This is a genomic window from Rickettsiales bacterium Ac37b, from assembly GCA_000746585.2.
GTDB lineage: Bacteria > Pseudomonadota > Alphaproteobacteria > Rickettsiales > Arcanibacteraceae > Ac37b.
This window is the reverse complement of record CP009217.2, coordinates 692057-807399: the sequence shown is the minus strand read 5'-3', so window position 1 is coordinate 807399 and position 115343 is coordinate 692057. Positions and strand designations below refer to the sequence as shown.

Below are 115343 nucleotides of genomic sequence, written 5' to 3'. Positions count from 1 at the left end.
TACTAGTTGATTTTCAGTTAAAACTTGATAGGCCGCAATACTATTTTTAGGAGTTTTATTCAGTAAAAAGGTACTATCTAATATAGTATTAGATTTAAGTTTAGAAATACTAATGCGCATATTATCTATATTATTAATACGAATTATTTCTCCAGAACGCATAGGTGATTTTAAGACAGGTGCTAAAACATATTCCTCATATTGCCCAGCAATAGGTATTTCTGTTTTTCCTAAAGAAGGAGATATAACTTCTATATATCCTGTAAAGCGCCGATTTTTTTTATTAATATTAGTTATACGAGTAGTAGAAAAATCAATTTCTTGCCAATTTATATAGACTTTTTTGGAAATCTCATAAGATATTTGGACATCTTCATTTAGATTATCAAATAATACTTTTTCATTTCTTAAGCAAGTCTTAATATCCTCTTTTAATTGCTTATCTATATCAGACAACGCTAAAACATTAGCTAGTAGGATAATTTGTATAATACATACTAGGATAAATTTCTTAAAACACTTTACCCACAAATTGCCATACCAAAGTATTTTTCTCATCTACTGCTACTTCATTTATTATAACTTTATTAAATCCTGCTTTGTTTGCTACATTTTCTAAATATCGCTTACTATAAGAAAAATTTTCCATTCGTTCATTTAATACTATATCATCTCCAATAGACTTTTCTACAGAAAACGCTAAAACCCCTCCAGGGTAGAGCATTTTTTTACAATGTGTTATAATTTCTTCCAAATCATTAGCATAATGTAATGAACACGCCGACATAATTATATGAAATTTCTTATCATGTTTTAGAATATAGTTATTAAAATCTGTTTTTAATAAATTATCATAAGCAGGTTTACCTGCTGCTTTAGCATATTTGGTTTGTACTAGCATCTGCGTGGAAATATCTATACCGGTTAAGAAATCTATAGAAGACCTTTCTTTAAAATATACACCACATAATCCTGTACCACAGCCCATATCCAGCACTTCTAATTTTTCAAAATGTTTAATTTCCCCAAGAGTTTGTATGGATTCAAAAAGTAAAATATGCCCTTTATAACCTTTTTTTTCTACAAAATCTTTATGATAGTTTTCTGCTAGATCATCAAAAAATTCTTCAACGATTGAAATAGGTATAAAAGAAATAGGGGATCGCTTTTTATCTATCGTAGCTAACATATATTGCGCTTCTACAAAATCAGCTTTGATTTTCAAACAATTTACAAAGTATTGAGCCGCTTTTTTGGTGTGCCCCATCACTAAATAGCAATAGCCTAATTTATAACAAGCCATTAAGTGATTTTTATTCAATAATAACACTATTTTAAAACGTAACTTAGCATCATAAATATTGCCCTTACGTAAATGAAATAGACCCAACTTATAATTAGTTTCAGGTAGGTTTTTAAGCTTTTCTATAATAACCTGTATGGATCCCATATAATCTAAATAAAATTTATATATATAATTCCACATACTTTTTATTTTATTTGTTTTATGGTCTAACACAATTTTGCTCTAAAATTAGTTGATTTACATGTCATTGATTATATAGTAAATATTATTATATAATGAGGGTATACACTATTATTTTAACAAAATTAGCATAATTATTATAGGACAAAAATGGCATTAATAGCAAAAAGGCTACAAAAAATAAAACCATCTCCTACCCTTGTGGTTACAAGTAAAGCTGCTGCTCTTAGAGCGCAAAATATAGATATTATTGGCTTAGGAGCAGGAGAGCCGGACTTTGATACACCTGAAAACATCAAAGAAGTTGCTATTACTGCCATTAAACAAGGGGCTACAAAATATACAGATGTGTCTGGGACTGCTGTACTTAAAAAAGCAATCTCTAATAAGTTTTTGACTGAAAATAATATAGAATATAAACCAGAACAAATTATTGTGGGATGTGGTGCTAAACATGTAATTTATAATGCCTTTATGGCATCGCTAGATACTGGTGATGAAGTTATTATACCATCTCCTTTTTGGACCTCTTATCCAGATATGGTATTAATGGCAGAAGGAGTACCTGTAGTAGTACCTTGTACTCAGCAAAATAATTTTAAACTTACTGCTAGTGCGCTTGAAAAGGCCATAACTGGTAATACTAAATGGTTAATATTGAATTCTCCTAATAATCCTACCGGAAGTGTATACAATAAGGAAGAACTAAGAGCATTAGCAGATGTATTACTTAAGTATGCCCATGTTAATATTATTAGTGATGATATATACGAGCATATTATTTTTGATAATCATAAATTTTATACGTTAGCACAGATTGAACCTAAGCTTTATTCGCGTATTCTCACTGTTAATGGTGTATCAAAATCCTATTCAATGACGGGCTGGCGTATAGGATATGCTGGAGGGCCTATAGATTTAATTAAGGCGATGACCATAATGCAATCTCAAAGTACGACTAATCCTTGTTCCATTAGTCAAGCAGCAGCACATGAAGCTTTGACTGGGACTCAAAGTTTTATGCCAGAAAATCAAACATTGTTTTCTAAGCGCCGTGATTTGGTACTCTCTATGCTAAGTGAGATAGAATTATTAAACTGTAATATACCAGAAGGTGCTTTTTACATATTTCCCAATTGCACTGCAATGTTTGGCAAGGTTACTCCTGAAGGTAAGATAATTAAAAACAGTGATGATGTAGCAGATTATTTGTTAGAAAAAGCACTAGTTGCAGTAGTTTCAGGTACAGCTTTTGGTATGGATGGATTTTTCCGTATCTCGTACGCTACTTCTGATAATTTACTGAAAAAAGCATGTGAGCGTATTGCAAATGCGTGTAAACTATTAAAGTAATAGTAAAAGACTCAATTATACAAGATAAAGTTTGAATATTTGAATCTGATAATATTTGAACTTGCGTATGTCATTGCGTTTCGTTATAAGTAAGCAAATTTTAACTTAATTTATTTTGTGAATAGTTCCATATATCACATGCTATTAAGTTAAAGATTTTAGTGCGAGTTAAGTTTAGTATTAGTTAGAAAAGCTGTGAGTTTGTTTTTCATGTTGTCACTAATTTGCTTAAAAGTGTTTTCTATGGAAGTTTGGTTTGAGGTGAAAGTTGCAAATTCAGAAGATGAGGCATAATAACTGTCAGAAGAAGTAATAGTGCCTTCTGAAATTTCTTTATTATTTTGATTATCAATTAATTTATATTCTACCTTTATTATAGAAGTATAGTTTAGAATTTGACTATTAGGGATAATAACCGCTGGGGTAAGTATTGGAATTAATTTTATATGCAATTTATATTGTATAGGCATAGATTTTTTTAGTGGATTGAAAGCTTCCTTAAGCTTGAGGTGTAATTTATTACCTAGTTCACCTTCAATTGGCTCTATCGATATAGATGCAAGCTCATCTGCTGTAGAGAAATTAAAATTCTGACTATATATAGGCTGAAAACCACAGGCAGAGATAAATAAGAACAATATAAAATATCTATACATTTATACCTTGATAAAATTATTTTTATAGAACGATATTTACAATACGATTAGGTATAATTATAACCTTTTTTATTACCTTATCATTTAATTGGTTTTGTATATTTGGTAGCATCAATACCTGCTTTTCTAAGTTAGCGGGATCTAAGTTTGCTTCAACCTCTATTGTGTTTTTCAGTTTACCATTAATTTGAACAGCTATAACAACTGTTTTGTCCTTAATAAGTTCTGGATCATATATAGGCCATTCTTCTAATACTAACATATTATTATGACCAAGCTTACTCCATAATTCTTCACTTGTATGCGGTATAAAGGGTTGTAATAATTTTACAGCTGTTATTATACCTTCTTCAAGTATAGACCTTATATAAGGATTTGAAGGAGATAATTCTTCCAAACTATTTGTTAACTCTCTAATTCGAGCAATTGCCTTATTAAAATGATTTTTATCAATATCTTCTGTAACGTTATAAATAGTTTTATGTATTAAAGTAGTAATTTTAGAATATAGTACATTATCTTTACCTGTGTCTTCAGTAGTTTCAGGATTTATATATTGATCTACTAATTTAAAGAGTCTTAATATATAGCGCCATGCTCCTTCTACGCCACTATATGACCATTCTATATCACGTTCTGGTGGATTATCCGATAACATAAATAGCCGTGCAGTATCAGCTCCATATTCATTGATTATACTCGTTGGGTTAACAAGATTTTTTTTCGATTTACTCATTTTCTCTACGCGGCCTTTAATAATGGGCTCATTAGTAGATTTTTGTATTAATTGCCCCTGATTATCATACATTACTTCATCAGGATATAGCCATGTTCCTTGTTTGGTAGTGTAGGTTTCATGACAAACCATTCCTTGAGTTAACAATTTATTAAAAGGCTCTTTTATATTTAGATAACCACATTTTTTGAGCGCTAGAGTAAAAAACCTTGAATATAATAAATGTAATACAGCATGCTCTATTCCACCTATATACTGATCAACTGGTAAAAAATGATTGCACGCTTCTTTATTTAACATTTCACTAGCATAAGGGTCACAAAATCTTGCGAAATACCAAGAAGAGTCAAAAAAAGTATCTAGAGTATCAGTATCGCGCTCTGCTTTCGCTTCGCATTTCGGACAAGTTACATATTTCCATGTAGGATGATGTTCAAGAGGATTGCCTCTTTGATCAAAACTTATTTCTTCTGGTAATAGTACCGGCAATTGATTGTCGGGGACAGGAACAACACCACAATGGTTGCAGTGAATAATGGGTATAGGGCACCCCCAATAACGCTGTCTTGAAATACCCCAATCTCTTAACCTATAATTTATTGCTTCTTCACCTTGCTTTAATTGTACTAATTTTTGAACTATTACTAGTTTGGCTTCATGAACCATTAAGTCATTTAAGAAGTCTGAATTTGTTATTTTATTATCTTCAACTACAGTTATAATAGGCAATTTATATAATTTAGCAAATTCCATATCACGTTCATCATGAGCAGGACAACCAAATATAGCGCCGCTACCATAGTTGGATAATACAAAATTAGCGATATATATAGGGAGAGGGGAATCTGATAAAAAAGGATGCTCTACAAATAGACCGGTATTTATTCCCTTTTTTTCACGAGTTTCTATGGTGGCTTCAGATACGTCAGATTTATTACATTCTTCAATAAATTGTGCCAATTCAACATTATTTTTACTTAATTCTATCGCTAAATGATGATCAGGAGCAATGGCAACAAATGAAGCTCCAAAAATTGTTTCAGGACGGGTAGTAAATACTTCTAATTGTTTTTTTTCCCCTAGAATGTTAAAAAAGATTTTTGCACCTGAAGATTTTCCTATCCAGTTTTCTTGCATTAATTTAACATTAGCAGGCCAATCAGGCAAAGTATCTAACCCTTGAATTAACTCATCTGCAAAATCTGTAATTCTTAAAAACCATTGAGTTAAATTTCTTTTTTCTACGACAGCTCCAGAACGCCATCCCTTACCATCTATTACCTGCTCATTGGCCAAAACGGTTTGATCTATAGGATCCCAATTTACTACTGATTCTTTTCTATATACCAAATTATGCTGCATAAACAGTAAAAATATTTTTTGTTCATGTCTATAATATTTTGGATCACATGTAGCCATTTCTCGTGACCAATCATAAGAACAACCTACAGATTTTAGCTCTGTTTTCATAGTAGCTATATTACTATAAGTCCATGTACTAGGCGGAATATTATTATCTATAGCAGCATTTTCAGCTGGTAAACCAAAAGCATCCCAGCCCATAGGATGTAATACATTAAACCCTTGCGCTCGTTTAAATCTTGCTATTACATCTCCAATAGCATAATTGCGCAGATGTCCCATATGTATACGCCCAGAAGGATAAGGCCACATTTCAAGTACATAATATTTTGGTAAAGAGAAATCCTGCTTAGTGGCAAATACATTAGAATCATCCCAATTATTCTGCCACTTAGCTTCCAATTTTAGCTGTTCTTCTAAATTATGCATATTAATTTACATTAATTTTAAGTTTTATAAGCACTTTATTTTGTTTCTTGAGCAATACGTAATTGTCTAGCTTTAGTAAGAATTTTATCTTCTAATTCTCTTGCAACACTATCGCTTACCTCTATATCACGCCATACAAAAATTTTATTATTAAGACGCTGTTTAAATACCTTGACTTTTAATGCCTCTGCCCTTAGTTCTGGGCCTAAAATTAATACATTTACTTTAATTCTTTCACCAGGAACTCTAGGATGTTCATACCAATCTGTGACGAGTACACCCCCTGCAGAGTCACTACTTTGAATAGGCATAAAATCTAATACACTTAATGATGCATACCATAAATAATTATTTACTCTTGAATTGTTAGATGCATTTTTACTAGAGCTGCTGCCTGCTCCAAATAAAACTATGCCTCCTTCTGGGTCTTCATTTACTAATGAACCTACCCGTTCTTCACGCATAGTTTCTGCATCTTTAGGATATACACTTTCAACTTTAGCGTTTTTACATCCTAATAATAAACTTATTAATATAATACTTACTAAATAAAAATTAGATATTTTTTTCATTTAAACAATAACCTTATTTAAGATATTTCAAAATATTTGCTATATACAAGCGATACAATAAAACTTAAGAAAGTTTGATCTGAATCTTGCATACATTAATTACAATATGTCTTTATTTCTAGCAAATCTTTTTTATAAACTATTTTGCTTACGTAATAAATACCTTTCTTTATAATTTAAGTTAAGATTATTTTAACGGCTTTCTTATAAATTAATAATAGTTTTAAGATTGAATATCTGCTCACATATATTTAAAGGAGCCGAAATGGTACAAATTATTACTATAGCCCAGCAAAAAGGCGGATCAGGTAAAACTACTATTGCTGCACATCTTGCTATATCTTTAATATATAACAATAGCAGTGTAGCATTAATTGACATTGATCCCCAGAATAGCTTATCTACTTGGTATGCTCAAAGGCATAAATATTCTGGTGCGAATTCTAATTTACATTTAACAACTACCAGTGGGTGGCGTATAAGTAGTGAATTAGCTAGATTAAAACAAATCTACGATTTTATTATTATAGATAGTCCACCTCATATTGCTACAGAAACAAAAACAGCGATGAGAGCTGCGGATTTAGTAATTATACCTGTACAACCTACACCCACTGATATATGGGCTACACAAGCTACAGTGGAGATATCTAATAAAGAACGCAAATCTTTTGTTACTCTATTAAACAGAGTAGCTCCTAATTCAAAACTTCTGCAAAAGCTTGGGCCTTCTTTACCAAATTTATTACAAAATTATATAGGAAATAGGGTAGCATTCGCTTCATCTATGCTTGAAGGAAAATGCGTACTTGAAACAGAACCTAACAGCATCGCTGCAAGAGAAATAGAGAATATAGTAACGGAGCTATCTTTAGGCTTCTTTAATAAAGCAGTCCTACCTTCATATGAATTAGCTTAATCTATAGATAAGCTAGATATCTATGTGAGAGGTTTATAAAAATTACCTTTGATTTTGCTGTTCAGTATTTTGCTTGTTATCAGGAATGTATTTTTTCACAAACTCGGTTTTTTGAGCATAAAATTTCTCTCTATGTTCTGGATTCGATTTTGCTAATGACGAGAAAAACTGTCTTCCTTTTTCAAAAATATTTACTCCAACTACTTCAGCAGGTTTTTTCTCACTTAATTTCTGAAGGAAGTCTTGTTTCATGTTATCCATTATTTCAATAGCATGAGTTTTTTCTGTAGGTGTTAAATTAAAATTTTTTTTATCAGAAATTTTATCTAATATCTCTCCTAATACCTCTCTAGACATGTGTAATGCTTCTGATAATTTTTTGCTGCTTAAAGCTAAAATCAAACCTATCATTACTAATTTTAATAACCTTAGCGATGCTATTGATTATGGCTTCTCTATGCCATTCTCAACTTAATTGACTATATAGTAGCTCCATGAAAATTAGGCGCTCCTGTGAAATTTACATGTTTAAAAGAAGTATTTAATATGGTACTATTTTGGAAAGAAATATTATTTAAAGTGCTATCTGAAAAATTAAATCCTTTTATATCTGCATTACTAAAATCTATATTAGGTAACGTTTGAGAAGATAGATTACGTGATCTTAATGTGTAAATTAGCTTTTTAGTATCGTAATTAAGCACATTAGCAGATTTTTCTATCTCTGCTGCTCGCTTTATAAGCCTTTCAGTGATAGGTATTTTTTTATCCATAAATTTATGTGTATTATCAGGGTGCAAAACATTTGGATCGAATGAAGGTGTGCTCTGACGACTTTCATGTAAAATAGCTTGTAGATTAGTTTGAACTTCATGGTTTATTTTACTACTACTTCTAAATAATGAAAAAATATTAATATTGATAAAGTTCTTAAAGGCTTGTCTTAATATATCTCTAACATTTGAATCTTTAAGTAATGGAATAGCGTTTAGTATAGCACGTATATAATTACCTTGTATGTAATGATTACCAATGTTAAGCAATCTTTCATTATTATCTCTAACAATAGCTATAATTTGTTTACTATTAATATCTAAATATTCAGTAAGGATTCCTTCTTGGCTCATAGCATTTTTTAATATTAAATCTATACTGCTATGATGTTTTTCAAAAAATTCTGATAGATCTTGAAAAAGTAAATCTTGAGAATTATATTTCTTTATAAGACTTGAAAACTGATTAATACCATTAAGCAAAATTTGATTTTTTTCTTTATCATAAGTGTTAAGTTGCTTATATATAGAATTTATTTTGCTCTCATTCTTGGGGGCTGCTTTTTGAAGAGATAGTAGAGTTTCATTAAGACTCAGGATTTTATTATCTAGCATTTGAAATTTATATACTGTACTTAGAATGGACATAATTTCAGAATCATCACGTACCAAGTTTGCAGATACAGCTTCTGATAATCTAGATAACATTAATATACTATCTTTAAAGATTTCACCTGCATTATCTACGCCTATTAATGTAATCTGTAGAGGTTTATAATTTAACTCTTTTATTTGAGTATTGAGTAAAGTTTCAAAAGTTGGTGTTATAGCATCAGCAATATCTTGTATTATAAAGCTATTTTGATGTAATAACTTGGCAGAAGTATTCAGTAATATTTCTGCTTCTTGCTGCTTATATTTGAGTAAAATGTTATCAAATTGAAGCTCATTAACTTGAGATCCAGAAATATTGATTGTTTCCTGCCATTCTCGAGGCAAGCGCTTTATAGATTCTGTAATTTGATTATAAAAATCTTGAGGATTAATTGTAATAGGCATGGTACTAAGGGTTAGAGCTAATTCTTGTTTAATATAGTCAATTAAGTTGAGAATGGCATAGAGAAGCCATAATCAATAGCATCGCTAAGGTTATTAAAATTAGTAATGATAGGTTTGATTTTAGCTTTTAAATGAGCCCAATATTTTTCAATTGGGTTGAGATCAGGAGAGTAAGGTGGTAAGAATAAAAGTTTACAGCCTATATCTTCTATTAAATTCCTAGTTCTAGCTGACTTATGGAACGTTGCATTATCAAGTATTACAACTTGACCAAATCTTAGTTCGGGCACCAAACACTGACTAACCCACTCGTTAAAAACTTCTGTATTACATGTGCCCTTGAAACACATTGGCGCAATAATTTTCTTCCCAACCTTACCTGCAATAAAGCTTTCTCGATCATGTTTTTTACCTGAGATATCACCATAAACTTTACTTCCTCTGAGACTGTATCCCCAAGAATAGTACAAATAGCTATCAATTCCACTCTCATCAATATAAACTATATCTTCCGCTTTATAGTTTGCGATAGCTGCCAAAAATAATTGCCGTTTTGCTTCATCCCGTTCACGATAGAGTGTGGTCTTTTTTTTCGTGTGATCCCCAAAGTCTTGAATGCCAAACAGATAGCAGCTGTAGACACATTAAAAACCTTTGCAAAATCAGATAATAGCCAATTGCTGTTTTTAGACACCTCGTTTAATAATTTGATTGGATCAAGCTTCTTCCATGGCTTAGCTGCTCGTGTGGCTGCTAAATTCCCGGATTTCGATCTCGATAACCATCTATAAATTGTTCTTTCACCTATGCCAAAAATTCTTGCAGCTTCTTCTCTGGTATAACCTTTATTAACATAGTGAATTACTTTTTTACGTAAATCTAAGGAATATGCCATTGCTTCTACTGTTTTGGGTTTATGAGCTTTTTAATATATCATATATCATGTCTTTATCAACTTAATTTACTATATATTTACCTTGTTATCATTTTTTTTAAAGATAGCTATTAATTTAGGGTTGGAGAAAATTTCTTTAATATATTCTATAAGTTTATTAATAAATTCCGAAAGTTTATTATTGATTTGTTTATCAGCTATTGTTCCTTCCTTACTGCTTATTATGGACTGGATAGCACTATTTAAAAATTTTGTATCGGCTTTATGTTCTAGTTTTCTAAATTTTAAATTATTCTGGCCAGTAAAAAAACTAGGATTATCTAAAACTAATTGTTTGATCCTCTCTTGATCAAATTTATATTGTCCTTTTTCATCTTTGCTAATGGCTAAATCCAGTTTTATTTGGGTAGATAGATTCTTTATAGAGACTTGTCTATTAATCATTTTTGTTGATAAATAATCACCTATTTTATCTAGGCTAATATTTTCTTCTTTCTTTAATGACATTCCTATACGTCGTGCAAAACTTTCTATTCCTTGATTATCATAAAATTTTCCTACTTCGTTTAAACTCTGTTTAATATTTTGTTTAATTTCTTTTGTAGGCACTGCTGCAACTTTATCTAAAGCGTCTGTAAAATAGTTCGATATATATAATTTTCTATTATCAACGCTATAATCCCAAAAGTGATTGGTTGGTTTGCCTGGTATTAAATATTTTGTATGACCAAATAAGCTTATTTCATCTGCTATATTATGAAAAGCCCATCCAAAATCTAGAGTGACTGTAGAATCTATTTTACCGTGTTTATTGCGTGTAACTCCTAAATTACCCCAGTGTATATCTCTATTTTCGTGCCACAGCGTTGCAGCAAGTATATCTTCAAGTCCATAATTATGTTCTTTCGTTGCTTGTACCTTATTAATTATTTCAGATACTTTATCTGAATGTAATAATTTAGTAAATTTAGGTCTTTCTGAAAAACCTGCTTCTTTAAACAAATCAGTAAAGTTATTAAAGAATACTGAACCTATATATACATTACTGCTGAAACCATTAGTATTTTTTTCTGTTGTATCAGTATTTTGATCCCATTTTGCTAAAAAACAATCTGCTGCTTTATTAGTAGTTAATTTATAGAGCTGTGATGCAACATATTCAGAAATTATTTCACCATCTTCTCGTCCTTGTTTAAATAAGATAGTAGTTTTTGTACCATTATGTTCTAATTGATATATTCCACCATGGGTACCACTGTCTGTGGCTCCTCCAGATTTTTCTCCCATTTTGGTATAATCTCTTATGTAAGGAGAATGACGACTTACTTGCGTATTGTTTTTTATCTTCATTTTTGTGCCAATTTTATATTAATAATGCTTTTATATTGATATTTTTTCACGTAATATCTGAACTGTAAAATCTATCATAATCAAACATGATTAATATTTTAATAACAAATTCTGTTTTTTTTGAATTATTTATATATAGCTCCTTATGTTGTCTGTAACCGTAATTGAAGAAGCCTATAACCGTATTAAAGGATATTTACATAGAACACCAATTCTGTATTCAACCTTTTTAAACCATTTATTAGGTAGTAATATATTTTTTAAAGCTGAAGCTTTACAAAAAGTAGGTTCTTTTAAAGTACGAGGTGCTTTAAATACCCTTTTAGCATTAAATGAACAGGGTGATTTACCTAAACAAGTAGTAGCTTTTAGTTCGGGTAATCACGCTCAGGCAGTGGCATGGGCTGCAAAAATTCTGGATATAGAGTCTACTATATATATGTCTCCTAATTCATCTTTATTAAAACGTCAAGCTACGAAATCCTATGGTGCTAATGTTATGGTGGCATCTTCTAGAATCGAAGCAGAAGAGAGAGCAAAAGAATATACTGATAAAAATGCATATTTTATTCATCCTTCTAATAATGATTATATTATTGCAGGAGCAGGGACTGCTTGTTTTGAAGCATTACAAGATATTCCTACTAATATAGATGCAATTTTTGCTCCTTGTGGAGGAGGAGGTTTGTTATCAGGCACATACTTAGCTGTTCAAAAATTAGCTCCCGGGGTTAATGTATATGGGGCTGAACCAATAGAAGCTAATGATGCAAGTAAGTCTCTGAAACTAGGGAATATAATTAAATTTCAAGATGAGCCCTCTACGATAGCGGATGGTGCTAGAACTTTAGCTGTTTCAGATAAGACTTTTGAGTATTTAAAGAATTTATCTGGTATATATGAAATTACTGAACCAGAGATAATTTATTGGACATGTTGGTTAATGCATTTACTTAAAGTTATGTGTGAACCTACAAGTGCTTTATCTATGGCTGCTGCAGTACACTGGTTAAAAACTCAGAAGCCCGGTAAAAACTTGTTAGTTATATTATCAGGTGGTAATATAGATCATTATACGTTTAATAACTTATGGAAACAAAATTATTTAGATATTTTACCTAATTTAGATATAGATCAAATCATAAATAAAGATGCATTATAAAGAAAAAATTGATAAATCACAAAACTTACGTCACTTAGTATTAGAGGATTTACAAGGTGTTGATAAGCTTATAGCCAGTTCTTTGCAAGGTAAAGAAGCCCTTATATTATTGCTTGCTAATCATTTGATGTCTGCTGGAGGAAAAAGACTCCGTACTATATTAGCGCTTGCTTCAGCAAAGTTATGTAATTATACAGGTGAGTATCATATTTTTATAGCAGCTGCTATAGAATTTATTCATGCTGCTACTTTATTGCATGATGATGTAGTGGATGAAAGCAACTTACGTAGAGGCGTTCCTACGGCCAATAGTACGTGGGGTAACAAAGCAAGTATTTTAGTTGGAGATTATTTTCTTGGTCAAGCCTTTCGTTGGCTTGTTGATAGTCAATCTATGAGAGCATTAGAGATATTGTCTGATACTTCTACTATTATTGCTGAAGGTGAAGTTATGCAGCTAGATAATATGAATAATGTGGCATTATCAGTAGAAAAATATTTGGAAATTGTAAAAGCTAAAACAGCAGCTCTTTTTGCTGCTTCTTGTCAGGTAGGAGCTGTAATTGCAAATAGACCAGTAGAAGAAGAAAGTGCTTTATACAATTTTGGTTTAAATTTAGGCATAGCTTTTCAAATAATGGATGATATTCTAGATTATAATTCTAATCAAAATCAGCTAGGTAAAGCTATTGGTGATGATTTTCGAGAGGGAAAAATGACGTTGCCTGCTATTATAGCATATAATTTTGGTACTAAAGAGGAGCAATTATTTTGGCATAGAACAATTGTACAGTTAGATCAAAATTCTTCTGATTTAGAAATGGCAATAAATTTAGTACATAAATATAATAGCATAGATTTAAGTATAGAGTGCGCGGGAGTATATATAGATAATGCTTGTAGTTCTATAAATATATTCCAAGATTCAGCAATGAAATCTGCATTGGTTAATCTATCAAAAAACTCTTTGCAAAGGTTGTATTAATTTTTATTAGCAATTTAAATTAATTTTTGATATATTCAAGACTTTCTTACACGGTTATATATTAATTTGGTTGCTTATATTTAAGTAAAAAGAGTTTTTACCACTTTAAAGAGGGATATCCAAATTAGATAATAGCTTATTTAGGTATATAAAATAATTTGTATTATGTTAGAAATTAATAAAGAACCAAACGATACAAAAGTTGTAGTTGCTATGTCCGGAGGGGTTGATAGTTCAACTGTTGCCGCATTATTATGTGATAAAGGATATCAAGTTATAGGTATTACTTTACAACTTTATAATACTCCCATTTCAAATACTAAGACCAAAACTTGTTGTGCTGGTCAAGATATACATGATGCTAAAATGGTAGCAAATAAGCTGGGTATACCTCATTATGTGTTAAATTACGAATCAATTTTTCAGCAAGAAGTTATTGAAGATTTTGCGAATAGCTATTTAGAAGGGGAAACTCCTATCCCCTGTGTGCGCTGTAATCAAACAGTAAAGTTTCGTGATTTATTAAAAGTTGCAAAAGATCTAAATGCAGATGCTTTAGTTACAGGCCATTATGTAAGACGTAAAAAAGGTATAAATGGTGCAGAACTATATAAAGCTGTAGATCCAAGTCGTGATCAAAGTTATTTTCTTTTTGCAACAACTCAAGAACAATTAGAGTTTTTACATTTTCCTTTAGGAGAGTTACATAAATCTGAAACAAGAAGATTAGCAGAATTTTATGGACTAAATGTAGCTAATAAGCCAGATAGCCAAGATATATGTTTTGTAGCTAATAGCACGTACAATAATATTATAGAAAGGCTGAAGCCAGGTGCAGCTGAAGAAGGGGATATTGTTCATGTTGATGGTAGAGTTTTAGGAAAGCATAAAGGTATAATCCATTATACTGTTGGACAAAGGAGAGGTTTAGGTATTGCGAGTTCTGATCCGTTATATGTTGTAAAAATTGATGCTTTAAATAAAAGAGTAGTTGTTGGTGATGAATCACATTTGTCTACAGTTTCATTTATTATTAAAGAAGTAAATTGGTTAGAAGATCTGTATAATATAGGGGAAGTAACTGTAAAGGTTAGATCTTCTCATGTAGGTGTCCAAGCTAAGATAGAGATAATGGATAATCATTTGGCGAAAGTAACATTATTAACACCTGAGCGTGCTATAGCTCCAGGTCAAGCTTGTGTTATATATGATAATGATAAAGTGCTGGGAGGTGGATGGATTACTAAGGACATTTTTATATAGCAAAATTTAGGAAATACAAATATAGAAAAATTTTTGTACAGAAAGAATTATTATGTGTTGCTGCTAAACTTGCCTAAATTTAATATTATTCAACATAAAAAATGTTATATTTTTCTATATTTGTATTCTATTTCCTAAAAAACATTGATTTTTGCAAAAGTCTGATATATTACGAGCACAATATTATAGCTAATAAAAGGATATTATAAAAAGACTATTAGCTTTTTATATATAGTAAATTAAGTTGAATTCGGGATCGAGTGAGCTCAAAGCTCTCCTACTGTTTGTAAGCTTCGCTTATCGTTGAGTCCCGAATACAACTTAATTTACTATATTTAAGTAATCCTTAATAAAAGCGTGTAAGTATAGCTATAATCAACAAGCTAAAAGGAGAAATAATGAAATTATTTAATACGCAAAATATTAAATCTATACGTGAATTATCTAGTAATAATTCTAAGATGGATAAGACTTTAGGTCCTATAGATTTGTTATTATTAGGTGTAGGTGCAGTAATAGGTACGGGTATTTTTGTATTAACGGGTATAGCATCACAATATTCTGGCCCTGCTTTGTTTTTTTCTTTTTTAATTAGTGCTGTGGTCTGCATGTTTGTTGCTTTGGTATATACTGAAGTTGCAGCTATGATCCCTACTTCAGGGAGTGTATATACCTATTCTTATGTAGCGCTAGGTGAAATTTTTGCCTGGATTAGTGCATGTCTATTAATTTTAGAATTTTCTGTGGGTGCAATGACTGTTGCTGTTGGATGGTCTAGCTATATGGTAGAGATATTAAGGCAGGGTGGGATTGAATTACCTGTTATGTTCACAACTCCTTATTTTGGTGGAGGAATGATTAACTTGCCTGCAGTGATTATATCCCTATTTTTGACTTTTATTTTAGTACGAGGCACTCAAACAGGTGCTTTAATTAATAATACTTTAGTAGCTGTTAAATTATTAGCAATATTTATATTCCTTATTATTGCAGCACCGCATTTTTCTTTAAATAATTGGGATGATTTTACACCTTTTGGTGTAAACGGTGTAATCAAAGCGGCGGCAGTAGTATTACTAGCCTATACTGGTTTTGATTCTTTGGCTACTACAGTTGAAGAATGTAAAAATCCAAAACGTGATATTACTATTGGTTTAATAGGATCTTTGGTAGTATGTGCTATATTATATATGGCGGTAGCAGCGATGCTAACAGGTATAGTTCCTTATAGTGAATTAAATAATGCTAAACCTTTGGCATATGCTTTAAAGAGAAATGGTAGCAATATTGGTTCTGCCTTGGTTGCAGTTGGAGGTATGGCCGGAATGACTACTGTGATTCTAGTAAATATTTATGCTCAATCACGAGTTTTGTTTGTTATGTCTCGTGATGGACTGTTACCGGGAGTTTTTTCAAAATTACATACTAAATATCATACACCATATCTAAGTGTTATAGTTGTAGGTATAGTAGTATCTATCATTGCTGGTCTTGTGCCTATAAATGTTTTAAGTAGTTTGGCAAGTATGGGAACTTTATCTATATTTATTATAGCATCAATAGTTGTTGTAGTACTTAGAAAACAATATCCAGATATAGAGCGTCCTTTTAAATGTCCTGTAGTATATTTAATTAGTATACTTTCTATTGTATGTTGCGGTTATTTATTTCTCCAACTCATTCCTGAAGCAGGCATATACTATATAATATGGTTATTTATAGGTTTAATTTTATATTTTATATGTAAATTGAAATGCAGCAGAGTAGATATAAAGAATATGTTGGAATCAAAATAATATGAATTTATTTAGAATTAAAAATATTCATGCAGTGCAAGAGGTAAATTCTGCTCATACTTTAAAAAAAAGTTTAGGGGAGCTTGATATATTATTAATGGGAATTGGAGCTGTTGTAGGTACGGGTGTTTTTGTAATGACAGGAGTTACAGCTGCGCAATATACAGGTCCTGCGATTATGTTATCTTTTTTATTTGCAGGAATATCTTCAATTTTTGTAGCGCTTGCCTATATTGAGATTGCTGCTATGGTGCCTACATCTGGTAGTGTTTATAATTATGCTTATATTTCTTTAGGAGAAATAATAGCTTGGATTGTAGGATGGAATATACTACTTGAATATACTGTATCAGCAACTACTATTGCTGCTGGTTGGTCAGGGTATATTGTAGGTATTTTGGAAGCTGTAAATATACATTTACCTCATGCTTTAATAACAGTACCTGCCCATGGAGGTATTATTAATATACCGGCTATTATTATATGTTTCTTTGTATCAATGCTGCTTATACTTGGCACAAGGGAAAGTGCAAAATTAAATGGTGTACTAGTAATGGTAAAATTAGGTGCAATTTTTATATTTCTGGTATTATCAGCTCCACATTTTGAGTTACGGAATTGGGATAATTTTTTACCTTTTGGGATGCAGGGTGTATTAACAGGAGCTGCTACAATTTTTTTTGCTTTTACCGGATTTGACCTTTTATCAACAGCTACGGAAGAATGCAAAAATCCAAAACGTGACATAGTTATAGGTTTGATAGGTTCTTTATTGGTATGTACTTTGGTCTATGTATTGGTTGGAGGTATGTTAACTGGTATTGTACCTTATGATGAACTAAATAATGCAGAGCCCCTTGCTTCTGCGATGCGTAAAAATGGAAGTAACATAGGTTCTGCACTTGTAGCAACAGGGGCATTAGCGGGTATGACTACTGTGTTAATTGTACAACTATATGCTCAATCGAGATTACTTTTCTTTATGTCTAGAGATGGCATGTTACCTTCTATATTTAGTAAATTTCATCATAAATATAAAACTCCGTATTTGAGTAATATTATTATAGGTCTTATAGTATCTTTAATTGCTGGGCTGACACCGATTGAAATTATGGGTAATTTAGCTAGTACTGGTACCTTAATACAATATATAACTGTCTCTATTATTGTGCTTTATATGCGTAATAAACGTCCTAATATAGAACGTCCCTTTAAATGCCCTTATGTTTATATTATAGCACCACTTGCTATAATATTATGTGTATTTTTAATATATCATTTACTATCTTATGCGACATTAGTATTTATATTTTGGGGAATTTTAGGATTAGTGATATATTTTATTTATAGTTATCAAAATAGTCAGCTCTATAGAGCAAAAAATAATACTTGATAATTAAGCGCTTTAACTATAATTTTCCAAATTGGTATAAATTCTTGAGAGCAAGCTAAATATGACCAAAACTAATCAACAAAAGACTAAAGCAATAAAGAAAGAAACTTTATCTGCATCAAAGCTTACAAAATTATATACAGATATGCTACTCATTAGGCGTTTTGAAGAAAAAGTTGGCCAGATGTATGGTATGGGATTAATAGGCGGCTTTTGTCATCTTTATATAGGTCAAGAAGCTGTAGTTGTTGGTATGCAAGATGTACTTAAAAAAGGCGATGCAGTAGTTACAAGTTATCGAGATCATGGCCATATTTTAGTTGCAGGTATAGATCCTAAATTAGTGATGGCAGAATTGATGGGTAAAGCTACGGGTTGTTCACGCGGGAAAGGTGGATCAATGCATATGTTTGATATAGAAAATAATTTTTATGGCGGGCATGGCATAGTAGGTGCACAAGTACCTATAGGTACAGGGGTAGCTTTTGCAATGAAATATAAGGGTTCTGATAATATTAGTTTGGCTTATTATGGCGATGGTGCTGCACATCAGGGGCAAGTGTATGAATCTTTTAATATGGCTAAATTATGGAATTTACCTATTATATATATATTAGAAAATAATGAATATGCGATGGGTACTTCAGTTGCACGTAGTACTTCAGTTACCGATTTATATAAACGTGGAGAATCATTTGGTATACCTGGTATAAGGGTAGACGGTATGGATATATTTTCAGTACGTAAGGCTGGAGAGGAAGCCGTAGAATATGTGAGAAGTGGCAAAGGGCCAATATTACTTGAAATGAAAACCTATCGTTATCGGGGACATTCTATGTCAGATCCTGCTACCTATCGTTCAAAGGAAGAGGTATCTTGTGTACGTGAGCAACATGATCCTATTAATACTTTAAAACAACATATGTTAGATAATAAAATCTGTGTAGAAGAAAAATTTAAAGATATTGAAAAAGAAATAAAAGATATTGTAAATGAAGCAGTGGAGTTTGCTAAAAATAGTCCTGAACCAGATAATAGTGAGCTTTATACAGATGTTTATAGCAATAATGAGTTGAGGTAATTATGAAGCATATTACTGTACGTGAAGCTTTACGTGATGCTATGGCAGAAGAGATGCGTAAAAATCCTGATGTACTAATCATGGGAGAAGAAGTAGCTGAATACCAAGGGGCTTATAAGGTTACGCAAGGTTTGCTTAGTGAATTTGGTGATAAACGTGTAATTGATACTCCAATAACTGAACATGGTTTTACAGGGCTGGGAGTTGGAGTTGCCTTTGCAGGATTAAGACCTATTGTAGAGTTTATGACTTTTAATTTTGCTATGCAAGCTATAGACCAAATTATAAATTCTGCTGCTAAAACACGTTATATGTCTGGTGGGCAACTTAAATGTCCTATAGTTTTTAGAGGTCCTAATGGTGCTGCTGCGCGAGTGGGAGCACAACATTCGCAATGTTATGCAAGTTGGTATAGTCATATACCTGGTTTAAAGGTTATATCTCCTTATTTTGCTTCAGATTTTAAAGGCTTATTAAAAGCAGCAATCAGAGATGATGATCCGGTAATTTTTTTAGAAAATGAAATTTTATATGGGCATAGTTTTGATGTGTCTGATGAAGAAATTATATTACCTATTGGTAAGGCAAGAGTAGTGAGAGACGGGCGTGATATTACTATTACAGCTTTTTCACTGCAAATGAAGTATGTTCTTGAGGCAGCTGAAATTTTGGCTAGCGAAAATATTAGTGTTGAAGTAATAGATTTACGTACTTTACGTCCTTTAGATACTGACACAATTCTTACCTCTGTGAAGAAGACTAATAGGTTACTTACAGTAGAAGAAGGGTGGGGTTTTGCAGGCATTGGTGCTACTATATCAGCAATTGTTATGGAACAAGCATTTGATTATCTAGATGCTCCTGTACATAGGGTATGTGCTAAGGATGTGCCGTTACCATATGCAGCTAATTTAGAAAAGATAGCACTTCCACAAACACAAGATATCGTAGATGCTGTGCGTATGATTTGTTATAAAAATAGATAAGGGAAATTATTATGCCTATAGAAGTATTGATGCCTGCACTTTCACCTACTATGACAGAAGGTAATTTATCTAAGTGGTTAAAACAAGAAGGAGATAAAGTATCTCCAGGTGATGTTATAGCAGAAATTGAAACTGATAAAGCTACTATGGAAGTAGAAGCAGTTGATGAAGGTATTTTAGGCAAAATATTAATACAAGCTGGTACTCAAGCTGTACCTGTTAATCAATTAATTGCTCTAATACTTGAAGAAGGAGAAGAGGCTTCAATTTTAAATAGCTATAGTGCAAGTAGTTCTGTACTTGCTGTAGATACCAAAAGTAATGAATCTGTTACTATTACACAGTCAAATATAAGTGTAAATACTGTTTCAGCGAATATTACTGATACAAAAAGAACTTTTGCTTCGCCTTTAGCGAAAAGATTAGCTAAAGAATTAAATGTAGATATTAATACAATTCAAGGTCACGGGCCTCATGGTAGAGTGATCAAAGATGATGTTTTAGAAGCTTCTAAAAATCCTGCGCTTGTCTCTTGTAGTTCAAAAGTACCTGTAGTTAATACATCAGGGTTATATAGAAATCCTGAGGAATATGTTAAAATTCCTAATGATAATATGCGTAAAGTTATTGCTAAAAGATTACTTGAATCTAAACAAACTATACCGCATTTTTATTTAAATATAGAATGTGAAATGAGTAAATTAATGACCTTGCGTCAGACATTAAATTCATCTACAGACAAAGAAAATCCTCTGTATAAACTCTCAGTAAATGATTTTATTATAAAGGCTGTAGCGCTTGCACTACGAGACATACCGAATGCTAATGCTTCTTGGAATGATGATGCTATTTTGAAATATAATAATATAGATGTGTCAGTAGCTGTAGCAACTCCGGGAGGGTTAATTACTCCAATAGTGCGAAATGCTGAGCAAAAATCTTTAATAACTATTTCTAATGAAATGAAGGATCTAATTGTAAGAGCACGAGCTAATAAATTAAAGCCAGAAGAATTTCAGGGCGGAAGTTTTACTATATCAAATTTAGGTATGTATAATATTAAGAATTTTAGTGCTATTATCAATCCTCCTCAAAGTTGTATTCTCGCTGTAGGTGCTACAAGTGAAAGAGCGGTGGTTAAAGATGGTTCTATAGTTGCTGAACATATTATGGATGTTACCTTATCTTGTGATCATAGGGTTGTAGATGGTGCGGTAGGTGCAGAATTCTTATCTGCATTTAAAAAATATGTTGAGCACCCAGAATTAGCACTTCTATATTAATTAATAGCTATAAAATAAAAGGATTGATTTATAAAGAAATTTTATATAAATATGTTATTTTAATAAGTAACTACAAAATACAGTATAAATGTGACTAAATATAGTTTTGAAAATATTATAGATAAAAATATACCTACATACACTCCACCAAGCCGTTCTATATGCCAATCTTTATTAAATGCTTTTACTACAACTCCAACTGTTCAAGCTCCTAGAGGTAAACATAAAAGCTATATATCGAGAGCATTAGACTATATATTAAAGCATGGAAAAGATTTATTAATATCGATTTCTAGCATGGCGTTTTTGATGTATTATACAAAATTTTCTTTAATGTTTGCGACATTCGCTACAGGTGCATTTCTATATGGTAGAGCTAATAAAATACCTTCATTAAAAGGTAGTATCTTAATAGGAACAAGTGTCTATAGTGCGTTAATTTATTCATTTATAAGAGGAGAACCTTTTTTAGCTGCAGGCCTAAGTTTAGCTTGTATTACTACACCTACAGTAACTCAAATAGCTGTTACTAATATGCTTAGCTATACCAAAGATATAACTATACCTAATCTGTTATATACTCCTATTGTATTATTAGCCAGTTTAGGTATCAAAACAAAAGTGAATAGTAATAATGAAGCACAAACTTTTAAAACGAGTTTAAAAACTAAAATAAAAGAAGTAATGAAAGATTCTAGCCTGAAAAATTTTGAGTCCATAGGTTCTAATTTTATGGAATCAGTAAGAAATTTTGGTGAGATATTTTTTAAGTTTTGGATAGATACTCCTTATACTATGATATATAATTATATTCTAGCTTACAGAAATTATGGTTTTGAACACATTACAAAAGATGATAACCAGATACCAGAGCATAAAGATATAATAATAGAAAAAAATGGTAAATGTTACGTAATTTCAGATGATAATACATTAGAAAAAGACTATGTAATTATTAGCAAAGGTACCTGGTCAGAAAAAATAGCAAATGAAAATAAAGGTACTTTTTGTTCACTGATAACTTAAGGTATATTCCTTATTTAAAGTACTATAATAAATTAACCTGTATTAGGTTCTGTGAAGTTTTCTAAAAACCATATTTTTTAGAAAACTTCACAGAACCTAGGAAAAAAGAAAAATTATACAATAGCTTGATATAAACTTTCACAAGCATTGATATTCTTCCTAATCCAGCTCTTCATTTTTGCCCAAAATTTTTCTATATAGTAAATTGATTTGAATTCGGGACGCAGTGAGCTCAAATCTCTTCTACTATTTGTAGGTTTCGCTTGTCGCTACTAGCCCCAAATACAACTTAATTTACTATATATCATAACTAAGAGTAAGTTAAAAAGCAGTTATAAAAAACTGTTTATGACATTATAACTACTTGATTTCTTCCTGATTCTTTGGCTTTATATAAACCTCTGTCTGCTCTATTAAAAATAGTTTCTGGATTATCGGAAGAGTCCATTAATGTAATACCTATACTAATAGTTTTACTAATGGGTTTATTATTTGTTGATATATGAAAATTATGCGATGCAACAGAATTTCTAATTCTTTCTGCTACTTCTTGTCCATCATGAAGGGTGGTATTTGGCATCATGATTACAAATTCTTCTCCACCATACCGGGCTACTAAGTCTGTTACACGTACATTTTGTAAAATACATTCTGCTAGCTGTTTTAATACTTCATCACCGGCAATATGGCCGTAGGTATCATTGACTTCTTTAAATAAATCTAAATCTACTATTAATATTACAAGTGGTTTATTAGTAGTACGCATTTCTTCAAGTAGGGTAACACAATGGGCGTCAAAATATCGTCTGTTATATAAGCCTGTTAATCCATCAGTTAAGGCCATATTTAGGCTTTTTTGATAATTAAATTTTAAAGCGTCTTGATATTTTTTACGTCTTAATTGAGTAATTACTCTTGCTAAGAGTTCATTACCTTCTACAGGCGTTACTAAATAATCATTTATACCCATATCTAAACCTTTAATCAAAATCTTTTTATCAGTTTCTCCGACTAAGATCAAAATAGGTAAGTGTCTAGTTTGCTCTTGACTTCTGATATGAGAACATAATCTTAATCCATCAAAATTATTTAATTGAGTACTCACAATAATTAAATCAAATTGTGTAGCAACTATTTGATCAAATGCAGTTGAAGGATCAGAAATAATTTCTATATAAAGATTAGCTATAGGTAATAATTTGCTAGAAATATGTTCAGCTTGAGCTATATCATCATCTACTATTACTATACGTGCTCCCGAGATGTCCATTAGGTTATTGGAGTTAGGATTGTTGAGTAATCCAAGATTAATACCTGTTTGACCTCTTAATCTTAGCTCATCTAGCATAATTTTGATACGTACTAAAGATTTTATACGTGCGAACAAGGCAGTGTCATTTATAGGTTTTGTTAAAAAATCATCTGCTCCAGCTTCTAATCCTCGTACTCTCATATCTAATTCATTTATTGCTGTAATCATTACTACAGGAATATGTGCAATTTTAGGATCTGATTTTAATTGCCTACATGTTTCAAAGCCGTCCATGTCAGGCATTGTAGAATCTAATAATATTATATCGATGGGATTTTCTTTTGCTACCTTAATGGCTTCGAAACCGCTACGTGCTGTCATAACATCATAATATTCTTGGATAAGTTTTGTTTCGAGGAGCTTTATATTAGGAAGTAAATCATCCACCACCAAAATAGTTGCACTCATTCATTATACCTTTTTAAATTCAAAATTTCTTTTAATCTTTGGTATTCTAATACCAAACAACTGTTTTTATTATATTCTGTTCTATATATAATCAATTTAATAAAATTATGCATCTAATATATTAATGAAAATTATAATTTAATATAGTACCAGAAAGCATTTTTTATAAAAAATACGATTAAAATCCATTATTTTATAAAAATGCTTTCTTAATTTGGATATAGGCATTATGGTATATTATAATCTTAATAGAGTAAAAAATAAGTTAATATTATTTTGTTTAATTGAAGTTTAAAAAATAGGTTATATTGGCTATATAATAATTTTTTCTCTATATTTTTATTACTTCAATTGATTGTAAATATTAATATAATAACCAGCTTTGTTACCATTTTAAATAATTTAATATAAAGAATATTATGAAATAAATTAAATCTATTACAAAGATTTATTTGGTGTATATAATAACAATATGGGTAGTTTAGGATTGACAGTAAATTTGGTAATAATATACTGGCATACTATAAAATTAATGTCTGATGAGTAGTTATGAAAAAAATGCGATTAAGTTTATTGGTGCTATGTATAGTGTGTTTTGCAGGGTTAGGTTCAACGTTAGCGCAAAAATCTTCTACAAATAACGTGGAAGCTATAAAATTATTAAGCTTGTATGGCGATGTACTTGAAAAAGTAAAAAAAGACTATGTAGTTGAAATCTCAGATAAAGATTTAATAGAAGCGTCTATTAATGGTATGTTATCTTCTTTAGATCCCCATTCTGGATATTTGGATGAGAAAAGCTTTGAAGAAATGAAAGTCCAAACTAAGGGGGAGTTTGGGGGTTTAGGCATGGAGGTAACAGTTGAAAATGGTTTTGTAAAAGTCATATCTCCTATAGATGATACTCCTGCCTTTCAAATAGGTATTAAAAATGGAGACTATATAATTAGTATTGATGACGAATCTGTAACTGGCATGACCTTGACTGAAGCGGTAAAAAAAATGCGAGGAAAAGCAGGTTCTAAAGTAAAATTGACTATTTTAAGAGAAGGGAATAGCGAACCTTTAGAATTTAATATAACAAGAAAAATTATAAAAGTTACGCCTGTTAAAACGAGGATAGAAGCTAATAATATAGGATATGTAAGAATAAATTCTTTTTCTGAGCAAACTGCTGAAGCTGTGAAAAATATATTAAATAAAATGAAGTCTGATATGAGTGGTAAATTACAAGGTATAGTTTTAGACTTACGTAATAATCCAGGCGGATTACTGAACCAAGCCATAGAAGTAACAGAGCTTTTTTTGGCCAGAGGAGAAATAGTTTCAACTAGAGGACGTAGTAAAGATAGTGTTATAAGGTATAATGCAAGTAATCGTGAAATTATTACAGGTATTCCTATAGTGGTGCTTATTAATGGTGGTTCAGCATCAGCCGCAGAAATTGTAGCAGGTGCATTACAAGATCATAAACGTGCAATAATTATGGGTACTAAATCTTTTGGTAAAGGATCTGTACAAAGTATTATTAATATACCGGAGTATGGAGCTATAAAGCTTACGACAGCACGATATTATACCCCTTCTGGTCGTTCTATTCAGGCAGAAGGTATAGTGCCTGATATATCAGTAGAGCCAGCAAAAATTGAGTTTATTGAAAAAAATGATACAGTCAGGTTATATTCAGAAGCTAAATTGCGGGGTCATTTACGTAATGAAAATGATAGTAATAAGCAGCTACAATCTATCGCTGTAGAAACCTCTGAAACTAAGAAGTCTTTATATGAACAAGATTATCAGCTAGCGCGTGCTATAGATTTATTGAAAGGTATGAATATTTTTAATCAGGCAATACATTAATATTAAAGTGTTATTTTTAGCATGAGAAATTATTAGGGAAGTAAGTGATAAATGAATCATAATAATAAAATTTATTTTATTATAGCGTTACTAATAGCGTTTTTTTTTGTAACATTTTTTATATATAACTTAATATTAAACACGGAATATGCTAAAAATGAAGGATTGCGTGTAACGTTTCAGTTAGACTCTGTAGTAAAAAAATTATCTATAAAATTAGACAATAAATCCAAAACTTTGCTTACCCCAAATAAGCAAGCAGTAAATATATCTCTACCTTATTTACACATTATCATTGCTGATGCTGGTCTTAATGCTGAGAATACTAAAAAACTTTTATCTTTACCTAAAACTACGAGTATAGGTTTATCTCCTTATGGTTATAATTTACCTACATTATCGAAAAGTTTTTCAAATGCAGGTTATAACTTATTAATGTATTTACCGCTGGAACCTATAAATTATCCAAATGATGATGCGGGTAATTATGCTTTGCTTAGATCTATGAATGCTCAAGAGATTTTACAAAAATTAGAGTTTTTAGTATCAAGAGTAGAAAATATCCTGGGTTTTTATACTATGCCAAAAGAGCAGTTTACTTCTTCTGAAGAGAAGGTCCTGTCTTTATTAGCATTTATAAAATCTAAAGAATTATTATTCGTATCTAATAAGGGTAATATAAACATCCAAAAGGTAAAGGAATCTTTAGATCTAACTTCTGTATCGGTAGACTTAATTCTCGATGAAGATCTTTCTCCTGAAGGTATTAATAAACAATTATATATATTAGAGGAAATACTTAAAAGTCAAGGGAAAGCAGTAATAATTGGAAGAGCATATCCGTTAACTTTGGAAATGCTTTATAAATGGATTGCTACATTACACAATAAAAATATAATACTTGTAGATATTAATGAATTTATAACTAAAACTAATAATGGTAATTATGCAGGCTTCGAATAATATTGAATTACCATATAGAACTGGGGTAGGTATTATGATCATTAATAACCAAAAGCAAGTATTTGTTGGTAAACGGGTAGATAAACAGAATGCTTGGCAAATGCCTCAAGGAGGAGTAGATAATGATGAAACTCCTAAAGAGGCTGCAATGAGAGAACTGCTAGAAGAAATTGGCACTAACAAGGTACGATTTATCTCAGAAAGTAAAGAATGGTTTTATTATAATGTACCAAAGCGTTTAATACCAAAATTATGGAATGGGCAATATAGGGGACAAAAACAAAAGTGGTTTTTGTGTAAATTTTTAGGACAAGATAGTGAAATTAATTTGAATACAGAACATCCAGAATTTATAGAATGGCGCTGGGTTGAATTATCTGAGTTACCGGTGATTATTGTGCCATTTAAACAAAAATTGTATTGTAAAGTCATTAAAGCATTTCAGAACAGGATAGATAATCTAGAGTGAGACCTATAAGTAATTATTTAAATAAATTGACAGAGCCTGCTCTTAAACGTTATGGAGTGCATTATGCAAAAATTTTGTCAGATTGGCAGGAAATTATAGGTGCACAGTTATCTAAATATACTATACCTAAGAAAATTATATATAGTCAGCGTGCAAACGTTTTGCACATCGAGATACTTACTAGTAGTAGTGCTACTGAATTGTATTATATGGAACCTATGATTATAGAAAAGTTAGCTATATATTTAGGTAGCAAAATCATACATAAATTAAAAATCACCCAAAATCCTATTTTACACGAAGATAATATATTAGATTTTCTAAATGAAGTACGTCTTTCTAATCAACAAGCAAAACATCTTGATTACTTATTAAATAAAATCGGAGAATCTGAACTAAAAGATGCATTGCATAGATTAGGAACTTATGTATTGAGATGATTTTTAACGCTAAAAATTATTTATATTATAAAATCTCTAAGTAACACTAGGATAATTTCTATGGCTATTAACCATACTATAATTAGTTCTAACCTTGAAGAATGTAAATGTTGTAATTCACTAGATAAAATTTCGTATAACTCATGTATTACAGATAAACGACGATTCAAAATATCAAGCCTTGTTTCAATATCCATGTATTGGGAAGCAATATTATAATAGGTTTCATAGCGAGATCTACGCCAAAAAAATTCCGGTGTATCTAATATATCGCTATGTAAGTTTATAGAATTACGTTCAGCAAACAAGGCACCTATCATTTGTGCTAGTTTTTTCCTAGGTAAAGAAGTTCTACCCATAATACGTAATTCTTCAGGTATATACTTAGTTCTGGCAATAGTAGCATCCACTGAAGTTTCAAAAGCTATTAATTTTACTGACTGTGATAGTCCATATGATAAAGATAATTTAATTAAAGGATCCTGAGATGCAAATATAATTTCATCATCTTCTTCGTTAATATAGGTATTATCCTCTGAAGGGCTGAAAATGTAAGTACAGTCATCTGTGATAGGACTCGATAATGGCTCCAGTTCAAATGCTTTCAATGCATTAAGCATGGAAGTTTCTTCTGTTTTATCAAATCCCCAAAATACTACGCAACCATATGCAAAATAAAAAACGTGTCGTGGTTCTGAATTACCATCATAATCTTCTATGCTTTGTAGATGAATCACTTGGTCATAAAGCTTAGGTTCAAATCCTTCACTATGTAAAAACTTTACCAAATTGTCCACTTGATAAGCATTAGCTGTACAATAAAAGCTACATTTCATTTAACTACCTTATATAAATTACTACAGTAATAATTCAGAATGCATGATGGTATTTACTAATAATAATATATTTCATGTATGGCTAAAATTATAAATAAAATTCAATTAAAAATCTTACCTAATAATATATTTTTCATATACTAATGAATTTTACTTTTATTAATATATAACATAAAATCCTTAATAATACAGTTATACCAATATTATATGTATTTATCTATAGTTTTATATTGAATAATTATTATAAATTTTTGTAATAATAATTGCCTGCTACTAAGGTATTACCTATTAGCTCATGTTTTTCTAAAGTTCCCCATTTTTGGTAACCAGAATTTTCATATAATTTTATAGCAGCCTCATGGGTAACATTAACACTTAATTTAATGATTGATAAATTAAAATCATGTGCTAGTTCTTCTGCTTTATCTAAAAGATGTTTTGCTAAACCATGACCTCTAGCCCATGGCGCTACAAAGTGGCTTTCTATAGATCCAGCAAAAGATGTAGTATAATTATTAGGGAAGGGCTTAAGAAGTTGAATTGAGCCAGCTATAACATTATCCATTCTAGCCACTATTAATATACGTTCTGGTACTAATAATACTCCACGAAAATAATTTTCTAGAATAGTTGTATAATCAGAGGTTAAATTAACATTAAATCCCATGCTAAAACCATAGCTATCATGCATAGTAGCAATTGCTGAATCACATAAATCTTCTAGATCAGAACCTTTAAATTCTTTAATAATTTGAACCTTAATGTCAGAAGTAGAAGACAATTCATAATTTGTATTTTTACAAACAAGCTTCACTCCCATATAAACTCCTTTTTTGATAACTTTATACTAAGATAACTGGTAAGTAGGTATGTTCGCAAAAAACTTTTAAACTAATATATAGTGATTAAACCATAATTTCATGCGGTTTAAAAAAGAAATCTATTTCTTGTTTGGCATTTTCTAAACTATCGGAGCCATGCACTGAATTAGCTTCAATATTTTCAGCAAAATCTTTTCTAATTGTACCCACAGCCGCTTCACTTGGATTAGTAGCTCCCATAATTTCTCTGTTACGTTGGACAGCATTTTCTCCTGATAATATCTGTACTACAATAGGGCCTGAAGTCATAAATTCTATTAAAGAACTATAAAAAGGACGATCTTTATGTATTATATAAAAAGATGAAGCTTGATCTTTAGTCATATGTAGCATTCTTTGTGCAACTATTTTTAATCCGGCATCTTCAAAACGTGTTACAATTTTACCTATAATATTACGTCTTGTGGCATCAGGCTTTATAATTGATAATGTAAGTTCTGTCATAATATATACTTTTAATTAATGTTTGTTAGAAAGATAAGTGTTATTATAATGATGTACTGACTTTGTAGCATCATGTAAGTCTAGAAGAGATGGTTCAATAAATTGTTTGTGATCACTTACCATCTGTACTATATTAGCACTTACCGCACACCCTAAATTATGTGATCTAATAATATTGCCATCCTTATCACTAGATATTCTGTTACAATCACGAGCTACTACTTTATTATAAAATAATGTTATCTTATTATCTATAGTATTAAAATTATAATTTATACCGTATAAATTCAAGAGTTTTACAATATTAGAGCAGGTTTTATTACTTATAGTGCATCCTAATTCTACAGAGGTAGGTTGATCATTTGTTAGCCAGTTCGTTACATCTTCTTGCACAGAAGGAGAAGATAAAGAAAAAGATACCTGTTCAGAAGAAAAATCAATTAAATTTTCTGGTTCTATCCGTGTATAGCTGCGATTAACACAGGCTATGCATAACATTGTCGTAAAAATAACTAATTTGGATATAATTTTCATAGTTTACTCCGCAATAAAACCTATAGGACCTTCTAATTCAATAGCATCTGCTGTATTGACTTGAATATTATTTGTATTACTCACTTTTTCGATAAATTTCTTCTCTAGCTGCGTAGGTATATATCTATCATTTGTAGGAAATCTAATATTTTTCCTTGTTACAGGATCTACCAAGTAAGGAGTAACAGAAATTACTAGCTCATTACTGAATCTACGATTATGTTTTAGCTCATCTTTTACTAAACCAGCTATCATAAATCCTTCACCAGGAGCAAGTTCAATAGTGGTTTTGGCTCTTCTTGAAGTAACTGCAGGTATAGTAATACCAGATATCTGAACAGTACCATTTTTGCTTAATTCAGAAGTTTCCTGTTCAACATTTAGACGAATTCTGTTAGGAGATAAAACGATTGGCAAAAAACTTAATTTTATGCCGTAAGATTTATAATCTACAGAAACTATACCATCTTTTTGGGATGTAGGTACAGGAAATTCTCCCCCAGACAAAAATTCTGCTTTTTCACCAGAAATTGCAACTAGATTTGGTTCTGCAACTAATTTGATTAAACCACGTTGTTCTAGATCATCAAATCCTAAATTGTCTGTTTGAGAGGAGCTAAGATTATTACCTATGATTTCTCCAACTTTTACACGCAACATAACTTGTTGTGTATTTTTGATTTTCATAAAATTTAAAACTTTACCGTTATTTGCTATATATTCTTTAGCCAATTTTTCTGCTTTATCTGCAATTTCGGAACTACTTGCAGTACCGGATAATACTATAGAATTTCGTACTTGCTTTACTTCAATATTTTCTTTAGGAAGCATAGAATTAATAATATAAGATAAAGAACTATTGTTAGTATTATGTGGTTTTGTAGCTTTAGCAATTGCTATGTCTGTAACTAAAAACATAGTGACGACAGCACATACTAAGCTTATAAGATTCTTATGCATAAAATACCTTTATACTTAAATACGCTAAAAAATAATGACTCAAAAAGCAAGATATATTAGTATAATATGAAACAGTCAACTAATTTTATGCTTTTTAAGTTATGTTTAATGCAAAAATTTATGTGCAGAAGTATTTGGTTTGATATAAACGATTTCGTTTGCATCTGAATAGCCTAGTATTTTACGGGCTTGTTCATCTAGTAAATCCAAATCTAAAGATTCTGATCTCATTAAATTAACTTTATGCTCTAAAACTATACGTTCAGCTCTAACATTTTCTAATTCTATATTAGTTTTATTAGTTAGATGTGTCAATCTGATAAATGCTAAAATACCACGTTCTCCATTAATGGCATGATATATGAAATAGCTAGAAAGTACGGTAATAGTTGTAATGAAGGTGAAAATATACAATTTGTATTTAAATTTAGTACTTATATGCATATTATCAAATCAAAAGTTAATGATTACAATTATTATAACTATTATAATATTTTATAATTAATACACAATATGAAAAAGAAACTATTACTATTATTTAGTATATATTATATATGTAACTGTGGTTGCTTATTAATAATTTATAATACTTTTATTATTAAACAGTTTTATATATGATGTGTTTTAGGTTAGCTATATTAATATTATTAAAAATAAGATTTTAAATCTATGGAGCTAAGTTATAAAATAAAAAGTTTAATTAAAGTTAAAAATAAGATCAATATATCAGAGTTAATGTTAGCTATTAGTTCTGATCCTGAATATGGTTATTATTCATCACAATATAACTTAAGTACTAATAAAGATTTTATTACATCTCCAGAAATAAGCCAGCTTTTTGGAGAGATGATTGGCATATGGAGCGTGTATCAATGGCAACAATTATCTTCACTTAAAGATATATTATTAGTAGAGCTGGGACCAGGACGTGGTACTATGATGCGAGATGTATTGCTTGCTACACGTAATATCTCAGGTTTTCATGAAGCTATTAATATAAATATGATAGAAACTAGTCCTACATTACAACAAATACAAAAACATAATTTATTGAACGCTAATTTATTACAAAATCTTGATATCTCGTGGCATAATAATCTTGCAGAAATTCCTAAAAAACCTTTAATTTTAGTATGTAATGAGTTTTTTGATGCTTTACCTATTAATCAATATATAAAATTGGCAAATGAATGGCATGAAATTATGGTTACTATGGAAAGTAGTACAGAAGAACTGTGTTTTATATATGAAACTGTTGATGCGCGTACCCGTACTTTATTAACATTAGATTATCCACATGTAGAAAATGGAGATATAGTTGAAATCTCTTATCAGTCTATAGATATAATTAAGCAAGTTGCTGAGCATATAAAATCCTTTGGCGGTATAGCGTTAATTATAGATTATGGTTATTATCGTGATAATAACTATCCTAATCAGCAATATATTTCGACTCTACAAGCTATTTATAATCATAAATTTCATCCAATATTACAGAATCTTGGTGAAGCGGATATAACAGCCCATGTTGATTTTTATACTTTAGCTCAGGCAGCAATAGTTAAAGGTGTAAAAGTAATGGATATAATATCTCAGGGGAAGTTTCTGCAAGAAATGGGTATACAGCTCAGGGCTCGAACATTATTACCTAAATTAACTAACTTACAGGCAGAAGAGCTATTACTTTCTATGGAAAGATTAGTTTCACCGACCCAAATGGGTAATTTATTTAAGGTATTAATTATTAAAAGTTAATTAATAAATGATTAATTAAAATATTAATATATATAAGATTTTCGTATTGCAAATTTTGACTTTTCATTTATAACATAAGTAGTAATTATGTTGAAACTATGTTTTTTGACTATAGCCCAGATGGCGGAACTGGTAGACGCACTAGCTTCAGGTGCTAGCAGCTTAATTGCTATGGAAGTTCGAGTCTTCTTCTGGGCACCAAATATCTTGTGTTGTAGGATTAGTTTATATAAAATTATTAATATATAAAATGGAAATATAGGAGGATAATATAGCTATATTTGTTCATCAGGACGATTTACCAAGCGATATTACTTTAAAAGGAGATATTGCTATAGATACTGAAGCTATGGGATTATATATTCCAAGAGACAGACTGTGTCTATTACAATTATCGGATGGAAATGGGGACGCTCATTTAATAAAATTTGATAATAAAGGTTATAATGTACCTAATTTAAAACAATTATTATTAGATGAAAGCAGATGTAAAATATTTCATTTTGCACGTTTTGACTTAGCAATTATTAAATATTATTTAAATATTGCTATTCAAAATATTTATTGTACTAAAATTGCTTCTCGTTTAGCCAGAACTTATACAGATACTCATGGATTACGTGATTTATGTAGGGATATGCTTTCAGTACAAATATCGAAACAGCAACAATCTTCAGATTGGGGAGAGGCAAGCCTTATTAAGGAACAGTTAGAGTATGCAGCTAATGATGTATTATATTTGCACAGTTTACGTGCTAAATTAAATAATATTTTAATACGTGAAAATCGTATGGAACTTGCAGAATCTTGTTTTAAATTTTTACCCACTAGAATAGAATTGGATTTAGAAGGGTGGGCAGAATTAGATATATTTGCTCATTAAATTTATGGTAGAAAAGTTGAAATTACATTATAATAACCTCTCTAGTGAGTCAAGTAAGGATCTAGAAATCGCTCGTAAAGTTATAGCTGATGAGATAAATGGATTGCAAGCCTTATCCCAATTAACCTTAAACGCAGAATTTATAGCAGCAGTAAATATGATCTATACAGTACAAGGTAGGATTATATTTAGTGGTATGGGTAAAAGTGGTCATATAGCACGTAAAATTGCTGCTACTTTTGCATCAACGGGCACACCTGCAATGTTTGTACATCCTGCAGAAGCTAGTCATGGTGATTTAGGTATGATTACTCCTAAAGATGTTTTAATTTTATTTTCAAACTCAGGTGAAACTACTGAATTAAAACCATTAGTATATTATGCTAAGAGATTTAATATAGCCTTAATAGCTATTGTCAGTAAACAAGAATCAAGTTTAGCAGAGGCATCTGATATTGCTCTGATATTACCAGATAAACCTGAAGCTTCTTTTATTGAAGCTCCTACTACTTCTACTACTATGATGCTTGCACTAGGAGATGCATTAGCAATAGTGTTGCTTGAAAAAAGAGGTTTTAAGCGGGAAGACTTTCAAGTTTTTCATCCTGGAGGTAAACTGGGTGCATCATTTATTAAAGTTAAAGATATTATGTATAAAGGTAAGGATATACCGCTAATTACTTCTGATAGCATAATGTCTAAGGCGTTAATTGTGATAACTGAAAAGCGCTTAGGATGTGTAGGGGTAGTTAATAACAAGGATGAATTAATAGGTATTATTACTGATGGCGATTTAAGAAGACATATGTCTCAAGACTTATTGAATTTAAGTGTGAAAGATGTCATGACTACTCATTTAATTACCATAGATACCAATAGTTTAGTAGTAGAAGCATTAAAATGTATGAACGAAAAATCTATCACAGTATTATTTGTGGTGGATAAATTAAAGCAACCAATAGGTGTAATTCACATCCATGATTGTTTAAATGTAGGGGTTAAATGAGAGTTATGCGGGGATTAAACTATTCTTATTTTGTAATGATTAGCAAGATTTTATGTGTATTTTGTGCGGTGTCATTTGCTTTCTTAACAGTTATTTTGTCTGTTTATGGGTCTCCTGTAAAACACGTTAAAATAGACTTAACTGCAAAACAACATAATAGTGATAATATGTCAAAATTAATGCATAAACCTAGGTTTTATGGTGTGAATGCTGATAAAGAAATATATTCGGTCCACGCTGGACAAGCAGAAGAACAAGATGTAAATACTATATTACTTACAAAAATAAATGGAGAGTTTACGACAAAAAATAATACTATACTTAATGTATGCTCAAAGAGTGGTAAATGGTTACAAGATTCTAAAATATTATTGTTATCAGGATCAGTAAATTTGTCTTATGAGGGTACTAATATATCATCAGAATTAGCAACTATAGATGTTAATCAATATACTATTACCAGTAATCATGATACTAAAGTGACTAGTCAAAAAATTTCCATATTATCTAAAGGTTTTACTTTATTGCAAAAAGAAAAAAAGGTTATATTTGATGGACCAGTTAAAACTATTATATATAATAACTCCTAGAATGAAATTCGGTTTATTATTAATACTTATTTTATTGAATGTAGCAACTGCAGCGGAAATGAAGAGTAATGAAGCTATTGAAATATTATCTGATACATTGGTGCTTGATCAGGAAAAAAAGCTTGCAACATTTGTAGGTAATGTAAAAGCAATACAAGGGGATTTAAATTTGGCAGCTGATAAAATGATTGCTTACTATATAAATACAAAAGATAATAAGTGGGTGATTTCTAAAATATCAGCTATTGGTAATGTAACTATAATTGATAATAATCAAAAAGCACGAGGTGATACTGGAGAATATAATGCTATTAAAGAAACGCTAGAATTATATGGATCAGTTATACTGACTAAAGATGATAATGTATTAAAAGGTAATAAATTGGTATATAATATTCAAACTGGGTATAGCAAGATATATAGTACAAATACAGACAGTAAGGATGATAAAGGACGAGTGAAAGCTATATTAATCCCTAAAAAACAGTAAAATTTATGCGTAACTTTAGTAGTATGCAAGATGGCTTTATTGCGTATAATATAGGTAAAAAATACGGCAATAGAACAGTAATAAAAGATATTAGTATTAGCCTTAATCAAGGAGAAGCAGTTGGATTGTTGGGTCCCAATGGTGCTGGTAAAACCACGTGTTTTTATATGATGAGCGGTTTAATTAAGCCTGATAGTGGTAATATTATGCTAAATAAGAAAGATATTACCACATTACCAATGTATAGACGTGCACGTTTAGGTATAAGTTATTTGCCGCAAGAATCTTCAATTTTTCGTGGATTAAGTGTAGAAGATAATATTTTATCTATACTAGAAATATCTGAATCTGATACCGAAAAAAGACATATAAGATTAAATAATCTTTTATCGGAATTTTCTATTGAGCATTTAAGGCGTAGCCCTGCTATTGCATTATCAGGTGGAGAGCGTCGTAGAGTTGAAATTGCACGTGCTCTTGCCACTAATCCTAAATTTATTTTATTGGACGAGCCTTTAGCAGGTATTGATCCTATAGCTGTTAACGATATTAAAGAATTAATTATGCATTTAAAAGATAGAAATATAGGTGTATTGATAACAGACCATAATGTAAGGGAAACTTTGGAGATAGTAGATAGAGTCTATATTATACATGAAGGTATAATATTAATGAGTGGTAATGTAGAAGATATACTTGCAAATGAAAATGTACGTAATGTATATTTGGGCGAAGATTTTACATTATAGTTTTTTAATTTAAATTAATATGCTATAAATCAACTATAATTAATAAAAGTTTCTGTATTAAAATACTAAAAGTTAGACGATGATAGATAGGTTCAGAACATATGAATGAAACAATAATAAAAACCACTGAAATTGCAGGTAATATTTCGGCTACCGATGTTTCCATATTTGGGTTGATTAATAATGCAGATATGGTAGTAAAGTTGGTAATTTTGCTTTTGTGTTTATCCTCATTATGGTCATGGTCTATTATTTTTAATAAATTATCAATGTTTTTTACCCTGAAAAATAAAACGGTGAAATTTGAAAAATTGTTTTGGTCAGGGCAATTATTAGAGAATCTATATATAAGATTAAAGAACCGTAGTGATCATCCACTGGCAAATATATTTATTGCTGTAATGCTTGAGTGGAATAGGCCTATTAAAGGTATTGTTGTAGCGCACTCTATTAAAGAGAGGATTACAAAAATCATGGATTTGATTTGTGATAGAGAGATGGAGAAGATAGAGCAAGGATTAAATATTTTAGCTATTATAGGTTCTAGTGCTCCTTTCCTTGGCCTATTTGGGACTGTATGGGGTATTATGCATAGTTTTCAATCTATTGCTGCTTCCAAGAATACTACTCTTGCAGTGGTGGCACCTGGTATTGCAGAAGCTTTATTGGCTACTGCTATAGGGTTATTTGCAGCTATACCTGCTTTATTATTTTATAATGTATTATCTAATAAAACTAATTTATTTTATAATAAAATGTTGGATTTTTCATCTGAACTATCCTTAATATTGTCACGCGAATTTGATCAGGAAGCAAAGTAATGGGTGCTAGCCTAAATAATATTACTAATAAAAGAAGAAGGCATCAGCTTACGGCAGAGATTAATATTACCCCTTTAGTTGATGTAATGTTAGTGTTATTAATTATTTTTATGGTTACTTCTCCTATGCTTGTGGCTGGGATTAAAGTTGATTTACCGGAAACAAACTCTGCCCCTATATCAGGACAAGATGAGCCTATTTCGATAGATATAGATACATCAGGTAATGCTTATATACAAGGTAATAAGATTGCTATAAATGAGTTAGAAGCTAAGTTAAAAGCAATTACTAAAGCAAAATATGATACTAGAATTTTTATCAGAGGTGATAAAAATGTGGATTATGGCAAAGTAATGCATGTAGTAGGAACAATTAATTTAGCAGGTTTTAATAAAGTAGCTTTAATTACAGCAATTAAACCCACTACTTCTAATAAGCATAAAATATAAAATGAACTTTGGTATTATTACTTCAGTTATTTTCCATATATTAATTTTGTTATTAATTTATTTTGGAATACCATCTTTTGCTAAGAAGCTTCCAAATGAAACTGCAATCTCTGTAGAAATTTTGCCTGTAAAAGCTATATCTAATGTTCCTAATAAAACAAACCAACAGCAGCCTACGAAAGAAGAAAGTAAAACTATTGTAAAGGCTAGTAATAATGATACGCAAAACAAGCTAGAAATTAAAGAAAAGGCTGAAGCTAAAGATGATACTAAAATAACAAAAAAGGAAATTATCCCAGAGCCTAAGGAAATAATTAAGACCCAGGTGCCTAATAAAAACTCTTTGAAAGAGGCAAAGAAAGATAAACCAAAAGACTTACCTAAGGATAAACCTAAGGAACAAAATAAGGATAATAAAAAAATTGATAAGGTAGTGAATAAAAAAGCTGAAACTAAGCCGAAAGCTCAAAATAGTGAATTAGATTCTTTGCTTAAAACTTTAGACGTTCCTTCAGATAAAAAAACCAAGGATGCTAAAGCAAATAAGCAAAATTCTGGTGATAAGAGACAAAATAGTAAATCAGATAAAGAATTTGATGAATTACAACCCTTATCTTTGAGTGAAGAAGCGTCTATACGTAGTCAACTTTACAAATGCTGGGAGATACCTATAGGTATTAAAGATATAGCTAAAATGTCTGTAGTACTAAATATTAAACTTGCACAGGATGGGACAGTAACGCACGTTAAAATTATAGAAGAAAATAAGCCATCTAAAGGCGATATATCAGCTTTCCAGGTATTTGGGGAGAGTGCGGTTAGGGCAGTACATAAGTGTAGTCCTTTACAAAATTTACCAATAGAAAGATATAATGTATGGCAAGAAATAGAATTAAACTTTGATCCACGTGATGTAGTCAATTAAATAGTCCTTATCTTTCTATCAATAAATAAAAAGCTTGCTATATCTATGGTATCTTTTAAATCAGAAAGATATTGTTTTCAAAGAAGATTGACGTTTCTATGAATCTTTATCCTTATTCATCTAGGATAAATAACCTACCAATCCACCCATTAATAATTATCTAGTGTTTAAAATGTCTGCTGCCTGTAAAGATCATAGCAATTGAATATTCGTTTGCAGCTTTTATTATTTCTTGATCACGGATAGATCCTCCAGGTTGTATTATAGCTTTAATGCCTGCCTTTGCCGCCATGGTAATACTATCAGGAAAAGGGAAAAAAGCATCAGAGGCAAGTACGGCTTTAGCTATGCTTTTAGCACCCAAGTTATCTGTAGCTTTTGATAATGCTATTTTTACTGAATCTACTCTACTCATTTGTCCTGCTCCAATACCTATTGTAGATTGGTTTGAGGCAATAACAATGGCATTAGATTTAACATGTTTGCACACACGATATGCAAAGAGTAAATCTTCAATTTGCTTCTCAGTAGGATGCTGTGTTGTTACGATTTGGAAATTCTTATTGTTGGTAGAAAGAGTGTCTTGTTCTTGGATTAATATACCACCGTCTATAGATCTAAGATGGTAAGAAGATTGGGTATGGCCAGAAATAGGCATTAATAGTATTCTTAAATTTTGTTTATTACATAAAATATTATGAGCATTTTTATCAATACTAGGTGCAATAATAACTTCTACAAATAGTTTGCTAAGTTCGGTGGCTAAAGAGGAATCAATAGGACGATTTAGAGCGATTATACTACCAAAAGCACTACTCATATCAGACGCTAGTGCAAGTTTGTAAGCAGAAATGATATCAAAAGCAGTTGCTGCACCACAAGGATTTGTATGTTTTATAATAACTGCTGTTGGAGAGGTAAACTCACGTATTAAGCTTACAGCTGCATCAGCATCAAGTAAATTATTATAACTCAGAGCTTTACCTTGTATTTGTGTGCTATTTAATAAAGTATGTTCCTGTCCAGTATTTAAAAAATATAACCCAGCTTTTTGATGGGAATTTTCGCCATAACGCAAATCTTGTTTACGTGTGGCAGTGAAATTTATGATATCATTTAAAGAGGAATCTTTATTGATTTTAGCTAGCCAATTGCATATAATAGTGTCATAATGTGCGGTTAATGTAAAAGCTTTTTGTGCTTGCTTACATCTAAATTCATAACTGGTGGAACCATTATTATTGTTTAATTCTTCAACAAGAGCTGAATAATCTTTAGAATCTGTTATAACTGTACGGTAGAGCATGTTTTTGGCTGCCGCTCTAATTAAAGTTGGTCCTCCTATATCTATATGTTTAATACATTCTTCTATAGTACTATTAGATGTTATAGCTTTTTCAAATTGATATAAATTTACTATAATTAAATCTATATCTAATATTTCATGTTCTTTCAGAATATTGACGTGATCTGGATGATCAGTAGCAAGTATACCTCCATGTATTTTGGGATGTAGAGTTTTAACTCTTCCATCCAATATTTCTGGAAAATTTGTATAGTCTTGTATAGGTAATACTTTTATACCTATGTCTTGCAGATACTGAGCAGTACTGCCTGTAGAAATTATGTCAATATTATAATCTAATAAAATTTTAACTACATATTCTAAATCTTGTTTATCGGTTACTGAAATTAAAGCTCTTTGTATTTTTTTTAACATTTTTACTCCTGGGTATAAAAAACCTTACTATTTATAGTAACTTTATTTTTTTAATATTTATATACTAACTATTATAAGTAATGCAAATTAAATTAAATTGCTTTAATAATTTATTATAGAGAGATTATATATCATGCCAAGAATATTTAGTTGTTCACGGGAGTCATAAGGTAGTTTTTAAGTGTATCAGCTTTTATGTCTTTATTAACGTTATCTATACTACCACTAAGATTTACAGTAAAGGAAAGAGGTTGAGCTCCAGCTTTAGGTATAAAAGCAAATTCTGTAATAGTATTTAATAACCAGCTATTGAGGTCTATATTGCCACTAAATACCCCTTTAGTACGGTCTGTTGTAAGTTCTAAAGAGGTAGTTTGTATTAAGCCATTTTGAATATTAAACGTACCATCTATAGTATTAAAAGTAGTAGAACCAGCCATAGCAGATTGCAGCATAGAATTAAAATCTTCTATATTATAATTAGAAATATTAGTACTATTTACTAATATATCTATATCTAAACCTGTAAAAGAAGCTTGTCTAGCTGCAATCACAAAGTTAGAATTTAAGTTATTAATCATCATGGCAACGGAATTGCCTTGAGTAGAAATATTACCATTAGTGCTGATATAGCCAGTTATAGACGTTATATTAAATAATTTTTCTAATAATTGTTTAAGTAATGCATTATTTAATGCATATGACATATTAAAAATCATAGGTTGAGTACTTAATAAGCCTGTAGCAGCAAATTGTCCGCCAAAAGTATAGGCGCTTATTTTTTTTATGTATAATATATAATTGCTTAATATTGCTTCAAAATCTAGCTTTTCTAAACTAACATTATTAATAGAAGCATTTTCAATATTTAGTATAATATTACCGTCAAATGTGGAAATAAAAGGCAAGTATATAGGGTCATTAGACCATTTATGAGAAGTTATTTCATTTTGCGGTGTAGTTGTATTTTGTTTCTCAGTGTTAAACGATAAAAGCTGTTTTGTAAAATTATCATTATAATTTACGCCTTTTAAGTTAATATCTATTTTGGGTCGTAGATATCTTATATCTAAAGAAAACGTACCTCCTATATCTATATCTTCTGATGTAATTGAGGTGTTTTCAAATTTTAATATGCTGGGTGCTAGTAATAAATTTGCAGTTATATGTTGTAATGGATATTTATTAATAGATAAATTGTCAATATTTAAGTTAAAGGTAGCTTCAAATTTTATAGTGCGTAGCCATTGTAAACTGCTTAAATAATTATAATTACGTTGTTTTGCATCTTTAATGAAATTAATAAAATAACTACTTAAACCCCATTGATCCAAATCTAAGGTATTAATGTTTAAATTTGTATTAATATGTAGCTTATCATGTAGTCTTAAAATAATATTACCATTTAAAGATAGATCATTTATTGTGGTATTGAGTTCAAATAAATTGATTTCTTTAGGTGTTGCTACAACTTGAGTCGAAAATAAAAAATAATTATTGTTTTTCTCTATAAGTTCATTTTTATAACCTAAGAAATTAAGAATAGGATTGATACTAGTACCGTGGGCATTAATTGATCCAGAAAATATAGGCCTTATCTCATCTCCAGATATCGTCCCACTTAATTCGATTTTAGTATCTTTGTTAAATTCTAAAACGGTAGAATATAATTCTATAATACCGTTAGATAATTCTGCATTTATTTTGACATTATTTAAATGGGAATTATTATAAATTGTATCTTTTACTTCTATGTAAAGTAATACATCTAGGTTCTTAGGTATTGAAAAAGATTGTTGTGGATTATATAGTGATTCAGTTTGGGTTAAATTGTATAAAGCTTTTTGTTCAGCGATAGAAGTTTGATTAAGTGAAGGGTGTGCAAGTAAGCTATCTAAGTTGATTTTACTAAAAGTTAAATTAATATCAATCACTGAAGAGTGAGAGATTATATCGCTTATATTACCAGAAGCCTCAATACTATTAGATTTTATATTTAAATCTTTGAAAGAAATCTCTTGCTCTGAAATTAATACGTTACTACTTAGCGTAAGAGCTTCAGAAGAGGGTATATAATTTAAAAATGGTAAATAAGTTATTAAATATGTATTTGAGAAAGCACTTAAATTTTTAATAATAGCGTTAGATTTACCTGTAACTTTCCAATTTTTATCATTATTAAGTATACCAGCCAAAGATAAATCTATATTAGGAGAAATAAGTGAAGTTTTAATACTAGCTATATTATCTTTATCATATTTAAGTTGAAAATCTAAATTAATAGTTTCCAGATTTGGAGGGGAAAGTTGGCCTTTGATGTATATATTCTTGTCGTTAACAGAAACAGTAGCAGTAGTATTATTTAATACTATTAAAGGAGTGTTAAGTTTGAGAATAGATATATTGCTGTTTTTAAATGAGATAGTGTGAAGTAAGGCTAAATATTTATTAGAAACATTATCAGAAGAAAGTAAGTTTTTTAAACGACCATCAAGTTTAAGACGTATTGTACCATTAATAAAAGTAATTTTCTTAAGATATAATTTACCCGTAAAAAGGGGCCAAATCGAAAAATCACCTTGTATGTTAACATTTTGTAGAAGGAAATTTTCTTCAAGTGTGTTTGAAGTTTTCGCTTTCATTGTACAGTTTTTAAGAGTAACACTTGGCCAGGGTAGAATTGATATATGTATTTTCCCTGTGGCATCAAAAATAAAATCTTGATTATAATTATTAATTTGTTGAACAATTTTATCTTTATAGCTATCTAAGTTAAGAAACTTAGGAATTGATGATAATATTCCAACTATTAAGAATATAATACCTATAATATAGATTATTTTTTTAGGCACGCTATTACTCCAAGGTGGTTTATTATCAAAATTATTATGATATATAGAACATTTTTTGACAACAATTAATTATTGTATTACCTTCGTATAGGCTAAAGAGAAATTATTCAAAAAATATTAATATATAAAAAAATTTATGTCTAAACGATCAGAATATACCCATATAGGTAATATTATAGCTGCACATGGTATCAAAGGTGAAGTAAAGATACAAAATTTTGCAGCTAAATATGAAAATATTTTATCATTTAAACAATTTTATGATAATTATGGTAACAAAATATCACTCAAATTTCGTTTGGGTGCGAATAATAAAATTATAGCAAGTGTAGGTAATGTTAATACACGTAATCAGGCCGAGAAGCTTATAGGTACAAAATTATTTATTGAACGTAAGGAAATAGAAAGTTTACAAGAAGAAGAATATCTGCACGAAGAGCTAATAGGGTTAAGGGTTCTCGATCAAAATAAACTTGAATGGGGTATCATAAAATCTATACATAATTTTGGTGCAGGTGATCTAATAGAGGTAATATATAATGAAAATAATGATACCAATTTTTTTCCCTTTACTAAAGAAGTAATAATAGAAATTAATATACTAAAAGGGTATTTAATATTAATTCCTCCTGAAATGGTATAATCAACAAATAACAAGATTAATTATGCGTATAATAAAACATTTTATTGAATTTCTAGTAGTTAAAATATTTTTTACTTTATTTCGTTGTGTATCAATAGATACGGCTTCAAATATAGGTGGATTTATAGGGCGTAATGTTGGTGTATATTTACCAGTGAGCAAAATTGCATATAATAACATCAAAATGACATTTACTTGTTTAGATGATAGGGAAATTAAAGATATAATTTTTAAAATGTGGGATAACTTGGGTAGAGTTTTTGGTGAATTTCCCCATATCTATAATTTAAGTAAGGAAGAATTTGGTAAACGTGTGGAAGTTCAGGGTATAGAAAATTTGAATTATATCAAAGATAACCAAAATTCAGGTATTTTTTTTTCAGCGCATATGGCAAATTGGGAAATAACCCCTCGTATCCCAATTGAACATAATATGAATTTAGCGTTAATATATAGGGCAGCTAACAATAAACGGGTAGATCAAGTAATTTGTAAAGAACGTAACAAATATGGTATACAACTTATTACCAAAGGCGCTAAAATGGCGAAGCAGATTATAGCTAGTTTAAAAACTGGTAATGCTATAGCGATGTTAGTCGATCAAAAAATGAATGATGGTATTAAAGTACCTTTATTAGGGTATAATGCTATGACTCCCACTGCCATTGCAAAACTTGCTTTAAAATTTAATTGTCCTATAATTCCTGCGCAGGTTATAAGAAAGAAAGGCGCATATTTTACAGTTAAGATTTTTTCTCCATTAGAAATAAAGGTGAGTAATAATAATTCTCAGGATATTTTTAATATTATGTATAATATAAATAATATATTAAGTACTTGGATTACTGAATATCCTGAACAATGGTTTTGGGTTCATAAACGGTGGGGTAATATATAGTAAAAATAGTTTAAGTGTTATAAAGGAATGAGTAGGAAAACCTTACTAATTGCTAGGTGAACATTGATCGACGTCGTATGCAAATTCAAATGCTTTTACTATATCCGGTTAGTGGGGTTTTTTTCTAAAACTATCAAGTGTAATGACATTTGTAGCTCCTGATTCTTTAATCATATCTTTTATATCTTTAGTGCTATAGTTAGTATCGCCATTTATAGGTAAATCTGTAGAATGACTAATCTCATCGCTGGATGAAGGTTCTGCATGCCTAAATTGTAAGCCAAATTTTACGCTTGGATCAGCAAACGCAGTAATAGCAGTAAATGGTATGACAATACGTTCTTTGGCATTCTCAAAACTTAGTATTACGCTGAAATGGTCTTCTTCTATGTGTAAATCTTCAAATTGATATTGTAGTACGATAGTCATTTCTTTTGGATATTTTTGTAGTAATTTAGATGATAACACAACTTTAGGATGAGTTGTAATGAAAGAGATAAAGAAATGATGATCACCTATCATATTCGCAGGAGTAGAAGCCAGAATTTCTAAAGATTTCTTTACAATGACACGCATTGCATCATCGATAAGGCTGCTATAGTTGATAATGTCCGCCATTTTATATCACCATTCAATAGAGAATATAGCTTTTTAACTCACTTTAGTGACATTATTGCCGTTTATATTATATATGTACCATTTGTACATCTAATTTTAGACCTCTAGCGTATAAAGCAAGCCAATTTGCTATAGTTAAAAATATTATATATTAATTAAACACAGAACACTTATATCCCAAGAGATATTGTTTAAACAATATAATAATTTACATATCTTATATGGCGAATTACTATAATGCAAGAGTATATAACAAAACTTACAGTTAATTAACAATATAAGGGGCATTTCTGTTGCCCGGTAGCCCCCAAACCGCGTTAAGTTATGCTGCTGCAGCAAAAGCAAAATTATCGTTTGCTACGTTTGCATAATTTACAGATGCCTTGTTATCATTGGCATTTCTATTTAGATCATTTTACGGCGTGATCAGACCGGACAAAAATTGTTTCTTTATTATACCCGTCGAAGCTATTTCATCCCCATAAGTAAGAATCTTGAAAATAGTTATATTTGGTGGAGATGCCGGGTACCGCCCCCGGGTCCGAAATATTTATTTCAAACAACGTTTATTGTCATAGTCTTACTAGACAAGTTTATTATACTGGAATTATTAATAAATGTGAAGGGATATTAAATATACTTATAGGCATTTTTAGGATATTTTTTGTAAAGATCTTAAGAAGGGTATTGATAGCGATTATAAGTTATGTTACACTGCGCTAACGTCTTTTTGAATTATAAAGAATCGATGTCAATACCATTACATAGTGGTTTATATCATAATTTATATTATTCGCCTTCTGTAATCGGCTGAGGCCGATTAATATATAATTTATTCTTAAGTTTGTTTTCTGTGTTAAAATCAAAAGGGTATATATGTATGTCCACAATTAAATATAAATATAAACCATTTTTAATGTGGCTTTTTCCTTTATTATTTTTTGCATATCAATTTATTCTAAGATTATGGCCTGGTTTGACATTACAATATACTATGGAAAGTTTTGCTATAGATACTAAAAAATTTGGACTATTGGCTGCCTTTTATTATTATGGTTATGCAGGTATGCAAATTCCTGTAGCTATATTATTGGATAAATTTGGTGCTAGATATATTATTGCAGCGTTGAGTGCTTTGTGTGGGCCTAGCTATGTTTTGTTTTATATATACTGATAATTTCTATATAGCGATTTTAAGTAGATTTTTAATAGGGGTAGGATCATCAGTGGGTTTTCTTGGGGTATCAAAGGTTATATCTGAATGGTTCCCTAAAGATCAATATGCTAAAATGGTTGGTTTTTCGTTTACATTTGGGTTAATGGGGGCTGTTTATGGAGGTAGACCTATTAGCTCTTTAATAGAAATATATGGTGAATATTCAATAGCTTTATCTTTATCAATCATATCTCTATTTATTGCTGGTATGATATACATGGCATTAAGAAATAAAAATAATCATTCTAAATTTCAAGCTGAATTTGTAATATCTGATCTTAAAACTATAATATATTCACCTGTTATTTGGTGTTTAGCTATTGCCAATTTGCTTATGGTAGGCGTATTAGAAGGATTTGCAGATATATGGGGGGTACAATATTTAATGATAGCATATAATTTAGATAAAAGTAGTGCAGCTGGTATAGTGTCATTTATTTTTATGGGTATGCTATTTGGAGGACCATTGCTGGCCTTGTTGAATAAAAAATTAGGCAGTTATACTATTATTGCTTTATGTGGGCTCGGCATGGGGGGTATATTTTGTTTATTATTATCTTATTATATAGCTTATACCTGGCTCGTAATACTATTGTTTTTTATTATAGGAATTATGTGTTGCTACCAGGTAATTATTTTTTCAGCAAGTGCTAAGTTAGTGGAGCAAAAAAATTTAGGTATCACTATAGCATTCTTAAATAGTATAAACATGTTAGGGGGCTCATTCTTTCATACAGTAATAGGTATGATTATGGAACAAAATGATGTATCAATTATGATAAGTAATATTAAGTCATACGAATATGCATTAAGTATAATTCCTATTTGTTCTATAATAGGAGCCATTATAATATGTGTTATAGGTATTAGATTAAAGTATAATAATATATTATCTAATGAAGCTTAAAAATTGTTATAAGATTTTTATAATATTCTATTATGAGTGTCAGTAGTAGTTTAAAAAATATAGCAAGGTAGTTAAAATAATACTATGTTTTCAATTAGAAAATTAGCATATATGTCGCTTATTGCTGTCTTAATAAAATGTTAAGCTCCTGATAAAAAAATTGCAATGTATGATGTGCCAGGAATGTGATAAATTTTTGTCTGGTAGTATAAGTAAAACGTAGGTTTTACTCTTTATAGTAAAAAACATTTGAATCACCTATGTTATAGAAAAAAGTTTAAGCAAAATCATCCAGATAAAATGCTTTGATTTTAGCATTAGCAATCACTAAAATTTTTCTCATCAAAGCATTCAAAGCTACCATTTTTTTCTTCCCTTTGGCAATCAACTTCTCATAAAAATTTTTAAGTTCAGATTTGGAATTTCTAGCAGACATAGCTGCCATAAATAATATTGGTTTTATTCCTGCTCTACCATTGGTACATCTCCTATAATCAATATATTTACCCTTGGAGCAAGTCCAGCTAGAGAGGATATTTTTCTTCGATCTAACTTACCAAGTTCAGGCAATAAGATCAATAATTCGAAGGAAACAATATCACCCATCCCTCGGTATAGACTTTAATATTTCACATTTAGAGGTTAAAACCCGATCTAGTTTAATAAAATATTAATTTGTATGAGAAGCTTCAATCTCTTTTTCAAGCGTTTTAATTATGCTCAGGCAGCTATCTAACACAGCTTTATTAACTGAAGCTTGGGACTTCTATCTTTTTCTGATCCCTTACATAGCTTTGATAACATATTTTAAGCTTATAATTAGCATATACGTCACTCTTCGTTAACTAAAATAGGTTTTGCTCTATTCTTAGCCTAGTCCCAAATACAACTAAATACATTACTTAAATAAAGTAAATATTTAAAAAGTAGAGTGAATAAGGACAAGTTGGACAATCTAAAACATGCTGCAAATGTTATAAACAAATACTACTACAGCCTGTTTCTGTGCTTATTTTAAACATTTTTATCTAAAATCAAAACAATAATTTATGTATAAAACTAAAGATAATTTATATCAAATACCATATATGCATAAGACCAAGCTTTATTTATAAATAAAGCTTGGTATAACAAAACTATAGAAAGAGTTTAGCTAGCTTCATAAGCATTATCAGGTTCTGCTGGTGCTGCAGCTTCATCAGGATATTCTTTTAAAGAATATCCTCTTCCCCAAACAGTGTCTATATAATTAGTACCAGTAGCTGCTTCCAATTTCTTACGTAATTTACATATAAATACGTCCACAATTTTCAACTCAGGTTCATCAATACCACCATATAGATGATTTAAAAACATTTCTTTTGTTAAAACGTTGCCTCTACGCATAGCAAGCAATTCCAATATAGCATATTCTTTACTTGTTAAATGTAGAGGTTTATCGTTCGCTTCAACAGTTCTTGTATCTAAATTCACAGAGACCTTATCAAATTTAATGATTGATTCAGAATGTCCTTTAGAGCGGCGTACTATAGCTTGAATACGAGCAATTAATTCACCTCTATTGAAAGGTTTAGTTAAATAATCGTCTGCTCCAGAACTTAATCCTTTAATTTTTTCAGAAGATTCTGATTTACCAGATAAAATTAAAATAGGTACCTTTACTTTAGCAGCTCTAAGGCGTAACAACACCTCATATCCATTAATATCAGGTAAGTTCAAATCTAAGATTATCAAATCATAATCATAAATCTTACCTATTTCTATACCTTCTTCACCAAATCTGGCTACTGTACATACAATACCTTCAAAATTTAACGCCTCTTCTATAGATTGAGCGGTTGAGGTATCATCTTCAACCAAAAGTACACGCATAAAGCCCCCATAGTTTGTTAAGCAAAAGTGAAACAGTTAGTAAATATTTGCTATATGCTTACAATAAAACATAACTAGCACCTGCCACTCTATAAAACCAATCAATATCAAATGTGTTCTACAGACTCATATTAACCTTTTTTGCAAAAAAAACAATATCTTTTTATACTAATTTGTTAGAATGGGTCTTTTATTGAATCCTAACGTAATATGTAATGTAATATATCTAAAAATTCTTGGTGGTTTTGAACGTGGAGAGAAGGCTTATAGTCGACGCTAGATTTTGAGGTATTTCCATATAATATAGGAGTGCAGTTTGCGTTATGCGCACATTCTATATCTATAACACTGTCACCTATAAGCCACACTTCTTGACCTATTTCAATATTACTTCCTTCTAGAGCAGCTAAAACTGGCATCACTGATGGTTTATCGTGAGTAGTATCCTGTGAGCCAATTAATTTAGTAAAAAAAGTATCTAATTGCAACAAAGATACTTCTTCGCGTAAAGAAGTGCCGATTTTATTACTCACCACTCCTATATGAATATAAGGGTTTTGTCGTAAAAATAAAAGTACTTCTTTGGCGAGAGGTAATAAAAATAAATTATTTTCTCGTAATTTACGATATGTAGTTTGATAAATCTGTGCTGCCTCTTGCCAACGGTTACCAAAAATTTCAGGCAATACTTCTCTCATAGATTTATGAGTATATAATTTGTTTGTAATTTCAGGAGTTGGTAGAATGTTCATTTGGGCCATCATTTGCTCACTGGCTTGTTTTAATAATACCCAAGTATCAGCTAAAGTATTATCCCAATCAAATAAAATAGCTTTAGGTTTTGGTAGAAAATTTAAATTCATTCTGATAATTGTCTTGATCTATTAGTTGCAGCATATAAGGTTTTATATATAAGCTCTTTAAGTCCTGGATTTAATGTTTCCAGGGCTGCTTCTGTTGTGCCTCCAGGGCTGCATACTTGATTAATAAGAGTGCTAGGAGAATTAGTTCCTTGCACAAGTAATTGTGCACTACTATTAATAGTGTTAATAGCAAGTTCATTAGATAGTTTAGCATCTAGACCTATGCTACAGGCAGCTTCTGCTAAATAATTGACCATAGAAAAAAAATATGCAATTCCACTGCCGGATAGAGCTGTAATGGTATCTAATTGATACTCGTTATCAATCCACCATGTTTTCCCTATCATATTAAACAAATAACTACTATTGTGTTTGTGTAAGTCACTTAGATTGTTATTACCGTGCAAAACAGTAGTGCTAGCTGAGACAATGGCTGCTAAATTAGGCATTGCACGTACAACTTTACACTCTTTTGTTAGATGTGTAGTAAAAAAAGAGAGGGTTTTGCCTGTGATAATAGAAATAAATAAGTTGTTTTTGTTTTGGGTCAAAAATTTATATAAAGGTATAATTTGTTCAGCAATTTGAGGTTTGATAGCAAAAACAATTGTATAATCCAGATTTTGATTAATAGCGCTATCTTTAATTTCAGGTAATGCGTTTATATCAAACATTTTTTGTAAACTATGCCAATTATTTGGTGAAATGACCGTAATTAAGCTTGGGGAAATTCCACCAGCTAGCCAACCTTTTAATAAGGCAAGACCCATATTGCCACAACCAACAAGAATAATATGTTTATTTACCATGTAAATTATTCTTGTATAGAAGAATTAGATTGAGATTCTGTTTCTGTTTGGCAGGTAGCAGATAATTTTTCTTGCTCTTTACGTATCTGTAATACCATTTCTTTTAATACTTCAAACTCTTCTCTTTTAACATAATTCATTTTTTCAAAATAGCTGCTAATTTTATTTTGCACAAAGACTTCAGTTTCATTTTTCATGTTACCTAAAGATGATAGTAGATCTCCTGTAAGTTTCGCTACATCATCAAAAAAAGTTTTATTTTGTTTTTGATTCATAGTATCCTCCTGCTTGCTTTTTAAATATAATCCTATTAATTATAAAAGTCATTATATAATCACTAAATAATGTAAATAAATGGCTATTATTTTCCCTTCTATAGATCCTGTATTAATTAATTTAGGCCCAATATCCATACGTTGGTACTCACTTGCTTATATTGTAGGGATTTTACTTGGAGTAGCGTGTATAAAAAAATTAGATAAAGAACCCAGAATATTTAATAAAACAATGTTAGATGATATGATAATATGGGTAGTATTTGGGATTATAGTAGGAGGAAGACTGGGATATGTATTATTTTATGATTTACAAAATTATTTAACTTATCCTTTGGAAATTTTAAAAGTTTGGCATGGGGGCATGTCATTTCATGGGGGGCTGGTAGGCTTAGTGGTAAGCTTATTAGGCTTCTGTAAAAAGAATAAACTAAATTTTTTGGCTGTAATGGATTTAATATCTTGTGCAGCTCCTATCGGTATTATGCTAGGTCGTATAGCAAATTTTATCAATGGAGAATTGTATGGAAGAGAAACCAATGTGCCATGGGCTGTGCTTTTTCCTTATGGAGGTCATATACCTCGCCATCCAAGTCAACTTTATGAATCTGCTTTAGAAGGATTAGTACCTTTAGTTATACTATATCTTCTTGCTACACGAACTAAAATTAGATATAAAATGGGAGCGCTATCAGGTATATTTTTGTTTAATTATTCTTTATCTCGTATGGTAATAGAATTTTTTAGAGAGCCAGATATACAATTAGGATATATATTACCTAATATTACTATGGGACAAATATTATCATTTCCTCTCCTTGTATGTGCAGTTATTTTATTAGTTAGGGCTTTTAATAGCAAATCTTATGCAAAATAAACCCCCCACATTTATTCATTAAAGAAACTTTTATTAGAAGTTTATTCATATCATCATTACATTAATTTTTGATAAAGATTAATATATAAATATTTTTTACGTATAGAGGTAATTTTAACGATTGATTAAATTAGTATAGATAACATTTTAATTAATAAGGATTAAAATCTTTATTTTTTGTAAATAAACAAAGTTAAAAAATATTAAAAGGAATAAATTTATGAGTAATATGATAGAAAAGACAAATAATAAAACCAATAGTATAGTTTCACGTATAGAGCATAGTGCTGATCGTATAATAGATGGTTTTAAAAATAAAATAGACACAATTGAAGATGCAATAATGAAGATATTTGAGGAATTTCATAATTTCAAAACTGAGATGGTTTTTCCAAAATTAGGACATGATATAGGACAATGTATAGCTGATTTAACTGATTCTGCATCAACTGCGTTTAATAGGTTGACCAAGGATTTTAATACATTAGATAAGGATTTGCATAATCCAGATATAAGAGTAGGCGCAGTTATTACAGATATTTTCAACGTAATTACAGATCTAAGATCAGGTGTAAAAGATTTAAGTTCTACTTTTAGGCACGATGTAAAAACAGTATTGAGTGACATTGATGGTATTGGTTTAGAAATACCTATACTTGGTGATAATTCATTTAAAATAGAATTATAAAAATAATAAAGGAGACTCCTATTGATTAGGAGTTTCCTTTAGATCAAGTATAGCTTTAAATGCAAATATGCTATACCCTATAGATATTAATAAAAATATAGAATGAATTGATTTAAAAGGAATAAAGTAAGCTATTATAGGTAATAATACGTTATAATATATAATATAAGGTACAGATGCAAGAACTTGAGTACGTAATAGCCCTGGGTAGGATAAGTTTAAATTTTTTATTTTAGTTAAAGCCATTCCACAGGTTGTATAGAATAATATTCGTAGTAAGTTAGATATAAAAGCTATAAATATATTAATAGGGTATAATATGAATGGTATAAACCATAATATATTAGTTCTTAAACTCGAGATCCATAGTTTTATATTATCTGGAGTTACTATGACAGTATTATTATTAGGTAACAGCTCGGTTATGTAATAACGTATAGTTTTGCCTTCTTGCCACCATGCTTTAAACATTATTTCTTTTCTAGTAATTAGCAATAATGCGTCTGTACCAGCTAAAGAAGAAATATGTTCTGTTGTATCTATAATTGCTATAACTTTTGAATTAGCAGGATTTATAATATAGATAGGTTCTCGACTGTTTGTATAGATTATACCGTTTTCTATAGTAATTTTAGGAAATTGTTCTATAATATTTTTTAAAATAGCGTTACTCTCATTTATAGAACTTGTATCCTCGTCGTCAATATTATAATTGTAGGGAATATTAGATAGGTCTATTGTGTATACTTTGTATACCCACAATATTGTAGCTGGTATTGAGGTTAGTGCAATAACTATAAATATAAATAAAAAATTATAGCTTTGCCATTTTCTGTATACATTTTGGTATAAAGGCTTGGAATAAAATGAAGCAATAATTACGCTAAAAAAATAAGATAAATTCATAAGTATTATTTGTATAGAAAAATTATTTAGGTTATACCATAGTTCAAATATGTGAAATACGTTAAAATAAATCAATTTATATTAATATCCTATAAACAAGGAATTATCAAGCATATGAATAAACTAAATCAAATTAATGACGCTATGTATAATAAAATGGCCAATAGCATTAGGATGCTGACAGTTGATGCTGTTGAGCGTGCTAATTCTGGTCATCCTGGTATGCCTATGGGAATGGCAGATGTTGCTACAGTATTAGTAGCAGAATTTCTTAAGTTTGACCCATTGCATCCAAAGTGGCATGATAGAGATAGACTGGTAGTATCAGCTGGCCATGGGTCAATGTTATTATATGCGTTGTATTATTTATTAGGATATCAAGATATTAATATTGAAGACATTAAAAATTTTAGGCAACTACATGCGAAAACTGCAGGTCATCCAGAATATGGACATTTTGCTGCTATAGAAACCACTACAGGTCCTTTAGGCCAGGGGCTTGCAAATGCTGTAGGTATGGCAATTGCCGAAAGGATACTTGCTGCTAGATTTGGTAATATTATAGATCATCATATTTATGTTATAGCAGGGGATGGCTGTCTCATGGAAGGTATTAGCTATGAAGCAACAGCTCTTGCTGGTCATTTAGAATTAAGTAAATTAATAGTATTATTTGATGATAATAATATATCTATTGATGGTCCTGTATCTTTAGCTACCTCTGAAAATCAGCTAGCAAGATTTGAAGCAGCGGGTTGGCATGTACAGTCTATAGATGGGCATAATATAGTACAAATTAGAGGTGCAATAAAAGAAGCTAAAAATAGTACTAAGCCTTCGTTAATTGCATGTAAAACTATTATTGGTTATGGAGCTCCAACTAAAGCAGCTACAGCAAGTGTACATGGAAGTCCTTTGGGAAGTAATGAAGCAGAAGGCGTAAGGAAGAATCTTAACTGGACATATCCACCTTTTATGGTTCCTGAAGAAATATTGAGTGCATGGCATAAGATTGCAGAAAAGGGCAAGGATGCTTATGAAGCATGGCATACTAATTTCGAGAGTCCTAGCCAAAAAGAAAAATTTGAAAAATTTATACAACAGGAAGCACTAAATGCTGTAGATCAAATTATAGATGATTTAAAGAAAAAAGTATTACCTACAGATTCTGAAGAGGCAACACGTAAATCTTCGGGTAAAGTGTTATCACTATTAACTTCGTGTATTCCACAATTAATAGGAGGTTCGGCTGATCTTACAGGTTCTAACGACACAAAAACTAAGACTATGCAAATAATTAATAAAGATAATTTCTTAGGTAATTATATACACTATGGCATTAGAGAACATGCGATGGCTGCTATAATGAATGGCATTGCATTATATAAATGTTTTATACCCTATGGTGGTACTTTTTTGGTGTTTGCTGATTATTGTCGGCCGGCTATTAGATTATCTGCATTAATGCAACAACAAGTTATATATGTTATGACTCATGATTCAATTGGTTTAGGAGAAGATGGTCCAACACATCAACCAATCGAGCATTTAGCATCGCTTAGAGCTATACCGGGTTTAGCTGTATATAGGCCTGCTGATATTGTAGAAGTGGCTGAATGCTGGCAATTGATTCTAAAAAATAAAACTGCTCCTGCAGTAATTGTATTAACACGTCAAAATGTACCTGTTGTACGCCGGGAATATAACAAAGAAAATTTATCTGCCTTAGGTGGATATATTTTATCAGAATATCAAGGAAGTTTTCAGGTTACTATCTTTGCTACAGGTTCAGAAGTAGCTATAGCTCTTGATGCACAGAAAAAACTTCATTCTTATAATATAGGAAGTAGAGTAGTATCAATTCCTTGTTTTGAACTATTTACAAATCAACCTGCAGAATATATAGACAATATATTGAATAATGACAGTCTTAAAATTGCAATAGAAGCAGCATCTAAGTATGGATGGTCTGATTATATTGGTAAAGATGGTGTATTTATTGGAATGAAAGGATTTGGTGCTTCAGGCAAGGCAGAAGATTTATATAAGTATTTTGGTATTACAGCAAATAATATAGTAAGCAATGTACTAGAAAAGTTAGATAAGATGTAAGTGTAATAAGAAAGGTGAGTATATGACAGTTAAAATAGCAATTAATGGACTTGGACGTATAGGTCGCTCAGTTTTAAGAGCATTACTGGAATCAAATAAACCAGGATTAGAAATAATAGCAGCCAATGGTCCTGCAACTATAGAAGATCATGCCCACTTAATTAAATATGATTCTGTACATGGTATATTAAAGCAAAATATCCATATAGAAGAAAATAGTTTAATTATTGATCAACATAAGATTGAAATTATTAGAGAAAAGATACCAGAAAATCTACCATGGAAGAAGGTAGGTGTTGATATAGTTTTAGAATGCTCAGGAAAATTTAATAAAAAAATTGAAGCTGAAAAGCATATTATAGCAGGAGCTAAGAAAGTGATAGTTTCAGCTCCATGTGAAGACGCAGACAATACTATAGTATTTGGTGCCAATCATGAAAAATTGACAAAAGATCAACATGTGATTTCTGTAGGGTCTTGCACAACTAATGCTTTAGCACCTTTAGCAAAACTGTTAAATGATAATATTGGTATTGAAAGTGGGTTTATGACTACAATACATGCTTATACAAATGATCAAAATTTGCTTGATAATAGTCATAAAGACGTCAGAAGGGCTAGGGCCGCAGCTCTATCAATGATACCAACTTCTACAGGGGCAGCTCGTTCTATAGGATTAGTTTTACCAGAACTAGCTGGTAAGTTAGATGGATCTAGTATTAGAGTACCAACGCCTAATGTATCAATGATAGATCTAAGTTTTATTGCTAAGCGAAATACTAGTGTTGGTGAAATTAATACCTTAATTTTAACAAGTGCCAAACAAGAGTTAAAAAATATAGTAGATATAGCGCCTACCAAATTAGTGTCAATTGATTTTAACCATAATCCACATAGTTCTATATTCGATCCCTATGAGACTAAGGTAGTTGGAGATAAATTAGTACGCATTGTGAGTTGGTATGACAATGAATGGGGATTTTCAATGCGTATGTTGGATGCTGCAATGTTAATTTCTAAATTTATTTAAGGTTTATACAATGGATAATTTACGTCTTCTACAAGATTTGGATGTATCTAATAAAACTGTGATTGTACGTGTAGATTTAAATGTGCCTGTACTTAACGGTAAGATTGTTGACGATATTAGATTAAAAAAGATTTTACCAACACTAGAATATTTATTATTACGTAATGCAAAAATTGTTCTCATTTCCCATTTTGGTAGGCCTAAGGGAAAGTTTGTATCTGAAATGTCATTAAAATTTCTGGTTCATCCGTTAAGTGAAATGTTGCAAGGTAAAAAGGTCCATTTTGTAGAAAATTATATAGAAAAAGAGGCTGAGCAGTTTATTAATAGTTGTCAGAATGGTGATATAATTTTAATGGAAAATTTAAGATTTTATCCGGGTGAAACAAGTAATGAGGCTAATTTTGTAGAAAAATTAGCAAGATTAGGACAAATATATATAAATGATAGTTTTTCTTGTTCGCATAGAGAACATGCTTCGATAGTTGGTTTAGCTCAAAAACTGCCTAGTGCAGCAGGATTATTATTACACGAAGAAATAAAAAATTTACAGTCTTTTTGGAAGAATGCACATACACCTATAATGGCAGTAGTTGGAGGAGCTAAAATTTCTACTAAATTAGAATTACTCTACCAGCTTTTAGAAAAAGTAAATATATTAGTTATTGGGGGAGCGATGGCTAATAGCTTTCTGAAAGCTGAAGGTTTAAATATAGGAAAATCATTATACGAAGAAAATTTATTAGAGGAAGCACGAAATATAGTGTTCAAGGCTAATAAGCTTGGATGTAATTTAATATTGCCTATAGATGTTGTGATTGCAGATAGCATAGATTTAGGTCATACAAGTAGAATGGTGGATGTAGAATATGTGGATAATAATAGTGTTATAGCAGATCTTGGTCCTAAAACTGTTGAAATGATTAAAACACAAATAAAATATGCTAAATCTCTAGTTTGGAATGGCCCTTTAGGAGCATTTGAATATCCTCCTTTTGAGCAAGCAACTGTAATGGTAGCAAAAGAGGTGGTACAAGCTACTACTGATAGTAATTTATTAAGTCTTGCAGGAGGTGGAGATATACTCGCTGCTCTCAAGAATGAAAAGTTAGCGGAAGGATTTTCATATATTTCAACGGGAGGAGGAGCATTTTTGGAATGGCTGCAAGGAGATAAGCTACCTGGCATAGAAGTGTTATATAATAATGTTTGTTGAAATCTTAAATGTAAATGATATAGCAAGAATATATAGCTTATACGGTAATACATCTCAAATTATCTTAATGAATAAGGATAATAGTGTTAATTATCTTGGGCTAGGATATATCAAAATGCTTGCAGAAAAATCAGCACAATATAATTATGTTTTTATTTGTAACGTATCGGATAATGCATATGCGGTTCAAGCTGCTTTTAGAATGGGTTTTAAGAAAGTATATTATATAGGTAATCGAATAAAATTCAATAAATTGGATAGTATAGCTGTGCAGTATGATGCGCAGCTTTTCAATGAAATGAAACTACAAGCATTACTTTAATAAACTATAGTTTTTTCCTTAAGAAAAAGTAAAGAAATATTGTATAGCATTAAAAGTGGTCCCATAAAAAACTGAAGGGTAATACTAATGATTATATATACAAAATCACATCATACTATTACGAAGGAAGTGATGTCGCTCGATCAAAATATACCTGAAAATACTGTTTGGATTGATTTACCCAATATATCATCTGAAGAAGAGATAAAGTTAGAGAGATATTTTAACTTAGACTTACCTGTATATAAAGAAGTTCAGAGTAGTTCTATCTCCAATAGGTTATATGAAAAATATGATGCTATATTTATTACCATTACTTTGCATGTCAGTAATGAAGATAATATAGATGACTTAAGAGCTTATAATATTACGTTTGTCGTTATAAAAAATATTTTAATTACAATACGAGAATTAGAATCAGGGTTATTTAATGATATTTTATCTAATATAGAAATGAAGCATATAGCAGGTGAAAATGAGTGTTTCTCATTATTAGCAATGATGTTGGAAAATATTCTCAATTATATTTCTAGCTTTCTTGAAACAATAGATCATCATTTAGAAGAGAAAAATAACAATGTTGTTGCGCCTGCTCTTGCAGATAAAAAAATCAGTTATAAAGTGTTATTGAAAGATATTAGTAATATTGGTAATTCGGTTTCTAAGGCACGCGAGACTCTTTTAACCATCCATAGAGCGATAACTTTTTTATTACAAACTGAATTAGTAGAAAAACATAGGATATTTGCATCTCATATAAAAATGTTTTTGAAGGATATAGATGCCCTTAGAGATCATGCCACTTTCTTGGCAGGTAAGGTTAATTTTTTATTAGATGCTACTTTAGGGTTAATTAATATAGAACAAAATAATATTATAAAAATATTTTCGGTGGTCACAGTAATATTTACGCCTCCAACCTTAATAGCAAGTATATATGGGATGAATTTTGAAGTAATGCCTGAGTTAAAATGGGCAGCTGGTTATCCAATGGCGTTAATATTAATGCTAATCTCTGCTTGGATACCATATAGATATTTTAAAAAGAAGAATTGGTATTAAAATGTATAGGTAAGTCCTACAGTAATATTGATAGGATTTATTTTTAATTTATCACGTTTAGATCCTAAATATGAAATGATTTTTTTATTATGGTTATATATATCATTAGAAAATGCCATATCATATTTAGGCTTCAGTAAAAAGTACTTTATATCAATATTAAAAGCTATATTAGAATATAAATAAATATTACTGCCAATTTGGAATACAGGGCTATGGGCGTTTTTAGTTTTAATAGTAAGCATTGCTGTTTCTGAGTACCATATATTATGGTCTATGTAATTATAATATTTATTACCTTTTAAAAACATATACCCATAACCTAGCCCAATATATGGATTAACTATGCCTAAATTAGGTGTATGATACTGTAATGTAAGAATTATAGGAAAAGATTTAATTTTAATTGGTGTTTGAAATTCTGGAAATAGACTACCAAACATTTCATTAACTATAGCATCTTTGAAATTATTCTCATATGCTTTGTATGTGATATAACTTGTGCTTATTTCAGTAGAAATGTTATTACTCAACCAATAAATAGCAGAAATTTCTGTTCCTACATTATGTTTAAATCGTGTATTAAAAATATTTCCTTGTTCAGAGATAAAAATTTTGCCTGTGTTATCTTTAGTAATAGTTGTTTTAGTAGGAAAAGTATTTTGTATGCCAAATTTTATAGCTGTTTTTCCTTTAAGTTCTAGTGCCTGAGCCTCAGTAAAATAAAAAAATTTAATAATAGGGCAATAAAATTAAGGCATATTTTTAGAAGGTATTTCATATAATTTTTTGTAGTGAATTTGTATTGTATTGCAAAAGATATACAGTGTGTTAATAAGAAAGTCAATAAAGTAATAAATTATGGGTATATATCTCAATCAATTTATATTAGTGTTAAGAATATATATTATTACTAATAAATTTGAAGTAGTTATATTAATAAATTAATATAGGGAGATATAAAATGATTATAACTAAAGAGGCAGCATCTATACGGAAGGTTTTATGCGAAGCAGCATATTTACATGATGTACAAAAGATTCTATCACAACCACTTATGATGTATCCTACCAAAGAAATATTAATCGAGCGAGCTAAACTAATAAAATCGGAGTGTGAACAACCGGATAATATGGACTATCTTAGAGTGATAGGGGCATTAGATAGTGATCAAACAGATTAGTATAACTATGGTAAGGTTGTGGAAAGTAGGAAGTTTTATGACTTCCTACTATATAAGCAATATTAAAATCTATAATTTAAGCCAAGTGTAACCGTTACAGGGTTCAATTTAGTTTTGTAGCTACGCGATAATGAGTGATAATTAGATTCTTTCCCAAAAACATAAATGCTACGGTCTGCGGATATTGTATATCTAGGTTTTAGCCAAAAATATTTTACATCAACATTTAGACCAAAATTATTACCTAAGTCAAAATTACTACCAATTTGAGCTACAGGGCCATGGGCATCCTTAGATTTGATCCTTATTTTATCTAAAAATTGTATCTCTGATATTATAGGTGTTTTATAATAATGATTTCCTTTTAAAAAAGCATAGCTGTAACCAGCCCCTACATATGGTTGGAAGATACCTAAAGTAGGTGTATGATATTGTAGTATAAAGTTTACAGGAATAGATTTAATTTTAAGTGTGGTAGAGATTTTAGGTGTACCGTCCCTTGAGTATAAATATGTAAATGCATCAGGAAAACTATGAGAGGCTGCCTTATATTCAGTATAGCTTATTCCTAGCTCAGCAGCAAAATTGTTAGTTAAAAAATAACTAGCAGAAAATTCAGCTCCTATAGCATTTTTAAATTTATTTTTAAAAATTCTATCATCACGATCTATTATCAAATCACCATGAGAATCTTTTATATTTTCGTGAGCTGTTGGAAAATATCCTTGCACACCAAGTTTTGTTAAAATACTTCCTGTGCGATCTAATTCTTGCGCAAATAAAGTATTAGAGAATGCTAATAACAGAGTTATAGCAGTTATAGTTAATAGTTTTTTCATATATATCTCAAATAATTACAATAGATTAAAAAACTTAATATTTTATAGATAAATTATAATACTCCGTCAAGATAAAATGGGTGAGCTTTTAGGAAAAGTAAGGCAAGGTTAAGAGAGAGTGTCTCTCTCTTAACACTAATAAATGCTAGAACTTATAGGTTAAACCAAGTGTAACTACCACAGGGTTCATTTTAGCTTTATAAGTTTTATACTCAGAGATTGATCTTAAAAGAGTAGTAGTTTCAGAAGAAAGTTTATATTTAGGTCTCAACCAAGAATATTTTACATCAAAATTTACACCTAGATTTTGTCCTAAATCAAAATTGCTACCCACTTGTATAACTGGAGTACCTACATTTTTAGGTTTCACTCTAAAAGTGGCCTTCATAAAGATATCTTCATAAGTGTAAGTATGTTTATTTTTAAAGAAATTATAGCTATAACCCGCTCCTACATATGGTTGAAAAGCGCCATAAGTTGGTGTGTGATATTGTAACATTAATGTTACAGGGAATGCTTTAGTTTTAATAGAGCTGTTAAAGTTAGCTGGTACTTCTCCTAATGCTTCCATAATTAGAGCATCTTTAAAGCTATTATTTTTTAATTTATATTCTGTATATCCTACGCTTAAATCTGCAGCAAAGTTATCCGTAAAGAAATAGCCGGCAGATAGTTCTACACCTGCAGAATTTTTGAATTTATTTTTAAATACAGGATGATTTTCTACTGTATATTTAGAATGAGTTGTTGGAAATATGCCTTGCACTCCTAGTTTTGTTAATATGTTACCTTCACGTGTTATTTCTTGAGCAGATACTCCGCTACCTAATGTAAGCAACACTGTGCTTATCGCACAACCTGTTAATAATTTATTCATCATATGCTCCCTATAGTGGTGATATCAATATATAGAAATTATAACATATAAATTATTACGCTTAGAATAAACGTTTAATTAAATTGGAAAAATAGCTTAGTTTCCAAAATGAGATGCAAAAATATCACAGTAGTGAATTTTAAAAGTTAGAGTTTAGATGTATGTATCTATTATGGGTGATAAAAAAAACCGGCATATAATTATACATACCGGTTTTTAAAGTAAAATAAAAAATTTAGTGTTGAAGACTAGAACTTATAAGTTACACCTAAAGTCACAACTGTAGGGTTCATTTTATATTTTTCCTTTTTATCTGCAACTTTATATTTTGGTTTTAACCAGAATTGTTTTACATCTAAATTTAAACCAAAGCTTTCGCCTAAGTCAAAATTACTACCAACTTGTAATACTGGAGCAGATACATTTTTAGCTTTTCTTTTTACAGTTGATTCTTTATTTTTTTTGCTTTGTAAGAAAGCATAGCTGTAACCAGCACCTACATATGGGCTAGCAAAACCAAAAGTAGGAGTATGGTATTGTAACATTAAAGTAACAGGTACCGCATTGGTTTTTAATGTGTCTGTACTACCAACTACATTTTTTAATTTGTATTGTGTATAGCTAACACCTAGCTCAGCAGCAAAATTATCGGTGAAGAAATATGTACCAGCTAATTCAACGCCAACAGCATTTTTAAATTTTGATTTTTTAGCTACATTACCAGCAGCATCTTTGCTTTTATTTTCAGCTGTAGGGAATATGCCTTGTACACCAATTTTTGTAAACACAGAACCTTCACGTGTTATTTCTTGAGCAGAAGCAACACCACTGAAAGCTAATAATGATGTACTAATTGCACATCCTACTAAAAACTTTTTCATATAATAAACTCCATAAATAAAAGAGGTTGATTCAATAATTATTGATCTAGTATCCTAGATACATTTTTGAACTTTGCCCAGACTTTTATCATAAATAACATTTATAATCAATAACTATTATATAATATTTTAACTTAATGTGGTAAAATTATGATAGTGTTGTTGTAATATAGCATCATATTTGCTATATACAAATATAATAAAATCACGTAAATAACAATAAAAATATGCACCATCTAAATATTCATTAAGGTAATATATTGATTAAAGTTTTAGGTATTGAAAGCAGTTGTGATGAAACTGCGGTAGCTATTATCAGCGATAAAAAAGAAATTATTTCTAATTTAGTAAACTCTCAGCTTACAGAGCATAGTCCTTACGGAGGGGTAGTGCCTGAAATTGCTGCACGTATGCACATGGAAAAATTAGATACCCTAATTTTGCAAAGTTTAAAACAAGCAAATCTTGGTTTAGAAGCATTGGATGCTATATCAGTTACTACAGGACCTGGCCTTATTGGAGGGTTAATAGTTGGTCTGATGACGGCTAAGGGTATTGCTTCTGTTATTAATAAACCTTTAATTGCAGTAAATCATTTGGAAGGACATGCTTTAAGTGTAAGGCTTACAAGTGATGTAGAGTTTCCTTTTTTGTTGTTACTAATTTCAGGTGGGCATTGCCAAATTTTAATTGTCAAAAATGTTGGTTCATATCAGCAATTAGGTACTACGCTTGATGATGCGCTGGGAGAGGCATTTGATAAAGTAGCTAAAATGTTAAAATTAAGTTATCCAGGAGGACCTAATATTGAGAAGTATGCAGAGTATGGTGATAATTTAAGATTTTCATTCCCTCGTTCTTTACGAGGTACGCCAAACTGTAATTTTTCATTTTCTGGTCTAAAAACAGCTGTAAAGCGTACAGTAGATACTTTTGAGATACTAGAAAAACAAGATATTTGTGATATTTGTGCTTCTTTTCAATATACAGTAACAGAAATTTTAGAAGATCGGTTAAGTAATGCTTTGGAGTATTGTAATAAGTATTATCCCTCAATTAATTCATTGGTAATAGCAGGAGGAGTGGCATCAAATAGATTTATTAGAGATAGGTTGTCAACTCTTGCCACTAAGAATAATTTTCAATTATTAGTACCTCCCATCGAATTATGTACTGATAATGCTGCAATGATAGGATGGGTAGGTATAGAAAGGCTGAAACTAGGTTTAATAGATAATTTAAATGTAGTGCCTAAAGCTGTGTGGCCATTATGAGCTTAAAAATACTTGTAATAGCAGGACCTACTGCTTCTGGTAAATCAAGGTTGGCATTGTATTTAGCGGAAAAATATAATGGAGTTATTATTAATGCTGATGCGCTGCAATTATATAAATATATACCAATTCTTTCGGCGCAGCCAAGTAAGGATGATTTATTACAGCAAGAACACAGGCTTTATAGTATATTAGAACCAGATAAGCTATGTTCAGTAGGAAGTTTCTTGAAATTGGCTATTAACGAAATTGAAAATGTGTTTAATAAAAATAAACTACCCATAATTGTAGGGGGTAGTGGGCTATATATACGTAGTTTAATATACGGTCTATCAGAGATACCAGAAATTAGCGAAACTCTTAGGGAGGAAATACGAAATCAATATGATTTGGTAGGTGCTGAGAGTTTTTATCAATCTTTAATTAAAGCAGATCCTAAGGTGGAAGGTATTATTAGAAATACAGATAGTCAGCGTATGATAAGAGCATTTGAGGTAATAAAGCAAACTAGCAAATCTATAATAGAATGGCAAAAAGATAAAATTATTCCGTATTATAACCAAAATCAATTTATACAAATAACATTAATGCCAGATAGAAACTACTTATATAATAATTGTAACGTACGTTTCAAGAATATGATAGAAAATGGTGTGATAGAAGAAATTAAAGTTTTAATTAAAAAAAATATAAAAATAGATGCCGTTAAGAAGGCTGTAGGTATGATTGAAATGATCCAATATCTAGAAGGTACAATAGATTTATCAGAATTAATTAAGTTAGGTGAACAGAAGACTAGAAACTATGCTAAAAGGCAAATTACTTGGTTTAAGCATCAATTACCAGAAGCTAAGCGTATTTTATATGCTGATTATAACGAATTAGTTAATACAGTGAATTATATAAATTTATTGTAAAGATACTTCATAATAAAAAAACAATAATAAAAATTAGTTTATTAGTAAATAATTACTTGATAAATGCTGATTGAATTACTATATAACTCTTATATTAAAAAGACTTTACAAAGTTATAATATCTTGACAAGAATATTTAAATGATATTTAATGCGTTAAGATAATAAGTTTAATAAATGTAAATATGTCAATTTGTAATACAAATGTCTACAAAGAGGTTTATATATTTATTAACATTTATAATATATGGTAGAAACATAATTCGTTTATATCTGTATTTAGTATCATGTAATGGCACTAATAAGTTAATAAGCGTTGTAATTTATGGTACTTATGATTAAGACAGAATCGGTTCATAAAGTTACCAATATGGGAGTAAAGAGGAAGTAAAATGCAATTGTTAAAAGACATAGGAGATTATTTGGCATCTGATAAAGCTAAGGGTGCAGATGAAGATAGTGCGATATATGATGTTCGATACGCTTGTAGGGCTAGCGTATTGATTAATGAATCGCTACAGAAAGGCTGTGATGTTATGCAATTACCTAATGGTGATATTGTAGTAACAGAAAAGAAGACCTTTACATTTCAATATACATGGGATGATAAAAAAGGTAAGTTAGTAAGAGTACAATCTGCTAATAGAGTGAGGAAACTCAGAACAAAGAAAAAAACTCGTGGTAGCTCTTATTAAACAAATAGAAATCTTCAACTAAGTAGATATAAACACAAAAAATCATAACTAGTTGTAGAGAAAAAATCGTTATTATTAGTTCTATACTTATGATTAAGAATAAAAAGGCCTCTTATGCAGGGGTCTTTTTATGTTTGGATGAGATAATCAAAGGTAATAATTTTTCTACAGTGGACTTAAGTTTGTTTGGCTGAATATGTGTATAGATCTGAGTAGAACTAATATCTGCATGGCCAAGTAATTCTTGAATAAAGCGTAAATCTGCCCCTTGTTCTAAAATATGACTTGCAAATGAATGGCGCAATACATGTGGAGAAACTCGTTTTGGATCCATATTGGCTTGTAGAGCAAGTTGCTTTATTAACTGACCAAAGCGTTGTCTGGTTATATATCCTGTTTTGGAATTAGATGGAAAAAGATAGTTATTAAATTTATTAATGTTAGGTATAAATTTATGGCGTATATTAAGATAGTTATTAATAGCCATAGCTGCATTATTATTAATTATGGTGAGCCTTTCTTTATTACCCTTGCCATTCACAATTATAGTTTGTTCAGCAATCTGAGAACTGGAAGATGAGAAAAATTGTAAATTATTAAGTTTTAACGAGATGAGCTCTGACACGCGTAATCCTGTGGCATATAGTGTTTCAAGCATTGCAGTGAGTCTTGTACCTTCACTTGATAAATCAAGTTTTGATATATTAATTAATAATTCAATTTCTTTTACAGAAAGCACTTTGGGTAAAGATCTTCCTTTTCTTGGAGAATCAAGTAGCAATGCAGGATTACTAAATATAAGCTGTTCTGAATATAAGAATTTATAAAATTGTTTTAGCGTAGAAATTTTACGTAAAATAGTAGATTTATTATAGCTTGAAAGAGAAGAAATATAATGACGCAATGTAGCTATGTCACATTGTAAACAATTTTTATTATGTAGGGCAAGAAAACTAAAAAAAGATGAAAGGTCATTGCTATATGAGCTTATAGTGTTTTGAGTCGCTGCACGCTCTGTAATTAGCATTTCTAAGAATAATTCAAGGTGATGATGGTTCATTATATCGATAAATTGAAGTAAATATAAGCTTATTTTAAATTTTCTCAAAAGCATTTACCTAATATACATTATATATTTATATTTGACTATGGTATATTATGTATTTATGTTTTAACAAGTTATAGGTAATATTTTATACTTTATAATGGTTAATATATTAACATATTTGATATATAAATATCATAATGTGTATCTTTAATATGTAATATACAAAGTTTATTGCAATGAGTATAATATGGATACAGAGTTAATTAAAAAACCTATAGTTTTAATTGGGGTAATGGGAGCAGGTAAAACTACTATAGGTATGAAATTGGCACAAAAATTACAATTACCTTTTATTGATACAGATGCTGAAGTAGCAAAGAAAGCAGGATGTTCAATTGCTGATATATTTAAATATCAAGGAGAAGAGTATTTTATCAAATTAGAAACTCAGCTGATAAAAGAATGGTTAAATAAGGTTGTTATACTTTCAACAGGAGGAAAGAGCTTTGCTATAGAAGAGAATAGAAAGTTAATTAAGGAGTATTCTATTTCAGTGTGGTTAAAAGTAGAGTTTGATATATTATACGAGAGAGTATCACGTAAAAAAACTAGACCGCTACTGGAGCGTGGTAATAAAGCCGTTATATTAAAAGAGTTAATAGAAGAATTATATCCTATATATGCTGAAGCTGATATTACAATTACTAGTAGCGATATGTCACATAATGTGATAGTAGATACTATAATTGAGGAACTAGCAAGTATATGTACAAGTATACCACGCTAAACTTTTGTTAGTAAGAGTTATGATAGATTTGGTAATAGTTGTTTTAAGTATAGTGGGATTAATAATTATATCTGCGTTTTTTTCTGCAGCTGAAACTTCTATTACTAGTATATCTCAAGCTACTTTGCATAAATTAAAAATGTCAGGCCATAAAAAAGCAATTATGGTTAGCGATATTCATGCCAATAAAGAAAGGTTTATTAGTACATTATTGTTAAGTAATAGTGCAAGTAACACTTGCGCTGCTGCTTTATGTACCACTTTCATGATCACTATATTAGGTAATAAAGAAAGTACTATTATATATGCAAGCTTTTTGATGACAATTGTAATATTTATGTTTGGTGAAGTGCTACCCAAAAGCTATGCATTTTTATACCCAGAGAAAACGGCATTTTTTGCAGCACCTGTAGTGAGATTGTTAATGAAAATATTATCTCCTGTAGCTTCGTCTATACAAATTATTATTAACTTATTACTACCTTCCAGTATACGTTATAAATCTACTTATCCAATGATTTCTGGGACAGAGGAATTAAGAGGAGCAATTGATTTACATCATCATAAAGGGTCTGTGGTAAAAACAGAGCGTGATATGCTGGATAGTATATTAGATTTATCAGAAACTACAGTAAGTAGTGTGATGATACATAGAAAAAAATTATTTACGATAGATATAAATTTATCTATAGAAGAGATAATAGACCAGGCGTTAGGTAGCACTTATACACGTATACCTCTCTGGAAAGATGATCCAGATAATATAGTATCAGTTTTGCATTTGCGGGATTTGGTAAGGATATTACGTCATAATAAGGGTATTTTAGACCAGGAGGACTTAAATTCTATTATAACACCTCCTTGGTTTGTTCTAGAAAACACTTCATTGGCTACCCAGTTGCATGAATTCCGTAAGCGTCGTAATCATTTTGCTTTAGTTATAGATGAATATAGTGATTTATTAGGAGTAGTGACGTTAGAAGATATATTGGAAGAGATTGTGGGTCAAATAGAGGATGAGCATGATACTGTATCTCAAGGTATAAAAATATTATCCCCTACTACCTATATAATTGAAGGAGAAGTGACTATAAGGGATATTAATAGAGAGCTGGGTTGGAAATTACCTGACGAGCAAGTAAGTACATTAGCAGGGCTTATTATGTATGATACCGAAATAGTACCTGAAGTAGGGGAGATGTGTGAATTGTATGGAATTAGGTTTACAATTATAGAAAAATATTATAACCAAATTTCTAAAATAAAAGCAGAAATATTACCCAAGGATTGGATTTAACATTCGGTGCTAAGAACCATCGGTAAGTAGGAAGAAACACATATGCTAATTCAAATCAAAAAACTATAAAGAATAAAATAATATATTCGAGTATAAAAATTATGCAATTCTTAGATGAAGTAAAAATATACGTAAAAGCTGGTGATGGAGGTGCTGGATGTGTTAGTTTCCGACGTGAAAAAAATATTCCTTTTGGAGGGCCAGATGGAGGGAATGGAGGTAAGGGCGGTGATATAATATTACGTGCTGTGTCTGGACTTAATACCTTAATTGATTTTCGTTATAAGCAACATTTTAAAGCTCGTAATGGGGGACATGGTAAAGGTAGCAACAGAAGTGGTTTATCTACTCCTACTATGATATTGAATGTACCTGTAGGTACGCAAGTTTTTGATGCTGAAAATGAAATATTAATTGCTGATTGTAACAAAGTAGGACAAGAAGTGGTGTTGGTTAAAGGAGGCAATGGGGGTGTAGGTAATGCATATTATAAGAGTTCTATTAATAGAGCACCTAAAAAATCTCTGCCTGGTTTTGAAGGGGAAGAATTATGGGTATGGTTAAAATTAAAATTGCTTGCAGATGTAGGGTTGGTGGGCTTGCCTAATGCTGGTAAATCAACGCTTCTTTCACGTATTTCAGCAGCAAAACCAAAGATTGCCGATTATCCGTTTACTACGCTTAAACCTCAGCTTGGTGTTGTATATATAGATGAGCATGAATTTGTAGTAGCGGATATTCCGGGACTAATAGAAAATGCATCACTTGGTGCTGGACTAGGACACAGATTTTTAAAACATATAGAAAGATGTAGAGTTTTACTTCATTTAATAGATAGTACAAATGTAGACGTTACTCAAGATTACACTACTATACGAAATGAGCTTAAGAACTATGATAACACATTAATAGGTAAAAAAGAATTTATAGTATTAAATAAAAGTGATGCACTCAGTAAAGAAGAATTGTATAATAAAAGAAATATTTTAAGAGAAATGACCGGACAAGAAATATATATATTATCAGGCGCTACAGGTCACGGAATAGAAAACATATTACGGTTGGTATATAAGCAATTAGTATCTTTAGAAGAACAAGATATAATTTTGTAGATTTTACCAATAATTCCAAAATTTGTTTTTACATAGAAAAGTTGAAAAAGAAAATATTTTTTATGTAGATAATATTTAAAATACATTATAATATTAAATAATAGGTTTACAAGGTTATATAAGTAAATATTTGATTAAATTTTACTAGCAATATATTGATTTATACGTTATATGCTAAATGTGAATGGCAAATATGAATATATTGAAACCCATAATTGAATATAAGAAAAATAAGATGATATGTAATTTTGATACACATTATAAGTTTTCTTATGCTGAATTATTATATGTTGATATAAGTCCAGAAGTATTAAACCTATTAGGATATACAGTTGAAGAGATTATATTAACAGGCCTAAGGCCACTTATAATAAAGGCACGTCTTATTGCTAAAGATCAAATGATAGATATAGATCTTAAAGAACTAGACGTAGCTGTGCAAAATAGATGTAAAAACTTTGAAAAATGGGAAGCTGATTATTTAATACGTCGGAAGGATGAAAGTATTATATGGATATCGGATGTTACATATCCATGGTATGATCAAGACAATAATTTGATAGGGGTTATAGGTTGTTTAAGAGATATCACATCGAGAGTGAAAGCTGAAACTACCTATAAGGAAAAGTTATTGAAACAAGCATATACGGACCCTCTTACAAATTTGGCTAATAGAAGGTGTTTTTTTGAGCATTTAGATATAGAAATAAAAGGTAATGTCAGGAGTGTATCTATATTATTGATTGATTTAGATTATTTTAAACGAATTAATGATCAATATGGGCATTATGTAGGTGACCAGATTCTACAAGGGGTAGCTGATAAAATAAGAAGCTGTATAAGAGCGACAGATATAGCAGCTAGACTCGGGGGAGAAGAATTTGGAATATATTTACCTGATACAGAATTAGTTAAAGCAGAAGAAGTAGCGCAACGTTTGCGCAATTTGATTAACGAGTCTACTTTTGTATTACAAGAATATAATTTTGCAATTAATTGTACAGTATCAATAGGTGTTGCTTCTACATCATCTATTTCATCTACTACCCTAATGGATTTATATAAATTAGCTGATAAGAGGTTATATAAGGCAAAAGCTACGGGGCGTAATCAGGTGTCAATAACAGATGATTATACATGTTTTATAAATTGAAATTTATAAAACATGTATTTATTGATCAAAGCAATTTCCCTGATTTAGGAGATAAATGTACTAAACCAGGGACAAAAATTAAAGTTCGTTATGTACTGGATGGTCATAATTATTGCATAATTTACCTTGTAAATCTACAATTTGTTCATTTGTAAGTTTAATAGTTATATCACTTGGTGGGGTAGGAGGTGTATCTTTTTTAAAATTAACGTCAAGGCAATTATAAAAACCTTCTCCTGCAGGATCAACACGCTGCCATCTTAAATATAAAATAGCATTTTCATGAGAATCTAATATAGGATAATCTAAATTATCTACGGCAAACTCATAATACTGGCTTGTTTCACAGTGTGGAATTTTACCATCTTTAGCCTTTATATCAGTTATAGTTTTAATTAATACTAAATTATCCCAATTAAGGGGGTGGATACCAGAGTTATAATCTTCTTTAGAAAGATAAACTTCCCAATAACTAGGATTATGTGTTGCTGTAGCGCAGAATTGTAGATTGATTTCAAAATGTCCGTCCTTATCAACATTAATATCGTTTTTATACCATGTATCTGAAACAACATTCATACCAGATTTCTTCATATCTCCTGCACTACACAAATTACCATCGGAGATTTTTTCTTTAACACTGTTAATGTCATGATAATTTTCTACATTCATACTAAATTCTTGTTTCTGAGTAAATTGGTATACACCACTCTTTTTGAAAGCTTCGCGACATGCGTCATTTGGAATAGCACTTCCATCAGGCGGGTAGTTAAATCCACCATCTTCAAAACATTTAGTTTGACGTGCTATGGGGTTTGAACTATATCCATGTGCATTAGTTGAGGAAATAAAAAAAGGAGTAAGTGCGATTGTACTTAGAAGTGGTAATGTAAACATATATACCCCCGTAAAATTGGATTGTTTAATTTATAATACCTATATTATTATAATAGAATTTTTAAAATATTTAAATGTTAATATATCTGAATATTAATAAGTAAAATCTTATAATACTAAAAGGTAAAAAAATTATAAATATAAAAAATATTACGGAAATACATATTATGTCCAAAATTATAACATTATGTTAATAGTTTTAATTATGGCAAAGAATCTTCTTGATAAATTTCTTTCAAGGTTTGTAAGTCTATTATTGTATTGCTGCCCAGAGCATTATTCATAAATTCTTTCCATATATAAGCAGGTAATGTACCACCCGTTACTTTTTTCATTGGTTGATTATTATCATTTCCTACCCATACACCTGCTGTAAGGTCTCCTGCAAAACCTATAAACCAAGCATCTCTATAATCTTGAGTGGTACCAGTTTTGCCGTATGCAGCTCTTTCTTCTAGTTGAGCAGACTTGCCTGTACCTGTAGATACAGCGCTTCGGAGCAAATTTTTTAGGTCTAGCACTGTTTGGGTGTTCATGATACGAGTAGGGGTAGAGATTTGTCTCTTATACAATATACGACCATTCTGCGTATATATAGATTTAATGCCATATGGCCATAATGCATAGCCATTATTAGGGATAGTTGCAAAAGCACTAGTTAATTCTAGTAAATTTACTTCTACGCTTCCTAAAGCAAGACTTGGATGGGAATGTATGTATGATGTAATGCCTAATTTATGGGCAAAACTTATTACTTTTGTTCTACCAATACTTTCAGAAAGTTTTACAGAAGCTGTATTAATGGAGCGTGCAAATGATTCTTCTAAGGTTATTTCTCCTAAATATTGGCGTGTATAATTTTTAGGTTGCCACTTATTTATAGTAATAGGACTATCAGAAATAATACTTTTAGTGTTGTATCCGTTCTCTAGTGCTGCTGCATAAACAAATAATTTAAAAGCAGAGCCAGCTTGCCGTTGTGCTTGTACTGCTCTATTAAATGGGCTTGAATGATAATTCGTACCCCCTACCATAGCTAAAACCTCTCCATGTTTTGATAGCACTACCATAGAAGCTTCTGTGGTATTATATTTATGCCCATGTAGCTTGATAATTTTTTGTACGGCTTCTTCTGCATATTGTTCTAACTTTAGATCAAGTGTAGTTTTTATAATTAGGTCAGACTCTATATCATTAGTAAAATTATTGATTTGGTCTACTATCCAAGTTGCAAAATATAAATTTTTTAATCTTCCAAGCGCAGAAGTATTAAGTAATACTACAGTATGTTTAGTGGCTTTAATATCATTATCTGTAATAAATCCAGCTTCTTTCATATTAAGCAAAATTTGAAAAGCACGCTTACCAGACAATTCAATATTTTTAATAGGAGTATAACGTGAGGGTGCTTTTAATAATCCAGCTATAATTGCTGCTTCATATAGATTAATTTGTGATATTTCTTTGCCAAAATAATATTTAGCTGCAGCATCTACACCATAGATTCCTGATCCTAAATATACCCTATTTAAATATATAGCAAGAATTTGTTGTTTAGTAAATTTCCTTTCTAAGATTAAAGCTAGAACTAATTCTTGGATCTTGCGTTTTATAGTACGCTCGGGCGTAAGAAAAATAATTTTAGCTAATTGTTGGGTGATGGTGCTCCCGCCTTGTACTACATATCCAGCTTTATAGTTTGCATAAGTAGCACGTATTAACCCTATAACATCGATTCCTGGATGGTAAAAAAAGCGTCTATCTTCAGTTGCAAGTACTGCTTGGATGAGAACTTTAGGTATATGCTGGAAATCAAGATAATTACCATATAAGTCACCAAAACGAGCTAGGATTTCATTATTGGTATTAAGTAAAGTAATAGATCTTTGTTTTTGTAGCTGTTCAAGTTTAGTTAAATCAGGTAGGTCATGGCTATAATAAAGTAATATACTAGCAGTAATAGTGAGACACCATATCATGATTATTAATGTCCACTTGCATAAATGTTTGAAAATGTTAAAAAGCATGAATCTTGGTTTAGTGGTTTTATGTTTGAGAAGATTAGGTGTTTTAGCTAATAATTTTTTATTAGATTTAGATGGTGAAGACATTTAAGTATTTTAATAGTTTTTAAAATTTTTTCTATAAATTTCCATTGCATTGTTTTATACATAGCATATGTTATATGAATATTAAAGTATATTAATAAGTATAGGAAATGAATGATTACACAGGAATATACATGGAATTTAACATTTTAGCCATTAATAGTTTAGAAAATTTGTATGAAAAGCTTGAAACTAATGAAGCATTTAATGATTTAGAAATAGATTTTGTAAATAACGAGGTATTATATATAGCTTCTGAGAAGAATCAAGAATATGTTATTAATAAACACTCTCCTTCTCGGCAGATTTGGTTTTCTTCTCCGCTTACTGGTACGTATTATTTTTCTTATGATATATCGAAAAAATTATGGCTTGATAAAGAAGGTAAAGAGTTAGAAGATCTTATAATAGGAGAATTAAAGCGTATTATATAAATATGGTAAATATTAATACTAAGGAACAACGTTCCTATACTTTAAAGCATATGCTAAAATATTTTATACCTTACCGTTTAAAGTTAATGTGGGTATTTATAGCTTTAACTTTTACTTCAGTTAGTGTATTAATGCTTGGTAAAGCAATAGGTATTTTAATTGATCAAGGATTTAGTCAAGCTGATACATATTTACTTCAAAAATCCTTGCTAATATTGTTTGCTATAATAATAATGTTAGCAATTGCGACTTTTATACGTGCATATTTCATAAATAATATTGGAGAGGGTATTATTGCGGATATACGTAAGTCTGTATATAATCACATCTTATATGTTTCTCCTAATTTTTTTGAATCTAATAAAACAAGTGATATTATTTCTAGGTTAACTAATGATACCTTACTTTTAAGTAATACTATTGGTTCAGTATTTTCTACTTCGTTGCGTAATTTATTAATGGCAATAGGAGGGTTTATATTACTTATAGTAACGAGTATAAAACTAACATTATGTGTGATAATTACTGTCCCTTTAGTGCTAGTAATCATTATTTTAATAGGGCGTCAAGTAAGAAAGTTATCAAAAATTCATCAAGAGAAAATAGCTAATATTGGTGCTCATGTAGAAGAAACTATTAATGGGATTAAAATAGTACAGGCTTTTTGTAGAGAAAGATTTGAAAATAATGCTTTTGTTCTGAATGTTGAGAGCGCATTATTTTCTGCTAGTCAATGGATTAAAATGAGATCTCTACTTGCTGGTATAGTAATAGTTACTGTATTTGCATCTATTCTATTAGTGTTATGGATTGGAGGTGGAGATGTCATACATGGTAAAATGACAGCCGGAGAACTATCATCTTTTATCTTTTATTCGATTTTAGTAGCAAGTAGTATAGGCGGGTTAAGTGAAGTTATAGGTGATATACAAAGAGCTTCAGCTGCATCAGAAAGGTTATTTGAATTATTAAATTTAAAATCTGATATATGTGATCCAGCTGTGCCTATTTCACTCGGGAATAACGAAATTAGTACTATTAAATTTGAAAATATTACATTTTCTTATCCAGCGCGTATTGATACTGTAATATTCAAAAATTTTAGCTTTATAATTAATAAGGGTGAAAAAGTAGCTGTAGTTGGTCCATCAGGGGCTGGTAAAACTACCTTATTTAATTTATTACTGAGATTTTATGATCCTAATAAAGGTTATATAAAACTCAATAATATTAATATACAGGAATTATCTTTAAAAGAATTAAGGGGACAATTTGCTTTAGTTTCGCAGGATGCTACAATTTTTTCAGCTACGGCGTATGATAATATAAAATATGGAAAAATTGAAGCTACTGAACAGGAAATAAGACGTGCTGCTTCTACCGCAAATATACTAGATTTTTTAGAAAAGCTACCACAAGGAATGCATACATTCTTAGGAGAAAAAGGTGTAAGAATTTCGGGTGGAGAAAGACAGCGTATAGCAATTGCAAGAGCTATTATTGCTAATCCTCAAGTGTTATTATTAGATGAAGCAACTAGTAACCTTGATAATCATAACGAGCAACAAGTGCAGCAAGCATTAAATGAATTAATGGCAAAGCGTACTACTATTATAATAGCACATCGACTATCAACAGTAATGAATGCAGACCGTATTATAGTAATGAGTGAAGGGCAAATAGAAGATATTGGCACTCATCAAGAATTAATAAAAAAACAAGGCCTTTATTCTTATTTGGTAAAGCTACAAGTTAAGAATGACTGATTGCCTTTTGTTTACTGCTGATATATGATGAATTATATTTTAAGAGTAACTTTTATTTTTTAGAGGTTCATATGACGCAAGGTAGTTATCCAATAACAGTTGCTTATGGTGATGGAATAGGTCCTGAAATTACTGAAGCAGTATTAGAAGTGTTAAAATATGCTAAAGCAAGAATAACTATCCAAACAGTGGAAGTGGGCAAAGTATTATATGAACGAGGATATAATACGGGGATAGGGCCTGATATGTGGGAATCTCTAAAAAATACAAAGATATTACTTAAAGGACCAATTACTACTCCTCAAGGCGGGGGATATAAAAGTTTAAATGTTACATTAAGAAAAAGCTTAAGTCTTTATGCGAATGTTAGACCATGTATAGCATATCCACCTTTTGTAAAAACTTTTCACCCTGCTATGAATTTAGTAATTGTTAGAGAAAATGAAGAGGATCTTTATACTGGTATTGAATATAGACAAACACGTGATATGTGTCATGCAATAAAAATGATTTCTCGTTCTGGTTGTGAACGTATTATAAGATATGCTTTTGAATATGCCGTAAATAATAATCGTAGAAAAGTTACTTGTTTAAGCAAAGATAATATTATGAAAATGACAGATGGTCTATTTCATAAAGTGTTTGATGAAATAGCAGAATCTTATCCTCAAATAGAAAAAGATCATTATATTATTGATATAGGGGCAGCTAGATTAGCTAATACACCAGAGAATTTTGATGTAGTGGTCACATCGAATCTATATGGCGATATAATATCCGATATTGTAGCGGAAACTTCTGGTTCAGTTGGGTTAGCTGGTTCTGCGAATATAGGTGCTGAATATGCTATGTTTGAGGCAATACACGGTTCTGCGCCGCTTATAGCAGATCAAAATCGTGCTAATCCTTCAGGGTTGTTGCATGCGAGTATTATGATGTTAGTCCATCTTGGACAAGGCGATATTGCAAGCAAAATACATAATGCTTGGTTGAAAACGCTTGAAGATGGTATCCATACAGCTGATATTTATAGAGAAGAATATAGCAACAAGAAGGTAGGTACTAAGGAATTTGCACAAGAAATTATTGCAAGATTAGGAGAAAAACCCACTAAAATGCAAGCTGTTGAGTATAAAGATAGTTTAAAAAATACTATGCACCAAAATTTGGTAGATCAGACAGTAGAAAGTAAACAATTAGTAGGGGTAGATATTTATTTTGATTGGTCTAAAGATGGTATAGAATTAGCAGAAAAATTAAATAGTATTGCTGATGGAGAATTAAGATTACAAGTACTTTCATGTAGAGGGCTTAAAATATGGCCTGTAGAAGAAAATAGTTTTAATCGAGGAGGGGGGGACCATTGGAATGCCCGTTTTGTACTAAATAATCAGGAAAAAAAGACTACGCATGAGCACATAATTTATTTATTGAATAAACTAAATGCTCAAGGGTTTGATTTCATAAAAACAGAAAATCTCTACAGTTTTGATGATAAAGTAGGATTTTCTTTAAGTGCAGGAGCATAACTATAGTAAATTAAGTTGTATTTGGGACTAGGAGCAATAAGCGAAGCCTACAAATAGTAAGAGAGCTTTGAGCTAACTGTGTCTCGAATTTAAATCAATTTACTATCTACTAATTATAAGGAGTTTAAATGTTTGATTTATCGGGCAGGACAGTTGTTGTTACGGGAGCATCAGGTGGAATAGGTAAGGCTATCGCGAAAGAATTACATGCCCAAGGTGCTACTATATTGATTTCAGGTACAAAAACAGAGATACTAGAAAAAATAGCAAATGACTTAGGAGAAAGAGTATATATCAAATCTTGTAACCTTTCTAAGATTGAGGAAGTAGAAGCGTTGATACCTGAGGCTGAAACATTATTAGGTAAAATAGATATAATAGTTTGTAATGCAGGAATAACTAGAGATACTTTGGCAATGCGTATGAAAAATGAAGATTTTTCTGAAGTAATACAAATTAATTTAAATGCTAATTTTATATTAAATCGTGCAGCTATTAAACATATGATAAAAAACAGATATGGTCGTATAATTAATATATCGTCTATTGTTGGAGTGACTGGTAACTTAGGGCAGGCTAATTATGCGGCTTCTAAAGGCGGTCTAGTAGCAATGTCTAAATCTTTGGCTTTGGAAGTGGCAAGTAGAAACATTACGGTTAATTGTATAGCGCCAGGATTTATTGTTACTCCTATGACAGAAGTATTAACAGAAGAGCAACAAGCAATACATTTGAAAAAAATTCCTCTAGGAAGATTTGGTACGCCTGAGGATATTGCTTATAGTGTAGTATTTTTAGCTAGTGAAGAATCGTCTTATATTACAGGACAAACAATACATATAAATGGGGGGATGTTGATGACGTAAATATTTTTGTGGAAATTTATTAAACTAAGTGTTATAACCCAGAAAATATTTTTGATCTTTTGTAAGACAAACTTTAAAGAGGAAAAGTGTATGAATGACAAGCAAAAAAAAATTAATAGAGACGAGATAGAAGAACGTGTAAAAAAAATAGTAATTGACCATTGTAATGTTGAAGCAGAGAAAGTTACTATGGAAGCTAGTTTTGCAGATGATTTAGGTACTGATAGTTTAGATCAGGTAGAGCTAGTAATGGCTTTTGAAGAAGAATTTAACTGTAGTATTTCTGATGATATAGCAGAAAAAATTAAAAAAGTTTCTGATGCAGTATCTTTTATATATGATGCTCAGTTTAAGAATGAAGAAATAACAGACAAATAACAAAGACAATGATAAGTCAACAATTCAATAGGTTGCCATGGTCTACACATTCTCAATTAATAGTTTTGGGTTAGAAAATAATGTATATTTATTTAAGAATCATAGTTAATAGAGAGTAAAGATATGAGACGAGTCGTAGTAACAGGTATAGGTTTAGTAACGCCTTTAGGTTATGGTGTTCCGGTTGTATGGCAAAGGCTATTACAGGGAGAATCAGGCATTCGAGAAATTGACAGATTTGATGCATCGTCATTATCATGTAGAGTGGCTGGTCAGGTACCAACTAAAGATGAGAGAGGAGGAATAGATACAGAGCTAGTAGTATCTGCAAAAGATCAACGAAGAATAGATCGTTTTGTTTTATATGGTATATGTGCTGCTACTCAAGCTATAGAAGATTCAGGGTTGGTCCAAGCAGATAGTGGCGAACATGAAAATATAGGGGTAATGATTGGCTCGGGTATAGGTGGGTTACCTTTCATTGAAGAAAATTCAATTATGGTACATGAAAAAGGTGCTAGAAAGCTTAGTCCTTTTTTTATTCCAGCTAGTTTAATAAATTTAGTATCTGGTCATGTTTCTATAAAATATGGTCTTATGGGTCCTAATCACTCAGTAGTGACTGCTTGCTCAACGGGTGCTCATGCTATAGGAGATGCAGCTCAATTAATTGCCTTAGGTGAAGCTGATGCTATGGTTGCTGGTGGTACAGAGGGTGCTATATGTATGATAGGTGTCGCTGGCTTTGCAGCAGCGCGTGCGCTATCTACAAACTTTAATGATAATCCAACCAAAGCTTCTAGACCATGGGATAAGGATAGAGACGGGTTTGTTATGGGCGAGGGATCCGGTGTTCTTGTTCTGGAAGAATATGAGCATGCAAAAAAACGTGGTGCAAAGATTTACGGAGAGGTAGTTGGGTATGGCCTTAGTGGAGATGCTTATCATATTACAGCTCCTCATCCTGAAGGACGTGGTGCTTATAAAGCTATGAAAAGAGCAATTGAGAAGTCAGGTTTATCATTATCTGATATAGGTTATGTGAATGCTCATGGTACATCTACCCCTATAGGAGATGAAATAGAGTTGGCTACAGTAGAGAGAATTTTCGGCGAGGAAGCTAATAAATTATCTATGTCTTCAACTAAATCATGTATAGGTCATTTACTTGGAGCTGCAGGAAGTGTAGAAGCTATATTTTCCTTGCTTGCAATGAGTGATAATACTATGCCTCCTACCATTAATTTAGAAAATCCTCCTGAAAATTGTAAGATAGATTTGGTTCCTAATATTGCGAAAGAAAAAAAATTGAAAGCAGTGATGTCGAATTCTTTCGGTTTTGGGGGAACAAACGCTAGTTTAGTGTTTAAAAAGCTGTAATATGTTAGCTAATTGCTATAGATTATGTAAAAGGATTTTTGCATTATTCACTATAGCAATCTTTATTATAGGGATAGTTATTGGTATTGGATATATTTATGTTAATAAAGAGGGGCCATTATCAACGGAGAAGATTTTGATTATTGCTCCTGGTAGTTCAATTAGTCATATTACAAAGCAATTATATAGTGAAGGAGTAATTAAATACCCGCTAATATTTCAGTTAACAGCAAGGGTGGTAGGTCATTTCCATAAATTAAAGGCAGGTGAGTATGCTTTTAATGCTGCTATAACACCAAAGCAAATCTTAGAAAAGATTATAAATGGTAAATATGTAGTACATAGTATTACTTTTCCTGAAGGAATAACTGCTAAACGCGTTATAGAGATTTTGAATGAAGAGCCTTTATTATTTGGTAAAATAGTTGATAATATTAAGGAAGGTTCTCTTTTTCCAAGTACCTATTTTTTCCACTATGGAGAAAAAAAGCAAGCTATTATAAATAATATGCAGCATAAAATGTCTAAACTTGTTGATGAATTATGGGAGAATCGTGATTTAAATAATAAATTACTAATCAAAAATAAAGAGGATATGGTAATACTTGCCTCTATTATAGAAAAAGAAACATCACTCAAAAGTGAGCAAAGAAGAATAGCAGCGGTATTTATAAATCGTTTAAATCAAGGAATAAAACTTCAGGCTGATCCTACGATTATTTATATTATAACAGATAAGAAAGGATATTTAGGACGTGCATTAACCAGGGATGATTTAAAGATAATATCAGAATTTAATACATATATTAATTATGGTTTGCCACCTACAGCTATATCTAATCCTGGTAAAGATGCGCTTGAAGCAGTGCTTGCACCTTTAGATAGCAAAGAATTATTTTTTGTACTAGATCCACTTACTAATGGTCATAAATTTACAGAAAGTTTATTAGAGCATAATCGTAATGTAAGCCATTATAGAAATCAATTAAAGCAAAAGAAAAAGAATGAGACACTTAACTGAACAAGTATTGAATTTAAATGTATTATACGTTTTTACTTTGATAATGTCTTATTTAATAGGCTCTATACCTTTTGGATTAGTAATAGCTAAATTAGTGGGAATTAAGGATATTAGGTCTCATGGCTCCGGTAATATAGGGGCCACAAATGTTTTAAGGGTTGCAGGTAAAACTTTGGGTTTAATTACATTATCTTTAGATATGTTAAAGGGTATAATTGTGGTTATATTAGTAAAAAGACTCATTGCTGATGATGTTATTTTAAAATTATCGATGATTGCTGTAATTGTAGGGCATATATTTCCAGTGTGGTTGAAGGGGAAAGGTGGAAAAGGAGTTGCAACAGCATTAGCTTCTTTTTTAGCCTATAATTATATTTTAGGTATAATTGGAATAATTGCTTGGTTAATAACATTTTGTGCTACACGTATTTCTTCTTTATCAGCTATTATAGCATTTGCCTTATTACCGGTGGTAACATTAATGTTTTTACCTAACGATGGCTCCTTTATCACTATATTATTTGTGTCATCTATAGTTATTATTAAGCATCGTAGTAATATTACTAGATTATTAAATGGTACAGAAGGTAAGATTGATGTTAGAACAAAATCATCGCATTAAGTTAGTAGGTATATTAAACATTACACATGATTCCTTTTCCGATGGGGGAAAATACGTAAATATAGATTCAGCCATTAGGCGCATAGAAGAGTTAATTTTAGAAGGAGTTGATATTATTGATATAGGTGCGGAATCTACGCGTCCTGGAGCTACAGCTTTAACTTATCAAGAAGAATGGTTAAAATTAGAACCAGTTTTAAAATTGTTTAAATCACAATTTCACAATAGTAAAGTGTTACTAAGTGTAGATACTTACCATCCTGAAACTGCTGCGTTAGCTTTAAACTATAACATTGATTGGATTAATGACGTATCAGGATGTAATACTCAAGCCATGCAACAATTGATTGCAGATAATAGAGTAAAAGTAGTGCTTAACCATAATTTGGGTGTTCCAGTTAGGCAAGGAATTACATTACCCGAAAATGAAGATGCGGTATCTCTAGTTATGCAATGGGCGCAAAAAAAGATAGAACAATTAATAGCCCAAGGAATTAAAAAAGAACAAATTATTTTCGACCCTGGTATAGGTTTTGGTAAAACAAGCAAACAATCTTTATTATTGATTAAAAATATTAAAGAATTTTTTCAATTAGGACTAGAAATATTAATAGGACATTCACGTAAATCATTTTTTAGCTCTATTACAAATGCTAAGGCATTCGATCGTGATATTGAGACTTGTATGGTATCAGCCTATTTAAGTTTGCAAAATATACATTATTTAAGAGTACATAATGTATGGGCTAATAAAAGAGCGATAGCAGTTGCTACTCATTTATTTGATTAAACTACAATATATAGTAAATTGATTTGAATACGGGACGTTGTTACTCTTGGCTCGCCTACTTTTTGTTAGGTTAGCGAAGAGTGACGCATAGCTAATTCAAATCAAGAGAATATAGTAAATTAAGAACGATTTAAGAATTTACTACTTCTTCAACATGAATATAAATTTTATCATTTGCTTTACGCTTGAAGTATACTTTACCATTAATTTTAGCAAATAAAGTATGGTCTTTACCCATACCAACATTCATACCAGGGTAGAATTTTGTACCACGCTGACGAATAATGATGTTCCCTGCCATAACTAATTGACTACTTGATTTTTTCACTCCTAATCTACGACCTGCGGAATCACGACCATTTCTCGAGCTACCACCAGCTTTTTTATGAGCCATATTGCCCTCCTATATTTTCTTAATATCTTTAATTAATAGGTGTGTCATATGTTGACGATGACCGTTTTTGCGACGATAGTTTTGACGACGTTTTTTCTTAAAGATAATAATTTTTGAACTACGCGCTTGTTTTAGTATTTCAGCTGTAACTGATGCACCTTCAACCAAAGGACGTCCTACTATAATAGGGCGGTTTTGTTCTCCTATTAATAATACTTCCTTAAATTCAACTAAAGCTCCTGGATTACCAGATAACTTTTCGACTTCTAACATACTGTTTTTTTCAACTTTGTATTGTTTTCCACCTGATTTTATTATTGCAAACATTAGACAGCCCATAATAATTATTATTTTGTATTCAATAAGCACCAATATAATATTGCTTGTAAATTGTCAATAATACTTTCATAATTTTACAAATATATTTATCAATTTGACCATTCATTATAACAAAAAGTCTAAGACTTTAAAAGGTTAAAGGTGAGGTAATCTTAATTGACTTATGTGATGAAATAAATTACTTATATTTCTAATCTCTAATTATTTACTAAATAATATGGCCTAAAATGTTATCTAGATGTTTTACTGAAAAATTTCTGAATATAGCTAAGTACCGAGGGCCTTTTTGTTTAGGTATAGATCCAACTTCGAATTTATTATTAAAGTGGGGGCTTAAGGATAATGTAGATGGTTTAAGAGCCATGTGCGATACAATTGTTAAAGCTGCTGGTAATAATCTTGCAATTGTAAAGCCCCAAGCTGCTTATTTTGAAAGATTTGGCCCAGAAGGCATGCAGATTTTAAGAGAATTAGTTGAAAAGTTTCATGCAGAAGATACATTAGTTTTATTGGATGCAAAAAGAGGAGATATTAACTCTACAAGCCTCGCTTATGCTGAAGCATATTTAGGAGAAAATAGCATATATAAATTTGACGCTATGACCTTTACTGCTTATTTAGGATTTGATGCATTGCTTTCTACATTTGAATATGCGCATAAAGTTTCTTCAGGAATATTTCTGGTAATTAAATCTTCAAATCCAGAGGGTGCAATAATACAAGACGCATTAACTGAATATTATACAACCCGTACTAATATAGCGGAGTATTTGGCGATGAAGAGTGATAATTTTAATCAAAATTATCTAAATCATGGGTTAGGTCCTATAGGTGCAGTTGTAGGTGCAACTTTAACTAATATAGAAAAATTATTATCCATACTTAAATCATCATTAATATTGATGCCTGGAATAGGGTATCAAGGAGCGATAATAGAAGATCTATTTATAAAGTGTGCAGGTCATACTAAGCGCATCATTCCTATTGCTGCACGTGAGATATTAGATGTAGGAAATAATACTATGTTATTAACAGATAAAATAAAAAAACATTGTGAGCAATCGTTCAAACTTATGCATGCTTAATTTGATGAGAGTAGATAGTGGTAAATAAATGGTAAGAATGCCGCATTGGCCAGTGCCTTTATGGTATAAGCCTATAGATTTGGGTCTTGAAAGAGTTACAAAGTTGTTAGCTGCTCTTGGTAATCCAGAAAAACATATACCTCCTGTAATACACGTCACAGGAACTAATGGAAAGGGATCTACGGTTGCTTTTATGAAAGCGATCTTAGAATCAGCTGGCTATAAAGTACATTGTTATACTTCACCACATCTAGTAAAGTTTAATGAACGTATAAAATTAGCTGGAAATGAAATAGATGATAATTTTTTGTGGGAAGTGCTTGAAGAGACCAGAATTGCTGCTGAATCCATAAATGCCAAAGTAACGTTCTTTGAAGGGACCACAGTAGCCGCGCTTCTAGCCTTTTCACGTGTACCCGCAGATGTTACCTTAGTAGAGGTGGGTCTTGGTGGAAGATTAGATGCAACTAACGTGTTTGATCAACCTTTAGCTACGGTAATTACCACTATTTCTTTAGATCACACTGATTTACTCGGAGATAGTTTGCAAAAGATAGCCTACGAAAAGGCAGGTATTATGAAAGAAAATATACCATGTATATTAAGTCAACAGTTACCTGAAGTTGAAGAATTTTATGTCAAGCTTTCGGTGATGCGCTCTGTTCCATTGATAGCTTATGAATATGATTTTATCATTGAGAATAAAGAAAATAATTTTTATTACGTTTCTAAAGAGCATAATATAAAATTGCCTATATTAAGTTTACCGGGAGAGCATCAATTTATTAATGCATCTAACGCTATAGCAACATTATTATCATTAAAATCATTGTTAATTAATGAGGAACATATTGTTTCTGGCTTAACTACTGCTTATTGGCCAGGTAGATTACAATTACTAACGGCAGGTAAGTTGACTAAAATGCTACCTGTGGGATGGGAAATATGGTTAGATGGTGCTCATAATGATTCAGGCGCTAATGCTCTATCCTTATGGCTTGAGACAAAACAGGATAAGGAAGTATTTTTACTAATAGGAATGACTAAAGGAAGAAATGTTGAAAATTTTTTGAAATATTTTATAGGAAAGGTGAAATTAGTTTGTGGCGTATTAATTGAAAATGAACAATCATCATATAATGCAGATTATATAGCTAATATAGCTAAAAAAATGGATTTCGATTCTTATCAAAGTTTATCTATTGAATCAGTATTAGACTTTATTAAAGAAAAGAGTAGAATCCCAGGATATATTGTGGTATGTGGATCTCTTTATTTAGTGGGAGAAATTTTAGATAAAAATTTCATTAAATAATAAAAAATATCAACTTAAATAAATATGTTGCAATGCACAAAAATCTATGTTAATATTTATAAATAGCTTGGAGAAATGCATAATATAAGTATTTCTTTATATTATTTAAATAACTAAATTTTACCAGAGAGGCAAGGAAAATGGCTCATAACAATACTAATAACCAGCATAATCCTTTTTCAGAAGCGTTTAAAAATTTTAGTGAATGGTCTAACTTTAATCCTAATAAAGTAAGTCCTATAGACATGAATAGTTTTGCTTCTATACAAAAGCGTAACACTGAAACTCTTTCCCAGGTAAATAAATTATTCACAGAAAATGCACATTCACTTATGCGTCGTAATGCAGAGATTACGCAGGAAAATGCAGCAGAATTATTTCATTTAATAAAGGATGTAGTAGTTTCTCCTAATCATGAGCATACATTATCAAAGCAAGCTGATTTTGTGAGAGCAGCATTTGAGTCTACGATCAATAACGCTAAAGAGCTTACTGAAATGGCTACAAAATCAACAATGGAATTATTTGACTTACTAGGTCAAACTGTTTCAGAAAACTTTAAAGAATGTATCGTTGCTCCTGCTCAGAAAAAGAAAGCTGCAGTTTAATGTTATTATTTATGCCAAGCGTTTTCACGCTTGGCATATGATTCTATATAATTAATTCTTATACCATTTACCAAAATCCTCCTGTAATAAAACATTTAGCATAAAATCATAGTAATTTATTTTGTACGTTGAACAATTATGCAACGTGTTTTTTAGTGATATTAATTTTTTTAAAATATTAACGTTACAAAAAATAAATCTATTTACACATACAACATACATAAGAGACAATTATTAAGTATTCAATATATATTTAATATATTCTCTACTAGGTTAATTATTTAATCTTAATTAAAGGTATTATTATGGTAGATAGGAAGATTAGCGTAGCTAACGCAAACGAAGGCACAGGCCCTTCTGTGTTTGCACAATGTATGGATAAGGTAAATAATATAAGAGATAATATAGTTGAGATTGTACAAAAAATAGATACTAAGAGTACTGAAAGCCCTACTTTCAAAGATATACAGAGCAATTATGTTTCTGTACAAAATCAAATAAAAGAATGTAAAAGTGTTTATGATCAGTATAAAGAATTATCAATATCATATTCTGAAATCAAAGATCAATTTGCAAATAGAATATTTAGCATTTCAAATTCGTTTTCTGACGTCTGCTTTAAATATGGCGAATTTATTGATGACGTTAAAACAAGAGAAAATAGATTTCTCAGATCGGCTTATATCGTTAATAGATAGTACAAATTTTATACCAGATTTTAGGGCTTTAGAGAGCAAAATAGATCAAGAATTCATAAGAGATGAAGAGGAAGCAAGGCCGATACCAAGTGAAGAAGAAAAAGAACCAGTAACTGGAGAAGGTGAGGAAAAACCAGTTACAGAGAAGGTGGAAGAGAAACCAGCACCAGCTGTGGAATTAGAAGAAAAGCCAGTAATAGAGAAGCCTGAAGAAAAACCAGTTACAGAGAAGGTGGAAGAGAAACCAGCACCAGCTGTGGAATTAGAAGAAAAGCCAGTAATAGAGAAACCTGAAGCAAAACCAGTTACAGAGAAAGCGGAAGAGAAACCAGCACCAGCTGTGGAATTAGAAGAAAAGCCAGTAATAGAGAAGCCTGAAGCAAAACCAGTTACAGAGAAAGCGGAAGAGAAACCAGCACCAGCTGTGGAATTAGAAGAAAAGCCAGTAATCGAGAAGCCTGAAGCAAAACCAACACCTGGAGAAGCTATAGAATATCAAGGATCTGATATATCTAAATGTATGAATCAAATAAATGAATTACGTGAAGATACCATTATTTTGGTAAAAGATTCTGGTAAAGACTATACACAACTAGATATATCTAAGCTTGAAATTATGTCAAATAGTTATACAGATAATTTGCACTTAATCATAAAGCAGTGTAACAATTTGCTCTATGGTATAAATGAATCTAAGATAATTAAACCTATGCAGGGATATTTTGATGATTCATTAGAATATTTAGCGTTTAAAGTTCATTACCTTGAAACAGGCGCAAAGATGGGTAATCTTGCAATTACCTTAAATGCGCATAATAATCCTATAGCAAAATATGTAATAGATTTTGTTGGTTCGTCCAATTTTATCTATGATCTTGAATAGGAATCAAAAACTATACCTAGTCTTGTATAAAAGGCTAGGTATATAGTTTTTAATAATACTTACAGGGTTGTGTTATAAAGAGGGTCGTATCGTCATATTTCTTATATTTACCTACAGCAAATATGGTGCACTCGAGACGATTTGAACGTCCGACCTTTGCCTTCGGAGGGCAATGCTCTATCCAGCTGAGCTACGAGTGCTTCAAATAGGTTGGTCATTCAATAAAGTTATATTTCTAAATTTATTGAAAATTGCTAAGATCACTTGTTTATGCTCCAAATTAGCTATAGTACACTCCTTCAGTAAATACTGTATAGATTCATATAATTCTATTAATATTGAGATATCACATTTGGAACATAAAGAATAAATAAGCTTACGTTCTTCGTCATTAATATAATATAAGTTTTCAAGATTGGAAGCAGTTTTAAGTAGTTTAGCAGTAAAATGATGGCAAAACATAGAAATATATTTCCAATCTTCAACATTATCAAGCCATTTCCATATTTGTTTAATAGAAATATCGCGTATGTTATTTAGTAATCCAATAAATTCTTGATAATCATCTAGGGCATTGTTATTGTGCAATTCTATAGCTAAGCCAATAGACGTACAACTCAGAGTTATCAATTTTTTAGCATAATTTTCGTTGATATCTTCTAATAAAGACAATAATATCTGTATAGAACTAGTATAAGTTGGGTTGTGTATATGTAACTTTATACAACGAGATGTTATTGTAAAAGGAAGTTGCCCTATTGCATGGCTAATAAGGAAAATTAAGGAATTTTTAGGAGGTTCTTCAAGAATTTTTAGTAATGCATTCGCTGCGTTAGTATTTAAGTAATTACAATTATCAATCAACACTATACGAAATTGAGATTGTAAAGGAGTTAAAGATAAAAAATTGTTTATTTTACGTATGGAATCAACAGAAATTTCTTTTTTCTCTGGTAGTTTATCAATGACTAATAAGTCAGGGTGGTAATAATCCTTCTCACCATAAACGGTATTAGCAGTGTTACTTAATAATTCGTTAATAAGTTTATATATTGAAGAAGCTTTACCTATCCCTTGATTTCCATAAATAAGCCATGAATGGTGTGAATGTGATTTTTTAAAAAATTTGGAAATCAAAGGAAATGTAGTATTGGAGTTGGTGAATGAATTTGTTTTCAGTAAATGTAGGGACATAAATTATTTAACTTTTGTATAGGATTTCAATTAACGTATGTTAACATTTAATATAACAAAATTATATTTATAAGAATAGTATAATATTTAGTTGTCATGAAAAATAGTTATGTTATATATCAAGTATACTATTAATATATAATTATAGTGTTAATAATATGTTATTTATATAAATTGTTAATATAAATAAACCCATTATATAGGCATCTTACTAAGTACCTAGAAAATAAGGGATGTGAGTTAGGTTTATAATATTTAGATTTTCTAAAATTTGTTAGGAGCAGAAAAAGTGACTAGACGTATTACAAAAAAAATGATGTCTTTTGATGGCAGTAAAAAAGATTTTGCAGAAATTAGCAATGAATTAGAAAAAGGGTGGTATATAGTTAATATCAAGCCTTATGGGGAGGCTTTTTTATGTGTGTTAGAAAAAAATATGGACAATCACGATAATAATACTATACAAAACTTAAAATTACAGGATATATTAGCTACTTATACATCTAAAAAGAAATTTAATTCATAATTATAGAATGGGCAAAAATAAAAATAATATATATGATTTTAATAAAACTAAATTAGAATGGCCTGGATGGATTAGAGTTAAAGCTCCTGTATCACAAGGATATCAAAATACCAAGGCATTAGTAGATGGTTTAAAGTTAAATACAGTATGTGAAGAAGCTGCATGTCCGAATATAGGGGAGTGTTGGTCAAAGAAACATGCTACTATGATGATTTTAGGGTCTGTATGTACAAGAGCTTGTCGTTTTTGTAATGTTGAGACAGGCATTCCCGATTTATTAGATCCTCATGAACCACAAAGAGTAGCAGAAGCAGTACAAAGATTAGGCTTAGCTCACGTAGTTATTACTTCTGTAGATAGGGATGATTTGCCTGATGGAGGGGCTTCACATTTTGTAGAATGTATAGATAATATTAGATTAATGTCTCCAAGTACCACAATAGAGATATTAACTCCCGATTTTTTACGAAAAGAGGGAGCGATTGATACAATAGTACGCGCTAAGCCAGATGTATTTAATCATAATATTGAAACTGTTCCATCTTTGTATACTTCTATACGTCCAGGGTCACGTTATTTTAATTCTTTATATTTATTAAATAAGGTAAAGGAACTTGATCCAACTATTTTTACTAAATCAGGATTAATGGTAGGACTCGGTGAAGAACAATCAGAGATCTTACAGGTAATGGATGATTTAAGGGCTGCTCAAGTTGATTTTCTGACTATAGGGCAATATCTACAACCAACTCCTAAGCATGCAGAAATAGCCCGTTATGTTACTCCAGGAGAATTCGAATTATACGGTCGTATGGCTAAGGTTAAGGGTTTTCTAATGGTTTCTTCTTCTCCTTTAACACGTTCTTCATATCATGCAGGTGAAGATTTTGAAAAGTTGAAAAAAGCACGTATGGAATTCTTAAAAGTTAATAAAGCAAATTAAGTATATGCCTATCCATAAGACAAAGATTAACTCTAAATATACTACTAAGCAGTTGTTTGATTTAGTTGTAGATATAGAGAAATATCCAGAGTTTTTACCATGGTGTGCTGGTGCTAAAATATTATCTCAAGATAATAATGTAATTTATGCAGATTTAATGATAAAATTTAAAATTTTTTCTGGTAAATATACGTCTAAGGTATCTTATAAAGCTCCAAAGTTAGATGATTTATCAGCTATGATTAGTGTAGAGTTGGTAGAAGGTCCCTTTACTCATTTATATAATAAATGGCAATTTATACCAATAGATACAGGAAGTATGGTATATTTTGATTTAGATTTTGGTTTTACATCGTCAATTCTGAATCATTTCATTAGTGGAATGTTTCAAAAAGCAGCAGAAAAAATGGTGTTAGCATTCAATATGCGTGCTTTGCAGCTATATAGTTAAAGCATTTAATTTTTATATAGTAATTGACCGATTTGATTGTTACTGTTATTGCTTCTCTAATTGTGGGCTGTTTTACTGTAGTTTTCTTGATTTGAATTAGCATATGCGTTCTTCTCCGCTAACCTAACAAAAACTAGGTTTCGCTCATCATTCCTATCTGCTAAGGAAGCTGAAAAAATTATAGTAAGTTGCACGATAAATATTATATTAAATAAGCTATAAATAAAATAAGATACAATAAACACTTTTTTAACAGAAAAATTCTATAAATAATATTTTATGTATTAATATACTAATAGGGATATTATGAAAATAGAAGAATTACCAAAATGGCTTCAAGATAGAGAGTTAAATGGCTATAAACATTATTTAAATCATACCAGTACACAATTAACTGAATCTGAAGAAATATCTGTTGTTATAAAAGATGAGAAATGTATAAGTAATTACCTAAATTTTGTAGGAGCTGACGCTGTAGCTGGTTATGATAAAGTTATGAACTTATATCATATTCCCTTAAATCTTAATCATATTGAAAATAGCTGTAAAGGAGAAGATGTTTATAATTTTTTTTCCATTTATTACTTTAATGATAAAAATGATAAAATAAATTTTTTACTTTATTATCAAATCAATAAAGAAAATCCTTGTTCTTTACTTCATATACAAGATATGACAAATACCTATAAAAATCACAGAGAAGGTTATGAAGGGACATTCTGGCGTATTACAATAGAAAATACAAAAAATTCTATTGATGTTTACGGTACCCAGGAGCTTGACTTGACCACAGATCATTTTATATGCTAATAAATTTTAGGGCTTAATTTACTATAGATAGACTAAATACTAAAATAGGCCCTAACTTTGATATTTCTAGCCTCATGGATATTTAAATATATAAACTATTAGCACATTTTAGATTAATTTTTTAGATAATTTATAGTATTCGGTAATAAATTAAGCTATAATAGATTTACACTATTAATATCATTCGAGAGGTAACACATGAATATTGATTCGTTAGAAAACTTACAAACCATTTTAGAGCAAAAAGGTTATAGCAAATATCTAAATCATTTTGGAGATGGAACGTTGCTTTTTGAGGGATTAACTGTAACAAATGATAGAGGTGAATGTATAAGTAATTGTTTAGATTATATGGGCGCTCCAGAGTTATTTGGGGAAAAAATAATTAATATATATCACGTACCTTTAAATCTCAATCATATGGAAAAAGCATGTAAAGCAGAAGGAATACCAACAGTATTTGCTATTCATAATTTTCAACATGATGATCTAATTAACCTATTATCTTATAATAAAATTTCAGATGAAACAGCTTCTTTATTAAATATTAAAAATGTTACAGAATCTTATAAAGAGCAAGATCAAAATTATAGTGGGACAGTTTGGAATATAGATATAGAACAAACTACTAATAATATCAAAGTTTATGGAGATTATGATCTGGATTTAACAATTGATAACCATATTCTATGTTAAAACTATAGGTTGTTAATTTGAGGATGAGGGGGAGATGTTATGGACTAATGAGTATAGAAGTAACGAATGACTCTCTCCTTAATTAAATTAAAAACTATATAAGAAAAAAAGCTTGTATAAAAGTTTAGTCTTGTTTATATTACAGCTTATCGATAATTTTTTCTTTATTTCCATAAGGAAATAGGGGCTTGTAGCTCAGGTGGTTAGAGCGCACGCCTGATAAGCGTGAGGTCGGTGGTTCAACTCCACCCAGGCCCACCATTGTTCTGATATCAATGGTGTCTTTCAAAAACTAAACAACGTATAATTTGATTTAAATCTTTATGCTCGGAAATACAATTCATATTATGAGCTTTAAATATTTGTTTTACACTTTCCTCTTGACCCTGACCTATTTCTAAGAAAATTTTACCATTCTTGCTTAGAAAGTCAATTATAGTAGAAGCAATCTCCCTATAACAGTCTAGTCCATCTTGCCCACCATCTAAGGCTAAATTTGGTTCATAATCTTTCACTTCATTATCTAGCTTTTGCAATTCTTCGTGGCTAATATATGGAGGATTTGAAATAATAACATCGTATTTTGCTTGATTAGATAATGAGTTACACCAGCTATTTTGTACAAATAAAACATAACTATCTAGAGTTAAGTGTATACTATTAAAACGTGCTATTTTAAGAGCTTCAATTGAAAGATCTATACCAAGGCCAGTTGAATTAAAGTATAAATTAAGTAAGGTTAGTATTAAACATCCTGTACCAGTACCTAAATCAAGTATTTTTAGGGGAACACTTTTATCAGGAAAATATTTTAAAACAGTCTCAATAAGAGTTTCACTATCTGGTCTAGGAATTAGAGTATTTTTATTTACCCTAAACTCTAGACTAAAAAATTCCTTTATACCTGTTAGATGTACTATTGGTTCAAACTTTGTACGCCTTGTTATTAACTGTTGATAGAATAACCACTCATTGTGAGTAAGAGTTTTTTCCAAAGAAATAATGAGCTTTTCTATAGAATAATTAAGAATATGAGCTAATAATAATCTAGCATCCAAGTTATAACTTGCTATACCTGCATTTAAAAGTTCTTGTTTTCCATAAACCAAAGCTGATTTTATAGTAGGAGTATTATTCATTACATACAGGACGTTTAAGTAACGAATTAATAGTGTTTTCAATACTAGCAGATTCGTATAATATTTGATATACAGATTTACATATAGGCATTTCTATACCAAGTTTTAATGATAACTCATAAATAGATTTTGCTGATATCACCCCTTCTACAATTTTAGGGCCAGAGTTTTGGATTGATTGTAAAGATTTACCTTTACTAAGTTCTATACCGAAAGACATGTTGCGCGATTTATTACTACTGCAAGTAAGTAATAAATCCCCAATTCCTGCAAGCCCCATTAATGTCTCTGCATTTCCACCTTTTGCAATGCACAATCTTTTAATCTCAGCTATACTCCTAGTAATTAAAGCTGCTCTAGCATTTTCTCCTAAATTTTTGCCAGTAATTATTCCGCTTGCAATTGCAATGACATTTTTAACGGCTCCACCTAATTGGACACTAATAATATCATCTGTATAGTATATTTTCAAATTATGATTACTTAAATTTTCTGCCAGGTGTCTAGCAAGCTTGAGCTCAAGTGCTGCAAGGCTCGTGGCTGCGGGTAACCCTTCTGCTATTTCATCTGCAAAATTCGGGCCTGATAACACAGCTATTTGCTGAAGAGGCAAAATCTCTTGTACTACTTCACTCATGAGTAATAAGCTCTGTTGCTCAACTCCCTTACAACATATAATTAAAGGTATATGAGTATTTATGTCTAGCTTTTGTAATTCTAAGATAATATCTCGCAAACTTTGGGCTGGTATAGCAATTATTATTAATTCACAAGACAGTATATCCTTTAAATTGTTAGTAGCATGGATATTGATAGGTAATGTTACGTTGGACAAATATTGGCTATTTGTATGCAAGGCATTAATGCTCATAACAACATTTTCGTTACGTGTCCATAATATAACATTTTGCGTAGCTTGTGCGGATATCATGCTAAGTGCTGTAGCCCATGCTCCTCCTCCTATAACTCCAATTTGTCTTTTCATATTTAGCTTTTAGTTAATTATGTTAATCTCTTAAACATACTATAAATTACTTTTATATCAATATTTTATATAAACTGTTTCAGTTATAAATCTATGACATTACAGAAAATTCTATAATTACCTTATCATTATCTAAGATATGTTCATATTTATACGTAAAATCTTGTTGCAATTCTTTTTTATTTAACATTAGAGTAGAAAGAGTTTGTTCTCCTATGTAACTAGAAAACTGGCTGATAGCTTTACTAAGCTCGCTATCTGTTGTTAAATTTAATGCAATACGATCTGAAATATTTAAATTGGCTTCTTTACGTGATTGTTGTATTAATCTAACTAAATCACGTGCCATACCTTCTAATTTAAGATCTTCAGTAATATTAAGATTTACAGTTACTAAAGCATCATTACTACTAAGAGCCATAGAATTTTGTGTATTTTTAGGAGCTAAAATGATATTAAATTCATCATTATTAAGCTTTTCACCAGCTATTTCTAAAGAACTATCAGAGTCTTTATACCAATTATTAGCTTTACTTGCAGTTATTAATTCTTTTATTTTATTAGGTAACCTTTTTCCAAGTACTGTAAAATTAAGCTGAAGCTTAAAACTAGCTTGATCATCTATATTTTCAGAAAGATTTAATTGTTTTATGTTCGTTTCATCTTTAATAAGATCCACAAATTTTGTAAGATGGATAACATTTGCACCTAAAACTGTAGCTTCTTCTAAAGGTGTACGAGTTTTTATATTATTATTATTACGCACGGCCAAAATGCTACTACATATATCTCGTGTACGGTCCATATTAGATACTAATTTAGCATCATACCTAATATCTTGGGCAGTTGGGAAATTAGTTAAATGTACAGAACTAGATGATATAAGCTTGCCTCCTGTTTCTAAACCTAAATAAATTTCTTCAGTAATAAAAGGAAGTAAAGGAGCACATACTTTACACATTATATTTAATACAGTATATAGAGTATTATAAGCATGCTGTTTATCATCATCATAGTTTGTTTTCCAAAAACGATTACGGTTTCTTCTAATATACCAGTTGGTGAGTATTTCAAAAAAATCTTGAATAAGAGCACAACTACTTGGAGTATCATAATTATCTAATGCCTTTATTACCTGAGTCACTACTTCTTGAGTTTTAGATAAGATGTACTGATCCATAATATTCGGTGAAGCCACTGAATAAACAGCTTTTATATTATCAGCATTAGCATATAAAGTAAAAAAATTATAAGAATTCCAAATAGGTTTTATTACAAGGCGTATGGTATCTTTTAACATACGACCTTCTTTATCAATTAGTAATTCTTGGCCTCGCATCACAGGTGATGACATCATAAAGAAACGTAATGCATCTGCCCCAAATGTTGCAAAAATCTCCATAGGATCTTGATAATTATTCAGGCGCTTAGATAATTTTTGTCCTTTTTCATCAAGTATTACCCCATGACATACGCAATTTAAGAAAGGAGGCTTATCAAATAAAGCTGTAGAAAGTACTAAAAGTGTATAAAACCAACCTCTAGTTTGGGCAGAATATTCTACTATAAAATCAGCTGGAAAATTCTTTTCAAATCTTTCTTTATTCTCAAAAGGATAATGGATTTGTGCATAGGGCATAGATCCACTCTCAAACCAACAGTCAAATACATCTGTAACACGTACCATCATTGATTTACCACTAGGATCATCTGGATTAGGACGTGTTAAAGTATCAATAAAGGGTTTATGCAAATCATCAATTTTAACTTTAAAGTCTTTCTCTAATTCTTCTATTGAGCCATATACGTCTATACGCGGATATAAAGGATTATCTGATTTCCAAACAGGGATAGGTGTACCCCAGAAACGATTACGACTAATGGACCAATCTCGTACATTTTCAAGCCATTTGCCAAATAATCCATTTTTGACATGCTCTGGAACCCAATTAATTTGCTGATTATTCTTAATCAATTGTTCTTTAATTTTAGTCACTTCGACATACCATGATGGCAAAGCTTTATATATTAATGGAGTATCGGTACGCCAACAATGAGGATAATTATGTACAAATTGTTCAATTTTTATTAAATGACCTGATAATTTTAATGATTTGATTATTTCATCAATTGCATCAAATACTAACATTCCTGCATAATCTGATACTTCACGAGTGAATTTGCCACGGCTATCTACAGGACATACTATAGAAATATTATGTTTAGTACATAATACATAATCGTCCTCACCAAAGCCAGGAGCCATATGTACTATACCTGTACCATCATGCTCTGTAACAAATTCTCCTTCAAGGATTTTAAAAGCATTATCATGATGACTAAAATAAGGAAATAAAGGTTCGTAAGTTAAACCTATTAATTCTTCCCCTAAACTTATATTAGGCGGATTCTCTTTATCTAACCCAAGCTCTTTAGTATATTTATGATATAAAGTTTCTGCTATAATAAAACATTCTTCATTTTTAACAATATAAACATATTTTATATCCTTATTAACGGCAAGTGCTAAATTTGAAGGCAGAGTCCAAGGTGTGGTAGTCCATGCGAGCACTTTATAAGCTTTACAGCCCTCTGGTGCTGATTGAGGCCTATTATTTAACGTAAAAGTTACAGTAATAGCTTTATCAGTACGTTCTCTATATGAATTATCTAATCTTGTTTCAAAATTAGATAAAGGTGCTTCACATGCCCATGAATAGGGCATAACACGCATAGATTCATAAATTAATCCTTTGCCATAAAGCTGCTTAAAGGCCCATAATACTGATTCCATAAAATCCGTATCCATGGTTTTATAATCATTTTCTAAATCAACCCAGCGACCTTGTCTATTAACATATTGTTCCCACTCTGAGGTATATCTCAGCACAGAAGTTGCACACTGTTTATTAAATTTTTCAATACCAAATTCTACAATTTGTGCATATCCAGATAGTTGGAGCTCTTTTTCTACCGCCATTTCAGCAGGAAGACCATGACAATCCCAGCCAAATCTTCTTTCTACTCTTTTGCTTTGCATAGTTTGATACCTAGCAATGAGATCTTTCATAAAACCTGTGAGCAAATGTCCATAATGAGGAAGCCCATTCGCAAATGGAGGTCCATCATAAAAAACAAATTCGGACTGATGATTGCGCTGATCTATTGAAGCTTGGAATATATTATTTTGTTGCCAAAACTTCAGTATTTTTTCTTCTATTGCAGCAAAACTAGGATTAGAATCGACTTGAGGATATAATTTTTCAGTGTTCATATAACTAACAATATTAAATATTTATTTAAGGTACAATAATATTAACCAAAATCTTTCTGAGATGCCAGATAATAAGGCTTTGAGTTAATAGCGCCTAAAATGTGGAGTGATTATGCCAATTATACGGCGTAATGTCAAAAAATTTAATGGTAATTCTAAAATAACATGTAAAAAACTTAGATATAATAATATAGCAAAACCTAAACGATAATTATAATAATACACCATTATAGAAGTAATATATATCACTGTAATAATTATTTTACGTTTTAAAGAAATTTTATGCCATTTAATAACTTTTGTTTTGCCAAACCAGTTTAAATAATGATAAAAATAAGCAAAAGCTATAAATCTTATAACGTAATTTGTATCATGCATTATATGGTTATCTATTATTATGTCAGTAAATGGTTTAATAATATTACTTAAATTATGTATGTTATCTTGAGCATATACTGAATTATAATAAGGTAAATTAATAGACATATGGTCTAGCATAAAGAAACCCAGAGGACAGAGTAATAATAATATTACTGAACAAAATCCAGCTGTACTAGGATTTTTGAGAGTACCTGCTAGCATGAATAGTAATGTAAAACAGAATACATGTATTAGAGTAGGTAAAAATAATAAAAATGTATTAATGATAGGCAAATGATGAAAGCATAAAATTACTATTGTATAGATAGTGAGAATAAAAACCTTGCCCCACCAGTGATTACGTATGCTATATATAATGGAAATACAGGAATAGCATACTGCACTAATTAATAAAATCATAGAAAACGATGGTAATAGAAACAGTAAGAGCGTTAAGATATATAAAACGGTGTAATCATAGGCATGATTAGTAAAGTATTGTTTATCATGAAGCCATGATATTTCTGTTAAATAATGTGCTGGCCCCAGAAAAGCATACGATAATAATAAGAGTTCTAGGGGAGCAACCGATGCTATACAAAATGATACAAGTATCATTAATATATTTAAATGATCAGTATTAAAATTTTTAATCAAAATATTCATATACATTTAATAATGATTACATTATACGTATTATTTTAGTATAATGTATATGTAAGTTGTTATAAAGAAGATAATAAATGTATATAACAGTTAATACTTTCAAGAAAAATATACGTGGCATAGCGTGGATGTTACTCAAATGTTTAGTATTTACTATCATTTCCATGATGATTAGTAAAATTTCTCATCAAATACATATTTTTGAAATTCTCTTTCTTACTATGTTAGTAAGACTGCTATGTTTGTTCCCATGGGTTTTTTATACGAAACGAGAAAATTTGCAGATTAATGTTCCTAAACTTTATATACTTCGTTCTATTCTCACAACAATTAGCCTGATTCTATGGTTTTATGTGTTAAAAATTACTCCAATAGTAGAGGCTACCGCTATAAGCTATACTACACCTTTATTTTCTGTTATTGCTGCTGCTATATTTCTCCAAGAAAAATTAACTAGTCAGCATATTATGGCTTTATCTATAGGGTTTTTGGGAGCTATTATAGCGCTACATCCAAATTTAGAATACTTTAATAGAATACAATTAGGCGGATTATTGACCTTAGTAACAGCTTGTATATGGGCACTTACTGATATAGTAAGTAAAATACAATCTGATAAAGAACATATAGGAGCACAAACTTTTTATAATACTTTATGTATGGCGCTATTTTCCTTGCCTTTAGCATTAATGGTATGGACAACACCTACTATATCTCAAATAACGTGGGTAATGGTTATAGGTTTACTATTTTTAATTAATCACCTTTCTTTGACTTGGTCATATTACCACGCAGATATTATGGTTGTTGCACCTTTTACATTTAGCAGAATATGTTTTACAATTATTTTAGCATATTTATTCTTTAATGACACACCTGACTTATATAGTATCATAGGGGCAACTATTATTTTAGGTAGTAGTCTTTACATATTGTATATAGAAAAATATAAATATAATACGCTTTATAGATAATAAGTTTCTTAAAAAAAGGAGCATTAGTAAGTTATGACAGAAAAATTTGATGTAGTGATTATTGGGAGTGGCCCAGGTGGATATGTAGCGGCTATTCGTGCAGCTCAATTAAAAATGAAAGTAGCAGTAATTGAACGGGAACATCTTGGTGGTGTATGTTTAAATTGGGGTTGTATACCTACGAAAGCTTTGCTTAGATCTTCAGAAATTCACCATTTATTACATAATGTAAGCGATTTTGGTTTTTCTCTCTCTAATATTACTTTTGATATTAAAAAGATTGTTGAACGTTCGCGTAAAGTTGCAGCACAATTATCTAGCGGTATTCAACATTTGCTTAAAAAAAACAAAGTTACTGTATTTGAAGGACATGGGAAATTATTAGGTAATAATAAAGTTTCTATTGAAAAAGATGGTAAAAGCACAGAAGTTTCTGCACCACATATAATACTCGCTACTGGAGCTCGACCAAGGATAGTATCTCCTTTAGAACCAGATGGTAAATTAATTTGGACCTCAAAAGAAGCAATGATACCTGAAACTATGCCTAAATCTCTTTTAATAGTAGGTTCAGGAGCCATAGGCATAGAATTTGCAAGTTTCTATCGCAATATGGGTGCTGAGGTTACAGTCGTTGAAATGCTAGATAGAATTTTACCTGCTGAAGATAGTGAAATTGCCCAAATTGCCCATAAAGCTTTTGTAAAACAAGGAATGCATATTTTAACTAGTACTACAGTTAAAGAAGTAAAAAAAGGTAAGAATAATGTTACAGTTACTCTAAATGTAGAAGGTAAAGAACAAAATATCACTGCAGAAAGAATTATAATAGCGGCTGGTATTGTAGCAAATACAGAAAATCTTGGTTTAGAGCAAACAAAAATAAAATTTGATAAAGGACGTATAGTTACAAATGACTACTTAGCAACAGATGAACCAGGGGTTTATGCAATTGGGGATATAGTTGGAGCTCCATTGCTTGCTCATAAAGCTAGTTATGAAGGTATAATATGCATTGAAAAAATTGCTGGTCTTGAGGTACATAAGCTGAAACGTGCAAATATACCTGCTTGCACTTATTGTACTCCTCAAATTGCAAGTATAGGATTATCTGAACAGCAAGCTAAAGATGCAGGTTACCAAGTAAAAATTGGACGCTTTCCATTTGTAGGGAATGGTAAAGCGGTTGCTTTAGGTGAATCAGAAGGGTTAATTAAAACTATATTTGATGCCAAAACAGGTGAATTATTGGGAGCCCATATGATTGGGGCTGAAGTTACAGAGCTTATTCAAGGGTATGCTATAGCCAAAAATATGGAAGCAACAGAGCTTGATATTATGCATACTATATTTCCGCATCCTACCTTATCTGAGATGATGCATGAATCTGTACTGTCTGCGTATGAGAAAGCCATACATTTTTAGGTATAAAAACCTTGTTTTAGAGTAGTATATATATCGCAGTGTTCTAAAGCAAGGTAGCTTTTATAGACAAGGCAAGTTAAATATTATGCAGTTAGCTCGTTTGTTCATGTACTTATTTGTACCTTGCGCACTTAGTACTATTTTTAAATTGCCGTGCCTATATATCAATTTTTAGATTTAAAGTTATTTTTTGTAATTATTAATAAGCTTTTACCTAGATTTACTATAACTATTTATACCGATGACATCATATTATAGAAAATACTTTTCTTGAACTTAAAAGATGGAGGGGAATATCTATCCGATATTGTAAACGGGAATCTTTTCAAGCTGTTTTTACTTTAAATGCTATTATAAGGCATCTACTCTAATTTATAACAATATAGTAAAAGCATTTGAATTTGCATACGGCGTCATTCGTTGCTCACCTAGCAATTAGTAGGCTTTGCGCCTCATTCCTTGTATCAAACTTCAACTGTTTTTACTATAGTGAGTTACTATTGTAAGGATTAAACTATCATTTACAGCCAAAAGCAATAAAAGCTTATTTATCATAATGGGGTGTACAGAGAATAGTAAAATATATTATTCAGACTTTCTTATTTGGCCATTAAAGATTCAGTATTACGTTGAAGATTTTTAGGCTGAATATAACTTGAAGTGGCTGTTAAACCAGTATATAAATGGTTTATATTTTGGCCTACGTTAATAGCTTGGAATTTATGTAATTGCCCTAACCTACTTACTCCTTGATTTCCTTCAAAAAAATCTATTACTTTACCATTTTTATAAATAATCACATCTTTAGACTCAAGCAATTGACCAGTTTTAGAGTTTAATCTGTCGACAAACACTAAGCCTGTAAATTTATTTTTTGCTCCTTCATCAAAATATATTTCATTATCTTTTGTTTGAACCATTATTAGACTATTACTGTTTTGTTCTCCTATACGGGAATATGTAAGGTTAGTTTTGCCATTTAAATTTGGTATTTGGGTGTCTTTTGAAGCTTCACATGAATAAATATTCAATGTAGTTAATTTACTTTTAGATTCTGTATAAAGGTCTGCAATTATTTTATCATTTTTTAGGTTAGTAGTAATATCTTTAAGTCTTGGTCTATATTTACGTATTAATTCTTCTAATACATGTTCACTTATATTATAAGAGTTGATAGGTGAATGTAAATTCTCTACTTGATTAGAGTGATCATTGTTAAGTGCTCGAAAAAATGAATATCCAAAATTTTGGTAATATAATTCCTTTTCTTCATGGTTAGCAGGGTTGAATAGATGCTGTTTTAACGTATTAATATTTTTCCCAATAGCAAAATTACAAACAATATTTTCTATATTGCTAGCTACAGATAATCCACAACAATTATCTAATTGTTGGTCTTGAGATATGTTGATATATTTATTATCTCTTACATTAATGCCTGATTGTTTTAAATAGTTGACTAAGGTAGAGGCAAAATGCTTGCCCGTTTCTCCAGTTGGTATTGAATTATTATATAAGATAGAAACTTCATTGGGTTTCGTAGTAGGAAGTATACTTATCAAGATAACATGGCCACCATCATCTATAGATAAAAATGAAGGTAGACTTTTTTTAGAGGCATTAATAGCATTCTGAATAGATTCACCAAAGAATTGTCTCATGTCCTCCATAGAGAGATTAGTAGTATTTTGTATAGAGATTCCATCTATAAAGCATGTTTTAGCTGCTTCATCAAATGTTATACTTTTATTTTTAGCAATTTGCATTAATGCTGCTGCTTTTATGTGCTCATGTGATAGCATAAATTCAGTATTATAATGACCATTTTCTATAGCTGATTGGTTACGATATACTTTTGGGGAATTTTGAGCTTGACGCCATACGCTGTGAGATACTTTCATAAATTGCTCATATATGTATTTGAAAAGAATTAAGTAAATTTACCATAATGTTATATTATAGTCACTATAGTGAGACTTTTTTATACTCTTCTTAAGTGTTGTGATTGGAAATTTACCGGATTTTTTAACAAAAGTCAAGATATTAATAAAAATTCAATATAAATTGGTATTAACATATTAAAATTATGTTTATTACCATTTTTCTGAGTATGATTCACTGTTTTTACTATAGCGGAAAGATTAGTAAGAATATGTGAGTGTTTTTGCATAACTAGTAAAAATTACACGTTCTTTTTTAGCTTTATATCTTTTATCAAGAAATTAGAGATGAGCTATGGGACTGTTAACAAAGTCTTTATTAGCAATCTTTTGATCTAATTTTTTCTATATTTCGGTAATTTTTTTGCTAATATTACCAATATTAGCTGCAAAAATTCACTTAATATACCCTAAAATTACCCCCAAAATCTTATCTAAAAATATTTTGTTAACAGTCCCATATATATTTTATGCGAAAACAGTGACTTCTTGAGGTCTTACAAAAATTTCTTCTCCTTTAGTAATAGCTAAATTATCAAATATCGTTTTAGTAATTTCTGCATGTATTATATTGCCATTTCTTCTAATAAGCTCTAACTTCACTGTAGAAGAAGTAGGGTAAATGTGCACTACTTTAGTTATAATATATTCTTGACCTATGATAGGTTTTTTTGTTAATTCCATATCATAAGGACGAGCAAATATGCGTACAAAATTACCTTCTGATGTAATAGATTGAGCCGTATCTTTATTAAGTTTTTGATTAAAAAATTGTAGGACATTTTCAAAATTATTTTTTATCCAGTGAGATTTAGAAGCTTTATCTTGTTTATGTTCTGCTAAATCTACTATATGTATAGTACCAGTATCATCTTTTATACCTTCAAATATATTAAAGGTACCTAAAAAATCATAAACAAATTCATTAGCAGGGTGCTGATAAGTTTGGGCAGGAGTATCAATTTGTTCGATTGAGCCGTGGTTCATAATGACAATGCGATCTGAAACTTCCATAGCTTCTTCTTGGTCGTGGGTTACAAATACAGTGGTAACCTGCATATCACTATGGAGTTGGCGCATCCAGCTCCTAAGTGATTTACGAACTCTAGCATCTAGAGCACCAAATGGTTCATCTAGCAGTAATATATTGGGAGAAATTGCAAGAGCTCGCGCTATAGCAACACGCTGTTTTTGTCCACCAGATAACTGCATAGGATAACGATCTTTGAGATGAGAGATATGCATAGATTCAAGTAGTTGATTTACTTGATTTTGGATCTCTTCTTTAGAAGGTTTTTCTGATTTTGACATTATATTTATACCAAAAGCTACATTTTCAAATACTGTTAAATGCTTAAATAAAGCATAATTTTGAAATACAAAACCAATTTTACGATCTTTAGGAGTTTGTGTAGCTATATTAGTATTGTAAGTTAAAATAGTACCTTGATCAGCCATTTCAAGACCAGCTATAATACGTAATAATGTAGTTTTACCTGAGCCTGAAGGTCCTACCAATGCAATAAGTTCTCCTGATTCAATTTTTAAATTAATATTATTTAGAATTTTAGTATTACCCTTTTTTTTAGAAACATTGTCTATTACTATGCTCATATTGTTATCTCGTAAATTGTCCTAATGGTTATATTTTGTTTCAATAAATAATTTTACTATTAAGGTAATTACTGCCAGTATGGCAAGTATAGAGGCTACTGCGAAAGCTCCAATAAAATTATATTCATTATATAGAATTTCTACGTGTAATGGGATAGTGTTTGTAACACCTCGTATATGGCCAGATACTACTGAAACAGCTCCAAATTCTCCCATGGCTCGTGCATTACATAATAAGACACCGTATAACAATGCCCATTTAATTTTAGGTAATGTAACATAAAAAAATGTTTGCAAGCCAGTAGCACCAAGTGATAATGCTGCCTCCTCTTCGTTATAACCTTGTTCTTGCATGAGAGGTATAAGCTCTTTCACTACGAGAGGAAAAGTTACAAAAGTTGTGGCCAGTATTATACCAGGTACTGCAAAAATGATAGAAATATCATATTTCGCAAGCCATTCTCCTAATATACTATCATTGCCAAATAATAAAACATATATCAAGCCAGCTATGACTGGTGAAACCGAAAAAGGTAGTTCGATTAATGTAGTTAATATAGCTTTACCATAAAAATCAAATTTAGTAATACACCATGCAGCCATAATACCAAAAATTAAATTCAGTGGCACAGTTACTAAAGCAACTAAACATGTCAATTTAATAGCAGAATAAGATTCTTGCTCAAATATAGAGTTTATATAATGGCCAACTCCACCTCGAAATGCTTCAATAATCACCATTAATAACGGAGCGATAAGAAATAAAAACACAAATAGCAACGCAATTGTAATCAATATAATACGTACTATTTTAGGCTCAGTGGTATTGATCATGTCGATTGCTCCATAATTGTAATATATTAATTATTAACAATAACATGAAAGAAATAATTAACATAACCACTGCAATAGCAGTTGCAGCACTATACTCAAATTGCTCAAGTTTAATGGTAATAAGCAAAGAGATAATCTCTGATACTTTAGGTATATTACTAGAAATAAAAATTACTGAACCATATTCTCCAATACCACGTGCAAAGGCTAAAGCAAAGCCAGTAATCCATGCAGGAAGGATATTAGGTATGATAATTTTTGTAAAAATTTTTAAGCGGCCTGCTCCAAGTATCAATGCTGCTTCTTCTATATCTTGTTCAATATTTTGTAATACCGGTTCTATAGTTCTAACTACAAAAGGCAGACCTACGAAAATTAAGGCAAAGCATATTCCGATAGAAGTAAAAGCAACTTGAATCCCCATATGTGCTAAATATTTACCTAATATACCTTCTGGAGTATAAAGTAGTACAAGGGACAGGCCTGCAATCGAAGTAGGTAATGCAAAAGGTAGATCAATGATTGCATCAATAATTTTTTTCCCAACAAAATTGTAACGTACTATCACCCAACATAAAATAAAACCCAGAATACTATTTATAAGTGCAGCTATAAATGCGGTAAGGAAAGTTAACTTATATGCTGCAATGACTCTAGAGTCAGTAATAATTGTAAGAAACTCAGCAAAAGTTAAAGAAGCAGTTTTGATAAATAAGCAAGACAGAGGTATCAATACTATGAATGAGGTGTAAAGTAAGCTATAGCCTAGTGTAAAATAAAAACCTGGAATAATATTAGTTTTTTTTAACATATATTATTTGTATACCTGATCAAAAATAGCATTATTAGCAAAATGCTTGTTATATACTGCCTTCCACCCCCCTAATGTATCAATTGTTACAGAATTAATTTTAGAAAAATAGTGCATATATTGTTCTAAAATGGCTTTATTGATTGGGCGATAATAATTTTTAGCTATAATTTCCTGTGCTATATCCGTGTAAAGAAACTCTAAATAGGCTTTTGATACTTTAGTAGTTTTATGTTTTTCAGTTACTTTGCTTACTACAGCAACAGGTAAATCTATTTGCATAGTGATTGAAGGTATAACAATCTCAAATTTGTTCTGTGCTAAATGGTTAGTGATAAGTAACGCTTCATTTTCCCATGCTATAAGGACATCACCTATATTTCTATGTACAAAACTCATGGTGGAAGCTCTAGCTGAAACATCTAATATTGGAACATTTTTATAAAGTTTTTTAATAAATTTTATGGCTTCTTCTTCATTATCATGAAATTTGTTGATTGCATATGCCCACCCAGCCAAATAATTCCAACGTGCACCTCCTGACGTTTTCGGATTAGAGGTAACAACTGTTATGCCTTCTTTTATTAAGTCATCCCAATCTGCTATATGTTTTGTACTGTTTTTTCTAACTAAAAATACTATAGTAGAGCGATAGGGAGAGCTATTATTGGGTAACTCATTATACCAATTATCATGAATTAATCCTTTAAGAGCAATCATTTCTATATCATATGCAGTAGCTAGACTAACTACATCGGCTGATAATCCTTCTATGACAGAACGAGCTTGTTTGCTAGATCCTCCGTGAGATTGTTTAATTTCAACTTTTTGCAGATGTTCTAATTCCCATTTTTTGCTGAAGGCGTTATTAATCTCTTGATATAGCTCACGCGTAGGATCATATGATACATTTAATAAAGATATTTTATCTTCGGTAAATGCTATATTAGGTAATAGCAAAATTAATAAAGTAATTAAAATCTTATAATTTAAAATCATAGGTCTTTATTCATTATGTATATTTATTAATCATTTCTTATAAAATTATGATTATATTAGTAAGTAACACATTCAAAATAGGGTAATTTGATGCATAATTCCACTACTGAAGTCTCAGAATTAATTGAAACCCTTTTTACACAACATGAAATTAAACATAGCTTGTTTAAAATTCTTGCTGCTCTTAAGTCTTACGGTAATTTAGATTCTCCGCATTTAATTTATTTAATGCGTAACATATTATACGCGTTTTCTAATCGTGTCGATAGCCAAATTGCTAACTTATCTCTTACTCAAGAGCAGTTTGAACTATTTTATTATGAATTATTAAAGATTATCATAGAATTAAACAAAAGCAATACTCAAAAAATAGATGAGCGTAAATTAGCACAAATTATTAAGAGATTTTTTCTTGCATTGAATAAAACGGTTAAAGAATGCAACGCATCTGAAGAAGTTCTTGATTTTGATACAAATTCAATGAAATAAATAAGAGAGAACTTAAAAAAAGCTGTAATTTATGAAATTTATAAATTTACTAATCCCAGACGTATTGCTGGTGAAAGTAAATTTGAGAATTTTATTAATAATATTCTTAAAGGTGGAGTAGCCTACGCTAAACGATTTGAACCTGAGACTATTAAAGAGGAGGAGATAAAATATACATATATGGTTAAAAATAAACGTAATTTAAGCAAGCCTACCATTGGTAAATAATATGGACGTTAAAAAGTCTTTATTAGCAGTATTTTGATCTAATCTTACCAGTGTTAGCTTCAAAAATTTACTTATCTACCCTGAAATTATTTCTAAAATCTTATCTAAAATACTTTACTGATAATCTTGTAGTGAACGAAACGTCATAAAATATATCGCTAATAATAAAGATAGAGTATAATATTATTACAATGAAAGCAGTTGAACTTACATATGTCGTTGTTCTTTGTTTTCCTACTAGTTGTAGGTTTCTCTGATCACTTCTTATATCAAGTGTTTTCACTATATATTGAAATATATTATTATTTAGTAATTGACCAAAGCTATTTTTATATTGTTAAAAGGATTACATATAATGAGAATGGTAACCGCAGATTCCAGCAATAGAGCTACCCAGAACTTTTTTGATGCAGCTTTTAAAGTAGACTTAAATCAATTTTCTATATTATTAAAGAATGACATTAGTTTAATAGCAGGTATTTGTCATCCAGAAGAAAATTGTAATATATTACATTTAATTGCCTCAGAAAAAGTAGAATCTAAGATTTTAAAGATCATTGAATTGATATATAGCAGTCCTAATAATTATAATTATTGTATGTATTTTTTAAAGGCGTTTAAGGCTATGGATTTTCAAGGTAATACTCCTTTAATGTTATCTATAAGTAATAATAACACTGAAATATTTCAAATATTTTGTGGCCTATATTATAAATGCCTTGCTCAACATGATTACTCAAAGTCTGAAATATGGTTAGGATTAGTATCAGTTATAAACTTTATAAATAAACAAGGAGAAACAGCCCTACATATTGCTGCAAAGTATACAAATATAGATGCGATTAGAATTTTACTGCATATGGGAGCTGATATAAATATCCAAAATTATGAAGGACGTACAGCGTTACATATTGTTGCAAGATGTAATTGTTTTAATATCATAGAGTTGTTGCTTAGAAAAGGCGCGGATATAAAGATTGTTGATAACAATGGTAATACGCCAGCACATTTAGTCTCTCAAATGCAAGGGGGGAATATAGACGCTCAAAAAAATACTTTGAGGTTACTTGCTTTGCATGGAAATAATCCACAATTACAGAATTATCAAGGCTATACCGCGCTTGATGAAATGTATATGCGAAATATGTCAATATGGAGTAAAATTGTAGATAATAGAGATATTGAGTCAGCATATATGGCACATATATTACGAAAACATAATATTACCTCAAGCTTTACACTCAAAGAAGATATTAGACGTAATAATTATTTTGGATGTACAGTAATCTGATGTATAGTTTTTTCAGCTTCCTTAGCAGATAGTCATGATGAGCGAAACCTACTTTTGTTAGGTTAGCGAAGAAAAACGCATATGTTAATTCAAATCAAGAAGCTATATATAGTCAATTAAGTTGAGAATAGCATAGAGAAGCCATAATCAATAGCATCGCTAAGGTTATTAAAATTAGTAATGATAGGTTTGATTTTAGCTTTTAAATGAGCCCAATATTTTTCAATTGGGTTGAGATCAGGAGAGTAAGGTGGTAAGAATAAAAGTTTACAGCCTATATCTTCTATTAAATTCCTAGTTCTAGCTGACTTATGGAACGTTGCATTATCAAGTATTACAACTTGACCAAATCTTAGTTCGGGCACCAAACACTGACTAACCCACTCGTTAAAAACTTCTGTATTACATGTGCCCTTGAAACACATTGGCGCAATAATTTTCTTCCCAACCTTACCTGCAATAAAGCTTTCTCGATCATGTTTTTTACCTGAGATATCACCATAAACTTTACTTCCTCTGAGACTGTATCCCCAAGAATAGTACAAATAGCTATCAATTCCACTCTCATCAATATAAACTATATCTTCCGCTTTATAGTTTGCGATAGCTGCCAAAAATAATTGCCGTTTTGCTTCATCCCGTTCACGATAGAGTGTGGTCTTTTTTTTCGTGTGATCCCCAAAGTCTTGAATGCCAAACAGATAGCAGCTGTAGACACATTAAAAACCTTTGCAAAATCAGATAATAGCCAATTGCTGTTTTTAGACACCTCGTTTAATAATTTGATTGGATCAAGCTTCTTCCATGGCTTAGCTGCTCGTGTGGCTGCTAAATTCCCGGATTTCGATCTCGATAACCATCTATAAATTGTTCTTTCACCTATGCCAAAAATTCTTGCAGCTTCTTCTCTGGTATAACCTTTATTAACATAGTGAATTACTTTTTTACGTAAATCTAAGGAATATGCCATTGCTTCTACTGTTTTGGGTTTATGAGCTTTTTAATATATCATATATCATGTCTTTATCAACTTAATTTACTATAGTAAAAACATTTGAACTTGCATACATAGCTCTGCACTTTCCTACTAATTGTAGAATTCTCTTATCGCACTAAGTAATCAATGCTCAACTGTTTTTACTAGCAAGAAGCTGAGAAAGCTCTAATCATCTTATAACTTAATGAGAATTATGGTTGTGATAAAATGCTATAGGTATATTATGTTGTTGTAACAAAGAATTTATTGAATGCAGGATATTACTAGTAATTTGTTTGCGATCTGGACCGCCATTTACGTCTATCCAAAAATTTAATACAAAGTGTAATACACCACCTTCAATTGAGTTCAGCAATATTTGAGGTCTAGGATATTTCAATACATCTTTATTTTGCTCTAAAGCGCTGTGTAAAATACTCTCTACATCTTGTGAGGAGGTATTATACATACAGTATATGTTTGTTGAGATACGTATAATAGAATCATTTAATGTATAATTAATAATAGTATTTTGTAAAATTAAACTATTTGGTACCAAAACATCTATATTATCTGCTGTGCGTAGTATAACACATCGTGGTCCAATATTAACTACACGTCCTATATTTCCTCCTCCTACGTCTAGAAGATCTCCTAGTCGAATAGGTTGCTCAATCATAATTGTAAGGCCACTAATAACATTATTTAATATATGTTGACTTCCAAGCCCTAAGCTGATTGCTAATGCACCACCAATAAAAGTAAAAATGGTTAAAGGAACGTGCGAAATTTCTAATACTGTTAAAGTAATTAATATAATAAATAGTGCATGAATAACTTTTTCTAAAATGTTCTTTACATTAGGTTCTAATTTGATAATATTCAGAACCTTTATTTTTGTTAGTTCAGTTAAATAGCGTGCTAATCTAAGCCCTAATACAAATAATATTAAGCCGAGTAAGATATTACCAAGGGTAATAGCCTGCTTATCTGTTGTAGTATATATAGAATAATTCCAGGCTCGTAATAAAGGCATAGTTATAGTGTAAGCTAATTGGCTAAGATTGCCCTGAAAAAAAGATAAAATGGTTTGGATAGACTCATTATTATCCTGACTACTACTATATAACGCAGAGCATATTACAAGCGCTATTAAAAATAAAATAGGTAATATATATTTTTTATACATAAATTTTAGGTAATTGACTTAATCATAATTAATTAGTATATAGAGAAGCTCTATATATGCAAGAGGTCCTTTTAATATATAAATATAAAATTGGAGTTTTATAGTGAAACGTACATATCAGCCTAGCAAATTAGTAAGAAAGCGTAGACACGGTTTTAGATTGAGGATGGCAAGTGTTGGCGGACGTAGGGTACTTAACAATAGACGTGTTAAAGGACGTAAACGCCTTTGTGCCTAAAAAATAAATAAAGTTTTATTTTATGTCCACTAATAGAAGAAAAGCAGATTTTTCTTTTATTCTAAATAATGGTATTAAAGTTGTGGGCAGTACACATGTTTTATTTTGTGCCAAAACTTATAATTGTAATAAAATATCAGTAGGTATTATAGTTAGTAAAAAACTTGGGAATGCTGCTAAGAGAAATAGAATTAAGAGGCGCTTAAGGGCAGTTGTACAAAATATATTTCCTGAAAATTCTCCCTGCTATAATTATGTTATTATTGGCAGAAAGAAAACTTTATACTGTCCTTTTAATCAATTAATTAATGATTTTAGATATAGTATAAGAAAATTAAATGCCCTTTTTAATTAAATAAGATGCTTGATTGCATAAAAGAAGAGTTATTATGTTTTTAATACGTATATTGTTATTATTAATAATTAAAATATATCAACTTATATTTTCTTCTATCATGAAACCATCTTGTAGATTTGCTCCTAGCTGTTCTGAATATGCGTATGAGGCTTTAATTCAACATAACTTATATGTTGCTACTAAATTAATATTTTTAAGAATTATAAAATGTCATCCGTGGGGAGAATCTGGATTTGATCCCGTTCCAAAGCAATTAAAAACAACTGATAACTAATAATAAAGTGATCTTATGTCTGATTTAAAAAAACTTTCTTTAGCAATTATATTGTCAACGTTGGTATTAGTGTTATGGCAGTATTACTATGAATTACCTAAAATAGAACAACATAAAGAAGTTAATAAAAAAACGTCCGTTATTGATACTAATAATAATGTATCATCAGCCATCACAGAAAATATATTACAATCACGGGAACAGGCTCTTTCTTCAACACGCCATAACCGGGTCACAATTGATAATAGTAGATTGCATGGCTCTATTGATTTGCATGGCGCAAGATTAGATGATATTACACTAGCAGAATATAAAGAATCTTTAGATCCCAATAGTAATGAAGTTGTATTACTTTCTCCTCCTGCTACAAAAGAAAGTTATTTTGCAGAATTCGGCTGGGTATCTTCAGATCCTAATCTTAAGCTCCCTAATTCTAAAACAATATGGGAATCTGATAATAAATTATTAACAGTTAGTAATCCTTTAACCTTGTCCTGGAATAATGGTGAAGGACTACTATTTACTATTACAGTTTCGATAGATAATTATTATATGTTTAATATCAAGCAACAGGTGGAAAATTACAGTGAGAAGCCTATTGTAATTTCAGCTTATAGCTTGATTAATAAACCAATGCCAACAGATCATAAATCTAATTCTATATTACATGAAGGTCCTATAGGGGTATTTAATGGTATATTAAGTGAATCTACTTATGATGATTTGTTTTCTGATAAGCAAAAAGAATTTATGCATAATAAAACAGGAGATTGGTTAGGTATTACAAGTAAATATTGGCTAACAGCTCTGATACCTAATATTCAAGATAATTTTACAGCACATTTTCATGCTTTCACTAAAGGGGGGCAAAATAAAATACAAGTTGACTATATAAGTCAGCCATACATAGTACAACCTAACCAGTCTATCGAAATAGGTAGCCATTTTTTTACAGGAGCTAAAAAACTTAAATTATTAGACCAGTATGAGAAATCATTACATATTAATTTATTTGATAGGGCTATAGATTTTGGTTGGTTTTATTTTATTACAAAGCCAATGTTTTATGCACTACAATATTTTTATTCATTTGTAGGAAATTTTGGTATTGCAATTTTATTACTTACTGTAGTTGTAAAATTAATTATGTTTCCTCTTGCTAATAAATCATATCATTCTATGAATAAAATGAAACAATTGCAGCCTTATATTAATAAATTAAAAGAAAAATGCGGCAATGATCGTATGAAGTTTAATA

At 30.6% G+C, this 115343-nt stretch carries 117 protein-coding genes, 3 tRNA genes, 1 other RNA gene and 1 pseudogene (2 of these 122 running past the window's edge); 70 read left to right on the top strand and 52 right to left on the bottom strand.

Annotation, left to right across the window (positions count from 1 at the left end; translation table 11 throughout):
- Together NOVO_04040 and NOVO_04035 are read right to left on the bottom strand one after the other, a co-directional pair.
- Positions 1 to 558, bottom strand: partial view of a flagellar basal body P-ring biosynthesis protein FlgA gene (locus NOVO_04040; protein AIL65191.1) — the 5' portion only. The gene continues 189 nt to the left of window position 1, outside the view; the window shows 558 of its 747 coding nt (coding positions 1-558); the start codon lies at positions 556 to 558; its stop codon lies beyond the left edge, outside the window.
- On the bottom strand, positions 512 to 1519 hold the full coding sequence (locus NOVO_04035; GenBank protein ID AIL65190.1) for a biotin biosynthesis protein BioC: 1008 nt from the start codon (positions 1517 to 1519) through the stop codon (positions 512 to 514). The genes NOVO_04040 and NOVO_04035 overlap by 47 nt, the downstream gene beginning before the upstream one ends.
- Positions 1520 to 1636: 117 nt before the next feature.
- Between NOVO_04035 and NOVO_04030 the strand changes: the two genes are divergently transcribed.
- A complete protein-coding gene (locus NOVO_04030; protein AIL65189.1) occupies positions 1637 to 2839 on the top strand; it encodes an Aspartate aminotransferase in 1203 nt (400 codons plus the stop codon).
- Between the two features lie 158 nt (positions 2840 to 2997).
- Here NOVO_04030 and NOVO_04025 read toward each other — a convergent pair whose 3' ends face one another.
- From NOVO_04025 to NOVO_04015, 3 genes are read right to left on the bottom strand one after another with little or no spacing between them, the layout of a single operon-like run.
- Positions 2998 to 3495 (bottom strand): hypothetical protein, encoded by a 498-nt coding sequence (locus NOVO_04025; GenBank protein AIL65188.1) that lies wholly within the window; start codon positions 3493 to 3495, stop codon positions 2998 to 3000.
- Positions 3496 to 3517: 22 nt separating this feature from the next.
- Entirely contained in the window at positions 3518 to 6022 is a 2505-nt protein-coding gene (gene leuS, locus NOVO_04020) for a Leucine--tRNA ligase (GenBank protein AIL65187.1), read from the bottom strand.
- Between the two features lie 35 nt (positions 6023 to 6057).
- On the bottom strand, positions 6058 to 6594 hold the full coding sequence (locus NOVO_04015; protein ID AIL65186.1) for a hypothetical protein: 537 nt from the start codon (positions 6592 to 6594) through the stop codon (positions 6058 to 6060).
- A 265-nt stretch (positions 6595 to 6859) separates the two neighbouring features.
- Between NOVO_04015 and NOVO_04010 the strand changes: the two genes are divergently transcribed.
- The gene (locus tag NOVO_04010; GenBank protein AIL65185.1) at positions 6860 to 7513 is read left to right on the top strand and encodes a cobyrinic acid a,c-diamide synthase; all 654 of its coding nucleotides are present in this window, start codon (positions 6860 to 6862) and stop codon (positions 7511 to 7513) included.
- Between the two features lie 42 nt (positions 7514 to 7555).
- Here NOVO_04010 and NOVO_04005 read toward each other — a convergent pair whose 3' ends face one another.
- From NOVO_04005 to NOVO_03985, 5 genes are all read right to left on the bottom strand, one after another.
- Positions 7556 to 7924, bottom strand: coding sequence for a hypothetical protein (locus tag NOVO_04005; protein ID AIL65184.1), 369 nt, complete (start codon positions 7922 to 7924; stop codon positions 7556 to 7558).
- A 68-nt stretch (positions 7925 to 7992) separates the two neighbouring features.
- On the bottom strand, positions 7993 to 9345 hold the full coding sequence (locus NOVO_04000; GenBank protein AIL65183.1) for a hypothetical protein: 1353 nt from the start codon (positions 9343 to 9345) through the stop codon (positions 7993 to 7995).
- Between the two features lie 41 nt (positions 9346 to 9386).
- Complete coding sequence (locus tag NOVO_03995) at positions 9387 to 9695, bottom strand: hypothetical protein (GenBank protein AIL65182.1); 309 nt, start codon at positions 9693 to 9695, stop codon at positions 9387 to 9389.
- 152 nt (positions 9696 to 9847) lie between these two features.
- Entirely contained in the window at positions 9848 to 10240 is a 393-nt protein-coding gene (locus NOVO_03990) for a Transposase (GenBank protein AIL65181.1), read from the bottom strand.
- A 69-nt stretch (positions 10241 to 10309) separates the two neighbouring features.
- On the bottom strand, positions 10310 to 11590 hold the full coding sequence (locus NOVO_03985) for a hypothetical protein (GenBank protein AIL65180.1): 1281 nt from the start codon (positions 11588 to 11590) through the stop codon (positions 10310 to 10312).
- A gap of 145 nt (positions 11591 to 11735) precedes the next feature.
- On the opposite strand from NOVO_03985, the gene tdcB reads away from it, so the two are divergent.
- From tdcB to NOVO_03940, 9 genes are all read left to right on the top strand, one after another.
- On the top strand, positions 11736 to 12752 hold the full coding sequence (tdcB, locus tag NOVO_03980; protein ID AIL65179.1) for an L-threonine dehydratase catabolic TdcB: 1017 nt from the start codon (positions 11736 to 11738) through the stop codon (positions 12750 to 12752).
- On the top strand, positions 12742 to 13737 hold the full coding sequence (gene ispB / locus NOVO_03975) for an Octaprenyl-diphosphate synthase (protein AIL65178.1): 996 nt from the start codon (positions 12742 to 12744) through the stop codon (positions 13735 to 13737). The genes tdcB and ispB overlap by 11 nt, the downstream gene beginning before the upstream one ends.
- 165 nt (positions 13738 to 13902) lie before the next feature.
- On the top strand, positions 13903 to 15000 hold the full coding sequence (gene mnmA / locus NOVO_03970) for a tRNA-specific 2-thiouridylase mnmA (protein ID AIL65177.1): 1098 nt from the start codon (positions 13903 to 13905) through the stop codon (positions 14998 to 15000).
- 398 nt (positions 15001 to 15398) lie between these two features.
- Positions 15399 to 16796 carry an amino acid permease gene (locus NOVO_03965; GenBank protein ID AIL65176.1) on the top strand — a complete coding sequence of 466 codons (1398 nt, stop codon included), beginning with the start codon at positions 15399 to 15401 and terminating at the stop codon, positions 16794 to 16796.
- A gap of 1 nt (position 16797) precedes the next feature.
- On the top strand, positions 16798 to 18189 hold the full coding sequence (locus NOVO_03960; GenBank protein AIL65175.1) for an amino acid permease: 1392 nt from the start codon (positions 16798 to 16800) through the stop codon (positions 18187 to 18189).
- A gap of 61 nt (positions 18190 to 18250) precedes the next feature.
- A complete protein-coding gene (gene acoA / locus NOVO_03955; protein AIL65174.1) occupies positions 18251 to 19270 on the top strand; it encodes an Acetoin:2,6-dichlorophenolindophenol oxidoreductase subunit alpha in 1020 nt (339 codons plus the stop codon).
- A 2-nt stretch (positions 19271 to 19272) separates the two neighbouring features.
- Positions 19273 to 20256 carry a Pyruvate dehydrogenase E1 component subunit beta gene (gene pdhB, locus NOVO_03950; GenBank protein ID AIL65173.1) on the top strand — a complete coding sequence of 328 codons (984 nt, stop codon included), beginning with the start codon at positions 19273 to 19275 and terminating at the stop codon, positions 20254 to 20256.
- An 11-nt stretch (positions 20257 to 20267) separates the two neighbouring features.
- Positions 20268 to 21539: a Dihydrolipoyllysine-residue acetyltransferase component of pyruvate dehydrogenase complex gene (gene pdhC, locus NOVO_03945; protein AIL65172.1), complete on the top strand. Its 1272-nt coding sequence runs from the start codon at positions 20268 to 20270 to the stop codon at positions 21537 to 21539.
- A gap of 90 nt (positions 21540 to 21629) precedes the next feature.
- Positions 21630 to 22565, top strand: a complete 936-nt coding sequence (locus NOVO_03940; GenBank protein ID AIL65171.1) for a hypothetical protein — start codon at positions 21630 to 21632, stop codon at positions 22563 to 22565.
- Positions 22566 to 22911: 346 nt separating this feature from the next.
- On the opposite strand, the gene pleD_2 is transcribed toward NOVO_03940, so the two are convergent.
- A complete protein-coding gene (gene pleD_2 / locus NOVO_03935) occupies positions 22912 to 24285 on the bottom strand; it encodes a Response regulator PleD (GenBank protein ID AIL65170.1) in 1374 nt (457 codons plus the stop codon).
- A gap of 549 nt (positions 24286 to 24834) precedes the next feature.
- Here pleD_2 and ctpB point away from each other — a divergent pair.
- From ctpB to NOVO_03915, 4 genes are read left to right on the top strand one after another with little or no spacing between them, the layout of a single operon-like run.
- On the top strand, positions 24835 to 26145 hold the full coding sequence (gene ctpB / locus NOVO_03930) for a Carboxy-terminal processing protease CtpA precursor (GenBank protein AIL65169.1): 1311 nt from the start codon (positions 24835 to 24837) through the stop codon (positions 26143 to 26145).
- 51 nt (positions 26146 to 26196) lie between these two features.
- Positions 26197 to 27108, top strand: a complete 912-nt coding sequence (locus tag NOVO_03925; protein AIL65168.1) for a Divergent polysaccharide deacetylase — start codon at positions 26197 to 26199, stop codon at positions 27106 to 27108.
- Positions 27083 to 27577, top strand: coding sequence for an RNA pyrophosphohydrolase (rppH, locus tag NOVO_03920; GenBank protein ID AIL65167.1), 495 nt, complete (start codon positions 27083 to 27085; stop codon positions 27575 to 27577). Before NOVO_03925 ends, rppH begins: the two co-directional genes overlap by 26 nt.
- A complete protein-coding gene (locus NOVO_03915) occupies positions 27574 to 28017 on the top strand; it encodes a hypothetical protein (protein AIL65166.1) in 444 nt (147 codons plus the stop codon). Before rppH ends, NOVO_03915 begins: the two co-directional genes overlap by 4 nt.
- Positions 28018 to 28037: 20 nt before the next feature.
- Here the strand turns inward: NOVO_03915 and NOVO_03910 are convergent, their stop codons facing one another.
- From NOVO_03910 to NOVO_03885, 6 genes are all read right to left on the bottom strand, one after another.
- Positions 28038 to 28853: a hypothetical protein gene (locus NOVO_03910; GenBank protein AIL65165.1), complete on the bottom strand. Its 816-nt coding sequence runs from the start codon at positions 28851 to 28853 to the stop codon at positions 28038 to 28040.
- Between the two features lie 241 nt (positions 28854 to 29094).
- Complete coding sequence (locus tag NOVO_03905) at positions 29095 to 29673, bottom strand: Acetyltransferase (GNAT) family protein (GenBank protein ID AIL65164.1); 579 nt, start codon at positions 29671 to 29673, stop codon at positions 29095 to 29097.
- An 85-nt stretch (positions 29674 to 29758) separates the two neighbouring features.
- Positions 29759 to 30178 (bottom strand): Nucleoside diphosphate kinase, encoded by a 420-nt coding sequence (gene ndk / locus NOVO_03900; protein ID AIL65163.1) that lies wholly within the window; start codon positions 30176 to 30178, stop codon positions 29759 to 29761.
- Positions 30179 to 30193: 15 nt separating this feature from the next.
- Complete coding sequence (locus NOVO_03895; GenBank protein AIL65162.1) at positions 30194 to 30712, bottom strand: hypothetical protein; 519 nt, start codon at positions 30710 to 30712, stop codon at positions 30194 to 30196.
- A 3-nt stretch (positions 30713 to 30715) separates the two neighbouring features.
- Complete coding sequence (locus NOVO_03890; GenBank protein AIL65161.1) at positions 30716 to 31672, bottom strand: Flp pilus assembly protein, secretin CpaC; 957 nt, start codon at positions 31670 to 31672, stop codon at positions 30716 to 30718.
- 105 nt (positions 31673 to 31777) lie between these two features.
- Positions 31778 to 32116: a Septum formation initiator gene (locus NOVO_03885; protein AIL65160.1), complete on the bottom strand. Its 339-nt coding sequence runs from the start codon at positions 32114 to 32116 to the stop codon at positions 31778 to 31780.
- A 225-nt stretch (positions 32117 to 32341) separates the two neighbouring features.
- Between NOVO_03885 and NOVO_03880 the strand changes: the two genes are divergently transcribed.
- The 10 genes from NOVO_03880 to NOVO_03835 all read left to right on the top strand — a co-directional run bounded on the left by NOVO_03880 (position 32342) and on the right by NOVO_03835 (position 39340).
- Positions 32342 to 33427, top strand: coding sequence for a hypothetical protein (locus NOVO_03880; GenBank protein ID AIL65159.1), 1086 nt, complete (start codon positions 32342 to 32344; stop codon positions 33425 to 33427).
- A 114-nt stretch (positions 33428 to 33541) separates the two neighbouring features.
- A tRNA-Ser gene (locus NOVO_03875) sits at positions 33542 to 33628 on the top strand.
- A gap of 148 nt (positions 33629 to 33776) precedes the next feature.
- On the top strand, positions 33777 to 34310 hold the full coding sequence (locus NOVO_03870) for a Ribonuclease D (GenBank protein ID AIL65158.1): 534 nt from the start codon (positions 33777 to 33779) through the stop codon (positions 34308 to 34310).
- 4 nt (positions 34311 to 34314) lie between these two features.
- On the top strand, positions 34315 to 35316 hold the full coding sequence (gene kdsD / locus NOVO_03865) for an Arabinose 5-phosphate isomerase KdsD (GenBank protein ID AIL65157.1): 1002 nt from the start codon (positions 34315 to 34317) through the stop codon (positions 35314 to 35316).
- Positions 35313 to 35906 (top strand): hypothetical protein, encoded by a 594-nt coding sequence (locus tag NOVO_03860; GenBank protein ID AIL65156.1) that lies wholly within the window; start codon positions 35313 to 35315, stop codon positions 35904 to 35906. The genes kdsD and NOVO_03860 overlap by 4 nt, the downstream gene beginning before the upstream one ends.
- A complete protein-coding gene (locus NOVO_03855) occupies positions 35869 to 36396 on the top strand; it encodes a lipopolysaccharide transport periplasmic protein LptA (protein AIL65155.1) in 528 nt (175 codons plus the stop codon). Before NOVO_03860 ends, NOVO_03855 begins: the two co-directional genes overlap by 38 nt.
- A 5-nt stretch (positions 36397 to 36401) precedes the next feature.
- Positions 36402 to 37145 (top strand): Lipopolysaccharide export system ATP-binding protein LptB, encoded by a 744-nt coding sequence (lptB, locus tag NOVO_03850; protein AIL65154.1) that lies wholly within the window; start codon positions 36402 to 36404, stop codon positions 37143 to 37145.
- A gap of 101 nt (positions 37146 to 37246) precedes the next feature.
- Complete coding sequence (gene exbB, locus NOVO_03845) at positions 37247 to 37966, top strand: Biopolymer transport protein exbB (protein AIL65153.1); 720 nt, start codon at positions 37247 to 37249, stop codon at positions 37964 to 37966.
- Entirely contained in the window at positions 37966 to 38415 is a 450-nt protein-coding gene (gene exbD, locus NOVO_03840; protein ID AIL65152.1) for a Biopolymer transport protein exbD, read from the top strand. The genes exbB and exbD overlap by 1 nt, the downstream gene beginning before the upstream one ends.
- A gap of 1 nt (position 38416) precedes the next feature.
- Positions 38417 to 39340 (top strand): Periplasmic protein TonB, encoded by a 924-nt coding sequence (locus NOVO_03835; protein ID AIL65151.1) that lies wholly within the window; start codon positions 38417 to 38419, stop codon positions 39338 to 39340.
- Between the two features lie 160 nt (positions 39341 to 39500).
- On the opposite strand, the gene purH is transcribed toward NOVO_03835, so the two are convergent.
- Both purH and NOVO_03825 read right to left on the bottom strand, forming a co-directional pair.
- A complete protein-coding gene (gene purH, locus NOVO_03830; GenBank protein AIL65150.1) occupies positions 39501 to 41060 on the bottom strand; it encodes a Bifunctional purine biosynthesis protein PurH in 1560 nt (519 codons plus the stop codon).
- Between the two features lie 146 nt (positions 41061 to 41206).
- A complete protein-coding gene (locus tag NOVO_03825) occupies positions 41207 to 43912 on the bottom strand; it encodes a putative assembly protein (protein ID AIL65149.1) in 2706 nt (901 codons plus the stop codon).
- Positions 43913 to 44048: 136 nt separating this feature from the next.
- Here NOVO_03825 and rimM point away from each other — a divergent pair, with 136 nt between their 5' ends.
- Positions 44049 to 44555 (top strand): Ribosome maturation factor rimM, encoded by a 507-nt coding sequence (gene rimM, locus NOVO_03820; GenBank protein AIL65148.1) that lies wholly within the window; start codon positions 44049 to 44051, stop codon positions 44553 to 44555.
- 22 nt (positions 44556 to 44577) lie between these two features.
- A complete protein-coding gene (locus tag NOVO_03815) occupies positions 44578 to 45453 on the top strand; it encodes a lipid A biosynthesis lauroyl acyltransferase (GenBank protein ID AIL65147.1) in 876 nt (291 codons plus the stop codon).
- A 108-nt stretch (positions 45454 to 45561) separates the two neighbouring features.
- On the opposite strand, the gene NOVO_03810 is transcribed toward NOVO_03815, so the two are convergent.
- Entirely contained in the window at positions 45562 to 46071 is a 510-nt protein-coding gene (locus NOVO_03810; GenBank protein AIL65146.1) for a Stringent starvation protein B, read from the bottom strand.
- 231 nt (positions 46072 to 46302) lie between these two features.
- Positions 46303 to 46676, bottom strand: a transfer-messenger RNA (tmRNA) gene (gene ssrA, locus NOVO_03807).
- Between the two features lie 275 nt (positions 46677 to 46951).
- Here ssrA and NOVO_03805 point away from each other — a divergent pair.
- A pseudogene (locus NOVO_03805) lies at positions 46952 to 48194 on the top strand (MFS transporter; disrupted).
- 277 nt (positions 48195 to 48471) lie between these two features.
- Here NOVO_03805 and NOVO_03795 read toward each other — a convergent pair.
- The 6 genes from NOVO_03795 to NOVO_03770 all read right to left on the bottom strand — a co-directional run bounded on the left by NOVO_03795 (position 48472) and on the right by NOVO_03770 (position 52013).
- Positions 48472 to 48639, bottom strand: coding sequence for a hypothetical protein (locus tag NOVO_03795; GenBank protein ID AIL65145.1), 168 nt, complete (start codon positions 48637 to 48639; stop codon positions 48472 to 48474).
- A 14-nt stretch (positions 48640 to 48653) separates the two neighbouring features.
- Entirely contained in the window at positions 48654 to 48800 is a 147-nt protein-coding gene (locus NOVO_03790; GenBank protein AIL65144.1) for a hypothetical protein, read from the bottom strand.
- A gap of 543 nt (positions 48801 to 49343) precedes the next feature.
- On the bottom strand, positions 49344 to 50066 hold the full coding sequence (gene ctrA / locus NOVO_03785) for a Cell cycle response regulator CtrA (GenBank protein ID AIL65143.1): 723 nt from the start codon (positions 50064 to 50066) through the stop codon (positions 49344 to 49346).
- Between the two features lie 200 nt (positions 50067 to 50266).
- Positions 50267 to 50929, bottom strand: coding sequence for a phosphoglycolate phosphatase (locus tag NOVO_03780; GenBank protein AIL65142.1), 663 nt, complete (start codon positions 50927 to 50929; stop codon positions 50267 to 50269).
- The gene (gene proC / locus NOVO_03775) at positions 50926 to 51738 is read right to left on the bottom strand and encodes a Pyrroline-5-carboxylate reductase (GenBank protein ID AIL65141.1); all 813 of its coding nucleotides are present in this window, start codon (positions 51736 to 51738) and stop codon (positions 50926 to 50928) included. Before proC ends, NOVO_03780 begins: the two co-directional genes overlap by 4 nt.
- Before the next feature lie 5 nt (positions 51739 to 51743).
- Positions 51744 to 52013 (bottom strand): hypothetical protein, encoded by a 270-nt coding sequence (locus NOVO_03770; protein ID AIL65140.1) that lies wholly within the window; start codon positions 52011 to 52013, stop codon positions 51744 to 51746.
- Between the two features lie 79 nt (positions 52014 to 52092).
- Between NOVO_03770 and lgt the strand changes: the two genes are divergently transcribed.
- Together lgt and NOVO_03760 are read left to right on the top strand one after the other, a co-directional pair.
- Positions 52093 to 52890: a Prolipoprotein diacylglyceryl transferase gene (gene lgt / locus NOVO_03765; protein ID AIL65139.1), complete on the top strand. Its 798-nt coding sequence runs from the start codon at positions 52093 to 52095 to the stop codon at positions 52888 to 52890.
- A gap of 220 nt (positions 52891 to 53110) precedes the next feature.
- The gene (locus NOVO_03760; protein AIL65138.1) at positions 53111 to 53578 is read left to right on the top strand and encodes a hypothetical protein; all 468 of its coding nucleotides are present in this window, start codon (positions 53111 to 53113) and stop codon (positions 53576 to 53578) included.
- Positions 53579 to 53596: 18 nt separating this feature from the next.
- Here NOVO_03760 and NOVO_03755 read toward each other — a convergent pair whose 3' ends face one another.
- Positions 53597 to 54484 (bottom strand): hypothetical protein, encoded by an 888-nt coding sequence (locus NOVO_03755; protein ID AIL65137.1) that lies wholly within the window; start codon positions 54482 to 54484, stop codon positions 53597 to 53599.
- A 114-nt stretch (positions 54485 to 54598) separates the two neighbouring features.
- Between NOVO_03755 and tktA the strand changes: the two genes are divergently transcribed.
- From tktA to corA, 5 genes are all read left to right on the top strand, one after another.
- Positions 54599 to 56596, top strand: a complete 1998-nt coding sequence (tktA, locus tag NOVO_03750; protein AIL65136.1) for a Transketolase 1 — start codon at positions 54599 to 54601, stop codon at positions 56594 to 56596.
- Between the two features lie 22 nt (positions 56597 to 56618).
- The gene (gene gap / locus NOVO_03745) at positions 56619 to 57626 is read left to right on the top strand and encodes a Glyceraldehyde-3-phosphate dehydrogenase (GenBank protein ID AIL65135.1); all 1008 of its coding nucleotides are present in this window, start codon (positions 56619 to 56621) and stop codon (positions 57624 to 57626) included.
- A gap of 10 nt (positions 57627 to 57636) precedes the next feature.
- Positions 57637 to 58842 carry a Phosphoglycerate kinase gene (gene pgk / locus NOVO_03740; protein ID AIL65134.1) on the top strand — a complete coding sequence of 402 codons (1206 nt, stop codon included), beginning with the start codon at positions 57637 to 57639 and terminating at the stop codon, positions 58840 to 58842.
- Entirely contained in the window at positions 58832 to 59164 is a 333-nt protein-coding gene (locus NOVO_03735) for a hypothetical protein (protein AIL65133.1), read from the top strand. Before pgk ends, NOVO_03735 begins: the two co-directional genes overlap by 11 nt.
- An 87-nt stretch (positions 59165 to 59251) precedes the next feature.
- Entirely contained in the window at positions 59252 to 60226 is a 975-nt protein-coding gene (gene corA, locus NOVO_03730) for a Magnesium transport protein CorA (protein ID AIL65132.1), read from the top strand.
- On the opposite strand, the gene NOVO_03725 is transcribed toward corA, so the two are convergent.
- Positions 60223 to 60759 (bottom strand): Outer membrane protein W, encoded by a 537-nt coding sequence (locus tag NOVO_03725; protein AIL65131.1) that lies wholly within the window; start codon positions 60757 to 60759, stop codon positions 60223 to 60225. The two genes, corA and NOVO_03725, sit on opposite strands and share 4 nt — an antisense overlap.
- A gap of 431 nt (positions 60760 to 61190) precedes the next feature.
- On the opposite strand from NOVO_03725, the gene NOVO_03720 reads away from it, so the two are divergent.
- Positions 61191 to 61409, top strand: a complete 219-nt coding sequence (locus NOVO_03720) for a hypothetical protein (GenBank protein AIL65130.1) — start codon at positions 61191 to 61193, stop codon at positions 61407 to 61409.
- A 62-nt stretch (positions 61410 to 61471) separates the two neighbouring features.
- Here the strand turns inward: NOVO_03720 and NOVO_03715 are convergent, their stop codons facing one another.
- The 3 genes from NOVO_03715 to NOVO_03705 form a co-directional block, all read right to left on the bottom strand.
- Positions 61472 to 62248 carry an Outer membrane protein W gene (locus NOVO_03715; GenBank protein ID AIL65129.1) on the bottom strand — a complete coding sequence of 259 codons (777 nt, stop codon included), beginning with the start codon at positions 62246 to 62248 and terminating at the stop codon, positions 61472 to 61474.
- A gap of 145 nt (positions 62249 to 62393) precedes the next feature.
- On the bottom strand, positions 62394 to 63125 hold the full coding sequence (locus tag NOVO_03710) for an Outer membrane protein W (protein AIL65128.1): 732 nt from the start codon (positions 63123 to 63125) through the stop codon (positions 62394 to 62396).
- A 248-nt stretch (positions 63126 to 63373) separates the two neighbouring features.
- A complete protein-coding gene (locus NOVO_03705; protein AIL65127.1) occupies positions 63374 to 64006 on the bottom strand; it encodes an Outer membrane protein W in 633 nt (210 codons plus the stop codon).
- Positions 64007 to 64266: 260 nt separating this feature from the next.
- Between NOVO_03705 and gcp the strand changes: the two genes are divergently transcribed.
- From gcp to NOVO_03690, 3 genes are all read left to right on the top strand, one after another.
- Positions 64267 to 65280 carry a tRNA N6-adenosine threonylcarbamoyltransferase gene (gcp, locus tag NOVO_03700; GenBank protein AIL65126.1) on the top strand — a complete coding sequence of 338 codons (1014 nt, stop codon included), beginning with the start codon at positions 64267 to 64269 and terminating at the stop codon, positions 65278 to 65280.
- Positions 65277 to 66197: a tRNA dimethylallyltransferase gene (gene miaA / locus NOVO_03695; protein AIL65125.1), complete on the top strand. Its 921-nt coding sequence runs from the start codon at positions 65277 to 65279 to the stop codon at positions 66195 to 66197. Before gcp ends, miaA begins: the two co-directional genes overlap by 4 nt.
- Positions 66198 to 66588: 391 nt before the next feature.
- A complete protein-coding gene (locus NOVO_03690) occupies positions 66589 to 66891 on the top strand; it encodes a hypothetical protein (protein ID AIL65124.1) in 303 nt (100 codons plus the stop codon).
- 112 nt (positions 66892 to 67003) lie between these two features.
- On the opposite strand, the gene xerD_2 is transcribed toward NOVO_03690, so the two are convergent.
- Positions 67004 to 68005 carry a Tyrosine recombinase XerD gene (gene xerD_2 / locus NOVO_03685; GenBank protein AIL65123.1) on the bottom strand — a complete coding sequence of 334 codons (1002 nt, stop codon included), beginning with the start codon at positions 68003 to 68005 and terminating at the stop codon, positions 67004 to 67006.
- Positions 68006 to 68186: 181 nt separating this feature from the next.
- Between xerD_2 and aroK the strand changes: the two genes are divergently transcribed.
- The 4 genes from aroK to pleD_1 all read left to right on the top strand — a co-directional run bounded on the left by aroK (position 68187) and on the right by pleD_1 (position 72288).
- Positions 68187 to 68726, top strand: a complete 540-nt coding sequence (aroK, locus tag NOVO_03680) for a Shikimate kinase 1 (GenBank protein ID AIL65122.1) — start codon at positions 68187 to 68189, stop codon at positions 68724 to 68726.
- A 19-nt stretch (positions 68727 to 68745) separates the two neighbouring features.
- Entirely contained in the window at positions 68746 to 70023 is a 1278-nt protein-coding gene (gene yfjD, locus NOVO_03675; GenBank protein ID AIL65121.1) for a Putative Mg2+ and Co2+ transporter, read from the top strand.
- Between the two features lie 101 nt (positions 70024 to 70124).
- On the top strand, positions 70125 to 71135 hold the full coding sequence (cgtA, locus tag NOVO_03670) for a GTP-binding protein Obg (protein ID AIL65120.1): 1011 nt from the start codon (positions 70125 to 70127) through the stop codon (positions 71133 to 71135).
- A gap of 193 nt (positions 71136 to 71328) precedes the next feature.
- Positions 71329 to 72288: a Response regulator PleD gene (gene pleD_1 / locus NOVO_03665; GenBank protein AIL65119.1), complete on the top strand. Its 960-nt coding sequence runs from the start codon at positions 71329 to 71331 to the stop codon at positions 72286 to 72288.
- Positions 72289 to 72366: 78 nt separating this feature from the next.
- Here the strand turns inward: pleD_1 and NOVO_03660 are convergent, their stop codons facing one another.
- Positions 72367 to 73185, bottom strand: a complete 819-nt coding sequence (locus tag NOVO_03660) for an N-acetylglucosamine-binding protein A (GenBank protein ID AIL65118.1) — start codon at positions 73183 to 73185, stop codon at positions 72367 to 72369.
- 203 nt (positions 73186 to 73388) lie between these two features.
- A complete protein-coding gene (gene pbpD, locus NOVO_03655; GenBank protein ID AIL65117.1) occupies positions 73389 to 75296 on the bottom strand; it encodes a Penicillin-binding protein 4 precursor in 1908 nt (635 codons plus the stop codon).
- A 131-nt stretch (positions 75297 to 75427) separates the two neighbouring features.
- Here pbpD and NOVO_03650 point away from each other — a divergent pair, with 131 nt between their 5' ends.
- The 9 genes from NOVO_03650 to folP all read left to right on the top strand — a co-directional run bounded on the left by NOVO_03650 (position 75428) and on the right by folP (position 84079).
- Positions 75428 to 75727: a frataxin-like protein gene (locus tag NOVO_03650; protein ID AIL65116.1), complete on the top strand. Its 300-nt coding sequence runs from the start codon at positions 75428 to 75430 to the stop codon at positions 75725 to 75727.
- Positions 75728 to 75729: 2 nt separating this feature from the next.
- The gene (bmrA, locus tag NOVO_03645) at positions 75730 to 77493 is read left to right on the top strand and encodes a Multidrug resistance ABC transporter ATP-binding/permease protein BmrA (protein ID AIL65115.1); all 1764 of its coding nucleotides are present in this window, start codon (positions 75730 to 75732) and stop codon (positions 77491 to 77493) included.
- 71 nt (positions 77494 to 77564) lie between these two features.
- Positions 77565 to 79022 carry an Isocitrate dehydrogenase [NADP] gene (gene icd / locus NOVO_03640; protein ID AIL65114.1) on the top strand — a complete coding sequence of 486 codons (1458 nt, stop codon included), beginning with the start codon at positions 77565 to 77567 and terminating at the stop codon, positions 79020 to 79022.
- A 128-nt stretch (positions 79023 to 79150) separates the two neighbouring features.
- A complete protein-coding gene (fabG_1, locus tag NOVO_03635) occupies positions 79151 to 79888 on the top strand; it encodes a 3-oxoacyl-[acyl-carrier-protein] reductase FabG (GenBank protein AIL65113.1) in 738 nt (245 codons plus the stop codon).
- Between the two features lie 90 nt (positions 79889 to 79978).
- Positions 79979 to 80266, top strand: coding sequence for an Acyl carrier protein AcpP (gene acpP / locus NOVO_03630; protein AIL65112.1), 288 nt, complete (start codon positions 79979 to 79981; stop codon positions 80264 to 80266).
- A 123-nt stretch (positions 80267 to 80389) separates the two neighbouring features.
- Complete coding sequence (gene fabF / locus NOVO_03625) at positions 80390 to 81646, top strand: 3-oxoacyl-[acyl-carrier-protein] synthase 2 (protein ID AIL65111.1); 1257 nt, start codon at positions 80390 to 80392, stop codon at positions 81644 to 81646.
- Between the two features lies 1 nt (position 81647).
- Entirely contained in the window at positions 81648 to 82667 is a 1020-nt protein-coding gene (gene yceG / locus NOVO_03620; GenBank protein ID AIL65110.1) for an aminodeoxychorismate lyase, read from the top strand.
- On the top strand, positions 82651 to 83289 hold the full coding sequence (gene plsY / locus NOVO_03615; GenBank protein ID AIL65109.1) for a G3P acyltransferase: 639 nt from the start codon (positions 82651 to 82653) through the stop codon (positions 83287 to 83289). The genes yceG and plsY overlap by 17 nt, the downstream gene beginning before the upstream one ends.
- A complete protein-coding gene (folP, locus tag NOVO_03610) occupies positions 83264 to 84079 on the top strand; it encodes a Dihydropteroate synthase (protein ID AIL65108.1) in 816 nt (271 codons plus the stop codon). Before plsY ends, folP begins: the two co-directional genes overlap by 26 nt.
- Before the next feature lie 130 nt (positions 84080 to 84209).
- On the opposite strand, the gene rpmA is transcribed toward folP, so the two are convergent.
- Both rpmA and rplU read right to left on the bottom strand, forming a co-directional pair.
- On the bottom strand, positions 84210 to 84473 hold the full coding sequence (gene rpmA / locus NOVO_03605) for a Ribosomal protein L27 (protein AIL65107.1): 264 nt from the start codon (positions 84471 to 84473) through the stop codon (positions 84210 to 84212).
- A 9-nt stretch (positions 84474 to 84482) separates the two neighbouring features.
- Positions 84483 to 84800 carry a 50S ribosomal protein L21 gene (gene rplU, locus NOVO_03600; protein ID AIL65106.1) on the bottom strand — a complete coding sequence of 106 codons (318 nt, stop codon included), beginning with the start codon at positions 84798 to 84800 and terminating at the stop codon, positions 84483 to 84485.
- Positions 84801 to 85039: 239 nt separating this feature from the next.
- Between rplU and NOVO_03595 the strand changes: the two genes are divergently transcribed.
- The 5 genes from NOVO_03595 to NOVO_03575 all read left to right on the top strand — a co-directional run bounded on the left by NOVO_03595 (position 85040) and on the right by NOVO_03575 (position 89401).
- Positions 85040 to 85897 carry an orotidine 5'-phosphate decarboxylase gene (locus NOVO_03595; protein ID AIL65105.1) on the top strand — a complete coding sequence of 286 codons (858 nt, stop codon included), beginning with the start codon at positions 85040 to 85042 and terminating at the stop codon, positions 85895 to 85897.
- Positions 85898 to 85925: 28 nt separating this feature from the next.
- Positions 85926 to 87212 (top strand): Bifunctional protein folC, encoded by a 1287-nt coding sequence (gene folC / locus NOVO_03590; protein AIL65104.1) that lies wholly within the window; start codon positions 85926 to 85928, stop codon positions 87210 to 87212.
- 140 nt (positions 87213 to 87352) lie between these two features.
- On the top strand, positions 87353 to 87820 hold the full coding sequence (locus NOVO_03585; GenBank protein AIL65103.1) for a phasin family protein: 468 nt from the start codon (positions 87353 to 87355) through the stop codon (positions 87818 to 87820).
- Positions 87821 to 88125: 305 nt separating this feature from the next.
- Positions 88126 to 88518, top strand: coding sequence for a hypothetical protein (locus NOVO_03580; protein ID AIL65102.1), 393 nt, complete (start codon positions 88126 to 88128; stop codon positions 88516 to 88518).
- Positions 88460 to 89401 carry a hypothetical protein gene (locus NOVO_03575; GenBank protein AIL65101.1) on the top strand — a complete coding sequence of 314 codons (942 nt, stop codon included), beginning with the start codon at positions 88460 to 88462 and terminating at the stop codon, positions 89399 to 89401. Before NOVO_03580 ends, NOVO_03575 begins: the two co-directional genes overlap by 59 nt.
- A gap of 123 nt (positions 89402 to 89524) precedes the next feature.
- Here the strand turns inward: NOVO_03575 and NOVO_03570 are convergent.
- Both NOVO_03570 and dnaX_1 read right to left on the bottom strand, forming a co-directional pair.
- Positions 89525 to 89601: transfer RNA gene (locus NOVO_03570), tRNA-Arg, on the bottom strand.
- A 1-nt stretch (position 89602) separates the two neighbouring features.
- Positions 89603 to 90595 carry a DNA polymerase III subunit tau gene (gene dnaX_1 / locus NOVO_03565; GenBank protein AIL65100.1) on the bottom strand — a complete coding sequence of 331 codons (993 nt, stop codon included), beginning with the start codon at positions 90593 to 90595 and terminating at the stop codon, positions 89603 to 89605.
- Between the two features lie 289 nt (positions 90596 to 90884).
- Here dnaX_1 and NOVO_03560 point away from each other — a divergent pair, with 289 nt between their 5' ends.
- From NOVO_03560 to NOVO_03535, 6 genes are all read left to right on the top strand, one after another.
- On the top strand, positions 90885 to 91121 hold the full coding sequence (locus NOVO_03560; GenBank protein AIL65099.1) for a hypothetical protein: 237 nt from the start codon (positions 90885 to 90887) through the stop codon (positions 91119 to 91121).
- A 7-nt stretch (positions 91122 to 91128) separates the two neighbouring features.
- Entirely contained in the window at positions 91129 to 92064 is a 936-nt protein-coding gene (gene lipA, locus NOVO_03555) for a Lipoyl synthase (protein ID AIL65098.1), read from the top strand.
- Between the two features lie 4 nt (positions 92065 to 92068).
- Complete coding sequence (locus NOVO_03550) at positions 92069 to 92515, top strand: Oligoketide cyclase/lipid transport protein (protein AIL65097.1); 447 nt, start codon at positions 92069 to 92071, stop codon at positions 92513 to 92515.
- 306 nt (positions 92516 to 92821) lie between these two features.
- A complete protein-coding gene (locus NOVO_03545) occupies positions 92822 to 93325 on the top strand; it encodes a hypothetical protein (protein AIL65096.1) in 504 nt (167 codons plus the stop codon).
- Between the two features lie 198 nt (positions 93326 to 93523).
- Positions 93524 to 94021, top strand: a complete 498-nt coding sequence (locus NOVO_03540; GenBank protein ID AIL65095.1) for a hypothetical protein — start codon at positions 93524 to 93526, stop codon at positions 94019 to 94021.
- A gap of 184 nt (positions 94022 to 94205) precedes the next feature.
- Positions 94206 to 94282, top strand: a tRNA-Ile gene (locus NOVO_03535).
- Between the two features lie 11 nt (positions 94283 to 94293).
- Here NOVO_03535 and prmC read toward each other — a convergent pair.
- The 4 genes from prmC to NOVO_03515 all read right to left on the bottom strand — a co-directional run bounded on the left by prmC (position 94294) and on the right by NOVO_03515 (position 100451).
- Positions 94294 to 95160 (bottom strand): Release factor glutamine methyltransferase, encoded by an 867-nt coding sequence (gene prmC, locus NOVO_03530; GenBank protein ID AIL65094.1) that lies wholly within the window; start codon positions 95158 to 95160, stop codon positions 94294 to 94296.
- Entirely contained in the window at positions 95153 to 96145 is a 993-nt protein-coding gene (gpsA, locus tag NOVO_03525) for a Glycerol-3-phosphate dehydrogenase [NAD(P)+] (GenBank protein ID AIL65093.1), read from the bottom strand. The genes prmC and gpsA overlap by 8 nt, the downstream gene beginning before the upstream one ends.
- A gap of 91 nt (positions 96146 to 96236) precedes the next feature.
- Positions 96237 to 99419 carry an Isoleucine--tRNA ligase gene (ileS, locus tag NOVO_03520; GenBank protein ID AIL65092.1) on the bottom strand — a complete coding sequence of 1061 codons (3183 nt, stop codon included), beginning with the start codon at positions 99417 to 99419 and terminating at the stop codon, positions 96237 to 96239.
- A gap of 84 nt (positions 99420 to 99503) precedes the next feature.
- Entirely contained in the window at positions 99504 to 100451 is a 948-nt protein-coding gene (locus NOVO_03515; protein AIL65091.1) for a hypothetical protein, read from the bottom strand.
- Positions 100452 to 100522: 71 nt separating this feature from the next.
- Between NOVO_03515 and NOVO_03510 the strand changes: the two genes are divergently transcribed.
- On the top strand, positions 100523 to 101419 hold the full coding sequence (locus NOVO_03510) for an EamA-like transporter family protein (protein ID AIL65090.1): 897 nt from the start codon (positions 100523 to 100525) through the stop codon (positions 101417 to 101419).
- A 33-nt stretch (positions 101420 to 101452) separates the two neighbouring features.
- The gene (gene lpd, locus NOVO_03505) at positions 101453 to 102844 is read left to right on the top strand and encodes a Dihydrolipoyl dehydrogenase (protein AIL65089.1); all 1392 of its coding nucleotides are present in this window, start codon (positions 101453 to 101455) and stop codon (positions 102842 to 102844) included.
- 599 nt (positions 102845 to 103443) lie between these two features.
- On the opposite strand, the gene NOVO_03500 is transcribed toward lpd, so the two are convergent.
- The 6 genes from NOVO_03500 to sbp all read right to left on the bottom strand — a co-directional run bounded on the left by NOVO_03500 (position 103444) and on the right by sbp (position 109042).
- Positions 103444 to 104745, bottom strand: coding sequence for a hypothetical protein (locus tag NOVO_03500; GenBank protein ID AIL65088.1), 1302 nt, complete (start codon positions 104743 to 104745; stop codon positions 103444 to 103446).
- Between the two features lie 134 nt (positions 104746 to 104879).
- Positions 104880 to 105014 (bottom strand): hypothetical protein, encoded by a 135-nt coding sequence (locus tag NOVO_03495; protein AIL65087.1) that lies wholly within the window; start codon positions 105012 to 105014, stop codon positions 104880 to 104882.
- 238 nt (positions 105015 to 105252) lie between these two features.
- Positions 105253 to 106398, bottom strand: coding sequence for a Sulfate/thiosulfate import ATP-binding protein CysA (cysA, locus tag NOVO_03490; protein ID AIL65086.1), 1146 nt, complete (start codon positions 106396 to 106398; stop codon positions 105253 to 105255).
- A gap of 21 nt (positions 106399 to 106419) precedes the next feature.
- Positions 106420 to 107232 carry a Sulfate transport system permease protein CysW gene (gene cysW_2 / locus NOVO_03485; GenBank protein AIL65085.1) on the bottom strand — a complete coding sequence of 271 codons (813 nt, stop codon included), beginning with the start codon at positions 107230 to 107232 and terminating at the stop codon, positions 106420 to 106422.
- The gene (cysW_1, locus tag NOVO_03480; GenBank protein ID AIL65084.1) at positions 107216 to 108043 is read right to left on the bottom strand and encodes a Sulfate transport system permease protein CysT; all 828 of its coding nucleotides are present in this window, start codon (positions 108041 to 108043) and stop codon (positions 107216 to 107218) included. Before cysW_1 ends, cysW_2 begins: the two co-directional genes overlap by 17 nt.
- 3 nt (positions 108044 to 108046) lie before the next feature.
- Complete coding sequence (gene sbp, locus NOVO_03475; GenBank protein ID AIL65083.1) at positions 108047 to 109042, bottom strand: Sulfate-binding protein precursor; 996 nt, start codon at positions 109040 to 109042, stop codon at positions 108047 to 108049.
- A gap of 90 nt (positions 109043 to 109132) precedes the next feature.
- On the opposite strand from sbp, the gene NOVO_03470 reads away from it, so the two are divergent.
- Together NOVO_03470 and NOVO_03465 are read left to right on the top strand one after the other, a co-directional pair.
- Complete coding sequence (locus NOVO_03470) at positions 109133 to 109531, top strand: hypothetical protein (GenBank protein ID AIL65082.1); 399 nt, start codon at positions 109133 to 109135, stop codon at positions 109529 to 109531.
- 583 nt (positions 109532 to 110114) lie between these two features.
- Positions 110115 to 111050 (top strand): Ankyrin repeat protein, encoded by a 936-nt coding sequence (locus NOVO_03465; GenBank protein AIL65081.1) that lies wholly within the window; start codon positions 110115 to 110117, stop codon positions 111048 to 111050.
- A gap of 116 nt (positions 111051 to 111166) precedes the next feature.
- Here NOVO_03465 and NOVO_03460 read toward each other — a convergent pair whose 3' ends face one another.
- The 3 genes from NOVO_03460 to kefA all read right to left on the bottom strand — a co-directional run bounded on the left by NOVO_03460 (position 111167) and on the right by kefA (position 113215).
- Positions 111167 to 111475: a hypothetical protein gene (locus NOVO_03460; GenBank protein ID AIL65080.1), complete on the bottom strand. Its 309-nt coding sequence runs from the start codon at positions 111473 to 111475 to the stop codon at positions 111167 to 111169.
- A gap of 152 nt (positions 111476 to 111627) precedes the next feature.
- Positions 111628 to 112020 (bottom strand): Transposase, encoded by a 393-nt coding sequence (locus NOVO_03455; GenBank protein AIL65079.1) that lies wholly within the window; start codon positions 112018 to 112020, stop codon positions 111628 to 111630.
- 208 nt (positions 112021 to 112228) lie between these two features.
- Positions 112229 to 113215 carry a Potassium efflux system KefA precursor gene (gene kefA, locus NOVO_03450; protein ID AIL65078.1) on the bottom strand — a complete coding sequence of 329 codons (987 nt, stop codon included), beginning with the start codon at positions 113213 to 113215 and terminating at the stop codon, positions 112229 to 112231.
- Positions 113216 to 113475: 260 nt separating this feature from the next.
- Here kefA and NOVO_03445 point away from each other — a divergent pair, with 260 nt between their 5' ends.
- The 3 genes in view from NOVO_03445 to yidC are tightly spaced (at most 34 nt apart) and all read left to right on the top strand, a layout consistent with a single transcriptional unit that may run on beyond the window.
- Positions 113476 to 113808 carry a ribonuclease P gene (locus NOVO_03445; GenBank protein ID AIL65077.1) on the top strand — a complete coding sequence of 111 codons (333 nt, stop codon included), beginning with the start codon at positions 113476 to 113478 and terminating at the stop codon, positions 113806 to 113808.
- A gap of 34 nt (positions 113809 to 113842) precedes the next feature.
- Positions 113843 to 114085, top strand: a complete 243-nt coding sequence (gene yidD, locus NOVO_03440) for a Putative membrane protein insertion efficiency factor (GenBank protein AIL65076.1) — start codon at positions 113843 to 113845, stop codon at positions 114083 to 114085.
- A gap of 15 nt (positions 114086 to 114100) precedes the next feature.
- Positions 114101 to 115343: the 5' portion of a membrane protein insertase, YidC/Oxa1 family gene (yidC, locus tag NOVO_03435; GenBank protein ID AIL65075.1), read on the top strand. It continues 449 nt past the right edge of the window; 1243 of the gene's 1692 nt are visible here — the first part of the coding sequence; its start codon is at positions 114101 to 114103; its stop codon lies off the right edge, out of view.

Bases quoted from the DNA above. Each gene is read 5' to 3' on its own strand.
- NOVO_03660 (AIL65118.1), bottom strand. From the start codon at position 73,185: ATGTTTACATTACCACTTCTAAGTACAATCGCACTTACTCCTTTTTTT.
- NOVO_03545 (AIL65096.1), top strand. From the start codon at position 92,822: ATGAAAATAGAAGAATTACCAAAATGGCTTCAAGATAGAGAGTTAAAT.
- NOVO_03895 (AIL65162.1), bottom strand. From the start codon at position 30,712: ATGAAAATTATATCCAAATTAGTTATTTTTACGACAATGTTATGCATA.
- NOVO_03795 (AIL65145.1), bottom strand. From the start codon at position 48,639: ATGGCAGCTATGTCTGCTAGAAATTCCAAATCTGAACTTAAAAATTTT.
- rplU (AIL65106.1), bottom strand. From the start codon at position 84,800: ATGTTTGCAATAATAAAATCAGGTGGAAAACAATACAAAGTTGAAAAA.
- NOVO_04010 (AIL65185.1), top strand. From the start codon at position 6,860: ATGGTACAAATTATTACTATAGCCCAGCAAAAAGGCGGATCAGGTAAA.
- ctrA (AIL65143.1), bottom strand. From the start codon at position 50,066: ATGCGTGTACTTTTGGTTGAAGATGATACCTCAACCGCTCAATCTATA.
- tktA (AIL65136.1), top strand. From the start codon at position 54,599: ATGAATAAACTAAATCAAATTAATGACGCTATGTATAATAAAATGGCC.
- NOVO_03855 (AIL65155.1), top strand. From the start codon at position 35,869: ATGGACCAGTTAAAACTATTATATATAATAACTCCTAGAATGAAATTC.
- NOVO_03885 (AIL65160.1), bottom strand. From the start codon at position 32,116: ATGCATATAAGTACTAAATTTAAATACAAATTGTATATTTTCACCTTC.
- corA (AIL65132.1), top strand. From the start codon at position 59,252: ATGATTATATATACAAAATCACATCATACTATTACGAAGGAAGTGATG.
- folP (AIL65108.1), top strand. From the start codon at position 83,264: ATGTTAGAACAAAATCATCGCATTAAGTTAGTAGGTATATTAAACATT.
- tdcB (AIL65179.1), top strand. From the start codon at position 11,736: ATGTTGTCTGTAACCGTAATTGAAGAAGCCTATAACCGTATTAAAGGA.
- NOVO_04025 (AIL65188.1), bottom strand. From the start codon at position 3,495: ATGTATAGATATTTTATATTGTTCTTATTTATCTCTGCCTGTGGTTTT.
- NOVO_03705 (AIL65127.1), bottom strand. From the start codon at position 64,006: ATGAAAAAGTTTTTAGTAGGATGTGCAATTAGTACATCATTATTAGCT.
- purH (AIL65150.1), bottom strand. From the start codon at position 41,060: ATGTTAAAAAAAATACAAAGAGCTTTAATTTCAGTAACCGATAAACAA.
- yceG (AIL65110.1), top strand. From the start codon at position 81,648: ATGTTAGCTAATTGCTATAGATTATGTAAAAGGATTTTTGCATTATTC.
- NOVO_03735 (AIL65133.1), top strand. From the start codon at position 58,832: ATGTTTGTTGAAATCTTAAATGTAAATGATATAGCAAGAATATATAGC.
- NOVO_03585 (AIL65103.1), top strand. From the start codon at position 87,353: ATGGCTCATAACAATACTAATAACCAGCATAATCCTTTTTCAGAAGCG.
- NOVO_03815 (AIL65147.1), top strand. From the start codon at position 44,578: ATGCGTATAATAAAACATTTTATTGAATTTCTAGTAGTTAAAATATTT.
- NOVO_03890 (AIL65161.1), bottom strand. From the start codon at position 31,672: ATGCATAAGAATCTTATAAGCTTAGTATGTGCTGTCGTCACTATGTTT.
- NOVO_03455 (AIL65079.1), bottom strand. From the start codon at position 112,020: ATGGCATATTCCTTAGATTTACGTAAAAAAGTAATTCACTATGTTAAT.
- lgt (AIL65139.1), top strand. From the start codon at position 52,093: ATGGCTATTATTTTCCCTTCTATAGATCCTGTATTAATTAATTTAGGC.
- acoA (AIL65174.1), top strand. From the start codon at position 18,251: ATGACCAAAACTAATCAACAAAAGACTAAAGCAATAAAGAAAGAAACT.
- NOVO_03860 (AIL65156.1), top strand. From the start codon at position 35,313: ATGAGAGTTATGCGGGGATTAAACTATTCTTATTTTGTAATGATTAGC.
- pbpD (AIL65117.1), bottom strand. From the start codon at position 75,296: ATGTCTTCACCATCTAAATCTAATAAAAAATTATTAGCTAAAACACCT.
- NOVO_03690 (AIL65124.1), top strand. From the start codon at position 66,589: ATGCAATTGTTAAAAGACATAGGAGATTATTTGGCATCTGATAAAGCT.
- ileS (AIL65092.1), bottom strand. From the start codon at position 99,419: ATGAACACTGAAAAATTATATCCTCAAGTCGATTCTAATCCTAGTTTT.
- folC (AIL65104.1), top strand. From the start codon at position 85,926: ATGGTAAGAATGCCGCATTGGCCAGTGCCTTTATGGTATAAGCCTATA.
- miaA (AIL65125.1), top strand. From the start codon at position 65,277: ATGAGCTTAAAAATACTTGTAATAGCAGGACCTACTGCTTCTGGTAAA.
- NOVO_03995 (AIL65182.1), bottom strand. From the start codon at position 9,695: ATGTGTTTCAAGGGCACATGTAATACAGAAGTTTTTAACGAGTGGGTT.
- lptB (AIL65154.1), top strand. From the start codon at position 36,402: ATGCGTAACTTTAGTAGTATGCAAGATGGCTTTATTGCGTATAATATA.
- NOVO_03465 (AIL65081.1), top strand. From the start codon at position 110,115: ATGAGAATGGTAACCGCAGATTCCAGCAATAGAGCTACCCAGAACTTT.
- sbp (AIL65083.1), bottom strand. From the start codon at position 109,042: ATGATTTTAAATTATAAGATTTTAATTACTTTATTAATTTTGCTATTA.
- NOVO_03770 (AIL65140.1), bottom strand. From the start codon at position 52,013: ATGAATCAAAAACAAAATAAAACTTTTTTTGATGATGTAGCGAAACTT.
- ispB (AIL65178.1), top strand. From the start codon at position 12,742: ATGCATTATAAAGAAAAAATTGATAAATCACAAAACTTACGTCACTTA.
- NOVO_03990 (AIL65181.1), bottom strand. From the start codon at position 10,240: ATGGCATATTCCTTAGATTTACGTAAAAAAGTAATTCACTATGTTAAT.
- gap (AIL65135.1), top strand. From the start codon at position 56,619: ATGACAGTTAAAATAGCAATTAATGGACTTGGACGTATAGGTCGCTCA.
- NOVO_03910 (AIL65165.1), bottom strand. From the start codon at position 28,853: ATGAAATGTAGCTTTTATTGTACAGCTAATGCTTATCAAGTGGACAAT.
- NOVO_03715 (AIL65129.1), bottom strand. From the start codon at position 62,248: ATGAAAAAACTATTAACTATAACTGCTATAACTCTGTTATTAGCATTC.
- pgk (AIL65134.1), top strand. From the start codon at position 57,637: ATGGATAATTTACGTCTTCTACAAGATTTGGATGTATCTAATAAAACT.
- kefA (AIL65078.1), bottom strand. From the start codon at position 113,215: ATGTATAAAAAATATATATTACCTATTTTATTTTTAATAGCGCTTGTA.
- cysA (AIL65086.1), bottom strand. From the start codon at position 106,398: ATGAGCATAGTAATAGACAATGTTTCTAAAAAAAAGGGTAATACTAAA.
- xerD_2 (AIL65123.1), bottom strand. From the start codon at position 68,005: ATGCTTTTGAGAAAATTTAAAATAAGCTTATATTTACTTCAATTTATC.
- acpP (AIL65112.1), top strand. From the start codon at position 79,979: ATGAATGACAAGCAAAAAAAAATTAATAGAGACGAGATAGAAGAACGT.
- pdhB (AIL65173.1), top strand. From the start codon at position 19,273: ATGAAGCATATTACTGTACGTGAAGCTTTACGTGATGCTATGGCAGAA.
- NOVO_03880 (AIL65159.1), top strand. From the start codon at position 32,342: ATGGAGCTAAGTTATAAAATAAAAAGTTTAATTAAAGTTAAAAATAAG.
- NOVO_03870 (AIL65158.1), top strand. From the start codon at position 33,777: ATGGGATTATATATTCCAAGAGACAGACTGTGTCTATTACAATTATCG.
- pleD_2 (AIL65170.1), bottom strand. From the start codon at position 24,285: ATGAGTGCAACTATTTTGGTGGTGGATGATTTACTTCCTAATATAAAG.
- NOVO_03540 (AIL65095.1), top strand. From the start codon at position 93,524: ATGAATATTGATTCGTTAGAAAACTTACAAACCATTTTAGAGCAAAAA.
- NOVO_04015 (AIL65186.1), bottom strand. From the start codon at position 6,594: ATGAAAAAAATATCTAATTTTTATTTAGTAAGTATTATATTAATAAGT.
- lpd (AIL65089.1), top strand. From the start codon at position 101,453: ATGACAGAAAAATTTGATGTAGTGATTATTGGGAGTGGCCCAGGTGGA.
- NOVO_03985 (AIL65180.1), bottom strand. From the start codon at position 11,590: ATGAAGATAAAAAACAATACGCAAGTAAGTCGTCATTCTCCTTACATA.
- NOVO_04030 (AIL65189.1), top strand. From the start codon at position 1,637: ATGGCATTAATAGCAAAAAGGCTACAAAAAATAAAACCATCTCCTACC.
- NOVO_03710 (AIL65128.1), bottom strand. From the start codon at position 63,125: ATGAATAAATTATTAACAGGTTGTGCGATAAGCACAGTGTTGCTTACA.
- NOVO_03575 (AIL65101.1), top strand. From the start codon at position 88,460: ATGACGTTAAAACAAGAGAAAATAGATTTCTCAGATCGGCTTATATCG.
- gpsA (AIL65093.1), bottom strand. From the start codon at position 96,145: ATGAAAAGACAAATTGGAGTTATAGGAGGAGGAGCATGGGCTACAGCA.
- NOVO_03445 (AIL65077.1), top strand. From the start codon at position 113,476: ATGTCCACTAATAGAAGAAAAGCAGATTTTTCTTTTATTCTAAATAAT.
- NOVO_03720 (AIL65130.1), top strand. From the start codon at position 61,191: ATGATTATAACTAAAGAGGCAGCATCTATACGGAAGGTTTTATGCGAA.
- exbB (AIL65153.1), top strand. From the start codon at position 37,247: ATGAATGAAACAATAATAAAAACCACTGAAATTGCAGGTAATATTTCG.
- kdsD (AIL65157.1), top strand. From the start codon at position 34,315: ATGGTAGAAAAGTTGAAATTACATTATAATAACCTCTCTAGTGAGTCA.
- leuS (AIL65187.1), bottom strand. From the start codon at position 6,022: ATGCATAATTTAGAAGAACAGCTAAAATTGGAAGCTAAGTGGCAGAAT.
- proC (AIL65141.1), bottom strand. From the start codon at position 51,738: ATGGTAAATAAACATATTATTCTTGTTGGTTGTGGCAATATGGGTCTT.
- lipA (AIL65098.1), top strand. From the start codon at position 91,129: ATGGGCAAAAATAAAAATAATATATATGATTTTAATAAAACTAAATTA.
- NOVO_03810 (AIL65146.1), bottom strand. From the start codon at position 46,071: ATGGCGGACATTATCAACTATAGCAGCCTTATCGATGATGCAATGCGT.
- NOVO_03500 (AIL65088.1), bottom strand. From the start codon at position 104,745: ATGAAAGTATCTCACAGCGTATGGCGTCAAGCTCAAAATTCCCCAAAA.
- pdhC (AIL65172.1), top strand. From the start codon at position 20,268: ATGCCTATAGAAGTATTGATGCCTGCACTTTCACCTACTATGACAGAA.
- exbD (AIL65152.1), top strand. From the start codon at position 37,966: ATGGGTGCTAGCCTAAATAATATTACTAATAAAAGAAGAAGGCATCAG.
- NOVO_03790 (AIL65144.1), bottom strand. From the start codon at position 48,800: ATGGGTGATATTGTTTCCTTCGAATTATTGATCTTATTGCCTGAACTT.
- ndk (AIL65163.1), bottom strand. From the start codon at position 30,178: ATGACAGAACTTACATTATCAATTATAAAGCCTGATGCCACAAGACGT.
- NOVO_03510 (AIL65090.1), top strand. From the start codon at position 100,523: ATGTATATAACAGTTAATACTTTCAAGAAAAATATACGTGGCATAGCG.
- NOVO_03460 (AIL65080.1), bottom strand. From the start codon at position 111,475: ATGTGTTTCAAGGGCACATGTAATACAGAAGTTTTTAACGAGTGGGTT.
- rpmA (AIL65107.1), bottom strand. From the start codon at position 84,473: ATGGCTCATAAAAAAGCTGGTGGTAGCTCGAGAAATGGTCGTGATTCC.
- NOVO_03760 (AIL65138.1), top strand. From the start codon at position 53,111: ATGAGTAATATGATAGAAAAGACAAATAATAAAACCAATAGTATAGTT.
- NOVO_03755 (AIL65137.1), bottom strand. From the start codon at position 54,484: ATGAATTTATCTTATTTTTTTAGCGTAATTATTGCTTCATTTTATTCC.
- NOVO_03515 (AIL65091.1), bottom strand. From the start codon at position 100,451: ATGTATATGAATATTTTGATTAAAAATTTTAATACTGATCATTTAAAT.
- yfjD (AIL65121.1), top strand. From the start codon at position 68,746: ATGATAGATTTGGTAATAGTTGTTTTAAGTATAGTGGGATTAATAATT.
- fabG_1 (AIL65113.1), top strand. From the start codon at position 79,151: ATGTTTGATTTATCGGGCAGGACAGTTGTTGTTACGGGAGCATCAGGT.
- ctpB (AIL65169.1), top strand. From the start codon at position 24,835: ATGAAAAAAATGCGATTAAGTTTATTGGTGCTATGTATAGTGTGTTTT.
- NOVO_03905 (AIL65164.1), bottom strand. From the start codon at position 29,673: ATGGGAGTGAAGCTTGTTTGTAAAAATACAAATTATGAATTGTCTTCT.
- NOVO_03960 (AIL65175.1), top strand. From the start codon at position 16,798: ATGAATTTATTTAGAATTAAAAATATTCATGCAGTGCAAGAGGTAAAT.
- plsY (AIL65109.1), top strand. From the start codon at position 82,651: ATGAGACACTTAACTGAACAAGTATTGAATTTAAATGTATTATACGTT.
- NOVO_03550 (AIL65097.1), top strand. From the start codon at position 92,069: ATGCCTATCCATAAGACAAAGATTAACTCTAAATATACTACTAAGCAG.
- yidD (AIL65076.1), top strand. From the start codon at position 113,843: ATGTTTTTAATACGTATATTGTTATTATTAATAATTAAAATATATCAA.
- NOVO_03470 (AIL65082.1), top strand. From the start codon at position 109,133: ATGCATAATTCCACTACTGAAGTCTCAGAATTAATTGAAACCCTTTTT.
- NOVO_03650 (AIL65116.1), top strand. From the start codon at position 75,428: ATGGAATTTAACATTTTAGCCATTAATAGTTTAGAAAATTTGTATGAA.
- mnmA (AIL65177.1), top strand. From the start codon at position 13,903: ATGTTAGAAATTAATAAAGAACCAAACGATACAAAAGTTGTAGTTGCT.
- cysW_1 (AIL65084.1), bottom strand. From the start codon at position 108,043: ATGTTAAAAAAAACTAATATTATTCCAGGTTTTTATTTTACACTAGGC.
- NOVO_03965 (AIL65176.1), top strand. From the start codon at position 15,399: ATGAAATTATTTAATACGCAAAATATTAAATCTATACGTGAATTATCT.
- aroK (AIL65122.1), top strand. From the start codon at position 68,187: ATGGATACAGAGTTAATTAAAAAACCTATAGTTTTAATTGGGGTAATG.
- NOVO_03835 (AIL65151.1), top strand. From the start codon at position 38,417: ATGAACTTTGGTATTATTACTTCAGTTATTTTCCATATATTAATTTTG.
- cysW_2 (AIL65085.1), bottom strand. From the start codon at position 107,232: ATGATCAATACCACTGAGCCTAAAATAGTACGTATTATATTGATTACA.
- NOVO_03780 (AIL65142.1), bottom strand. From the start codon at position 50,929: ATGAATTTAAATTTTCTACCAAAACCTAAAGCTATTTTATTTGATTGG.
- bmrA (AIL65115.1), top strand. From the start codon at position 75,730: ATGGTAAATATTAATACTAAGGAACAACGTTCCTATACTTTAAAGCAT.
- NOVO_04000 (AIL65183.1), bottom strand. From the start codon at position 9,345: ATGCCTATTACAATTAATCCTCAAGATTTTTATAATCAAATTACAGAA.
- cgtA (AIL65120.1), top strand. From the start codon at position 70,125: ATGCAATTCTTAGATGAAGTAAAAATATACGTAAAAGCTGGTGATGGA.
- dnaX_1 (AIL65100.1), bottom strand. From the start codon at position 90,595: ATGTCCCTACATTTACTGAAAACAAATTCATTCACCAACTCCAATACT.
- NOVO_03580 (AIL65102.1), top strand. From the start codon at position 88,126: ATGGTAGATAGGAAGATTAGCGTAGCTAACGCAAACGAAGGCACAGGC.
- prmC (AIL65094.1), bottom strand. From the start codon at position 95,160: ATGAATAATACTCCTACTATAAAATCAGCTTTGGTTTATGGAAAACAA.
- NOVO_03925 (AIL65168.1), top strand. From the start codon at position 26,197: ATGAATCATAATAATAAAATTTATTTTATTATAGCGTTACTAATAGCG.
- fabF (AIL65111.1), top strand. From the start codon at position 80,390: ATGAGACGAGTCGTAGTAACAGGTATAGGTTTAGTAACGCCTTTAGGT.
- pleD_1 (AIL65119.1), top strand. From the start codon at position 71,329: ATGAATATATTGAAACCCATAATTGAATATAAGAAAAATAAGATGATA.
- NOVO_03495 (AIL65087.1), bottom strand. From the start codon at position 105,014: ATGCAAAAACACTCACATATTCTTACTAATCTTTCCGCTATAGTAAAA.
- NOVO_03595 (AIL65105.1), top strand. From the start codon at position 85,040: ATGTTATCTAGATGTTTTACTGAAAAATTTCTGAATATAGCTAAGTAC.
- rppH (AIL65167.1), top strand. From the start codon at position 27,083: ATGGTAATTATGCAGGCTTCGAATAATATTGAATTACCATATAGAACT.
- NOVO_04005 (AIL65184.1), bottom strand. From the start codon at position 7,924: ATGATAGGTTTGATTTTAGCTTTAAGCAGCAAAAAATTATCAGAAGCA.
- icd (AIL65114.1), top strand. From the start codon at position 77,565: ATGACGCAAGGTAGTTATCCAATAACAGTTGCTTATGGTGATGGAATA.
- rimM (AIL65148.1), top strand. From the start codon at position 44,049: ATGTCTAAACGATCAGAATATACCCATATAGGTAATATTATAGCTGCA.